Source organism: Niabella drilacis (genome assembly GCF_900101395.1).
GTDB lineage: Bacteria > Bacteroidota > Bacteroidia > Chitinophagales > Chitinophagaceae > Niabella > Niabella drilacis.
This window is the reverse complement of record NZ_FMZO01000015.1, coordinates 1-115,343: the sequence shown is the minus strand read 5'-3', so window position 1 is coordinate 115,343 and position 115,343 is coordinate 1. Positions and strand designations below refer to the sequence as shown.

Below are 115,343 nucleotides of genomic sequence, written 5' to 3'. Positions count from 1 at the left end.
ACAATTTTATCGGCGTAACTAATCCCCTCCTCTTTGACTTCTGGGGCAGGATCCTGCTTATTGCAAGCGGCGATCAGCAGTAACGTATATAATAAAAAAATAATTTTCTCATAAGATCATTGGTCAGAAAAAAACAACGAGTATGATCACAGCCGGGCATTATTCCTTTTGGCTGCCGCAAACCCTCAACAAGCGCGCTATTTTACCAGCCGCTGGCCAGCACGTCTGCCAGGTGCAGGGTCTTTATGGAATATTTTTTATTATCGATATAGCCCTGCAAATGCATCAGGCAGGACAGGTCGGTACTGATCAGGTATTCTGCGCCGGTAGCGATGGCGTTTTCAACCTTCTGCTCTCCCATATTGATGGAGATAGAGGGAAATTTTACCGCAAAAGTCCCCCCGAAACCACAGCAGGTTTCTACGTCTTTCAGTTCGTTCAATATAAGGCCACGCACATGAGAAAGCAGGGTACGGGGTTCCGTTTTGATCCTGCACTCCCTCAGCCCGGCGCAACTGTCATGATAGGTCGCATTTCCCTTTAAAGTAGCCCCTGTGTCGGTCACCTTCAGTACATGGACCAGGAACTCCGAGAACTCAAAGATCCGCGCCCCCAGCGCTTTTACATCGTTGTGCACTGATGAATTATCAAATAAGGCCGGGTAGTAGTTTCGCACAAACCCCACACAGCTGGCACTGGGCGCTACGATATAATCGCTTCCTTTAAAATCATTCAGGAATTTGGTACAAACCGCCTTTGCCTCATCCCGGAATCCGGCATTAAAAGCCGGCTGCCCGCAACAGGTCTGGTTGCTGTTGTAGCTGACTTTACACCCGAACTTCTCCAGCACTTTTACCATGTTAAAGCCGGTCTCCGGGTAAAGCTGATCTACAAAACAAGGTATAAAAATCTGTACGTTCATTTTTATTGCGGTTGAACTTTCTGATACTCGGCAATGGTAAGATGCTCCCCGCTGACGGGCTCCATGATCCTTATATCAAAGTTCTGGGGATTTACGGTAAAAAAATAATAGGTTTCAAAGCGCAGATCGCCGTTGTAGCCTGCCCTAAAGTTAACTTCTTTATCAGAAACGGTGTCAATCAAAAATGCGATCCCCTGTTTGTGATGACTGAACGAATCAATATACCGGTTGCTTGCTGCCACAAACGGTACGTTCCGCAAACTGTCCAGCACCTCGGCTTCTGTGGCGTGCTCCCGTACAGGGGCTATGAGCAGGGTATCAGCAACAGGAATATTGTTACCAGCGATGGTATCGGAGGTTACCCGCTTGTCCATCCTGGGTTCATGACAGGAAATAACCAGCAAACAAATCAGCAGACCATGTAAAGATAAATATCCTGTTTTCATCAGGAATGGATCATTTTCAGTGCCGTAATAGCAGCTTCTTCACCTTTATGTCCATGTTTGCCGCCAATACGTTCCTGTGCCTGTTCCTCATTATTCACTGTTAGCACGCCAAAAATGGTAGGCACCGGAAGCATCAGGTTCAGCTGTAATATTCCCTGGGTTACGGAGTTGCACACATAGTCAAAATGCGGAGTATCCCCCCTGATCACACAGCCCAGCGCAATAAAAGCATCCGGCGCCTCCGCCGTATCCCTGTTCCGCTCCCAATGCCGCTTTATGGCAAAGGGCAGCTCCACGGCGCCGGGCACCACGATGGTCCGGTACCGGATCTTATACTGATCAAAAACGGTTTTACAGCCGGCTTCCAGGGCATCTACCACGGCCGCATTCCATTCGGTCTTAACTAAAACAACACAGGCATTCTCTTTCAGAATGCCCGCGTCAATATGATATAAAGAACTGTTTCCTTGTGTTGCCATTTTTTAATTTATGTTATAAACACCTAACTGGGCCAGGTACTTATCCGCATCGAAGCCCTGCTGGGTCTGCGGGTATTTTTCCTTAAGCTCCTTATAAAGGCCTACCGCTTCTTCTTTTTTATTCAGCACATGCTGTGCCAGGTAGGCGGCGCTGAATAAGGCTTCTGCAGAGGCTGTTTGATCGGTTTCAAATTCTTTTGCCGCCTTTTTATAATTATCCAGCGCTTCGGCACCTTTTCCCATATCCCCGTAAGCATCACCCAACAGCTTGTAAGCCCGCTGCTGGATCTGCCTGGATCCTGTTTTAAAATCCTTGAGATAGGTTACAGCCTTATCATTCTGATTCAGTTTTACATAACAAACACCGGCATAAAAATTAGCCATGTTACCGGTAGGTGTACCGCTGTATTTTTTGGAAAGAGCAATAAAGCCCGGGTTTACGCCATCACCATTCAGCGCAAGATTAAAAGAGTCCTTTTTAAAATATTCCTCTGCTTTAAAACTCTTATCCAACGCTTCTTCGATCTTCGGTTTTTGAACAAAAGACTTATACAGCATGTATCCGCCGCCCAAAACTACGATCAGCGCCAGAACAGCCGTAGCTTTTTTTCCATGCTTCAGCCAGAATACCCGTAAACTATCAACAGCATTTGATTCAACAACATGCTCGTTAACAGTATCATTATTTCGCTTATCTGTCATTTTATTATATATTATTTAGTTAGTTTTAATCTACAATGAAGGGGTAGTTCTGGTCTACATATACATCCTTCAAAACCTCGTCATCAGCGGGGAACGGGCTTTCTTCTGCAAAGTTTACGGAGGCAGCCACTACTTCATCACAGCGGGTATCGATCTCTTTCACCTGCCCTTCTGTTACCAGCTTACTGTCCAGTATATTTTTCCGCAGCAGGTTAATGGGATCTTTTGATTTATATTCGTCCACCTCATCCTTTGTCCGGTATTTCTGGGGGTCACTGATCGAGTGCCCTTTATAACGGTAGGTTTTGATCTCCAGCAATGTAGGACCGCCCTTTTCACGTGCTCTTTTTACCGCTTTCGATACAGCATCGTGCACGGTTTCGGGGTTCATGCCATCCACAACTTCAGAAGGCATTTCATAGGCAGCGCCTAGTTTATAAATATCGTGGATATTGGAAGTACGCTCCACCGAGGTACCCATTGCGTAATTATTATTCTCGCAAATATAAATTACAGGCAGCTTCCATAACATCGCCAGGTTGAACGACTCATGAAGGATGCCCTGGCGCGCGGCACCGTCTCCGAAGAAACAAAGCACCACGTTATCTGTTCCCTTGTAATTTTCTGCAAATGCCAGCCCCGTACCGGTTCCGATCTGCGCACCCACGATGCCATGTCCCCCGTAAAAATGCTGTTCCTTTCCAAAGAAGTGCATACTGCCTCCCTTGCCTTTGGCGCAACCGGTGGCCTTGCCATAGAGCTCGGCCATACAGCTATCCACAGAAACCCCTTTGGCAATCGCCAACCCGTGATCGCGATATGCCGTGATAAAAATATCTTCTGGCTTTGTAGCGGTCATGCATCCGGCGGCAATTGCCTCCTGCCCTACATAGGCATGGAAAAAACCACGGATCTTTCCCTCCATTTTATATTTCTCCTCAGCTGTAAGCTCAAACGTGCGGATCAGCTGCATCAATTCATACCAGTACAGGTAAGTTTCTTTTGAAAATTTTGTTGCCACGGCTAAAAATTTGAGTAGCAAATGTACGGGAAAATTTCTGATTTATACCCCCTTAGAATCCCCCGGAATATCATTTTCTTTGCTTTTTTTAACCGGCAATTGCGGGAATTTTACCACAGAGGCGCTGAAACTCCGGACATTTGCCGCCGGGACGTATAAACACTGATTTTTTGATTCCTGTTTTCCGGCATCTATAAAAACGGATGATCAGGAATCCAGGTTGGAGGTGTTTCTTCCAACAAAACCCCCTTACGGTTCGGCCCCCTCATTCATTGTAATCCAAAAATCCAAAGTTTTCTGTGTGTCGGCGCTTCAGTGGCAAACACAAGAAACACTGAATGGATTTCCTGCAGCAGGGCCCGGATTGAAGAGCACAGCGCCTTAACCCGGTATCCCGGACAACCAGAAGGATGTCAGGTTCATCATATTTTAACGGATGCTTTTCAATAAAGAATTTACGAATACTGCCTATCTTCCGCTGGCGAAGATGGCTTGTAGCGCCGGAAGTTTAAGGTCCACCGGCACCCTCCCCACGGGACCAGCGGGTGCTATCAGGCTTTGAAAAATGTGATGCACAGTGCCTCTACGGCCCATAATTAAACGGACAATTAGTAATTTAGCCGAAATGTCGTTCCAGCTCAACTCCATAGCGCTCCTGCAGTTTAAAAACTATACCAACCGGAGCTTCCTGTTTCCCAAAAAGGTAGTGGCCATCTGTGGAAAAAACGGTGTGGGAAAGACCAATATACTGGATGCCATCCATTACCTCTGTTTTACGAAAAGTTATTTCAGCAATTCTGATGCGGTGAACGTGCAGCAGGGGGCCAGGGGATTCCGTATCGACGGAAGCTTTGAACAAAACGGGCATACGGAAAGCGCCGCCTGCATCCTGCGGGAAACCGGCAAGAAAGAGTTCTCGGTAAACGGAGAGCCCTATGATAAGTTCTCAAAACATATCGGGCGGTATCCCTGCGTCATCATCGCACCGGATGATGCGGTGCTCATTACCGGGGGCAGTGAAGAGCGCCGGGGATTCATCGATGCGCTGATCTCGCAGCTCGACCCCGAGTACCTGAAGCAACTGATCCTGTATAACAAAGTGCTGCAGCAGCGCAACAGTTTCCTGAAAGCGGCTGCCGAACAGGGCCGCATGGATGAATCGCTGCTGGCCGTTCTGGATGAGCAGCTGATCCCGGCCGGGAACTTCATCTTCAATAAACGGCGCACTACACTGGTATCCTTCCTTCCCCGGGTAAAACGGATGTATACGGAAATTGCCCAGCGGGAAGAATCCCTTTCCCTGTTTTATGAAAGCCGCCTCCTGGAAGCCGGTTTTGAAGAATTGCTCCTGGCAGCCCGGCAGAAAGACCTGGCGCTGCAACGCACTACCCTGGGCATCCACCGCGATGATATCAGCCTGCAGCTCGGCAACCAGCCATTCCGGAACATTGCTTCCCAGGGGCAACGGAAAAGCCTGCTCTTTGCATTAAAACTCACCGAACTTGAAGTACTGGCCGCCGAAAAAAAATTCACTCCCATCCTGCTGCTGGATGATGTTTTTGAAAAACTGGACGAAGACCGCATCAGCAGCCTGCTGAGCCAGGTCTGCATTGAAAAAGATGGCCAGGTTTTTATTACCGACACCAATAAGGAGCGGATCATACAGCATATGCAGGCCATTGGCGCAGATATACACCTCGTGGAACTTTAGCGGGCTGCAGGATCATTTCCTCTGCTTATTTTTTATAACTTCAACGGCCATATGCAACTTGTCATGTAATACGGTACACAGGGATATTCCCCGGTGTGAAAAAAATGAACATTTTTACATGAATGTTTCATAGTAACTTTAGAATGATGATCTGTTTTCCATTAACCCCATTATTGATATGAACCAACCTGTACCGGTACGTTTCCTGGCCCTTGACGTTTTTCGCGGGCTTACGATCTGTTTTATGATCATTGTTAATACCGGTGGCCCCAATGCCTTTCCGGAGTTGCTCCATGCCGAGTGGAATGGCTTTACCCTTACGGATCTTGTTTTTCCTTCCTTCCTGTTTGCGGTAGGGAATGCCATCAGTTTTTCAACATCAAAATGGGACCAGCAATCCACGGGAAGCGTCGTTGCAAAAATAGTAAAACGCACCGTCCTGCTGTTTTTGATCGGCTACCTGATGTACTGGCTGCCCTTTGTAAAGGTAGACGCCCAAAACCATATACAATCCTTTCCCATTGCCGAAACCAGGATCTTTGGCGTACTGCAGCGCATTGCGCTGTGTTACGGGATCGGCGCCCTGATCATTTACTTTTGCCCGCGCAAAACGATCCTCTTTACCTGTGCCGGTCTGCTGCTGGGCTACTGGCTGCTGGCCACTGTATTTGGCGACTATACATTAAATGGTGCTGCGGCAACCAAACTCGATATCCTTACACTTACCCCGCCGCACCTTTACAAAAAGGGGCCTGAAAATGCCTTTGACCCGGAAGGACTGCTGAGCACCCTGCCGGCGATTGTTAACGTGCTCATCGGCTACCTTGCCGGCACCCACATAAAAAAGAACCCCAAAAGCTACCAAATGCTGGCACTGCTGGCTATTGCCGGGTTTCTGCTGTTATCACTGGGCTACCTATGGAACCTTAGCTTCCCCATTAATAAAAAGCTCTGGACCAGCAGCTTTGTATGCCTCACCACCGGTCTTGATTGTCTTATTATTGCAACCATACTTTATGTTGTTGACTTTAAAGGCAAACGGGCGGGCGTAACCTTTTTTGAAGTATTCGGAAAGAACGCACTGTTCATCTATTTGCTTAGTGAAGTTGTGCCGATATTACTCTCCAGCTTTTATACGGCAGACCGGCGGCCGTTCTTTAAATACCTTTACGACACTACGTTCGGTCAATTGGGAACGGGCCATATCCCCTCCCTGCTCTGGTCCTTAAGTTTCATGCTGTTTTGCTGGCTGGCGGGGTACGTCCTTTATAAACGGAAAATATTTATACGGCTTTAAAACAGGCCGATTCCGGACGTATATTGCGGTAACAATTTAAACGCGAAGAGCGCGAAGGACACAAAGCATTCCAGATACTACCGGCTGCCTGCTGCAGGCCCCTTACGGTAAATAGTTGAACAAAGGATCAATGTACCTTCATTGGTTCCTTATTTTAAAAAACTACCTTTGTAAAAACAGATGAACCGTGGCACAATATTCTTTAGGTGAGGCATTGAATGAATTTTTGAACAAAAGCCGGATCAAAGGCGATATACAGGCCCTGCGCATTGACGGGGTATGGGAAGAGATCATGGGCAAAACCGTAGCGCGGTATACCGATAAACTGCAGATCATCGGTGACAGGCTGATCATTTCCACAACGGTTGCGCCGCTTAAAAATGAGCTGATCTACCAACGGGAAAAGATCATACAACGGGTAAATGAGGCCCTTGGACAGAAAGTCATCAAAGAAGTGATTGTAAAGTAGCTGGTTTCATGCTCCATCTGCCTGCCGGGTTTTCATACTTTCAAGCATAACGTTTGAGGTTGGAGCCGTTTTTATACTCCATGGGCTGTTCACCGTTTCTTATTTGAGGTTTGAAGTACTGAATGCAAAAGGCTGATCCATTGCCTATTGACCATTTCCACGCTCCCACATTCCCACATTTTAATCATTACAGATCCGGCGTTACCGGCGTTTTCCAGCCCTGGAAAGCCCCTACCTCATACTCAATAACCCCGGTCTTTGCATTATAGGATGATTTTGACAACAGCGGAAGCGGCATTGGTATTTTAGATTGCTCAGGATGATGTGTGCGGTTATGGAAGGTCTGTACCTTAAGCGGATGAAGCGGCTTCCCGTTCAGCCGTATATTCCCGATGCTCAAACGTATTACCGGCAGTTCTTTATAATAGGTTACCCGGCCGCCGATAGCAGGTTTCTGTGCTGCAAAATTGATCACGGTTCCGTATTGCTCCAGGAAGATCCCTTCCCAATTGCCAAACCGTAATTCCCTGCCGGGAAAGGCCAGGGATCCGATAATAAACCGTTCATGCCGGTCGAGGTTCTCCACCTCCATGGTTACCCAGCTGTGTTCATATTCTCCCCACGAAAAAATAATATCCTTTGATGAAAACGAATCCGGGACCGGCTTGCCGGGTACATAGCCCGACTTGTACAACGTAAGCCGGTAACGCCCTTTATCCCATTTAACCTTATTACGCACACTGATAAAATCGCCTTCTGCATCGCTGCTTGCATAGTAGCCATCGGTCTTCAGCGCCTCCCGGTTCCGCTCCATCCACCTGGAAAAGATACCGCCCCGGCCAATCCCTCTACTGTCGCCGCCCCTTATCGGTTTGCCGTCCGAAGCGGTCTGTATCCCGCCATAATACTGCATCCTGTTCAGCGTGCCGTTAAAGGGCGCTATATAAAAACGATAGTCGTCCGGTACAGGCGTTTTTATAGTTACATCAACTGAAAAACGTTCAAATAAAACAGCGGGCGTATCCAGTGTAATGGTCGTGTTAATAAAATGCAGGGGAGCCAGTATAATACTATCCGGGTAGCTGTAATCCGAGGCCATTTTCTTTTTCAGCTCCTGGTGTATATCCGAGTTTTCATATTTTTTCCTGAGCGCCGCCTTCGATGTATCTTCCTGGGCAGCTGTGATCCCATAAAACAGCAGCATTGCCGGCAGCAGTAATCCGTATCTTTTCATTTTCATTATTAACCAGTAAAAAAATCAATGTTCCAAACCGGGGGTCACATCCTTACCCTCGGGTCAAATACTCCGTACAAAATATCCGCAACAATATTCATCATCACGAAGAATGCAGCTGAAACCAGCACCGATCCCATCACTACCGGGTAGTCCAGCTTCTCCAGCGCATCTACCGTTACTTTCCCGATCCCCTGCCAGCCAAAAATATATTCTACAAAAAAAGCACCGGCCAGCAGTTCCGCAAACCATCCTGTAACAGCAGTGATGACGGGATTCAACGCATTTTTTAACCCGTGTTTCCAGATCACGGTCCGCCTGCGCAACCCTTTGGCATAAGCCGTACGGATATAATCCTGGTCCAGTACATCCAGCATCGCACTTCTTGTAAGCTGGGTGATAATTGCCAGCGGGCGGATGCCCAGCGTCAGGGCCGGGAGGATCATATTCTTTAACGAGAAGATCCGCTTCCCTGTTTCCGGGTCAATATCAAACCAGTTCCCGGTAATATGCAGCCCGGTATATTTTGTAAGTACAAATCCAAAAACATAGGCAATGATGATCCCCATAAAAAACGATGGCGCAGAAATACCTACAATGCTCGAAAAGATCGCCCCCGTATCTACCCATGAGTTCTGCCGCACAGCGGCAACCACCCCCAGCGGAATACCTGCAACCACGGCCAGTGCCATTGCTGCCAGCGCCAGCATGATGGTTCCGGGGAGCGCTTCCACCAGGATCCCGGCCACCTCCCGCTTGGTCTGGTAAGAGCGGCGCAGGTAGGGCAGCTTGAATGCCAGTTTCTTTTCTCCGCCGATAAAAAAACCTTTTAGTTTTTTTGACCGGATCTCCTCCCTGCTGTGCAGCGCAACCGGTGATACATCGTTTATATAAAGCAGGAACTGCTTCCATTTTGGCTGGTCCAGGTACAGCTCTTTACGGATATTTTCCTGGGTCTTCCGGTCGCCCGTTTGCCCCATAACCAGGCGCGAAGGGTCGCCAAAGCCCTGAAACAGGAAGAATACCAGCATTACCACACCGGCCATTACCAGTATACTGTACCCGATCTTCTTTATGATGTATTGGAACAAGTTCAGACAGATTTCAGATTTGAGACTTCAGATTTCAGGTTTCAGATTTGAGGTGCCCGCAGCAGGTACCCTGTACCCAGCCAGCCTCAAACCCCGAATGGCAAACATGCTGCCTTGCATACCTACCGCTGCGGCAATGCCTGTACTACTTTTAACGCGTCTTCAAAATTCTTATAACTCCATTTCCCGGCCACTGTGCCTTTTTTTAACAGGTACAGCGTAGGGTTCGTTCGGGCAGCCATACGGATCATTACCCGGTCGCCGGCCAGCACTTCCAGGTCCTTAAAGGGGGTGCCTGCAAGGGCCTGCTGAACGGGCAGCGCTGTACTGCTGATGATGTACACCGGCATGTGCGCTGCAAGCGCGGCCCTGTAAACGGGATCAAATCCTCCCTTCCAGTTATCAACCGGGTTCGACAGATCTTCATGAAACAGCAGCAGGATCGTACCGGCATCCAGGATGCCCTGTGTAACGTTGTTGCCCGCGGCATTCGTAAAATCAAAGCCCCTGATCTCCGGAATATTATTCGAGCCGGCCCTGATCAGTTTATCATACCGGTTTATAAATTTATAGGTACTGTCGTTGAAGTCTGCCGGGAACTGCTCTGCGTTAAACTCCACTTTTTTTCCCTCCTTCTCATATACAAAAACGATCTCCGTACTGTCCGGAACTGCATTGGCCGGTATCTTCAGCTTACCGGGGATAAAGCTGCCTTTTTGAAAAGGCAAACAATCCAGTACCGGGAGGTATTTGAGGGTATACCACTGGGATCCGAAGGAAAACAAGGCAGCAATGACCATCAAAACACCGGTTGTATTGCCTGCAAAAAGAGGCCGGATGTATCGCTGGTTAATGAACAGGAACAGGATCAGCACCAGGAGCACCAGGTCCTTGATAAAGGAGGTTTTAGAAGTAATAGGGATACAATCGCCAAAACAACCGCAATTGGTAAATTTGCCTGACAGGTATGCATAGCCGGTCAGGAAAGTGAAGAACAGGATCAGCAAAAGCAGCAGCCAGCTCACCAGTTTTCTTTTGTACCCCAGCAGCAATGCCACGCCTGCGATGATCTCAAAAGCGATCATCAATACGGATAAGGTCAAAGTAATGCCGTTGAGCGCGCTCATTTTCCAAAGCTCAAAAAACTCCTGCATTTTATAGCTGAGCCCGATGGGATCATTGGCCTTGATGAGCCCCGAAAAAATGAACAGGACCCCTACAATAACCCGGACAACAGCAATCAGTATTTTCATTCCGTTACCTGTTTGTTACTGTCCTGCTCCCCCTGTAATATCAGTGCAAAGACAGCATAATTAATAATATCGTTATAATTGGCATCAACGCCTTCGCTGATCAGCGTTTGGTGATCATTGTCCAGTATCTGGCGGATGCGTAGCAATTTCATCAGGATCAGGTCTACAAAACTTTCCTGGCTCATATTCCTCCAGGCCTCACCATAATCATGATTTTTATCCTGCATCAGGCTCCGGGCGGTATGAACGTACCGGTCATAATATTCACGGACTGTTGTTTCCGGCAGCTCGTTGGGGGCATCGCCAGGCAACCCCAGCTGTATCAGCCCGATAACCCCGTAATTGATGATCCCTTTAAATTCACCCGCGATATCATCGGCTACTTTTTGTTGCTTCAGATCCTGTATCGTACGGATCCGCCGGGCTTTAATATAGATCTGGTCTACTATCGAGATGGTCCGGAGCACCCGCCAGGCAGTGCCATAATCCTTGTTCTTTTTCAAAAACACATCTTTACATCCAAGAATAACTGCATCGTATTGTTCATTTGTCTTATTCATAACTCGCCCTTCAAACTTTAAATATTAAACCTGTAACAACAGCTTATCTTTACGCCCAAAAATAACAAACTAATCGGGATGTTCACGCTTAATTGCCGGGGAAAGTTGCTTTCCCTTGAAAAGCCCGTTGTAATGGGCATCTTAAATATCACGGAGGATTCCTTTTATGCCGCCAGCCGGCACCGGGCCGATGATGCGCTGCTCCGTACAGCAGAAGCGATGCTGACGGCGGGCGCTTCCATCCTGGATATTGGCGGGCAAAGTACCCGGCCGGGCAGCCATCTCCTGCCGGCCGAACAGGAGGCCGCCGTTGTGGTACCGGCCATTGCAGCCCTGTACAAAAGGTTTCCGGAAACCATCATATCTGTAGATACCTTTTACAGCGCTGTTGTTAAAGATGCCGTTCAGGCTGGCGCTTCAATGGTGAACGATATCAGCGCAGGAGCCTTTGATGAAGCGTTGTTTCCCCTGGTAGCAGCGCTGAAAACCCCCTATGTGCTCATGCATATGCAGGGACAACCGGGCACGATGCAGCAACACCCGCATTATTCGGATGTGACCCTGGAAGTGCTGGATTTTTTTATTGAAAAAAAGGCGGCTTTAAAAAAAGCCGGTGTGCAGGATATCATCATTGACCCGGGGTTCGGGTTCGGGAAAACGAACGGGCACAACTTCACCCTTTTGAAAGACCTGGAGCAGTTTATGGTCCTGGATTGTCCGCTGCTCCTGGGCGTAAGCCGCAAAGGAACGATCTACAAAACCCTGGGCACAACGGCCGATGGAGCGTTAAACGGCACCACCGTGCTTCACACCATCGGGCTCCTGAACGGGGCCAATATCCTGCGGGCACATGATGTAAAGGAAGCAATGGAGGCCATCCTGCTTGTAGAGCGCTACCGGCAATAATGATTACCGGTGCATTTTTAATGCATCAGGTCCTGCTGCAATTGACAATTCCCATTCCCGCCGGCGATCCTTGTCCGGCCCATGTTCCGTCATCATCAGCATTATTTCGTTGCGCCATTTGTTTGCCGATATCCCCGTTGATCCGCTTTACGGCTTCCTGCCTTTATACCATCATTTTCAAATTGATCCATTGGTTCCAGCACCAGTACAAAAGCGCTATCGGCCAGGGGCGTTTGCGGAGCCGTGATCCGGCTGCCCATTTTAGGGGCACAGGCCACGGGCAATCACAGCAAGCCGGCCACTACATACCCCATCATACAGTCAGTTTCATTTTTCAGAACGGCAGGATCAGACAGCCGATTCAAGGATACCGGTGAGCTGTGCAGCGGGTATCACCCCGCTTTGCCGCCACACCATCTGGCCTTTTTTGAAAAGGATCAGGGTCGGCACGCTTTGGACATTATAGAAGGAAGCGGCCCCGGGGCTTTCATCAATATCTACTTTAATGATCGCAGCCCTTTCCCCTATTTTGGATTTTACTTCTTCCAGTATGGGCTTCATCATTTTGCAGGGACCGCACCAGGTTGCCGTAAAATCCACGAGTACGGGCTTTTCTCCATTGATCAGTGTCTGAAAAGTAGCTGCCATAATTTTCGCTTTTGACAAATGTATCAACAATTACACCATTCTTCATCAAAATGGCCACCCCTTTAACGGGATGGCCATTCGTCATGCGGTACCATGTCCGCTGTTTATTTCTTGCCACCTGCTTTGGCGGTGTCGGCCTTCGGTGCTTCCTGCGGCATCACAACCGGAGCCTGCTGCTGCGGAGGCGCATCACCTACATGTGAGATCTCTACCTCAAAATACAGCCCTTCATAGGCTTTAAAAGGTGCGCCCGGAGGTACGCCCTGTGTATACGCCAGGAACCCGGGGATATAGATCACGCCTTTTCCGCCCTCTTTAAATTGTTTCAATCCATCTTCAAAACCGGGTATTGCGCCACCGGATCCAACCTGGGCGGTCATGGTATTGGCGTCAAACGGCTTATCACCGTCCACGGTTTTACCGGAATATTTCACGGTTACGAATTTGCCATCAGTTACCTGGGTTCCGGTACCCGGATTGTCTATTTTTACAAACGTACCCAGCGCTGATTTTACGGCATTGATATTTTTCTTTTTCAGATAAGCTTCCATATCCTTGATCTGCTTGTCTTTTCCGCCTGCTTTTTCAAACGCATCTACGATGGCTTTTTGCTTGGCTTCTTCTCTTTTCTGATAAGCTTCTCCTTCCTTCTGGCGGTCCTGCATCGCCAAACTGTCATTTTTAAATACTTCCAGCACTTTAAAGGTAAACGTAATCTTGTCGCCCTTTTTCAGGAACGGAGGCAATTGAGCTTCCTGCACCTGTCCTTTTTTGATGAGTGAATCTACCAGGAGAATGGTGATCAGGCTGTCCCCTTTTTTCAGCTTGGGGAGCACTTCCATCGGGCTGTAGTTGGTTTGTTCCGGCGCCATTTGCTGAACGGGCAGGTATTCCGGCATTGTTGTATAAGAATCATACATCACCGTATCTTTTGCACCGGATACCTTCTGGATAACGTGAAACTTTAAAACCTCGCCGGTCTTTGTAGAATCCTTGCTTCCGCCATCGATAATTTTATATTTCAGACCACTGGATGTCGTTTTAAAATCCGCGTTCTTACAGGCTGTAAAGGCCACTGCTGTAAACAGGACCAGCCCAACTGTTTTTAATTGTTTCATTTTTTGTTTTTGTGTTATTGTTTATTCAGATATTAATTTGAGAACTGTTACATTAAAATGGCCGTCCATAATAAAAGACAGCCAATTTAAAAAGTTCTTATATGTTGCTATTTTTTAGGCTCCTTTTTTGCTGGCGGCTGTGGGGCCGGCGGAGGCATTTGCGGTGCCGGCATACTGTCGCTCACGGAAGCGATCTCCACCTCAAAATACAACGGTTCGTATTCTTTGAACGGTGCGCCCTGAGGAGGCGTTTTGCCATAGGCAAGGTAGCCGGGAATATAAACCGCGCCCGTTCCTCCCTGCCGGAATTGTTTTAACCCGTCTTCAAAGCCCCGGATGGCACCACCCACACCAATTTTCGTGGTAAAGGAGCTGGGTCCTTCAAAGGTACTGTCATTCAGCACTTTTTTCCCGGTATATTTTACGGTTACATATTTGCCATCGGCCACCGGAGCGCCTGTGCCGGGGTTGTCCAGTTTGACGAATGCACCTATAGGTGTTTTAGCAGCATTGATGCCTTTCTTTTTAAGATATTCCTCAACCTCAGCCGTCTGTTTTGCCTTCTCCCCTGACTTCTCCAGCTCCGCATCTTCTACTTTTTGCTTTGCCTCCATTTCCTTCTTCATTTTCGCCATCATCTCTTCCTGTTCTTTTTGCTGGCGCGGAGCATCTTTGACCATTTCCTTCTGGTAATCAGCCCGGGCAATACTGTCTGATTTAAAAAGTTCCAGCACCTTGTAGGTATAGGTGATCCGGTCTCCTTTCTTTAAATAAGGAGGCAATTGTGCTTCCGGAAGGATTCCTTTTTTAATAGCCGAATCAATATGGATCAGCACAACCAGGCTATCTCCCTTTTTAAGCCCGTGAAACAGCTCTGAAGGGTCGTATACACTCTGACCGGGAGGCAGAGCACGTACTGCAGTAAAAAAGGGAAGCTTCCCGTAAGTATTGGCAAGGACGGTATCCTTATGCCCGCTGAGCCGCACGATCATGTTTAATTTTAAAACATTACCATCTACGGCGCTGTCTTTTCCCGCTCCGCTGAAGATCTTGTATTGAAGACCACTCGGAGATGTCTTGAAATCCGTGTTATTGCAAGCTGTAAAGGCCATCGCTGTAAACAGGAACAGCCCTGCACTTCTAAATCGTTTCATTGTTGCTTTTGTATTCATTTTATTGTAATAAATGCTCGTTCTCTTTTAAAGCCGCCTTAAATTTATCTACAGTGTCCTGGAGGCTGTCTTTAGATCCGCCTCCTGAAGCATTAAAATGCCCGCCGCCGTTAAAATAGGTCCGGGCGAATGTGTTGCAGTCAAAATGATCTTTACTCCGGAAACTCCATTTCCGCTCTTCTTCCCGGTCAATCACCAGCGCTGCCAGCTTAATGCCCTGTACTGAAAGGGGAAAGTTCACCAGGCCTTCCGTATCGCCTGTTTTTATTTCATATTTAAGGATGTCGTACTTGGGTATGGCGATCAGCGCTGTGTTATATTCATAAAAGAACTCCAGCCGGTGCAGGAACACGTGCCCCATAAAACGCAACCGGTTCTCAAGAAAATTATCAAATAAGAGGCTGTGAATTTCTGTATGCCGTATCCCCTGCTCCATCAGATGGGCTGCCATACGGTGCACAGCCGGTGTTGTGGCATCAAAGCGGAAAGAACCGGTGTCTGCGATCAGTCCCGCATAAAGACAGGCACTGATCTCCCTGTTCAGCATAGACGCATCGCCCGCTGCAAGAATAAAATCGTACACCATTTCGCAGGTTGAGCTTTTCCGGGTATCGCTGATCCCGAAATTGAACGAAGGCAGATCCGGCTCGCGGTGATGATCGATCAGCACTTTAATACACTGTGCCTGGTACAGGTCCTGCTCAAAATTTTTGGTGCGGTGAAAGATGTTGAAGTCGAGACAAAAAAGCAGCGCAGCTTCGGAAAGTGCAGCCCGCGCCTTCTCCCGCTCCTTGTCGTAATTCAGCACGGCATCAGCTCCCGGCATCCAGTTTAGCCAGGGCGCCCAGTTTGTGGGCGATACTACTGTAACGCTGTGGCCCAGCTGCCGGAGATAGCACGCTAACCCGAGAGCGGAGCCCATAGCATCTGCATCCGGCTTCTGATGCATAGTAATCATCACTTTAGCCGGTTGCCTCAAAACTGGGAATATATCTGTTATTGGTTTCAATGAGGCGCAAAAATAGGTAAATCTGTGATTTGGAGTGGAGGATTTTTCCTAAATTTGCCGGCCAAATTAAATTAAATCTTAAAATGAGTAATCGCACTTTTACCATGATTAAGCCTGATGCTATGAAAAACGGGCATGCCGGCGTTATTATCGACCGTTTTATAAAGGAAGGCTATAATATTGTTGCTTTAAAAGTAACCCGGCTTTCTGCAGAAAAAGCAGGCGAATTTTATGCGGTGCATAGGGAACGTCCTTTTTACGGAGAGCTTGTGGAGTTTATGAGCAGTGGTCCGATTGTAGCTGCGATCTTAGAAAAAGACAACGCAGTATCCGCGTTTCGCGAACTGATCGGCGCTACTGATCCTGCGAAAGCGGCAGACGGAACCATCCGTAAATTATATGCTACTTCCCTGGGAGAGAATGCGGTTCATGGCAGCGACAGCGACGAAAACGCCCGGATCGAAGGAGACTTTTTCTTCAGCGGACTGGAGCGGGTACTATAAAACAGATCCCTAAACGACTAAAAAAAGCCGGCGCTGAATCAGGGCCGGCTTTTTTAATCCAGGTTACAAAGGCGTTACCGTGCCTCCGGCTCAGCGATGAACCGGGCAGGCAGCATTAGATTTTGTGATAATGACCTTTGATGACCGGGGTGATAAGTTGCCATTTTTTCTTCCTCCTGTATCTGATGATTGGCAATGAACAAAAGAGAGGGCACTGATGTAAGAAAAATCAGTAATAGAATAGATACATAGCGTTTCATAAAACCGGTTTTTAATATAGTTAACGTTGGAATAAAAGGCTGGGCAGCAAGGTAATAAAAAAAACAGCTGCAGCCTTTGTTTACTTCATTATTATTTTATTAAATCCTTCAGACGCGATCGGGATTTATTAAAAACATTCCGCCCCAGATCAACCCCTTTCCGCATTTCCTTCTGCTGCTCTTCCGGAAGATGGATAAACTCCTGGCATCCCGTGCTGCAGCAATTATCGTACTGCTTCCGGCATTCCTCACACTGGATAAACAGCAGGTGACAGGCGTCATTAACACAGTTCACATGCGTATCCGCAGGTTTTCCGCATTGATGGCAACGGGCGATCACTTCTTCGGTTATCCGCTCGCCCAGGCGCTGATCGAAAACAAAATTCTTGCCATGAAATTTGTTGGACAGCTTTTCTTCCTTAACCTGGTTTACATAGTTGATGATGCCTCCCTCCAGGTGATACACATTTTTGAATCCCCGGTGCAACATATAGGCGGAGGCCTTCTCACACCGGATACCGCCGGTGCAATACATAATTATGTTTTTATCCATGTGTTCCTGCATCATATCCACGGCCATAGGCAACTGATCCCTGAAGGTATCACTGGGGATCTCAATGGCATTTTCAAAATGCCCCACTTCAAACTCATAGTGATTTCTCATGTCGATCACGATCGTTTCAGGGTCATTTGTCAAATTGTTAAATTCGCCGGCATTCACATATTTCCCTTTTCGGGCCATATCAAAATCAGGATCATCAATACCATCTGCAACAATCTTCTCACGCACTTTTATATCCAGCACATAAAAGGATTTGCCATCATCGTCTACGGCAATATTCAGCCGGAGGCCGTTTAACGCGGGGACCTCGTTCAGGACGATCCGGAGCTGCTCAAGGTTGGCCGTGGGCACACTTACCTGGGCATTTATTCCCTCCGCAGCAATATAAATACGGCCCAGCACACCGATAGCTGAAAATGCCCTGTACAGGCCATTACGGTATGCAGCCGGGTCCGTGATCCGGAAATAGCAATAAAAAGAGATCGTGGTACGCGGTGTTGTATCTTTTAAAATACGCTCTTTAAGCTCTTTGCGTGATATCCGGTTATGTAGCGCCATAGAATCTGGAAATTTGAATCACATGATCATGTGATAATTAAATTTATTAATTGGACAGTTGCAGGCTGCGCCAAATTTCGCCGCAAAGATACAGGTTTCCTCCCTCCCGGGCAAATCCCCAATAAGCCTAATGCTTCCGTTGCTGAATCCACTGCCCCCGGAAAAGGCGTACAGAAATAAAACTAAAAAAATAGTTGTTAAACTAAGTAATTAGTTTTAAATTGCTTCAAAATACGATTTTCATGAAACAATTAACGAAGGCTGAAGAGCAGATCATGCAGGCCCTGTGGCAACAGGGGCCGATGTTCTTAAGAGAGATACTGGAAGTGCTCCCTCCCCCCAAGCCGCATCAGAATACCGTAGCCACTATCCTGAAGATCCTGGTGGAAAAAGCATTTGTGACGGTAAATGTATTCGGGCGCCAGCACCAGTATGTACCTGCCGTCAGCAAAGAGGACTACTCCCAAAAAACAATGAAGCAGATCGTAAAAGGGTATTTTGAAGGCTCCTTTAGCAACGTGGTATCCTTTATGGTAAAGGAGAACAACCTGAGCATTGAAGAGCTGGAGGCCCTCCTGCAGCAGATAAAGCAACAGCAACAATCAAAAAAATAATGTTATGATTGCCTACCTCCTCAAAGTGATTCTTTGTTCGGGCATTCTTTATATGTATTATCATTTCTTTTTGAGAAATGAGCGGTTCCACCAGTACAACCGGTTCTATTTACTGGCCGCAACAGCATTGAGTATTGTTCTGCCGCTGTTCCGGATCCGGTTTTCACTGGAGGGGAGCAATGTCATTACACAAAGCCTGGAGAAAATTTACCTGTCAGAAGGAACTGCCGTAGCCGTTGCCACGCCGGCCCAACACACCGACTGGAAATCTGTTGCGGGCTGGGCGGCAGCAGCCGTGTGCCTCGTTCTTGTTATCCGTCTTATTGCAGGCATTGTGAAAGTGGTGCAAATCAAAAACCAGAGTCAGCAGGAGCTATTGGGGCGCATCACCTTCATCAGAACCGTTCACCATTACGCGCCCTTCTCATTTTTCAACTGGCTGTTCTGGAACAAAAAACATACGCCCGGGTCTGATGAAGGAAAGCACATACTGCTCCATGAAATGTATCATATTGAAAAACGGCACTCCTTCGATCTCCTGTTTACAGAACTGCTGCTGTGCCTGTTTTGGTTTAACCCGTTCTTTTACCTGTACCGGAAAGAAATAAAAATGATCCAGGAATTCCTGGCAGATCAATATGCCGCAAAAGATGCAGACCCACTCAGCTATGCAAGCATCCTCGTTACCAATGCCATTCAGCAAAAACAACTGCATCTGACCAATCCATTCTTTAATAACCAATTAAAAAGGAGAATCGCTATGCTTACCAAAAATAATGAGACCGCATACCAGTACCTGCGGAAAATAATGGTACTGCCGCTTTCTGTTCTTGTATTTTGCCTGTTTGCATTTACCTACCAGGCCGCCGCTTCCTTTTCCGAAACAGCCGGTTTTCCCGGCGACAGCCCTTTAAAAACGCTCAGCGCCAGCCTCCCGCCCGTTTTTACTGAAAAACCGTCCACCCCTCCCGGCGATACGCTGCGGATCTATAATGACCGGGTGATCAGCAAGGAAGCTTTTGAAAAAATAGCGCTTGGCAATGTAGCTACCGTAACGGTACTGTCAAAAGAAAATACCCAAAAACTATATGGGAACAGCCAGGCAGCAGGTGCCATCGTCCTGCTCGGGAAAGGGTATCATAGTAAAAAACTGGAAGACTTTATCGCCTCCCGGAACACCAACCAGGAAGAACCGCAGCGCCCGACGGAACCCTTTACTTTGGCTGTTGCAACTTTTTCAGATAAAAATACCACTGCGGCACCGGTAACTGTTCAGCCCGAGTTGAACCCATTGAGCGTTGACGGTCCCCGCTATTTTACATCCACAGAAAAGCCGGCGGTCTATGACGGCAACTGGAACCGGCACATGGAAGCCAACATACGGGGTGAGGTAGCGGTTGCCAACGGGGCTGCTCCCGGAACTTACCGCACGGCTTACCAGTTTGTGGTAGAAAAGGACGGCACACTTAGCAATATAAAGCCATTAACCGCTATCGGCTACGGGATGGAGGAAGAGGGACTACGGGTTATAAAGAAGTCGGGAAAGTGGCAGCCCGCCGTACAGAAGAACCAGGCAGTGCGTGCGGCATATATCCAGATCATCTATTTCATGGTGGCACCGGATAAGGCGCCATCCGCTGCGCAGACCCCGGACCCGCCGGCTGATACGATCCCTCAAAAAGCAGTGAAAGAGCCTGAGATCTTTACAAAGGTGGAGCAGGACGCGCGCTATCCCGGCGACTGGATCCATTTTTTATCAGCCAATCTCCGCGGCGACACGCCTGTTAAGAATGGCGCAAAACCCGGGAAATACCAGGTGATCGTCCAGTTTATTGTAAACACGAATGGTGATGTGAACGATGTAAAAGTGATCAGGGATCCCGGCTTCGGTATGGGCGAAGAGGCGATGCGGGTCATTAAGATTTCGGGGAAATGGACACCCGCTGTTCAGAACAACCGCGTGGTAAACGCCTACCGGAAGCAACCGATCACTTTTCTGGTAAACTAAAAGCGCCCATGCCTGCCTTACATTAAAACCAGCGATAAGATCCTGATTCAACACATATTTATTTTTTACAATTTGTTTCCTTTGTCTCTTAGATGTAAAGTTTCAAGGGGCCTATCTTATAACTACCATCAACGTTGAAAATGCCTGTTCATTATTTCAATTGTAGTTCCTCCAGATCTTATCAACCTGTACTATCTTAATATTTTAATCTCCATGTATACCATAAAGACAATTTTCTTCTTCTTGCTTCCGCTTTTTATTTCCATAATCGCAACCAGCCAGGACCGGATAAGCATTTACCTGCTCAATACGGATCGCTCAAAAAAAGTCTTAGAGACTACAGTATCCGAAAGTACCAGCTACCCCTATCCGTATATTTATAGCAAGGATATCCGCCTGGTCTACAACCAGCCACAAAAGGTTGAACTGGCAAGCACCGAAATACAGGTCTCTAATGGCCAATCGCTTACCGTTTGGAACGGGGATACCATTAAATTATGCTTCGATAAAAACCTGTCCAAAGCAGCTCCCTGTGCTTCCAATGATTCCTCCATCTGGCTCTCAAAAGCACTACGGGAAAAGGGGCTGAACTATTTTCGTAAGCAGGATACCGCATCCTCCGTAACCATACTGGCAGGAGCTATTGATGATTTTTATAAACGGAAAAAGATCTTTGTCCATCAATACCTCCAGTCTAAAGATCCGGCTTTTGAAAAAAAGTTTTTTGAAGACTATGAATACGAGCGATTGAATGACTACCTGAGTTCGGAAGTCAATGGCATCATGACTGCGGGTCTATTAAATGAATATGCTACTTTGCAGGTGCTGAATAAGATAAAGTCACTCTTTTTTAAAACAGCCTCCAATGGTTACAGGATGGCTATTTACAGCTTTGCTACTTATTTGACAATAAAAGATTACCCCGACTACCTCAACCAGGATGAACAAAATCTGTATTTTATCAAAACCGTAAAAAAGTATTTTAACAGATCTGCAGTTGATTTTCTACTGATGCAGAAAATGTTTTATATCCTGCACAATGCCAGCAATACCACCATAACAAGTGCTGAAATGGTCATGAACGAGCTACGGCATTCTGAATTAGAGCCAGCCCATAAGCGAAAGGCACAACAGTTTTACGATGAGTATAAGAAATCTTTAAAAAAACTGCCGGATATATTGCAGGCTAAGCTTAAGACCACAGATGGAAAAACCGTAACACTGGGTAGTGTCATAAAAACGAACCGGCCGTTATTTATAGACTTCTGGGCTACCTGGTGCGGGCCATGCATCCAGGAATTCCCGTACTTACTTAAAGCCCAGGCCGCCAATCCTCCTGTTACCTTTATCTCGTTGTCGATCGATGAAGATGAAGAACGATGGAAAAAGTTTGTCAAACAAAGGAAGCTTGACCCCCGGAGAACTTTTTTGTTAGCAGATTATAAGGACAACCTGCTTAAGGAAATATATGCCATAACCAACGTACCGAGATTTATACTTTTTAATGCCGCAGGAAAATGTTTGTCTGCAAATTTCAACCGTCCGAGCGAAAGCGATTTTAACAACATCCTGCGACGTACGCTTAAATAAGAAATCTTTTGAATTAGAACCCTCTCCCTGGTAAGTAAAAGGAAGATTACTGCTGATTACGATGAATTTATGCTCCGACGCTTAAATCCCAGTGGTGTAAAACACCTCTGATTTAAATAGAAAAAAATGAACCTGCTATTATATACTATATTCTTTTTCGTTATTATTGGGCGTTGCAAAAGCCAACCGAAGGAGAAGGTTTTGAATACGCTTCCGGTTAAAGAAAGGGAGAATGCTGTGATTGTTTTTTTTGAAATTGCCAAAGACAAAACAATGACTTTTAATTATTTTTTATGAAATCGATCGCCACCTATTTTTTACAAATGCTTCTTTGCTCCGGGCTGCTTTACTGCTATTACCTGCTTTTTTTAAAAAACAGGAAACTGCACCGGTTCAACCGGTTCTTTTTACTGGGTAGTTTATTACTAAGCCTTTTGGTACCCTTTATTAAAGTGCCCCTTTATATCTCCATAACAACAGAGAGCAATATCGGTATTCAAACCCTGGTAAAGTATAATGAATTGCTGCTGCCTGAGGTGGTGGTTTCATCATCACAAAATGCCCCCGTAACCTTTGCCTGGATCCTTTGCTGCATCTATTGCGGTATCGTGCTGTTCCTGGTTGCAAGGGTCATCGCCGGTCTTGCTGTTCTTATAAAAAAACGGGCTTTCAATAATACACAAAGATGGCATTCCCTGCTTATTGTCGAAACCAATGACGCTGCAGCTCCCTATTCTTTTTTCAACTGGCTGTTCTGGTCTCCTGCAATTGACGAACATACAGAGCGGGGTAAGAAAATATTACAGCATGAATACCTTCACATCAAACAATGGCACAGCGCTGATGTGCTGTTCTCGGAGATCATAACAGCGCTGGTATGGGTGAACCCTTTCTTCTGGCTGATGAAAAATGAGCTCAAGGCTGTTCATGAATTTTCGGCAGATGCCTATGCAGCAAAGGATGCCGATGAACTGGAATATGCGACCCTGCTGATCACCGAAGCCATCCACTATAAGCAGCAACAGCTGGCACACCCGTTCTTCAATAACCAGTTAAAAAGAAGAATTAACATGTTAACCAAGCCGCATGCAATGCATCAGCCGCTCATAAGACAATGGATGGCGCTGCCGCTGTTCATCCTTTTATCCGTCCTGTTCATCGTTAGTTGCCAATCGGCCGACCAGGCGCCTGAAAAAGGACCTGATTCCACCACCAATGGTGCGGCAGCTGTAATACCGGACAACAACGGGATGGCGCCGGACAGCAGCGCAGCAGCTCCTGCCGCAACGGATACCGCTGAGGTAAAAGAAGTGCGCATGGCTCCACCCAGGATCGTCAAAGACCCGGAAGTGAAAGAAGTAAAAACGTTTACCCCTCCAAAGATCGTCAGGGACAATGAGCCCGAGGTCTATTCCAAAGTGCAAAAGGATGCTGCCTACCCGGGCAACTGGTCACAATTCCTTGAGCGGAATCTCCGGGGAGAAGTACCCGTAGAGCACGGAGCCAAAGCAGGAAATTACCAGGTTATTGCCCAGTTTGTAGTAGATCGTGCGGGGAATGTAAGCGATGTAAAGATCATTAAAGACCCTGGCTTTGGTATGGCCGCAGAAGTAAAGCGGGTGATCCGGCAATCCGGCAGGTGGACCCCGGCTGTTGTTAACGGGAAAAGTGTAAAAGCCTACCGCAAGCAGCCCATCACCTTCGTGGTAACGGAAGCTTAACCGTTATCCGTTTTCGCCAATCAGCGATCGGAACTTCGGCAGAGACCTGCGTTCAATACCGCCCGGGAATTTTCCGTCATTCTGAGGAGCAATAATCATGCATAAGTTGTCATTATGGGAATTGTAAAAGCCGTTGCTGCCAGCCGGGCTCGTATGAACCTTGCCGCATTAGCTGTTTTTATTACACTCTGTTGCGGTTGCAGCTCATCCAATTTTATGCCGCTGAAGAGCAAAACCTTTGTCCGGGAGGATTTCCCGGAACGGTTCTTTTTTGACACTGCAACAAACACGGGTTTCAACAAAAGAGTGTATGGGTTCAAATATATCGACAGGAGGTCCCTGGCCCGGCTGAAGAAGACCCGTTTTTTTAAACAGCTAAAGCGCTATAAAGACCATTTAATACCGGTATATGCCGCAACAAGAAGCAATGAGGAAGCCCTTCCGGAATACCTGCTGGTGTTTAAGATCCGGCGCAACCTCCCCATTAACGGGTATCTTTCAACGCATTTCCGGAAGATTGAATTGTACCGGCGCGCGGGAGGCAACAGATTCAACAAAAAACGCCTGGTTCAGACCTACTACTCCCATGATCCCGTAAACAAATGGATCGCATCTGCTGAATTCGTAAGCAACAATGCGGATGAGGCATCTTTTCTTGTACTCGGCTTCCTGCCTTATTCAGATCGCTCAAAAATCCTGGACCTCCCGGTAAGCGCGTCCCGGGATCTTTATGAAAAACATATCCTGGAGGATTCTTCAGCTACTTATGGTTATGGGCTCCGCAGGTATGGCGCAGATACGATCTTACAGATCAGGGGCTTTTGGTATATAGGACCTGTCTCCAGTTCCCTAAAGAACGCCGATCAATTCGTATACCACAACTATTTCAAGATCGCCGACAGTGCTTTTGCCCATAACGGAATCCTTTCCTATGCTGCCCCCGTAAATATCCTGAAGAACTGGGATAAAACTGAACTGGAGCAAAGTGATGACGTTTATTCGTATAGCAACCACCGGAGAAGCTTATCGACCTATTTGTCCTTTCTGGGTTTGCACAAAGCGGCTGTTGAAGACAGTTCCATAAAAGGCTTTTCATACCCCAGGGGCTATTCCATTGTGCCGGCGGACCAGTATATCCTGGACCAGATTGCGGATCGTAAAATAATTGCCTTTAATGACCTGGGGTACGATGTAAGAAACCGCGCCTTCCTGTTTCATTTACTGGACTCGCTGAAGAAAAGGGGCTTTACACACCTGGCAATAGAAGACCTTCATAAAAAATTCCGGGCAAACCGGATCAGCATAAAGTCGGGATTCCATGTCCGGGAGCCGGTACTGCATAACTTAATTGAATATGCCGGTAATATCGGGATAAAAGTGACCGGCTATGATCTTTGCAGCAGTTGTACCGATGGCGAACGTAACAAAGCCGCTGCCCGGTACCTTGTAAGAAAAGCCAGGATCAGAAGCGGTCATAAATTATTGATCCTTGCCAACGCCGGAAATATTGGAAAGTCGAAAAAAGGAGCCAGCCCCAATACCCTGGCAGATTACCTGCATTACTATTCGCAGCAGGAAGTTTTTACCATTGCTCAGGCTTTTGAAAAGTGGTCCTACCTGAAAGATTCCCTGATCAGCAACTATTATGTTTTGAGCTCGGATACAGATGGCCACAGTTATCGCCCCAACAATCTGGTGGCGGATGTGAACGTATTTCCACCGACCACCCTGCAATATTTCGATTACGATTTTTATTATCAAAACCGGTTGCTGCCCCTAAATAAATTCACGTTTCATTATACGGCTGCAGATGCTGCAACAAAAAAAGAGGTAACCCTGTACCTGTATAAAAGTAAGAAAAGAAAAAGCCGCAACAGTCCGCTGCCCTTACCCTTATTTGTAAAACAACTGGAAAACAAATCGCAGGAGGTGAACATCTATTCCGCCTATAAAGGCAAATCTTATATCGAGGTCCGGGACGATACCAATACGCTGCTGTTTTCGAGGGAGCTCGCTCCCCGGCCGGAATAGCCGGGACCCCGACCGTCTTTTCAACCGGGTTTCGGCCTGGCGAAGATGCCTTCTTTTCTGATTCCCTTTTGTGGGCCAGCAGTCACATCCCGGGGGACTACCTGGCGGCTTGTACCCGTAGCAAAACATCTATTACATTTCAATATACAGTGCCGGGTAAACATTGCAAATAAATACGTCTTAATTTGCCTTCCTCCCCCGCTCCGGTCGCCTTAAATACGCAGCGCTTAACGCTCCCATCCCGGCAACCAGCCCTCCAATGACACCACCGATCACCGCCAGCAATACCGGGCTGTTGCCGATGCCCAGCAATGCCCCCACCCTGCCGGCAAGGATGCCGCCATTTGCGGTATTGATCAGCAGCGCCAGCAACAGCCAGAGCAGAAAAACACCTGTGAAGCCCGATAAAAAAGCAACCGGCGGTCTTTGAGGCAGGATCAGCGACACCGCAAACCCCGCTACAGCAATCGTCCACCAGGGAAAATAAACCCCGCCGATATAGGATAATAAAGCGGTTGCAAGAATGCTGACCAGGAATTTCATATGCTTTAATTAAGATAAAATTGTATTAAGAAAAATTGAGGTCAGCCTTTTGAAAAATCCATACGCCACTTCACGCGGGTATCGCGCTCTTCCCCCTCGCTCATGAACCAGAGCCGGTAATACTTACCGGAAGCCCAGGTGTCAATAGCGTTATCATAAAAACGGCTTCCCGGGTTGCCGCTTTGTCCACCGGGATAAACGCCATAGGCTTCCGTGGGTGTACTTAACTGAACCACCATACGCCAGCTGGGACCATGGCTTTTTTTAACCGCGTTGATAATATTGCTCCAGCCCCCCACATTTAAACCGGTACGCGCAAAAGGCAGCAATGCATTTCCCAACAGGTGATAAATGCTTACATCTTTAAACTTTGCCCATTCCAGTTTCCCGTCCTTCTCCAGGCCCTCCATAAGGACAGCCGTTTTATTCAGCGCATCGGTCATTTGTGTATGTATCGTTTCCCTGGCAGCGGTGTTTATATTGTCGACATAACCCATCACCGTAGAATCCTTTTCCAGCAGCTCCATAAGGGTTTGCTCTGCCGGCAGCTCCACTTTAAAACCGGCACGGCCCAGCTCATCCTGCCAGATGTTCACCAACAGGGAGTCCATCCACACCTGGTATACCGTTTGTCCTGCAGAGGATGGCCCCGCAAACAGGTCCCAGTCCTTTACCATGGAATAATATTTTCGGGCAGGTGCCGAAAGCCGGTCTTCATCGGTATACTTCAGCATCAGGGGCACCATATCCCGGGCCATGATGTTAAAATAGTTGTTCTGTAATTCCATCATATCCTGTACCGTAATGTGGTTCATCGAACCCAGGTATTGATCGATAGCTCCGGCCCGCGGTGTAATATACGCCCCGGGAATATAATAGGGATACCGGGCATCCGCAGGGCGTTGGTTCGCGCTGAACAGGTAGCCCCTGCCGGGATTAACGGCATGAGGATTTTCTGCCTGCGGTATCAGGGCCTGCCAGTCATAACGGCTGTCTGTGCCCGGCATCACGTACATGCCCTGGTTGTTCCACCGGGCAGGGAACTTACCCTGCTGCCAAAGCGCAATGGTATCCGATTTGGATGCAAATACAAAATTCTGCCCCGGACATTCGAAGAGCCTTATCGCGTTTACATAGTCCTCATAATTTTTTGCCCGGTTGAGCAGGTAGAAGGTATTGCCATCATCGCCGGTATGATGCGCGGCCCATTTAACAGCCAGCCCGTTGTTCTGCGTAAGGGTATCCCTGAATGTTTCATCATACATTACCGGGCCGAATACGGTATAGGCAACAGTATCATATATGGTGGGCCGGCCCTTCACCCCGATGGCTTCAATGCGTTGCTGCGCCGGTTTCCATTGCTGATGAAACCAGTACTCATTGCGCCGGCTGTTTTTAAACCGTATGGCAAAATAATCTTTTACATCCCGCTGGGCATTGGTAACCCCCCAGGCAATGCTGTCGTTGAAGCCGATAATGATATAGGGGCTGCCCGGTAATGTAGCGCCATAGGCCCTTCCCTGCGGAGTGCTTAGCTGCATTTCATACCAGATAGAAGGTAACGAAAGCTCCAGGTGGGGATCATTCGCCAGGATCGGCGCCTTCCCGGCCGTTTTGCTGCCGGCTACTACCCAGTTATTACTCCCGTTATCCGGGTCCGGGGTGGATTGTTCAAAAGCAGTTACCGGGGGCACTTCTTTAAAATAAGCCGTATCTGCATCCGCCGGTGTTACCGGTGATACACCCGGCGCCGGGAAAAGGGTTCCCGGCGGAACAATGGGCTTTAATGAATCGGGCACCTGGGGATATAATGCATTGAGCTGACCGGTAGAAAACACCTGGTGCAGGCGGGTATAAGCCAGGTCTTTTTCAGTTCCGGAGGCCAGCATTTTAGCCATCATTTTCAACAGTAATGCCGTCCTTAAATTGGTCCACTCCTCCGGCTCAAAATCCAGTATTTTATATTCGAGCGGCAACCCGCTTTTTTTTAGCGAATGAATATAGGCATTGATGCCTGCGGTATATGCCGAGTAGATCTGCAGCGAGCGGGCATCCTTTTCCATAGCCTGTAATGAGTTTTCTGCAGCAAACTTCATTCCCAGGCGCCGCTGTTCCCGGTCGTAATTAATGGCTTTGACCCCTGCAATTTCGCTTACCCTGCCCTCTGCAGCGCGGGTCTGCAGATCCATCTGGAACAGGCGGAATTTTGCATGCAGGTATCCCTGCACAAAATAAAGATCTTCATCGCGCTCTGCAAACACATGCGGCACCAGGCGCTCATCAAAATATACGCTGACCTTCCCTTTCAGCTGCGGAAACGACAACGCCTCATTGAAACCTGCTGCCGTATCTTCCGCATTCTGCCAGAAACCCGTCTGAGGGTTTAAAAAACTGCCGAGGGGCATAGGTACCTTATCGCCGATGGGTCTGTTCAGCAGGTATATCAGCAATACGGTAACGGCAGTGATGGCCAAAAAAGGAACAACTCTCATAAATAGACCTTGTTGGAGCAAGTTAGTGATTAAAAATCAATTTTGAAAGCACCATAAAAACAGCCCCCCGTCATCGTTCCTCTGTCAGGCAGTGCCTGCCTGTACATCAATGTCATTTCCTTAAGTGAGCGGTCCGGGTTTAAAGCTTCAGGTTTCAGTTAGACCTTGCGATTTCACTCAAAGTTGTTTTGAGAGTATATACAACGAACGGGACGATAAAAAAGCCTAAAGGAAACGATATTGGCGTATACTATTAATGCGCAGAAAAAGGCTCAGTCCTGCCTTTTCCGCCTGCCTGCTTCCGGGGTGGCCTGCTCCTGGGGTTTCTTTCTTCCCGCTTCGATCAATGCCCGCTGCAGCAGGTATTCGATCTGCCCGTTCACGCTCCGGAACTCATCCACCGCCCACTTCTCCAGCAACTGGTAGGTGGCCTGGTCAATCCGCAATATAAAACTCTTCTTCTCTTTCAAACCCCGTTTTTTATTGATACAGCGTGCCGGCATTCAATACCGGTGTGGCTGCTTTTTCACCACATAATACCACCATCAGGTTACTCACCATTGCTGCCTTACGCTCATCATCCAGCTCTACAATATTTTCGGATGATAATTTCTTCAATGCAAGATCCACCATTCCCACGGCGCCTTCCACAATTTTAATACGGGCGGCTACAATAGCAGAAGCCTGCTGCCGCTGCAACATGGCCCCGGCTATTTCCGGCGCGTAAGCAAGGTGACTGATACGCGCCTCCCGGATCAGGATCCCGGCCGGTTCGAGCCGCTCCGCCAGCTCCTCTTCCAGGATCTTATTCACCCGGTCACCCCCATCTCTTAAGGTCATTTCGGCTTCCTCATCTTCCATACTATCATAAGAAAAACTTACTGCCAGGTGCCGGACAGCCGCTTCGCTCTGAGTACGTACATAATCGATATAATTGGCTACCTGGTAAGCCGCCTTATAGGTATCGCCCACCTGCCAGACGATCACCGCCCCGATCTCAATCGGATTGCCCATTTTGTCATTGACCTTCAGCGTTTGCCCCTGGAAGTTCTGGTACCGCAGGCTGATATTATGGCTGGAGTAAAGCGGGTTTACAAAAAACAACCCGTTCTCCTTTACGGAGCCTACGTACTTGCCAAAAAAATTGAGTACCCGTGAATGATTGGGCTGTATGATCATGAGTCCTTTGATAAAAAAAACACCCAGCAATATGAGCAATACACCGATCACAATTGAAACGATCTGCTTATCGGCGTTTATAAGCAGGAAGATACCGCCTCCTATTGCGACCAGTGCCATGATCAATGCCAGGTAACCGGACAGAGGTTTTAAAACTTTTTCCATGGTATTAATTTGATATTAAAATGATATCATGAAATTACAGAGAAAGTACCGGTTCCCAAAATTTATTTTCAAAAGCAATTTATTTCTTCAATACTGCAACAATCCGGTCCGCAATCACCCTGTTTCCTTTATCAGAAGGATGCAGCCCGTCATAGGTAAGATCAACAGCCGCTGCCGGGTAGGGATATTCATCCGTTTCCGGGTTAAAGGGTATTTTCTGAAATGCGGGATAGCTATAATTTTGGTAGGTACCGGTTTGCGGGTTCTTCAGGCGCTTAAAATGCACCAGTTCTTTTTCACCCAGCCTTTTATCATTGTAAAGATCAATAACGGTTATATGCGCTGCCCGCCCGATATCCGCCACTGCTGTTGCCACCCCGGCCAGGGTTTGTCCATTCTTTTCCCTGTAGGAGCCCCAAGCATTGTTTTTCTGGTTAAACAGGTACACAAAATCAGTCCGTTTCATGGGCGTGATCAGGATGATCCGGGCCCGGGAGTTTATCTTTTTCAGTTGATCGATGATGATCCGGAACGATCCGTAAACCGTATGATTCCCCGCATTGGTTTCATAGTCTTTTAACGTACCGATGGGCCTTCCCTGCCACCAATCGTTGGTGCCCAGGAAGATGGTATACACATTGGCCTCCGGTATATACAGGGAATCGAAACGCTCAGCAATGCCCCCCGCCGTCCAGCCATTGTACCCTTTATTAATATAGCGTACAAACGGCAATTGCTCCGTTACCCTGGTCATATACCCTTTGGTAACCCGGTTACCGGTTTCATCCAGGTGGTCGTTCAGGTAGGTAATACTATCGCCGATGGCTACCCATTTCACTTCTTTTTTACCAAAGCCATAAACAGCCAGTAACACAATGCTCAAGAAAATGATCCGCTTCATATTGATCAGGGAATTACTTCAAATAAAAAAAACTGGGTCTTTTCATCCTTACTGAAATTATTATCTGCGATCAGCAACAGGGAGTAATGTCCATTGGCAAGCCGGGGCCCCCATGTAATCCCTTCCACATTATCGATATAACGCCCCAGGTCGTTCATATTCAGCAGCAGCCTTTTTGAAGCCGGCTGGTAGTCTTTGTCCTGGTGCAGGCCGCTGATACCTGTAACATCCGAGGCGCCGTTTAAATCAGCCATATAAATTTTAATGGTACAGTAGGAATTCCCCATCGAAAATGACCGCTCCATTACCAGCAACCGGTGGTCATCCAGCGGCATGATCTCTGAAATACCGTTTACCCTGAAAGCCGTTTCCGGGTTGGGTTTCCGCGCAACCGCGTCCAATAAATAGGCATATTGGGCAATGGGCTTCCGCGTAGCGGTGTTGTACTTTATGATGCGCACCGGCGCACCCGGGTAGTTCACATCTGCCCTTGGCCCGTCTTCATAAAGGGGTTCCTCCACGCTTACAAAAAGGTGGCGATAATGACCGGCAAAGCCCAGCCCTTCAAAGACGCCGTTTACCCGCGGGCCCTTCTCCACCGTTTGTACATGCATATTGGCCGGCAGGGCAAAGCTATCCAGGTAGTTTCCTTCCAGGTCCGTTTCCCAGATCCAGGGATCTTTAATATTTACAACACCATTCCGCTCTGCCCGGTCGCCTTCGCTGGACCATACCAGCCTGCCAGAGCCTGCATTAAACCGGATCGACTCCGGGTCCGCCGCTTCCTGTGCACCTTCTTTTAAAGAGGGGAACGTTTTGCCATTGGGCATTTTCAGCGTATGTACACCGGTAAACAGAACAGTATCGATCCTGTTGCCCGCTATGCGGATCTTTGCGGTATAAAAGCGCGAGGGCGTAGTGGCCGACCGCTCGTCGCTGATGATAAAATACCGGTCGTTTGCAACGTCATAATCGATCCCTGATAAGCCGCCCACCCAGGTACCTTCGTATTGCTGGCCGAAAGGGATCTCGTAAACATCAAGGAACTTTAACCGGGATATGGATAATGAGCCGGAGCGATCGGCTCCGGATGAGTTGCTTTTTTGTTGAATACTGCAACCTGTGACCAGGAAAAAAAACAGCAGGATTGAGCTATATTTCATATTGTTAAACCTGGACACAAAGCTAATCTTTTTTGCTTACAGCGCTATCCCCGGCATAACCCGGATGGTAATTTCCCCGAGCTGGGATAGTAACGGTTCCCGGATTACAGGGCGGTATGATGGTATGACGACCTGGAGTCTCAGATGTGCAAACAGTATTTTAAAAAAATGTTACAAGCCTGTAAGCCGGATTCTGTATCCCGCACGGGGCGGGATGGTTATCATTTATCTGTTCAAAGAGTTACCTCAATGAATCGATCTACCTACCCTTCCTGTCATCCTGTTCCGATAATTACCAGAACCGAATTGTAAACGAGCCGCTCACATTTTAAAACAGGTTGTTTTAAAAAGCAGGATTTACATGGTATTTCAGCATACAAGGTTTACCCGTATTCAACATTACTGTCAAATACCGTGAGCTCTTACCTCACATTTTCACCCTCATCCTGCCAAAACAGGACAGTTATTTTCTGTGGCACTGTCTGTTGCCCCGCCGGTGGCGGAACACCCGGCTATTCACCGGTGTATTGCTCTGCGCTGTCCGGACTTTCCTCCCATCGCAACGCGAAAGGCGATAACCCGGCTTGTAACGGTGCAAAGGTAAAACGTATAATGCAGAATGTGAAATGTAAAAGTGAAATGTGTAATGTAAAAAGTGTAATGTGAAATGTAAAAAGTGAAAAGTGTAATGTAAAAAGAGCATGAAAAATCCCGGATCATCTTTGCGGGTTAAATATCAAATCATAATTGTCTGACAGGTAGCCAGCAAATTGCCTGAAAGACGTTTTGGGCCTTCGTTGTCTTTTGTTTAACAGTACAAACATATTACGTCTTTTATCGCTGAACCTGATAAATTTTGAAGGTGGAAAAAGATTCAACATAGCATAGCTGTAAATATCATCTTCTTCAACTCGAAGCCCTTAATATTTGAAATGGATCTCGGTAGCACCATACCCATAGGAAGGGTGGTACTGGTTTACAAAATAGCTCACCTCCTTCTTCAACCGCAGTGCATCGTGGATCTCATCGCGCAGCTTGCCGGTACCCACGCCATGGATCACCGTGAGCATGGGCTGCATATGGGCCACGGCCAGGTTATAAAACTTTTCAAAGGTATCCAGCTGCAGTGTCAGCATTTCAAAATTATTCAGACGGGAGGGATCATCTGTCAGCTTTTCAATATGCAGATCTACCACGCTCCGGGCGGGCTCCAGGTGCCTGCGGGCTTCTTTTGCATTGTATACTTTAAACTTTTCACCCAGTTTACCCAGCGATACCGCCATGGGATCCGGCTCGGGGAGCCTGTCAGGATAAGTATCAAACAATTTATAAGAGAAGGTAGCCTGGTTTTTCTGCCGGAGCTCTTCAATCTTTGCAAAAAGCTGTTTAGGTTTTATTTTTACGGAAGTTTCAAAATGTGTGGCCTTCCGCTTATCGGGCTGTGCCAGCGAAAACTCAAACTCGAAGGAAGGACTATCGCTCATATCCTCAAAGGGCACATCATGGATGTAAAAACTCTGGAACGGCTGCACGGTGTTCTTTAATTCGAACTCCGGCTCGCCAAAAAAGCCCAGCGCATATTTAAAGCCATAGGCGTTGCGCGTGTTATTGACCAGGTGCACTTTCAGCAATTCCACCACTTCATCTCCAAATTCATCCGTATCCGATACCGGCAAAAAATTCAGCCATACACCGTCTTCCTGCCGGGGAGCTACCGTTTTTTCCTTTTTGAGATCTTCAACAAACCTGCGGGGCGGATGCTGCGGCTGTTTCTTTTTTTGCGTAAAATTTTTGAAGTAAGGAAAATCGATCTGGTCGAGGTAAACCGGGAACTTCACTCCCCGTACATCCACCATCACCATTTTATCGTTTATAAAATCTACAATGACCCCTTCTTCGTCTGAATGCAGGATCAGCACCTTATCGCCTAATTGATATTTCACACGCAAATATACATTGCCCAACGGTATTTATGCTTTTGCCCGGGCGGGTACATTCCAAATTATTGCAAAAAACTGCTGCAGGTACCGTATAAAAGCAGGTGTGCGATCCCCCTTTAGTTGCTGATTCCCGGCTGAAGTCCCAACCGGGCAAACGCATCCAAATTTTATAAAGAAATGGCCTCTCATGATGATACCGCATACAACCTGCATTCGGAACGGAGCCGCTTCTGTTTGCCGTTGCTCCACCCCAAAGACCCGCATATGCGTCAGGCTAACCTAACGGGATTCAAAACTGCTGATTTAAAACTGCGATGGGGGAACCCGGAGCGGACCATTCAGGTGCCAGATGTTGATTAAGATCCCTGGTTATTTGAAAAACCGGCTTTATCAGCCACCGCATAGACACCGGGCGTCCTACGGGACACCAACGGTATTTGCCTGCCGGCGCTACCAATCCTGGTGGCCGTCCTTAAGTAAACGGTATTGCCCTTCAGGGTTACGTACCTCTACGGACATACAAAGACCCGGGTTCCGGTATACGGAACTACTGCATGTTTTTATTAGCTACCGGGACAGGTTGCTGTTCCGGTAACCATATAAGAAGTAGATCACCAGGCCGATGGCCATCCAAACAAAGAACCATAACCAGCTGATGGCAGGAATTTCGATCAACAGGTACAGGCAGGATAAAACGCCCATTACCGGGATAAATGAATACCGGCTGATCACTGTTTTGATGGTAAGCAGGGTGGCAATAACCAGGAACAGCAGGAATAAAACTTCCTGGTACCCTTCGTTCCCGATATTTTCAAAGGAGGTCACTGCCCGCTCACGGAACAGGTATACAAACAGTGCCAGCAATACAGGAATAATGTACCGCCCGTTGATATAAGGGATCTTAAATTTGCCGGGTTCCTTTTTAACGGGTGGTAATACCAGCAGTCCGCCACATACGAGGATAAATGCGAATAAGGTTCCGATGCTGGTCAGGTCGGTCACAAGGCCGCTTTCCAGGAACAGCGCCCCCAGTCCTACAATAACGCCGGTAAGGATCGTGGAAAAAGAAGGGGTCTTATAGCGGGGATGTATTTTCTGAAATACTTTCGGCAACAGCCCGTCCCGGCTCATGCTCATCCAGATCCTTGGCTGACCGATCTGGAAAACCAATAATACGGAAGTAGTGGCCACCACGGCACTTACAGAAACGATCTTCTCCACCCAGGGCGCTCTTTTTTCAAAAACAAAGGCCAGCGGGTCGGACACGTTTTTGAATGAAGCGTAATTTTCAATACCGGTCAGTATCAGTGCTACCGCAATATAGAGAACGGTACAGATCACCAGTGAGTAGATCATGCTGCGGGGAAGATCCCGCTGCGGGTTCCTGCACTCCTCTGCCGTTGTGGAAATGGCGTCAAAACCGATATACGCATAAAATACGGCTGATACGCCTTTTAAAACCCCTTCAAAACGATTGGGCAAAAAAGGAGTCCAGTTATTGGTATCTACAAAAAACGCACCGACAACGATGATAAAAATGATCACCCCGATCTTGAACAGCACCATAAAGTTGGCAGATTGCTTGCTTTCCTTGATCCCGATATAGGCCAGCCAGGTAATAAGCGCAGTAATGATAAACGCAGGCAGGTTCAGGAATACCGGCATGTTGCCGATCCTCGGTGCCGCGTTGTAGGCCTCGATGGCAAACCGGTGGTTCTTCAGATCTTCCGGTGTAAGCCCTGCAGTATTTCCGGCGAGGGTCTTTACCGCATCGTTATATGCGTTGATCGCTGTTTCGGGATCTACCAGCAGCCAGTCCGGAAGATGGATATGAAATACATGCACCAGCAGGTTATTAAAATAGCCACTCCAGGAAATAGCGACCACTATATTGCCGATCGCATATTCCAGAATAAGGGCCCAGCCGATCACCCAGGCTACAATTTCGCCAAAGCTTACATAGGAATAAGTGTAGGCGCTGCCGGATACCGGCACCCTGCTGGCAAATTCGGCGTAGCACAATGCTGAAAAGCCACAGGTAACCGCAGTAATAACAAATAACAATGATACACCGGGCCCGCCATGATAGGCCGCGCTGCCGATCGTAGAAAAGATACCGGCTCCCACTACTGCAGCAATTCCCAGGAACGTAAGGTCTTTTACAGTTAGTATCCTGTTAAGGCTATGCTCCTGCCCTTCCGGCTCAGCAATAATATTTTCTATCTTTTTTTTCCGAAAGATCGAGCCCCCCATCTATGATGAATTTTAGTGAAAATATTATAAAATGACGGATTTCAGTGATTTGTTCTTCTAATTTTCCCTTTTTACGAGTTGCTGGGCCAGTTCTTTAAGCGGGAGCTTTCTTTTGGAAACCACCGCCATATCATCAAAGTGGCGCAGGGCCTCATTGAGGAACTGATGTTTCAGCCGGATGGCCCAATCGTCAATTTTGCAGGACCGGTAAATATCCAGTACCCTGTTCACCTTATCCGGGTCGTTACCGGCCAGTAAGGCATCCAGCTCTTCTTTCTGCCCTCCCCGGGCATCTTCCAGTGCTTTTATCAGCAGGAAGGTCTTTTTGTTGGCAAGGATATCGCCACCGGCCTGTTTACCGAATTTTTCGGGATCGCCGAATGCATCCAGGTAATCATCCTGTACCTGGAAGGCCAGCCCGATCTTTTTTCCGGCCTGGTATAAAAGATCAAGATTCCCATAGCTGCCTCCGCCCAGGATCCCCCCCATTTGCAGACTGGCTGCAAGCAATACCGAGGTTTTCTGAGTGATCATTTCCAGGTATTCTTCCATTGTTACATTGCTGCGCTGCTCATAGTCCATATCCAGCTGCTGCCCTTCGCAAACCGCCACAGCGGTATGATTAAACAACTCCAGGATCCGCTGCACGAGGGCCAGGTCGATCCGGGAAATGTATTCATATGCCCGGATCATCATTACATCACCGGCGAGGATCGCTGTACTCTCGCTGTATTTGCTATGCACCGTCTGCCTGCCCCGGCGTAAAGGCGCTTTATCCATAATATCATCATGGATCAATGTAAAATTGTGAAACAATTCGATAGCAGTTGCCACATTCCAGGCATCGGGGTGAATATCTCCGAACAGCTCATTGGCCATCAGGCAAAGTACCGGCCGCAACCGCTTTCCACCCAGCGATAAAAAATAATTATTGGGTTCGTATAAAGTTTGCGGTTCCTTCGGAAAATGTGTTTTTTCAAATGTTTCTGAGAACAGTGTTGATAATTCTTCGAATGTATGCATGATCCAAAAATAACGGTTCTTCGGCAAATCAGAATTTGAAGGTCCGAAAATATGGAAACGTGGAAATGAGTACCCGGTACCGGGCATGCAACGGGTCAGACCTGTGTTAATAGCGAACAGGGAATAGTTGCCCCAATCTTCGGGAGACCACCGGGTATGAAACGGAGTTAACGTGAAGCTTTGAACCTGGAACCCAAAACCAATACCAGGCGCCTTCAGCTACTACGCCTTCTTTTTTCTTGAGGCCGTTTTTTTGGGCGCTTTCTGCTGTGCCGGCTGTACCCAATGGTAATCCAGGTAGCGCTTTTCAAGATTGGCTGCAACCACCTGTATCCGCACTTTATCGCCCATTGTAAATTTTGTACCCGTGCGCATACCGATAATAGCATAATCTGCTTCGGAGTGCTTAAATGAATCGTAACCGGCCAAACTGGTCATATTTACCATTCCTTCGCATAAATGGTCCACCGTTTCTGCCCAGAACCCGAATTTAGAAACCCCGCTGATAATGGCGTCAAATTCTTCTCCAACAAATTGCTGCATATATTCGACCTGCTTATATTTATTAGCACTGCGTTCTGCCTCCATAGCGGCCCGTTCCCGCTCGCTGCAGTGCCCGCATTTTTCTTCCAGCTTTTTATCGATCCGCGCTTTATCTTCCAGGATCTCCAAAAGGATGCGATGCACCATGATATCCGGATAACGGCGTATAGGCGAGGTAAAATGACAGTAATTCTCAAACCCAAGCCCGTAGTGCCCGATATTAGAAGAAGTATATTTGGCCTTGGCCATGGTCCGGATCCCCAGCTGCTGTAATACCGCCTCTTCCGGGCGGCCTTTTATATCTTTTAGCAGCTTGTCGAAAGATGCTGCAATCGTTTCGGCACTGGAGATATCAAATTTGTACCCGAACTTATGTGCAAATGCTACAAAGGGCAGCAACTTTTCTTCATCGGGCGTATCGTGAATACGGTAAGGAAACGGTAACGTTTTGTTATTGATCTTTACCTTTGAGGCGGTCTCCGCTACGTATTTATTGGCCAGCAACATCAGCTCCTCGATCAGCTGGTGTGCCTCCTTGCTTACTTTCAGCATAATGCCGGTGGGTACCCCTTTCTCGTCCAGTTTAAAGCGTACTTCTGTCGAATTAAAATTGATGGCCCCTTCATCGAAACGGCTCTGGCGTAACCGCTGGGACAGCTTATTGACAATACCGATCACTTCCGCATGATCTCCCTGCCCCGTTTCGATGATCGCCTGTGCTTCCTCATAAGTAAAGCGCCGCTTTGAGCGGATGACCGTTTTCCCCAGCCAGTACTGTTTCACCTCGGCTTTTTCGTTCAACTGGAAGATCGCCGAAAAGGTCAGTTTATCCTCATCGGGCCTTAAGGAGCACAACACATTTGATATATGCTCCGGCAGCATGGGATTTACCCTGTCCGGCAGGTACACGGAGGTAGCCCGCTGGTAGGCCTCTTCATCCAGGGCTGTTCCCGGGGTTACATAGTGGCTTACATCGGCAATATGTACGCCTACTTCATAGTTCCCATTCTTTAATATGCGGAACGAAACCGCATCATCGAAATCCTTTGCATCTTCCGGGTCAATCGTAAATGTGAGAATATTGCGGATGTCCTTCCGCTTTGCCAGGTCTTCTTTTGTAATGGCATCCGGAATACGGTTGGCCACTTCCATCGCTTCGTCCGAAAACGACAGGGGAAAGCCTTTTTCAAGCAGGGTTTCCTTCATTGCAATATCCCCGGCATGCGCTTCATCCAATATGGATATGATGGCGCCTACGGGACGTTTGTCCTCTTTTTCCCAACGCAGCATTTTTGCTACTACCTTCTGCCCGTTGAGCGCGCCATTCAGATGCTCCTCCGGTATATAAATATCGGGAAGCCCTTTTTCTTTATCGCCCAGTACAAAACCAAATCCCCGGTTCAGCTGCAGCGTTCCTATAAACTCGGTACGGTTCCGCTGTACCACTTCCATGATCTTACCTTTTAGCTTTACATCATACCCGGAAGTCAGCTTTACACGAACCACGTCGCCATCCATTGCATTGCGCAGGTCTTCGGGCCGGATGAGTACATCTTCCTCTAACCCCGGTACGATCACAAAGCCTCTTCCGGACTTTGTTACCTCCAGCGTTCCCTTCAACAACTGCTCACTGCCGGAAGATGATTTATTTTTCTTTTTCTTTATTTTTTTTGCCATATAAGCGTATGCGGTTTTTCAAAGTTTTGAATAAATTTCCTGATCAAGGTATCGAATTTTTCGCTCTCATCCAACAAAAAGCAATGCTGTACCGGTAAAGCAAACAATGCGATCCGCTGCAACTGTTCCCTGAACCTGACAAGCCGCGCCCGGTCCTTCTCGGTGGTTATAATAGCGGCTGTGCCTGCCTTAAAGGCTGCATAAGCCGCCAGCAGCCGGGCAATATCCTGTTCTTTGAAATCATAATGATCCTCAAAATAAAACTCCCGGATCTCTTTGCCGTACCGGTCCAGCTCTTTTCTCAGGGGCTCCGGGTTGGCAATACCGGTTACCAGCAGCAGGGTGTTAATACGATCCGGCGCCCATTCCTGCCCGTCAAAAACCGGGTACGGTGTTCCATACTGCAGGGAAGCGAAAAACAGCTGTTGCTCCGGCAGGGGCCTTATTTCACGGGTAATCTCCTGTTGCTCTCTGATCGTAAGATCAGCCGGGCATTTGGTTACCACGATGCAATCGGCTCTTTTATAGTGCGACCGGAGGTCTCTCAACTGCCCCGCCGGCAGGTAATCATCCGTTGGAAAACGATTGTCATAGGCCGTCAGCACAATATTAAAGCCTGCTGTAACGGCCCGGTGCTGAAAAGCATCATCCAGTATGATAACCCCGGGGTTGACCGTGCGGAGCAATGTTTCGATGGCCACTGCTCTCTTTTCTGAAACAACAACGGTGATATCCGGAAAGTTTGTATGAAACTGCAGAGGCTCATCACCAATCATCGCAGCCGTAGCGCCGTTGCCGGCCAGCAGGAAGCCCTTTGTTTTGCGGCCATATCCCCGGCTGACAGTTGCCAGGCGATACTGGTCCCTGAGCAAACGGACCAGGTACTCCACCATCGGGGATTTGCCGGTTCCTCCCACTGAAAGGTTCCCGACGCAGATAACCGGGAGCGGGTATGCGCGGCTTTTCTTTATGCCCGAATCATATAAAAAGCTGAAAATACGAACGCCTGCAACATAGAGCCACGAGATGGGTAATAGTAGTCTGTTCTTTTTTTTGATAACGTTCTTAAAACTCATAAATCCGCTGCGGCGTGATACAATAATTTAAAGGTACATCAAATTTATCGGTATCGGCAATCTGCGGAACCGGTTCAAAATAACTTAACCCAACCAGCAGGGCTTCCTGACGCACTTCCTTCAGGTACCGGTCGTACACGCCCTTTCCATATCCGACCCTGTATCCGCGTTCATCAAAACATAACAGCGGTACAAAGACCAGGTCCAGCTCTGCTGGTTCCGCAACAGGCCCTTCCAGCGGCTCGCTGATGCCGAATTCATTCACTCCAAATAAAGTATTGTCATCTACCCAAACCGCCTTCATCAGGGAAGTGGGAGCATCATAAACCGGGTATGCTACCTGCATGCCGGGATTCCGGAATTCAAGATAACTTAAGATCGCATCGGTGCTGATCTCCTTGCGCCGTTCGATAGCGGCATAACTGAATACGGCATGCAAAGGCGGCAGGGGTAACTGCTGCACCTGTATCAGCAGCAGGTCGTCCCAGATTGCCTGTTGTTTTAATGTGATCCGGGCACGCTTTTCCAGATATGCTGTTCTTGCCTCCGACTTTAGCATTCGTAAAAATACTGAAAAACCGCTAAGAAACAGGTAATGAGCCGGGGCAAACACATCCGGTTGCAATATTGATCCGCTCCGGGGCAACGTTGTATTTATAACAAATGCGAACGGTTTCATCAACCGGGCTCCCCTGGGAGCCTCGTGTTGGTTTTGCCCGGACAATGTTACGCGGCTCCTGCAGGAGCCGGGATCTTCTCTTGAATACCCTGCTACAAACACGAGGCACTTCCAGTGCCTGATCCCGTTCCGGCTTGCCCTCTTTTCACCGGATTGAGATGCATTTGCCCCGCCTCCCACTGCAACGCAAACACATCTGATGGCAGCATTAATCCACTCCGGAGGAGCGTTGTGTTTATAGCAATCGTCAGGATTGAACCAGGAAGCGCTTCTTAGCGAGAGTTACGCATGCAGTATCCAGGCAGATCCATTGGTAGTAAGCCCTCTTCCGCCTTAAACACCCAGCCTGTTTATAAATACAGAAAAAATAGTGGTGCCATAATTTTTTTCAAAGCTGTATTTTTCAAATTGCTTATAATCATTACGGGGCGTGTGTTCCAGCACAAACCATCCGTTTTCTTTCAGCAATTGTTTTCCGATAATGATTTTCGGAAGCTCGTCAATAGCAGTGAGTGCATAAGGCGGCCCGGCAAAAATAAAATCATAAGAAGTATTACAGGTTTCCAGGTATTTGAAAACATCCATTTTTATAAATTTAATGTTTTCAATCTTCAGGGAAGCCGCTGTTTTTTTTATAAATTCGAACATAGCATTGTCCTTTTCGACAATAGTCAGATCCCCTGCGCCCCTGCTGGCCAGCTCGTAACTGATACTGCCGGTGCCCCCAAACAGGTCAAGCGTCTTGATTCCCTCAAAGTCGATCCGGTGCTGCAATACGTTAAAAAGTCCTTCCTTAGCTACATCCGTAGTAGGCCGGGTATAGGGCATCTTTGCAGGGGGATGGATCTTTCTTCCTCCTAAATCACCGGCGATAATTCGCATAGGGCAACCTGTTTTAAAGTAGTGAAATAGTGCGCCGGGTAAGCCAGTGCCGGCTCTTCTGCCCAGCCGGCATTCATTAACCGGATATTCAGAAAATAAGCGTACAGCATTTTATAAAGCTGTGCATCCGCATCAATAAGCCCGGATATATTCAACTGCAGTTCTGTTTGCGCAAGCCCGTAAACCTCGGCGATTTTAAGCAGGTAAAACAGCACATCCTCCGGTGCGCGGTAGGTATAATGCTGCGCCAGGAGCAGGCCTCCGTCCTTAGCCGCTACTACAGAAAACCTGTGATCAATAATATTAACATCCATAACCGAACCGGCACGGTCACCCAGCACCTCCGCAATACGGATCTTTTGCAGGTGCCAGTAAGAAGCACCCGGGATGTGATGGATGCACAGGTTCAGCAAGGTAAACGGCACCGAATAGTTCAGCGCAATATCTGTTCCTACATACTCGTTTAAAATATGATCCTGCGGATCGGCCCCTGCCAGGTGCAGCAAGGCGCTGTTATCACCCTGGTTCAGTTCGGCCGGCAGCAGCGTATAGGCCGGAAAATCAAAAGCGATGATCTTTTTTTGCAACGGGTCCTGCACCCCGGGGATGTCCTTCAATATACCTGCCAGGTCATCTGTTGCGGCCGTATACCATTTCAGCATTCCCAGTTTTGAACCCAGGGCGTCGCAAACTGCATAGGCCAGGTACCCGGGTCCGGCCTGGATAGCCAAAACGCTGTTTTCAGGGTCTAAAAAATATGTTCCGTTTATTTCAAATCGCGGCTGCACTTGCTTTTATTATTAAGGAGGCAAACGTACATAAAATTTTTGATTTCGGTTTTTGTATTGCCGGGGGAGAACGATTGCCACAGAGGCCCTGAGGAAACACTGAAATGCGGTGAAGCCGTAGCGACCTTTCCGGAAGATCTGCGAAACTCATCAGCAGGGGGCCTTTCTAGCAGATCCACCCAGATTTTTTACACAGACAGCGCAGAAATATCAGCGGGAAAAGGATTACCCCCTGCGCCTTGCTCCCTGGCGTCGTTGCGTGAAATAAACCGCCACATCCGCTATTACGGATACAGTAAATACTGTTTCCGCATCTTCCTGTAGGCCGCTAAACCCGGTTCCCAACTTTTACGGATCTCGGCTTCCGGTTTGCCCTCCATGACCTGTTTTTTAAAATCATAAACGCCCGCCAGTTTATCGATATCCCCCATCTGGTTGCTTTGTGTCCTGTCGAAGAACTTTGAACGATCGGGGTAAGCCTTGTACAGATCGATCAGCCAGCTGATATTGATCTGGCGTTTTCGGATCAGTTCCGACATATCATATTTCCGCAGATCCAGTCCATAACAGGTCTGATCTTTATGCAATGGTGTAGCGCTCATTCCTTTAATGCCAACCGGTGTAAAGGAGAAATCATACCGTCCCTTCAGCGCCGGAGCGCCCAGCACTGTAAAGGGATAATAGGTACCGCGCCCCTGGCTGATAATGGTTCCTTCAAAAAGACAGAGCGAAGGATATAATAAAATGCTTTGCCGGGTATTCAGGTTGGGAGACGGAGCCACCGGCAACGTGTATGGCTCGTCATGCGTATAATGGGCCACCGGTATGATTTTGATCCTCGCCTTCATTTTACCGGGCAGCCATCCTTCCCCGTTGATCATTTGTGCCAGCTCTCCAATGGTCAGTCCATGGGCAATAGGTATCGGGTAAGCCCCGATGCCTGATTTCAGCCGCATATCCAGTACGGGTCCGTCTACCAGGTACCCGTTCGGGTTAGGCCGGTCCAGGATCAGCAGCTCTTTATTATTTTCGGCACAGGCCTCCATGATGCGCCCCATTACATTGATATAGGTATAAAACCGGGTACCTACGTCCTGTACATCAAAGATCATAATATCCACGTCGGCCAGGTCCTCTTTAGAAGGCTTGCTCTTTTTCCCGTACAGGGAGATCACCGGGATCCCCGTTTTTGTATCTATCGCATCATTAACGGACGCACCGGCATCTGCGTCGCCGCGGAAACCATGCTCCGGGCCAAAGACCTTTACGATCTTTATGCCCCGGGCCAGCAAACTGTCAACAAGGTGCTTGTCGCCGATCCTTGTAGTGGGGTTGGCCAGTACTGCCACCCTTTTTCCCGCCAGGTACGGAACATAGCTCTCTGTCTGGTCCGCGCCGGTCTTGATACCGGTATGCCTGCCGGTTAGCGGTTCAGGTATGCGTGCAGTGGCACAGGAAATACATGCGGCAACCAGGAACAGGTTAAAGAATAGAAGCTTCATCATCATTGTTTTTAGAAATTCAGATCCGACCGTTGCTAAAATACAGCTTCCCTGCGGGATATGTAAAATGAAACATAGTAAATAAAAAAATGTAAAGATGGAGCTGCTGATTATATGGAATATCCCGGAGGCTATTCTTCATCCTCAATGCCCGCACCCGTTTGGCAGACGGATTTTATATGGGCTGCTTCGCCCCAAAGCACTAACGACCGTTAACAAAAAGAAAAATCCCCTACATTTGTTAAAAACAATCCAGGATGTTACCAACAGAAGTATATATTATTTCAGCTGTGCGCACCCCGCTGGGCAGCTTTGGCGGAGCACTGAGGGAGCTAAGCGCCACGCAGCTGGGCGCCATCGCTATTAAAGGAGCCCTTGCCAAAGCCGGCATTGAACCCCGGCAGGTAGACGATGTGGTCATGGGGTCTGTATTACAGGCCAACCTGGGACAGGCCCCTGCAAGGCAGGCTGCAAAATTTGCCGGACTGCCGGACACTGTTAATTGCACCACTATTAATAAAGTATGTGCCAGCGGTATGAAAGCGATCGCCGTTGCGGCACAGAGCATTGCTCTGGGTGACGCCGCCGTTATAGTGGCCGGCGGGATGGAAAGTATGAGCAATGTTCCGTTTTACCTGGACAAAATGCGCTGGGGCAATAAGTACGGGAATAGTGTAGCCATTGATGGTTTGGCAAAGGATGGACTCACCGATGTGTACAACGGTGAAGCAATGGGCATGGCGGCCGAATTATGCGCCGGTGAATGCGGTATTTCAAGAGCGGATCAGGATGCATTTGCCACAGAAAGCTATCACAGGAGCCAGGCGGCCTGGGAAGCCGGAAAATTTAACGATGAAGTGGTGCCCGTTGAAGTTCCTTCGCGCAGGGGAGATCCTGTTATTTTTTCAAAAGATGAAGAGCCCTTCAATGTCAGGTTTGATAAAATGGCAACGCTGAAGCCTGCTTTCAAAAAAGACGGGACCGTTACAGCGGCCAATGCCAGTACGATGAACGACGGGGCCGCCGCCCTGGTATTGATGAGCAAGGCAAAAGCGGAAGAGCTGGGCCTGAAGCCCGTGGCCAAAATACTTGCCTATGCCGATGCTGAGCAGGCGCCCGAATGGTTTACCACCACCCCGTCCCTTGCTGTTCCCAAAGCAGTTGAAAAGGCGGGTTTAAACATGACGGATATCGACTTTTGGGAGCTGAATGAAGCATTCAGTGTCGTAGGCATTGAAAATACAAAGCGTATGAGGCTGGATCCGGAAAAGGTGAACGTGAACGGAGGCGCCGTATCCATCGGCCATCCTTTAGGCGCCAGCGGGGCCCGGATCATCGTTACCCTGATCCATATATTAAAACAACAAAACGGCCGGTATGGAGCTGCCGGTATCTGCAATGGCGGCGGTGGCGCCAGCGCAATGGTGATTGAGCGGATAATTTGAAAATTTGGGAATGTGTAAATAGGATCGCTCTTCAAATATCAAACAAAATCCAACGTTAAACCAGGAACAAGCGTTCAGCATTCTGCCTTTAGCGTTTAGCGTTTGCCCCGTCGCTGATCGCTTTTATAATCTTCACCGCATGCTCGCGGGAGTTTTCAATAAACAGCCGGTGGGTGTTCATCCCCCCGCAGATGACGCCCGCCAGGTAAATGCCCTTTACGCTGGATTCGTGGGTACCCGGGTCCAGCACCGGGCACCGGACCCCATCATGACTGAGTTCTATGCCGATCTGTTCTAAAAACCGGAGATTGGGCTGGTAACCGGTAGCCGCGATCACAAAATCATTTTTCAGGGTAACGGGTCCCTCCGGTGTATCAATATCCACTTCATGCATTCTTATTTCCCTGATGGTGGAGTTAAAAAAGGCCTTTATAGAACCCTCCTTAATGCGGTTCTCGATATCCGGCCGCACCCAGTACTTCACCCTTGACCCGATCTCCGGACCACGCACAACCATCGTAACCCGTGCACCCTTACGCCAGGTTTCCAGCGCAGCATCCACGCCCGAATTCATGGCTCCTGCCACAACCACATCCTGGAATGCATAATAATGGGGATCTTTATAATAATGGGTCACTTTGGGCAGCTCTTCCCCCGGGACATTCAGCAGGTATGGGATATCATAAAAGCCGGTAGCAATAATGATATGATCGGCGGTATAGGTATGCTGAACCGTGATCACTTCAAACAGGTCCATTGTACGGGTAACCTGCTCCACACCTTCAAACAGCCGTATATTCAGACTGAAAGAACCGGTAACCCGGCGGTAATATTCCAGCGCTTCGTTCCTTGTGGGCTTGGGATTATTGGATACAAAGGGCACTCCCCCGATCTCCAGCCGTTCCGATGTGGAAAAAAAGGTCATATTTACCGGGTAGTTATAAAGCGAGTTCACGAGACTTCCCTTTTCCAGGATCACATAATCCATTCCCGCTTTTTGTGCTTCGATGGCACAGGCCAGTCCGATAGGGCCGCCGCCAATAATAATGATCGAAAAATGCTGCATCCTGCAAATTTCAAGGATCAGCTCCCAAATCCCAAATTTCCTTCTTTGGTATTCTGACGCATCTCACTTAAATTTGCCACTCTTAAAATGACAATCTACAAAGTATGGCAAGGAGTATAGCTTTCAGGGAAGCCCTCAGAGAGGCAATGAGCGAAGAAATGAGAAGAGATGAACGCGTGTTTCTGATGGGCGAGGAAGTAGCAGAGTACAATGGTGCTTACAAAGTGAGCCAGGGAATGCTGGCCGAGTTTGGTGAAAAAAGGGTGATCGATACCCCCATTTCCGAGCTGGGATTTGCTGCTGTTGGTGTAGGAGCCGCTCAAAACGGTTTACGCCCCATAGTAGAATTTATGACCTGGAATTTTGCCGTGCTGGCATTAGATCAAATTTTAAATACCGCTTCTAAAATGCTGGCAATGAGTGGAGGACAACTGTCCTGCCCTATTGTTTTCAGAGGCGGAAACGGCTCTGCCGGACAATTGGGCGCACAACACTCTACCGCATTTGAGTCGCTTTATGCAAATATTCCCGGTATTAAAGTAGTTTCTCCAAGTAACCCATACGACGCCAAAGGACTTTTAAAACAAGCCATCCGCTACGAGGAAGACCCGGTGATGTTTATGGAAAGCGAAACCATGTATGGTGATAAAATGGAGGTTCCCGAGGAAGAATATTACATTGAGCTGGGTAAGGCCGATGTAAAAAAAGCAGGAACAGATGTAACCATTATTTCGTTCAATAAAATGATGAAAGTGGCACTCGGTGCTGCTGCGGAGCTGGAAAAAGAAGGCATTAGTGCCGAAGTGATCGACCTGAGAACCATCCGCCCCCTGGACATGGATACAATCCTTGCTTCGGTGCGTAAAACAAACCGGCTGGTGATCGTGGAAGAACAATGGCCGTTTGCTTCCATCTCTTCAGAAATATCCTACCGCGTACAGAAAGATGCATTTGACTACCTGGATGCACCGATCCGCCGGATCACTGCTGCGGATGCACCCCTGCACTACGCCCCCAACCTGGTTGCCGCCGCGTTGCCGGACGTACCCAGGACCGTGAAACTGGTAAAAGAAGTGATGTATATGAAGAAATAAACCGTTGCCGGTCCCTGCCGGCAAACTCCGGAACCGGGTGTTGCATATCTTAAGGATAAAACTAAAAAGAACCTGTGGCAAAAATTAAGAACAACGATAATCAACACGAGATCCTGATCATTGATGACGAAGCATCTATCAGGAAAACGCTTTCGGAGATCCTTTCTTTTGAAGGTTACCGGATTTCGGAAGCAACCAACGGAGAGGAAGGGCTGAAATTATTTTCAGAAAAGACCTTTAATGCCGTTCTCTGCGATATCAAGATGCCGAAAGTGGATGGCCTCGAGTTTCTTGAAAAGGCCAACATTCTTGCTCCTGATGTTCCCATCATTATGATCTCCGGCCATGGCAACATTGAAACAGCCGTGGAAGCAGTAAAAAAAGGCGCCTACGATTTTATATCAAAGCCACCGGACCTCAACCGGCTGCTGATCACCATCCGCAATGCGATGGAGAAAACATCCCTGGTAGCAGAAACCAGGGTCCTTCGCAAAAAAGTTTCAAGGGTCCAGGAAATTGTAGGCACTTCCGGCCCCATTCAAAAGATCAAAGATACGATCAACAAGGTGGCCCCCACGGAGGCCCGTGTGCTGGTAACCGGCGCCAATGGTGTGGGTAAGGAACTGGTAGCCCGCTGGATCCATGAGCTGAGCAACCGGTCCAACAGCCCCCTGGTAGAAGTAAACTGCGCCGCCATACCAACAGAATTAATTGAATCAGAACTATTTGGGCACGAAAAGGGATCTTTTACTTCAGCTATAAAACAGCGCATCGGAAAATTTGAACAGGCCAATGGAGGAACCTTGTTCCTGGATGAGATCGGCGATATGAGCCTGAATGCACAGGCCAAGGTACTGCGGGCTCTGCAGGAAGGAAAGATCACGCGCGTTGGCGCTGATAAGGACATCAACGTAGATGTACGGGTCATTGCGGCCACCAATAAAGACCTGCTGCAGGAAGTGGAGGACAAAAATTTCAGGCTCGATCTTTATCATCGCCTGAGTGTGATCCTGATCAATGTACCTTCCCTCAACGAGCGCAAAGACGATATCCCCCTGCTGGTAGACCAGTTCCTGGATGATATCTGCAAAGACTACGGGATCTCAAAAAAAGGAATAGATGAAGGCGCCATTGAATCATTGCAGCAATATAACTGGACCGGTAATATACGGGAGCTCCGGAATGTGGTAGAGCGCCTGGTGATCCTGAGCGGAAAAACGATCACAGCCGCCGACGTACAAAATTATGTTGCCATCGGTTAACAGCAGCTCAGCTCCCCCTATCCAAAACCAGTAGTTCCTGCTGCCGGCAGGTATCCACAAATGACCATTTTACGGAAGGGTATGCCATGATCAAGAAAGTTATCATTTATTTTTTAGCTAAATGTCCGGCCCCGTTCAGGGACTTCGTCTTTAGTATTAAACGCTATACCCTGTTCCCGAGACCGGATGCCCCTCCTCCTTTTTTTCTCCTGCTGGTTGATGGCGGAATTTATCATGGCGGGTTTGCAGACCGGATGAAAGGCATTGTATCCTGCTTTGCTTTTTGCAGGCAAAACGATATCCCGTTCCGGATCCATTATACCTTTCCTTTTCCCCTGGATGATTTCCTGGTCCCCAATGAATATGACTGGACGCTGAAAAACGATGAGTTTATTACAAGGAATTTTGCACAGGCAAAATACCTTAATCTTGTAGGCTCCTCTTCTATTAAACGCCTGACGCAATTGAAAAAAGGAAAGCAGCAGGTACATTGCTATGCCAACAGGGATGTGCTGGAGCAGCTCAACACCTATTATCATACCCACCAGGTCTGGGGGGATCTGTTCCGGCAACTCTTCCGGCCAGCAGCAGCGCTGCAGCAGGAGCTCAACAACAAACGGGAACAGCTTCCTGCCGGATACACAGGTGTAGCCTTCCGTTTTCAGAACCTGCTTGGGGACTTTGAGGAATACAAAACCGTTCCACTCGTTCCGGAAGAGCAATCGGAACTCATTGACCGGTGCCGGTCTTTTTTAGTGCGCTTTCAACAGCAGCTCCAAATGCCGCTTTTTGTCACTTCAGACAGCTATATTTTCTCTCAATCCCTGTCCGGCCTGGAAAATATCTATTGCTTCCCGGCTCAAAACCTGCACCTGGATCACCAACACATTCATCCGTCAGCAACCTACCTGAAGTCATTTATAGACTTCTTCCTGCTATCGGAAAGCCGGAAGGTATACGCTGCAGGAACAAAGCAAATGTATGCAACGGAATTCCCGGTATACGCTGCCCGCCTCAACGGGCGGCCGTTTGAAAGACTCCTGATCGAATAAATAAGAGGCCGGGAATGACCGGGAACGGCGAAAATAGATCGCAGGCAGCCCCGGATTAGCTTTTAACCAATAAATTTACAGTCAGATAAACGGCATCAATAAGACTCTTAATGCAACAATAACAGGTGAACACAGATTTTAAATATGGTTTTTGGGGCTATTTCAGGTTTTATTATTCGATACTGGGAAGCAGGTTATACCTGTTCATTGCACTCAATATCCTGGTAGGGCTTTTAGATGGTGTGGGCCTTGCCCTGTTTGTGCCCCTCATTACGATGCTTTTTGATAGCGGGGCCGCTGGCAGCGGATCCATTGGAAACGTAAAATATTTATCGGACGCGCTGGCCGCATTAAATATCCCCCTCAATATGTCCGGCATCCTGCTGGTCGTAGCCCTGTTATTTTCGGTAAAAGGCCTCATCCGGTTTATACAGATGCAGTTCTTCTTTAGAATGCGCTTCCTGTTTATCAAAAAAATACGGGCAGCAATGCTTCAGCAGCTCAACGACATTTCCTATTCGGGCTTTTTGCAACTGGATGCAGGAAAAATACAGAACAACCTTACAACAGAAATATCGAATCTTTTTGCCAGTATGAGCGGTTACTTCTATACGATCCAGTATGCCGGCATCCTGATCACTTATTACCTCCTGGCATTTGCAGCCAATTTTCAATTCGCTACCCTGGTAATCATCAGCGGGGTCCTGAGCAATCTCCTTTTTAAAAAAGTCTTTTCAAAGACTCAAAAACTCTCCGGCGACGTTTCTCAAAAAGGGAATTTCTTCAGCAGTTTCCTGATCCAGGCGGTCACTCATTTCCGGTATCTTAAAGCAACCAATTACTTTAAGCGCTACCTGAAAAAGCTGAGAACTGTGGTTGACGAAACGGAGCAGCTGAACCTCAAAATGGGCAGGCTCCAGGCCCTGTCTGAAGGAATGAAGGAGCCTGTTGCCATCATCGTTATTGGCACGGTCATTTATATACAGTTCCGGTTTTTCCCCGGGAGCAACAAAAGCACCATCCTGGTGAGCCTGTTATTGTTTTACCGCTCCCTTTCGCAACTAAGCCTGTTGCAAACAAGCTGGCAGCATTTTATACAAAATACCGGGAGCGTCCGTTCCGTAACGCGCATGATCAAACAGATGAACCAGCTTAGGGAGCCCCCCGGAACGCTACAGGAAGAACCTGCTGATATTGGATCTATTGAACTGACCGATGTGGCTGTTCAGTACGATACAATGACCATACTGGAAAACGTATCTCTTTCGATCCCGCTCAACCAAACCGTTGCATTTGTTGGTGAAAGCGGCTCCGGGAAAACCACACTGGCCCATGTTATTATCGGCCTGATCCCTCCTACGTCCGGATCCGTTCTTATAGGCAACAGGTCCATTGAAACCATGAACCTGCCTTCATACCGGGATAAGATCGGTTATATTGCGCAGGACCCCGTTGTATTCAATGATACCATTTTTAACAATGTCACGTTCTTTGCGCCTCCTTCACCGGAAAACAATGCCCGTTTCCGGAATGCGGTACGGGATGCATCTCTTGAAACATTTATAGCATCTCTGCCCAACAGGGAGCAGACCCATGTTGGCGACAATGGTATCTATATATCGGGCGGGCAGAAACAGCGGCTGTCTATTGCCCGTGAGCTCTATAAGAACTGTTCCCTTTTTGTTCTGGATGAAGCCACTTCAGCGCTGGACTCCGCTACTGAAAACAGCATTCAGCAAAATCTTGACCTGCTCCATGGCAACCGGACGGTGATCATCATTGCGCATCGCCTGGCCACTATAAAAAAAGCCGATATAATTTACGTCATCAAAAACAAAACGATCCAGGCCAGGGGAACCTTTGATACCCTGAGCCGGGAATCTGAGCTGTTCCGGAACATGATTGCGGCACAGCAATACTAAAACAGGCATTTATGATAGAACAGCAAAAAATCATCGACTTCTATGACGACTATATCGGGTACCAGGTCCGGGTAGGCATTAATGAACGGATCTATGGCCTGTACCGGAGAATGATCCGTTTGGGACTCAACAAACGCTCCAGGGTGCTCGAACTGGGTTGTGGCATCGGATCCCTGACCCGCCTGTTAGCCCATTGTATAAAGCAGGGAAGCATCGAGGCAGTCGATATCAGCCCGGAGTCCGTCGCATATGCCGGAGATCACCTGTCCAATGCCCATACCCGGTTTGTTACAGCAGATATTGTCCGGTATACGCCCACATTAAAGAATATCGATTTCATCACCTTATTTGATGTGCTGGAGCATGTTCCCCTATCGCTGCACCCGGCGCTTTTAAATAACCTGTTAAAAGCCTGCACTCCGCAAACAAAGATATTGATCAATATCCCTAACCCCGATAGCCTGGTGTACGACATTGAGCAGGGCTCCGAAGGGCTGCAGATCATCGATCAGCCGGTTGTTATATCCACTTTTATAAAGGATGCCGACCAGGCCGGTCTGAAACTCGACTTTTTTGAGACCTATGACATCTGGCACAAAAACGATTATACGTTTATACAGCTTAGCCCCAGGAGCACATTTGAAAAGACAGACCTGGCGTCGCGGCGCAGTCTTTTTCAGAAAGCAGTTAAAAAGATGCAGCGGATATACTTCCGGACAAGGTACCGGTAACAGGGCTGACACAAAAAGCAGGCTCCTTCCTTTTAGTCCGCCTTCCGGGTTGGGCTCACAATATTCCCGTACCAGTCAGTTATTTTCTTTCCCACAACAGCATAAGGAAAGGTATGGAGCGCATGCTGAACAATGGCCTCCTGATCGTACATCGGATAATGCCTGCGTACATGCCGGATCGCGTTTTCCAGGGCAGGCTCATCCCGTGCCGGTACAAGGACTCCGTTCGCTTCATTGACCAGCTCCGCAATCCCCCCTACATCGCTCGAAACAACAGGCACTCCACAGCAGAAGGCCTCCCCGATAACACAGGGGGAATTTTCAGAGTCGCTAAAGATCACCAGCAGGTCTGTAGCCTGCAATTCCTCAGCTACCTTGCTATAAGACAGACCACCCGGCAGCCGTAAAAAGGGATACTTTTCCTGGTACAGACTATTTAATGCAGCAGGCAGCCCGATAACTGTAAATGAAAAATCAGCAGCAGGCAGCCGGCTAAAGACGCTGATGAGTCCTTCCACATTCTTCTTTTTGGCTCCGTTGGAAATGTGCAGGCACCGGAACGGACCACTATGATTTCTTTTTTTATAGAAAAAAAGAGCCGTATTAACCACATTCGGAATAACAGTATATGGCACATTGCCTGCCAGCCCCTGAATTTCTTTTCCCAGGTAATCACTTACAGAATGCACGGCGGCGGCTTTAGCAAAGATGCGTCTATGCATGCGCCGGAACCAGGACGGGCGCTGATCATAGTTATGATCGACCACCTTATTATATCCATCCCAATGCTCGGTAACCACATATGGGATCCCAAACTTTCTTTTTGCCCATAAAGCGATCCATCCTGCTTTAAAGGGAATGTGGACATGTATCAGGTCCGGCATTCCGTCCCGGCTAATATAGGACCGTACTGCTTTTTTGTAAAGCCGGAACCATTTATAATAAGATCCTATCTTTTTCAGTGGCCCCCGGCCTTTAGAATAATAAATGAGCTCCTCGGTAAGATTCGGATACCCGGGGTCCCGGCTGGTATCATATAAAACGCCCGACCCATCCGGGTCAGGCGTGAGTTTTATGATATGAACCTGGTTGTATAGGGAAGCCGCCTGTGCATGGCGCTGTACAAAGTCGCCCTCAAAAGGTGATAACCTGTTGGGATACCAGCTGCAAAGCCAGAGCACCTTCCGCATATGGACGGTTTATTTCAACGCTTTAATGATCTCAACAAAATCTACGGCCACCAGGGATGCACCTCCAACAAGGCCGCCATCCACGTCGGGACAGGAGAACAGTTCTTTTGCGTTGTTAGCCTTCACGCTTCCGCCGTAAAGAATGGAAATGCCATCGGCCGCTTCCTGGCTGTACTGTTTCGCAATCACAGAACGCAGGTAGGCATGAATTTCCTGGGCCTGTTCTGTAGTGGCTGTTTTACCGGTACCAATCGCCCAGATGGGTTCATAAGCGATCACTACATTCTTCAGATCTTCTGCAGACAGGTGGAACAATGATTCCTTCAGTTGCTTTTCAACATATTCATTTTGCGTGCCTGCCTCCCGGATGCTCAGCGGCTCACCGCAACAGAAGATGGGCTTCAGACCCGCTCCCAGTAACAGATCCAGCTTTTCAGAAATTTCAAGGTTGGTTTCATTGAAGTATTCCCGGCGTTCACTATGGCCAATGATACAATACTGGATATTGAGCGACTTGAGCATATCCACAGATACTTCCCCCGTATAGGCGCCTGATTTTTTGTTGGAGCAGTTCTGGGCCGCTACATAAAAATTCTTAAGAGTATTTACCTTCTCATTCGCCGTCATCAGGTAAGGAAAAGGAACACCAAAGATCACGACCTGGTGCTCGCTGGTCTCCACGTTCTCATCCAGAATATCTTTCAGCAATTGCTGTCCTTCTACATACGTTAAGTTCATCTTCCAGTTAGCCGCTGCTATTTGCTGTCTCATGATTTCTTTGTTTTTGTTTGATTATAAATATGGGTAATTAACGCTTTTTCGTTTTCAGTTATGGTTTGTTTTTTAGTTTGCATCCACCGCTCCAGGTGTTCTAACGCTTTTGGCAGGTCATATATTGTATCTGTGTTATACCCCCAGGAAAAGGAAGGTATCCATTTGGGAGTAAGCCCTGCGCCAAAGATATGGGTACAGATCCCCGTAACCGTACCGGAATTAAAGGAGGTATTGATGGCCGCTTTTGAATAATCGCCCATCAGCACCCCGCATTTCATGCCGGCCCGGTACAACCCCGATGGCAAAGTGATGCGGATATTCCCTGCCGTATTTTTCAGGTTGCTGTTACTGGTGCCCGCCCCCAGGTTACACCAGCTCCCGATCACCGAATCGCCCAGGTAACCATCGTGCGCTTTATTGGAAAAGGGAAACAACACCGAATTCTTGATCTCGCCGCCTACGGTGCAATAAGCGCCAATGGAGCTTGCCCCGTAGATCCTTGTTCCCATCTTTACCACGGCCCGCTCACCGATAAATACCGGCCCGCGGATACAGGTACCTTCCATCACCAGGGCGTTTTTTGAAATATATACCGGCCCTTCATCTGCATTGATGAAAGCGTACCGCACATCGGCGCCTTCTTCTATAAAAACAGCACCAGCAGTGCTCAGCCGGTTTCCTTCATTTGCCGGAGCCGATTGCCGGCCCGCTGTAAGCAGCTCAAAATCAAAATGGAGCAACCGGGCGTTTTTTTCAAAGATATCCCAGCCATATTCGATAAGATCAAGGTCCGTTCCCGGGACATGGCCAACCGGCGTACCGGAAAAATCAGCCTCAGCCCGGCCATAACCGATGAGGACACCGCCCGGGTCCAGCTGCAGAAAATCGCCTTCCGAAAATGTTTTGAGTTGCGCTATCAATTGACGGGAAGGCAGGAGGTTTGCCGGGATGAACCAGCAAAGCCCGGGGCCCTGTTGCAATTCCTTTTCAACGATCAGTTCCCAACGGCGGCGGTTGGTCATCATGCCTGCCGGTATTTCTTCCACTGCCGTTGTAAGGCTGAAAGGGAACAGCTTCCCGGGCTGATACAGTTGATGGGTGAAAATGACAGAACGCATATGAGGCGCCTAAGATAAACAGAAATGAGGGCAAAACAAAACCCCGGGGGCTCCGGGGTTTGTAAAATCGAAAAAATTGAACCAATTATTTCTTGGCGTATTTCTTTTTGAATTTGTCGATACGACCTGCCGTATCCACCAGCATATTCTTACCGGTAAAGAAGGGGTGTGAAGTGCTTGAAATTTCCAGTTTTACAACCGGGTATTCATTGCCGTCTTCCCACTGAATGCTCTCTTTGGAATTGGCAGTAGAACGGCTTAAAAAGGTATCGCCGTTACTCATGTCTTTAAAAACTACTAAACGGTAGTTCTGCGGATGGAGCCCTTGTTTCATAATTATATGATTTTTAAGGTTGTACGGATTTTGCCGTACGGTTATGAATAAAATTTGAGGTGCAAAGGTACGAAAAATATTAAATGTAAAATAATGAATGTAAAATTTAAAATGGAGGCCCTGTTTTTCAGCGTGGCCATAGGATCCGCCCCCCTTCTACATGTTACATTTAATATTCTTTATCTGACATTCCGGCTGCTCAGCTGCGCATATTTTCCACCTGCAACGGCACTCCCAACTCCCAGCTTTTTGACGCCTGGATCACGCTTTGCAGATCATCGATCTTCTTGCCCGTTACCCGTACCACATCCTCATGAATAGAAGCCTGCACCTTCAGACCAGCGTCTTTAATAAGCTTGATGATCTTCTTGGCGTCCTCCTGCCGGATACCATTGCGTACCTCGATCTCTTTTTTCCAGGCCTTCCCGATCTGGCTCCCCTCCTTGCCCAGATCAAAAGCTTCGGGGGCGATCCCCTGTTTGTGCGAACGGCTGACCAATACATCCAGCAGCTGTTTCATCTTCATATCGTCCTCGGTCTCCACATTGATCCTGAACGCTTTTTTATCCAGGTCGATCACCACATGTGATCCTTTAAAATCAAAACGGTTGGTAATTTCTTTCTTAACCACATTTACGGCGTTATCCAGCGCCTGTGCGTCTACTTTACTGGTAAAATCAAAAGAAGGCATATCTGAAGGATTTTAATTAGTGAGATATTGTTAGTGAAACGTTGTTGCTGAGATGTAAAATTTAAAAGTACTAAGAACTGCGCGAAATGTAAAATATCAGCGTGAAATGTTGCGGGTAAATGTGAACGGGCAACCATGAAAAGGTATTCCCGCATTTCCCTGTTTTCAAATTTCCCCGATCCCCCACTCCGTTCGCAGCTGCTGATGATATTCAGAACCGGGGGGCGCATTGTATAACCCGGCAATGCTCCGCTGGCGGAAGGCCTCATAAATGCTTACAGCGCAGGCCACGCTGATATTTAATGACTGGATAATCCCTACCTGGGGAATGATAAAATTCCCGTTTGCCAACTCCCGTACCTCGTCGCTTACACCACCATGTTCATTGCCAAACACCAGTGCAATGTTCTGAACCAGGTCCATTTCATACAGGCTTACCGCATCCGAGCTCAAATGGGTGGTACATATTTTATCATACCGGTTCTTCAATACAGCAAAACATTCTTCGGTACGGTCAAACTCATGTACCGACAACCATTTGGCGGCACCTGAACTGCTTTTTGCGCCCCATTTCTTATGGCGCGGGATCTTTGTGTTTAAAATATAAACATCCTGTATACCCACCGCATCACAACTGCGCATAACTGCTGAAATATTATGCGGATCAAAGACATTTTCCAGCACGATGCCCAGCCCCGGCTGGCGTTTGCTGATCACTTTTTCCAGCTTTTCTCTTCGTTCATTGGTCATTGAAAACGATAAATAGTGAACAGCAAATGTAGCTACATTTAGAGATCTCCCGGTTCCATTCCCTGGGTCCAGGGCTTTGAAGGTTGCCCCTACAGGCATTCTTAAACGGTCATTGCCATTATCCTGCCACCGTTGGGAGCGGTGCTGCTGCTGCCGGCAGATCACACCGGAAAGATTGCCGCGCGGAAGTCCCGGATGATCTGATGGTCTCCTGGTTACCGTACCGCTTCCTAATTCCCGGCCGGAATACCAGGGAGATTCTTAATAATAATTTAAAATCCACACGGATGCAAACATCGATTATTCCCCGTAATTCTGCCGATAAAGTGTTATTATTGTGAATATACACCGAAAAGATATGCAGAAGGTTATACCCCGGGATATTAGCTGGCTGGCCTTTAACGGCCGCGTGCTTCAGGAAGCAGCGGACCCTACTGTGCCACTCAACGAGCGGATCAAGTTCCTGGGAATCTTTTCCAACAACCGGGACGAGTTTTTCAGGGTACGCATCGCCTCTCTTAAAAGGATGCTGCGGATCGAATCAAAGTTGAACATGCACCCGGAGAAAAACCCCAAGAAAATACTGGAGCAGATCCACGGGCTGATGGCCGACCAGCAGGAAGAGTTTGAGCGGGTCTGGAAGAACGTACAGCGCAGCCTGAACCGCAACCAGATCTACCTCCGCACCGAAACACAGCTCACCAATAATCAGAAAAAGTTCATCCGGGAATTTTATGAAGCCGAGATCAGTCCGAATATCATCCCCCTGATGATCGAAAACATAAAGAAATTCCCGGCCCTCCGTGATAAATCCATTTTCCTGGGTGTGGTCATGCGCAAGAGCTTTAACCGGCAGGATCGCAAATACGCGATCATAGAAGTACCGGTTACCGCCGTGGGACGTTTTATTGAACTTCCCTCGAGGGCCAGCCAGCACGATATTATGTTGCTGGAGGATGCCATCATCTTCAACCTCCCGGACATCTTCCGTTTCCTTGGTTACGATGAGTTCAGGGCCAATATCTTTAAATTCACCCGCGATGCGGAACTCGATATTGACACGGCCGACAATACTTCTATTATCCAGAAGCTGGAAACGGGACTAAAGAACCGGAAAAGAGGTATCCCCGTCCGCTTCACCTATGATGAACGGATGGATCCGGACCTGTTAAACTACCTGGTCACCCGCATGGGGTTTGGCAAACAGGATGCCATCAGCCCCGCTGGCGCTATTCATAATTTCCGGCACTTTATCGATTTCCCCTCCAAGGCCTTCAGGAATGTAAGCAAACGGAAAGAGCCTTTTGATCATCCCCTGTTGCTGGAACAACGCATTTCCGATGTGATCATGCACCGGGACGTGCTGTTGAGCTACCCTTATCACAGTTTTACCCCGATCATCGATCTGATCCGGGAGGCGGCCTTCGATCCGGAAGTAATATCGATAAAGATCACCTGCTACCGCCTGGCATCCCAGTCCAAGATCATCAATGCGCTCGTTAATGCGGTACGTAACGGGAAAGAGGTAACGGTGATGCTGGAGCTAAAAGCCCGCTTTGACGAAGAAGCCAATATGGAATGGAAACAGCGCCTGGAGGATGTAGGCGCTACTGTTCTGACTGGTTTTTCCAATATGAAAGTGCATGCAAAACTCTGCGTCATCAAAAAAAGAAAGGGCACCCGCATCGAGCACTATGGTTTTGTGAGTACCGGCAATCTTAACGAAAAAACCGCCCGTATTTACGCCGACCATTGCCTGCTGACCTCTAATAAAAAGATCATGGCCGATGTGAACCGGATCTTTGCTTACCTGGAAAAGCCCAAAGCCAACGAGCTGGCTTTATCAAAATGCAATACCATCATCCCCAGCCCCCACCTCATCCGGACCTTCCTGGTAAAGCTGATCGATCATGAAATTGCACAGGCCCGGAAAGGTAAAAAGGCGGAAATGATCATTAAGATGAATTCGCTTTCGGACATCGACATGATCCAGAAACTGTATGAAGCCGCGCGGGCCGGTGTAGTGGTAAAGCTGATTGTACGGGGCATTTTCTGTATGCTCTCTCAAAACAAAAGATTCAAACATAAAGTAACGGCCATCAGCATTGTAGATGAATACCTGGAGCATGCCCGCGTATTTGTTTTTCACAATGGAGGCAATCCCCGGGTATTGCTGTCTTCGGCCGACTGGATGCTGCGGAACATCGAGCACCGGGTAGAAGCCACCTGCCCGGTTACGGATCCCCAGCTGAAGAAGGAACTGATCGACATCCTGAACATCCAGCTGAGTGATAACGTAAAAGCCCGCGTCCTGGATAATGAACTTAAAAATAAATATGTACATTCGACCTCTAAAAAAGTAAGATCCCAGGAAGTGATTTATAATTACCTGATCCAAAAAAAATATTCATAGTTGAAATTAGCGGCTATCGATATAGGCAGTAATGCCGCCCGTTTACTGATCACGGACGTGCGGATGATCAAAAAGAATAAGCCGGATTTTATAAAATCCAACCTGATCCGGGTTCCCCTGCGCCTTGGTTTTGATGTTTTTGAAAGCGGCGAAATTTCGGCGGGCAAAACGGCGCATATACTCAGCACCATGAAGGCCTACCGCCACCTGCTGGACGCATACGAGGTAGAGCGGGTAAAGGCCTGCGCTACTGCCGCCATGCGCGACGCAAAAAACGGCCCGCAGATCATCCGGCAGATAAAAGAAGCAACCGGTCTGGATATCGAGATCATTTCCGGCGACCGGGAGGCGGCGCTCATCTACGAAAGTCATGTGGCAGAGAACCTCACCCGGGACGGCTCCTACCTGTACATAGATGTAGGTGGTGGCAGTACGGAACTTACCTGCTTCACCAATGGGGCCATGACCTTTAAACGCTCCTTTAATATCGGTACCATCCGGCTGCTGAAACAGCAGGTAACCGAAGCGCAATGGGAGGAAATGAAAAACGATATCCGCAATCATCTCAAAGGCATCAAAAAAATCACCGGCATCGGGTCCGGCGGAAATATCAATAAGGTATTCTCCCTGTCAAAACGCAAAGAAGGCAGGCCCCTTTCGCTGGAATTGCTTCGCGACTACTATAAGGAGTTCAGCAGTATGGCCCTTGGCGAACGGATGAGCAATTATAAGCTCCGTGAGGACCGCGCAGACGTTATCGTACCCGCCTTGCTGATCTATATAAACGTATTAAAATGGGTAGGTGCCGAAGAGATCCTCGTTCCCAAGATCGGGCTGGCCGATGGATTGATCCATAGCCTGTACGACGAGGTCTGCAAACAGCAATGAGCTATCAGAATTGAACAATCAGAATTTAAATACAGCCATGTCCATAAACAAAGAAGTAAAAAGGGTAACCACGCACACCCTGGCAAAAATGAAAGCAGCCGGTGAAAAGATCAGCATGCTTACCGCTTATGATTTTTCCTTTGCCCGCATTATTGATGGCGCAGGCATTGACGTAATCCTGGTAGGAGACTCAGCCTCCAATGTAATGGCCGGACATGAAACAACCCTGCCCATTACCCTGGACCAGATGATCTACCATGCGCAATCGGTTATCCGCGGCGCCAAACGCTGCCTGGTTGTGGTAGACCTCCCATTTGGCGCCTACCAATCCAACTCCGAAATTGCCCTTGCTTCTGCTGTCCGGATCATGAAGGAAACAGGCGCCCATGCCGTAAAAATGGAAGGAGGCGAAGAAGTAGTGGATTCCATTAAAAAAATTGTTTCTGCAGGCATACCGGTCATGGGGCATCTTGGACTCACCCCCCAATCGATCTACAAATTCGGCACTTACGCAGTAAGGGCAAAAGAAGACGATGAAGCTAACAAACTCAGAAAAGATGTGCTGTTGCTGCAGGAAGCCGGGTGTTTTTCTATTGTATTGGAAAAGATCCCCGCATCATTGGCAAAGGAAGTTACCGAAAGCCTTTACATTCCGACCATCGGCATTGGCGCCGGCAGGTATTGCGACGGACAGGTGCTGGTCATGCATGATATGCTGGGGATCAACACAGAGTTCAAGCCTAAGTTCTTACGACAGTATCTCAACATTTTTGAACAGGCAACCACTGCTGTTCAGCACTATATATCCGATGTACAATCGGGCAATTTCCCCAATGAGCAGGAGCAGTACTGACGCGGATATTGTCTTTGGACTTCCGCGTTCATAGTCACCCGGGCACTCTTTTTGTGTGTGCAGCTTTGCACCTTTAAACCTTTGCAGCTTCGGGCACTAAGACCCCTCTTCTACCCCGAAGGGGATCTTGCAGATCACCCCGTAAGAGTGAATGGCGCCTTCTTTTATATGCACTTTAAAATCTTTGACAGAAACAGCGTCTATATTTCTTACTGTTTTTATGACCTCGCTTACTGCGTTTTGAATTGCGTCTTCAAAACTTTCCGGTGCTGACGCGATCGCTTCTATGATTTTTACTACGGGCATAAAAAGTTTAAAACAACAATGATGTATACATTCTATGCCTTTGCATCCGTTTTTTGCTTTATTACCAAAAATAAAATGCCACTGATGAACCTGCTGAAGAAACAACAAGACAGGATACCCTGATGTGGAAATAAAGCTACAGTTCCGGTAAATAATTACCGGAGCCATTTGCAGCCGGAAGTATGGTTATACCGGTAAAGTGCACCCGGCATAGTACCCGGTTCAGGTTCTGCGGGTTTTTCTCAGTGCATAACTTTCGATATGCGTTAACACCCCGGAAGAAAATCTATTAACAGGGATGAACGAATTATGCCTGGGTGCTCATCGCCTTATCACCAAATCCGTTTTAAGTTCCTGCAGACTTTTATACACAGGAATGTGCATTTTTTTCACAAACACCGCTGCAATTTTCCTGCGGTCAAACGGTGCATTCCACCGGAACCGGCAGAAAAACCTGATCAGACCTGAGGTACAAAAAATGCTTCCTTGCGGCGCGTAAATTCCCCTCTTAACCCATAGCAAACTTATGGGTGGCATGCCCCCTCCTGGTATAGAGCAGCCCTGCTACCGCTCCCATAGCCAGGGCCGCACCGATCCCGATCTTTATATACCGGCTAAGTTTTGTCCGGATCCCCGGGCTATTTTTATGGATCTCATTTACCTCTTTTATGAATGCGGCAATGTCCTCATCGGAGTATACGCCATAGGCGTCCAGTAAGGTACCCCTTGTGCCATCCCGGGTTTTCAGGAGATATAAGATCGCACTATCTGCCGGGTCGCTTTCCCCCTCAAAGCGGTAAAAATTCTTTATGATCACCTCTTCGGGTGCATACAACCGCTCTGTGCCATTATGAGAAAGCCCCGGGCTACTGATAAAAAAATCCCGCGTGTATCCTTCTTTTATAGCGTTATTGATACACTCGCTGATCGTATTCATTTTCTGGGAAGACGTTTCTTTTTTCATGGTGGTCGTTTACCCCTGTAACTTCAAAAATGCTGCCGGATACCCGGCCCGCTTATTGCGGTATTACAACAGGGTGCTCAACACTTTGATAGTGAACCGCTATTACTCATTGTTAAATAAATCCACCATGATACGCAAACTTAAATCCGGCAAGTACCGGTTGTACTCAAGGAACCCGGATAAGAAAACAAACAAACGCAGGAATCTCGGAACCTTTGATACGCTCGAAGCCGCTAAAAACCATGAGCGGGAAATCCAGTATTTTAAACAGCATTCCTGAGGTGTCAGCAGTCAGCTTCCAGTTATCAGCCTCCGAAAGTTCGGAGCAGTTTTCAGCCCCCCTTAAACACTCTTCAACCACATTCAACAATGTTCCACCACGTTAAGCCAGGAACCTACCTGTGATCTTTGAGGGGTAAAACACGGATCTAACCTGAAACCTGAGACATGCAACAAACACAGGAGTTGTCAGCCTTCAGTTGATCATCGGTATTAAACGGATTTAGCGTTGAACTTTAGACGTGAAACCAAAGAACGTTCATCGGGTAATAAAGCCACACCTGGCATAAAGCCTCATCCCGGAGGAAACCGGGGTCTCAGCATACGCCGGTCACGATACCTTCCAGGTCGTAATCATATGCTTTTTCGATCTGCACATTATAAAACGCACCGATCGTTAATTTATCGGCACCATTGATGATCACCTCGTTGTCGACCTCTACGCTGTCAAATTCCGTACGGCCGATATAACGGCCTGCTTCTTTCTTATCAATAAGCGTTTTAAAGGTCCTGCCTACTTTTTCCTGGTTCAGTTCATAAGAGATCTCCTGCTGGAATTCCATGATCTCCCGGGCGCGGCGCTCCTTTTCCTCCTGGGGAATGGTATCTGCCAGTTGGTAAGCCGAGGTATCCTCTTCATGCGAATAGGTAAAAATACCCACGCGGTCGAAACGTTCTTTTGCAAGAAATTGTTTTAACTCTTCCAGATCATCCAGCGTTTCGCCCGGGAAACCGGCTATTAAAGTAGTACGCAAACAAATGCCCGGCACTTTTTCGCGGATGGCGCTTACAAGTTCTTCCATTTCTGTCCTTGTAATCTGCCGTTTCATAGCGCTCAGCATATTATCTGCAGCATGCTGCAACGGCATATCCAGGTAATTGCAGATATTGTCCCGCTGACGCATTACATCCAGGATCTCCAGCGGAAACTTTGTCGGGTATGCATAATGCAGACGGATCCATTCCAGCCCGGGAATATCCGCCAAACGGTTCAGCAGATCGGGCAGCATCCGTTTTTTATAAATGTCCAGTCCGTAATAGGTGAGCTCCTGGGCAATCAGCATGATCTCTTTTACGCCTTTCTTAACCAGCCCCTCTGCTTCAGCCACCACCTGTTCCATGGTTTTGCTGGTATGCTTTCCGCGCATCAGCGGAATGGCACAAAAGGAACAGGTACGGTTGCATCCCTCGGAGATCTTTAAATATGCATAATGTTTAGGTGTGGCCAGCAGCCGCTCCCCCAGTAATTCGGTCTTATAATCTGCCTCAAACTGTTTCAGGATCAACGGCAGTTCCATAGTACCAAAAAAAGCATCCACCTCCGGGATCTCTGTCTCCAGGTTGTTCCGGTACCGCTCACTCAGGCACCCGGTCACATATACCTTATCCAGCCGTCCGCGCTTTTTAAACTCAACCTGCTCCAGGATCGTGTTGATGCTTTCTTCCTTGGCCTTATCAATAAAACCGCAGGTATTTACTACTACAATATTGTGATCAAACTTTTTATTTTCATGCACCACGTTGATGTCATTGGCCATTAACTGGCCGCTCAGCACCTCGCTATCCACCATATTCTTACTGCATCCAAGCGTGATGATGTTTACTTTATCTTTCTTTAATGTTCTTGCTTTCAAACCGGGATCTTGTTTTTAGAAGCTGCAAAGGTACGAGAAGATGTCCACATGCAAATTTATTCACCCGTAAGGGGTGTTTGCCGCTCCGGGAAAATGGCAGAAATGCTTCAGGGCACCTATTAACACATTACGGATCAAACAATTAAACCCTGTCAAACGATTTACAGGGCGGGCCATTCGGTTTCTACCCCCTGGGTTTGTATAAATGCCTGGAATTTTTTCAGCAATTCCCGGTCCCGGCGTACGGCTGCCGGCAATACCCCCTGCGCTTTTGCAAATACCAGCAGCAGTCCAACCGCTTCGCCAATGCTCCATTCAACAGGATGCAGCCGGTAACAGCCGTTGGTGATATGCGTGGTTCCGATATTCTTGTTCGCCGGAAAAATATTTTCCATTTTCACCGGCAGCAGGGCGCCCAGCGGGATCTGGAACGGCAATGAAGGAAAATCAATATAATTATTGCCCCGGCTGCTGGGATGCAGATCAATATGATAATAACCGATACCGACGGAATCAAAAAAAGAGGCCGCTTTTTCCTTACCGGCCGTTGCCACCCGGGCCCTGTTTTCCCGGCCTACGTGCTCTTCAAGGATCGTGAACTGAGCCTTTATTCTCCTCGACTCCCGGATATAAGGATATTTTGCCAACCCGTCAGCAGTACCCATAATATCCCTGCGCAGGCGCAATCCCGGCCATCCCCGCCCACCGCCGGGCCCGGGCGCCTCCGTTTGTAGCCAGTATAGTAATGACAGGCTGAGCTGTTTGGCCCGGTCTACATGCTTTTGAAACGTACCCTCTGCTACATCCACTATATTGCCGGGTATATAATCATTCTGTGGCCAGTTAACGATCGTGATATCTCCTTTATAAAACCCTTCCTTAAAGTTCTTCCGGTCGATGATCCTCCGGTAGTTCCATAAATTCAGCAATTCCCCGGTCGCTTTTCCATCTGGTGAAAACCCCAGGTCCTTAGCCTGCAGGGTTTGGGGCTGCGCATAGCGGAGACTTAATAACTTTCCGGGCCAGGCCGGTTTCAGGGCAGGAATATAGTTTTTCCAGAAAAGGTAATCCGCCGGCCGGGAAATGGTGTGACGTTCTCCTTCGATATAATCAACAGCAAAACACATGGTAAACGCCTGGTTATTTCCGGGATCGGCCGTTTCGGGTGCATGCAGCTCCCCGGTTTGCCGGCGGGATTCCGTACCGGTTACATAGGACGTTCCGGTTAAGGGCAGCAGGTCGCCCAGCTCGGTGGCATCAATAAAGAAGGCACTCTTTAACACAAGCAGCGCACCGTTTTTCTTATTCCTGACGGTAAGCGATTCTACCCTTGTGTCCCTTACGGCAGCTCGTACCACCTGGTGCTCCGTCAGCAGCAGCAGCCGGCCACTGGAAATATAGGGCATCAGCAGTTGCCGGATCACGGCCTCTGCTACAGCCGGTTCATGGCAAAGACGGGAAACCGCACCATTCCCCGGGTTGAGCTGGGCATTGGCTTTTTCTTTTCCGGTCAAAGGGTAATGCTGCCGGTAATAATCCCGGATCCGGTTCCTGAGATCACGGTACGACTGTGGCGCTCCATGTGTTTCGATCCAGGGATGCTCGTCCGGCGGTACGCCCTGCGCCGTAAGCTGACCACCCAGCCAGTCCGTAGTCTCCGTTACTATTACAGATTGCCCGTTCCTTAAGGAGGCCAGTGCTGCGGCAACGCCTCCCAATCCGCCCCCGGCGATCACTATATCCGCATTAAGCGTATTTTCCCCCCTGGTAATGCCCGGGCCCGCTTCCCCAACATGAAAAGGAAGGGCCGCGCTTATTGCTGCTCCGGCACTGCTTCCGCCTAACAGCCCGATAAAATTTCTTCGCTTCATAAATGCCAAACGATCGTATAAGTAGTTGCTAATATAGGTAAAAACGTTTTCTTTTTCCCGGCAGACCTGCGCCTTCCGTCCCTATATACAAACCATGATATCTTTGCAGCTATGAAATGGATGCTGTTTTCTTTTATTCTGGTTATTGTCTGTATGGCTTCTTGTAACAAGCGCCCAAAAAAAGCGGCCATCAGCAAAGGGGTTTCTGAGCTGCTTGCCCTATCAAGGGAACAGACATTGACCGACCTCCATTATGAGCTGTCATTCGATATTCCCGGCAGGCCGGCAGCCGCTATTACCCTGAAAGAAGAGCTATCATTTCATTACACAGCTGCCACCGGGGCACCCCTGCTCCTCGATTTTAAAGAAGACCCCAAAAAACTGAAGAAGATCACTGTGAACGGCAAAGAGACCCCGGTCCGCTGCGATAACGAGCATATCATTATTGATGCCCGGCTGCTGAAAAAAGGCGCCAACCGCATCCACCTCGACCTTATTGCAGGCGATGGCGCGCTGAACCGGAGGGAGGAATTTTTATATACCCTCTTTGTTCCGGACCGGGCCCGGACGGTTTTTCCCTGCTTCGATCAACCCGATCTGAAAGCCACCTTCACCCTCAGCCTTGCTATTCCCCCGGACTGGGTAGCGATCGCCAACGGGCGGCTCCGGGATTCTGCTATCCGTAACGGGCAAAAGTTCCTGCGTTTTGCCCCTTCTGATAAGATCAGCACCTACCTTTTTTCATTTGCAGCAGGAAAGTTCCGCATTGCCAGGGAGCGATGGAGAGATGACGAGATCGAATTCCTTTACCGCGAGACGGACCCCGAAAAGATAAACAGCAGTCTGCATGCCATTTTTGAGCAGTATAAAAAAATGGTGGAATTTAATGAGCAATGGACAGGCATTGCCTACCCCTTCCAGAAACATGGAATGGTAGCCATCCCCGACTTCCAGTTTGGCGGCATGGAACACCCCGGTGCCATCCTCTTACAGGCATCCACCCTGTTTCTTACAGGAGATGCAACAGAGGGGCAATTGAACAGCCGCTCACACCTGCTGGCGCATGAAATAGCCCATATGTGGTTTGGCGACCTGGTTACCATGAACTGGTTTTCGGATGTATGGATGAAAGAGGTCTTTGCCAATTTTATGGCAGACAAAGCCACGGCCACCCCTCATCATGAACAGGGCTTTTCCTTAAAGTTTCTTACGGATCATCTTCCCCCGGCCTATGCCATCGACCGTACCGCCGGAGCCAACCCGATCCGGCAGCCCCTGGACAATCTCGAAAAAGCGGGTACTTTATACGGGGGGATCATTTATCATAAGTCGCCCGTAATGATGCGGCAGCTGGAAGAGCTGATGGGTGCCGCCGCTTTTCAAAAAGGCGTGCAAACCTACCTGAAGACCTATGCCTTTAAGAATGCCTCCTGGCCCGATCTGATCAGCATCCTGGATGAATTGGCCCCGGCAGATCTCCATGCCTGGAACGCCGTTTGGGTAAATGAGCCGGGCAGGCCCGTGTTTGACTATAAAGCAGAATATGCCCCCGCCGGCGGCCCTGTTACCGGCTTCACCGTTTTTCAGAAGGCGGAATCCGGCAGCAACCGGGTCTGGCCGCAACGCTTCGACATCAGCTTTTACTATAAGGGACTGGTACGCACGGTTACCGTAAGTGACAGCCTGTCCGCACAGGAAGTGCCCCGTGCCCTGGATCGCAAACAACCGCTGTTTATCCAGTTCAATGCCTCCGGTATGGGATACGGCGTATGGCCTATAGATACAGCCATGCTCCCGCACCTTTTCAGCATCGATAACTATGTAAGCCGGGCTTCTGCCTATATCTCACTTTATGAGAACATGCTGAACGGCCGCTATACGACCCCGCTGCAGCTGCTCCGGCTTTTTGAATCCGGCCTTGCCAGGGAAACAGTGGAACTGAACATGCGCCTGCTCACGGGCTACATCAGTACCATCTACTGGAACTTTATAGCGCCCCAACAGCGCAGCCGGTGGACGGGGCAACTGGAAAACAGTATCTGGAAAGCGCTTCTGCAGCAAAAAAGTTCCAATAACAAAAAGATCCTTTTCGGATGTTATCAATCCGTTTTCGGCACAGAACCTGCTACTGCCAGGCTCTATAGCATCTGGTACAGCCAGGAGCCTCCGGCAAATGTGGTCTTAAAAGAGGAGGACTATACCAATCTTGCATTTGCGCTGGCGCTGAGGAGCAAGACCAGCGATAAGCTCCTTCAGCAACAATTGCTGCGTATTAAGGACCCCGACCGGGCCAAACGATTCCGGATCATCATGCCGGCGCTTTCCGTTGATCCGGTTGTCAGAGACCGGTTCTTTGCCGGCCTGCAGCAGCGGGAAAACCGCTCCAATGAGTCGGCCGTCAGCGCTGCACTTTCCTACCTTCACCATCCCCTCCGCCAACCGTCCGCAGAAAAGTACCTGCAGCAGACACTGCGGCTGCTGCCGGAGATCCAGAGTACCGGGGACATTTTCTTTCCCGGCAACTGGCTGCAGTCCAGTTTCGGCAGTTACCAGTCTGCATCGGCGGATCATATTGTTACTTCATTTTTGCAAAACGACCGGACATTAAACAGTTCCTTAAAGGCAAAAGTGCTGCAGGGTACCGACAACCTGAAAAGGGCGCAGGTGATTATACGTTAAAGGTAAATGGCGGATAGCCTTTCAGGCCGGGAGAGGGATCATGACACACCGTTGCTGATCCCTATATATGATAATAAGCCGGCATCAAAATTATTTCTTTTCTCGGTCAGTGAGGACACTGACCGTGGCGTGAGCCGTGGTTTGTGTCCTCACAAACCACTAGTAATTACGCATTTTAATAAAATTGATTCCGGTTCATTATGAGAACAGCTTTCTGAAGTTCTTCTTTTATAAATCACCAATGCTTCCCAAGGAAACAAACGGGGTGTATTCCTTTATACTTTCCAATCTTACCTCACCCGTTATAATATGTTTATCCTACGCTCTTTAAGAAGTCCCTTTGCGAAACCCGATTTCATTTCTTCCTGGTTTTAGCTGCGGTTTGATATCCAACGTGCCAGAGGCAGCCTTTCATCATAGGTATATTCATTCTTTACGCAACTTTTGCATCTTTTAACAGCTGCCTGCCGGTTTTAATTTTCCTGTGTAGCTTTGATAGATTTTATGGCACAGTACATACCACCGCTCACTACAAAGGCAATCCGGTCTGGTTTCATTTTGCCAACAGTGCCGGAAAACAGCAACTTGTTATTGATAAAAAAACGGCCCTTGCCATCCGCAGTAACTTCTATACGCATCTTTTGGAGGAGCAGTCCGTCATACTGTGGGGTGTAGGCCGTCCAGCCTTTTAGCGGCACATTGGTGCTGCTGCCGTCTGCCTTGCCCTGATAGATGGCGAAATTATCGGAAGTACTCAGCAAAAAGCTGGTATGGCGGTTGGTTTTTTTGTCTAGGTTGATCACCAGGCCATAATAGAAAGAGTTGGATCTTTTTTCGCTAAACGCCGCACCACCTATAGCGCATTCGATAGTATATTTTTTTGCCCCGGCTGTAAAGATATCCCTTGGAAAAACAGCATATTCATAACCACCGATGGTAGTAATATCACCGTAGTTCAGCTCATAAGTTTCTGCCCACAATCCATCAGCTGCACCATGAAGGGTTGCAGAGAATAACGCATTGGTAGCAGAAGTGCCCACAAACCATTTATTGTTATTATTTTTAAACGCGTCATTCAGCACTACCCTGGCGGTACCACCACCAGGAGGCTTTGTGGAACCGGGGTCATCACCACTCCCGCTGTCATCTTTTTGGCAGCCGGCAATCAGTACTGTTGTAAACATCAGGAAAAAGGCCAAGCCCATACGGTTTGTCATAGATCTATATTTTAGATTAGTGCTTCTGCTAAATCAAAATCAGTGCCAAAAGAGCCTGTTTCATGCAATAACTGGCCGTTACATCAGTGCCTTTGCCCTATTGTTTGCAACACCACCTTACATGATTACATCGCAGTAAGCGGCCGGCCGGCCAATGGGTTTGCCGTACGGAACACCCGGGTTAGTTCTTATGGATGATGAAGCGAACGCCTGGTCAATGATCCGATCATCAAAAAAATATTCAGTATCTTTAATACTCTTTGTTTTTCTAAACACCAGGGGCCGGTATTATGAAGGAAAAAAAATTTCAGTTCACCTATAAGATCGTTGAAGACAGCAATGCACTTAGTGATGAGGACGCGGCTCTGCTGCAGCTGGCCCGGAAAACCACCCGGAAAGCTTATGCCCCCTACTCAAAGTTCAATGTAGCCTGCGCGGCAAAGCTTGCCAATGGCCGCACCGTTGTGGGATCCAACCAGGAGAATGCATCTTACCCTGTTGGCATTTGTGCGGAAAGGGCATTACTGGCAACTGTGGGAACTCAATACAGTGATGAGCCGATCCATACCCTGGCTGTTACTTATCACCCGGTCAATAGCAGCAGCAATCGCCCCATCTCCCCCTGCGGTATGTGCCGGCAGGCTTTATCGGAATACGAAAAACGCACCGCAACGCCTATTCGCCTGTTATTATCGGGTATGGAAGGCCCCGTATACATCATCAATACGGTAAAGGACCTGTTACCACTGGCTTTTAGCGAAGAGGACCTGGGCCGGAAGGATTGAAGTCAGTTAAAAGTATCCGGTTAGCCGGGAGGAAGCACTTCTGTAAAATACCGGGTAATGATCACTTTGGATATTTTCCTGGCAGGATAACGGGCCTTATACCTATCTGTAAGGTCCTGTGTAAGCCCGATCACATTATAGGTTGCCGGGCGCAGCGGGATCTGCTCCTGCCAGCCCTCATGGTTTAACACAAGTATCCAGTCTTTAAAGACATACGCTACTTTATAAAGCTGCCGGTTCCTGGAATATTCAGCGGCTTCATTTCCGCGAAAAATAAAACCGCTGCCCTGTATTTCGTTTTTTATTGAATCAAGCAGTTGGTGCTGCAACTCCAAAGCACCTGCAGCATTACCGGCCTTTACAATGACCGCCGTTTTCCATTGTGTGTTCTCAACACCTCTCCAGCCATAGGCTGTTGCTACCGACCGTGAAAAAACAGTAATCTTCATCAGGGAAGTTCCCAGCATCTTATCCAGGATCGTTATAACGGTGTTGCCCGGTGTGTGCGCGCTGATCCGTACACCATCTCCATCCCAAACAGCCGCAGCAATGGATGAATCGGATGCAACCAGCATATACCCTTTACCCGCATAACCCGGTAAAGCCAGCCGGTTCTCCGTGTTGGCCCATAAAGAAACCGTGTCCTTTTCCGGTTCCCGGGCCGGAAGCGCCACATCATTTTTGCCGCAGGCCGTTACCAATAAAATAAAGAAAGAAAAGGCAGCAATAAATTGTTTTTCCATAAACGACAGTAGTTATGGACTACAAGGTAAAGCAGAGAGACCATAATCTGCCCCTTTTAATCAGAAAGTACTGTTAAAACCGGCGTTCCAGCGCCACCCCCACTTTGCCGGCAAAACCTTCTATCGGAACAGTAAGTTTGTATAAACTCATATTTAGCAGGATGATCTCCGGGAACCGTTCCTTTAAAGTTGCGGCCAGTTCAGTAAGAAAGGTTTCCAGCAATTCCCGCGGGCGCTGCATTTCATCTTTTACGATGCCATATACCTCCGCATAATTCAGGGTATCTTCAAGCCTTGTAATAACGACAGCATCCCTGGAAAATGAAACAGAAAGATTCATTTCAAATGCATTGCCTGTTGTCTTTTCCTCTGCATACAGTCCGTGAAAGGCAAAGAAGCGGAGCTGCTCCAGGTGTATGGTAATGACTTGTGCCATTCATTGTTTTTTTCCGCAGGAACCCCTACCTGTTTAGTGAATCCCCTTTTCACCCAGGTAACGCTCTGCATCCAATGCCGCCATACAACCGCTTCCGGCTGCTGTTACCGCCTGGCGGTATATTTTATCCTGTACATCTCCCGAAGCAAAAACGCCTTCGATATTGGTTTTTGAGGTTCCCGGTATTGTTTTAATATACCCGGCCTCATCCATATCCAGGAATCCTTTAAAAATATCGGAATTGGGCTGGTGCCCGATTGCCACAAAAAAGCCATTCACGGGAATTTCTTCCACGGTCCCTGTCTGATTATTTTTGATACGTACACCGGTAACCGTTTTTTCGCCCAGCACTTCTTCGGTTTCTGTATTGAAATACACTTTGATATTGGGTGTTTTAAACACGCGGTCCTGCATCACTTTAGATGCCCGCATAGCATCCTTCCGTACCAGCATATGCACCGTAGAACAAAGTTTGGACAGGTAAAGCGCTTCCTCCGCCGCAGTATCACCCGCTCCTACAATGGCCACTTCCTTCCCTCTGAAAAAGAACCCGTCACAAACCGCGCAGGCACTTACACCAAACCCATTCAAACGTTCTTCGCTCGACAGGCCCAGCCATTTGGCAGATGCCCCGGTGGAAATGATCACCGCATCGGCTTCAATCAGCTTTTCATCATCGATCCAAACCTTGTGGGGCAGACCCGAAAAATCGACCCTGGTAGCAATCCCGAAGCGGATATCTGCGCCCATGCGCTTGGCCTGCTTTTCAAAATCGATCATCATTTCCGGCCCCTGTACACCATCCGGGTATCCCGGGTAGTTTTCTACTTCTGTGGTAATGGTCAGCTGTCCGCCGGGCTGAATACCCTGGTATAGAACAGGGTTCAGGTTAGCGCGGGAAGCATAGATTGCCGCTGTATAACCCGCAGGTCCCGAACCGATAATTAAACATTTTACTCTTTCTGCTCCTGTTTCCTGTGTCATATAGATGGTTTGATCGATACTGCCGAAACACCCCGATAACTATCGGGGCGGCATATTACAATGTTTTTTATGTTATCTAAAGCTGTATGTATTACAAAAATACAGGGAAAAGGTTTACCCCCACGCAACGGCTTCCCCACAATGGAACGGCCGGGATGTGGATTACGATACTACTCCCCAAACTTCTTCCGCAAAGCATCCAGGCTCGACTGAAAGCTGTTCTTCCCGGCCGGTGCCGGCTTTGCAGCCTGCTTTTGCGGGTTCCCCGCCGGGCGGGTCCTGTTTTCGCCGGAACCGGCGTCTTTCATGCTCAGCGAGATCCGTTTCCGGGCGGCATCTACTTCCAGCACCGTAACCATTACTTTCTGGTTCAGTTTCACCACTTCATTCGGATCGCTTACAAATTTATTGGCCAGGTGCGATACATGCACCAGCCCGTCCTGCTTTACCCCTACATCCACAAAAGCGCCAAAATTGGTAATATTGGTCACGATGCCAGGTACTTTCATCCCCGCCTTCAGATCTCCGATCGCTGCCAATCCCTCCGCAAAGCGGAATTCTTCGATGGCTTCCCGGGGATCACGACCCGGCTTCTCCAGTTCCTTTAAAATATCCTCGATCGTATATTGTCCTACCGTTTCCGTTACAAAATCCCGTGCTTTGATCCCTTTTCGCAGCTCCAGCCTGGTGATCAGTTCTGCTACCGTACAGTTCAGGCCGCCGGCCATAGCTTCCACAACCGGGTAGCTTTCCGGGTGTACCGCCGAATTATCAAGCGGGTTAACCGCGTTCGGAATCCGTAAGAACCCGGCGCATTGTTCGTATGCTTTGGGCCCCAGCATGGCTACCTTCAGCAGCTCGCCCCGGCTTTTGAACGCCCCGTTCTTTACCCGGTATTCTACAATATTCTTTGCCGTGGTTGCCGTTAAACCGGATACATACATAAGCAAATGCTTGCTGGCGGTATTTACATCCACACCCACATAGTTTACACAACTTTGCACCACCTGGTCCAGGCTGTCCTTTAAACGGTTCTGGTTTACATCATGCTGATACTGGCCTACCCCAATGCTCTTGGCATCGATCTTTACCAGTTCACTCAGCGGATCCAGCAACCGGCGCCCGATGCTGATGGCACCCCGCACGGTTACATCCTCATCCGGGAACTCCTCCCGGGCTACTTCGGAGGCAGAATAAATGGAAGCACCGCTTTCATTGACCATAAAGACCGAAACCGGTTTGCCAAAATCGATACCCCGCACCAGCTTTTCGGTTTCCTTACTGGCCGTTCCGTTCCCATAGCCCACTGCTTCGATATCATATTTGCTTACCAGCCGCTTCAGCGCTTCCGCTGCTCCATGCCAATCGTTCTGCGGTGCATGTGGAAAGATCGTTTCATATTTAAGAAAGGTGCCGCTCTCATCCAGGCAAACCACCTTGCAACCCGTTCTGAAACCGGGGTCGATCGCCAGCACCCGTTTATGCCCCAACGGTGAAGCCAGTAACAGCTGCCGCAGGTTTTCGGCAAATACCTTGATCGCCTCTTCGTCGGCCGAGGTCTTGCTGTTCATCCGGAACTCGGTTTCAATAGCGGGTTTCAACAGCCGGGCATAGGAGTCTTCGACAGCAAGCCCAACCTGGGTGCCCGCTTCACCGGATGACCGTACAAATTCAGTCTTCAGCGAACCGACAGCAGTATCCTTTTCAATGGAAATATCCATGATCAGGAACCCTTCTTTTTCGCCCCGGCGGATGGCCAGGATCCGGTGCGACGGACATTTTGAAAGAGGCTCTTTAAAATCAAAATAATCCCGGTACTTCTGCGCATCGGCCTCCTCTTTTTTTGTTGTCAGCACGCGCGAAGCCACCACGGAAGTTTCCGCAAACATGGCGCGCACCAGGGTTCTTGCCTGCTCGCTTTCCGCAATACGTTCTGCAATAATATCCCGCGCGCCCTGCAAGGCTTCTGCGGTATCTTTAACCTGCTCATTAATATATTGAGCGGCCTCTTCTTCCACCCGGGTATTGCCCTGTGCAAACAACAGCGTTGCCAGGGGCTCCAGTCCTTTTTCAATAGCTACCGAGGCCTTTGTTTTACGCTTGGGCTTATAGGGCAGATAAATATCCTCCAGTTCCGTAGCATTCAGACACTCTTCAACCCTTTTCCGGAGCTCAGGGGTTAATTTGCCCGCCGCTTCAATGGTTTTCAAAACGGTTTCCTTACGCTTCTCCAGCTCATCATAGTAACGGATCTTATCGATCACATTGGCCACCTGCACTTCATCCATATTGCCGGTTGCCTCCTTGCGGTAACGGCTGATAAAAGGGATTGTTGCGCCTTCCGCATGCAACTGCTCTACATTTCCCACCTGCTTCACCGGCAGGTTCAGCTCTGTGGAAATCTGGTGTATATATTTTACGTCCATTTTAAAATTCGTTGGGGTGCAAATGTAAGCGGTGCCACCAAACAAACAAAGGGCTGTGCATAACAATCTCTTCTTTTCCGGAATGCATAAATGTAACAAATGTGGAAATATGGGAATGAAAGACAATGCCGGGCCCGGAGCTCCGCGTCAGATCCTTAATATTGCACAATATCTTCTGATCATTGACCTGAAACAACCCGTAATTCAGAGGCATACGCCATTTTTTTTGATCCGGATCATCATTCCGCCCCCCATACAACCTTCTGCAACTGTTGCCGGTCTGTTTTCCAGACACTGCATTTATGCAACTACATCTTTTTTTGCAACCTGGTGTTGCGAAATTTAAAACAGATCGTTTAACCATTAAACAATAGTGATGATGAAACAAATTCAATTAGCAGGTTTTTTATTCTTGGCAATAGCACTGATATCCTGCGGTACGACCAAAAAAACAGGAACTACCATGACAAAAAATGAAGAAGCGCAAAAACAGCTTGAGCACTTTCCAAAAGAGAAAAAGGGATACAAACGCTACGTGATCCTTTTACCGGCCAAAGGTGCTGAAGAAGCAGATCTTAAAGTAGAACTGATGCCCGGCAAGGTAATGCCTACCGACTGTAATACCCGCTCTCTGAATGGTAAAATTGCAGAAAAAGACCTGCAGGGATGGGGTTATACTTACTATGAGTTCTCCTCCAACGGAACAGTGGTTTCCACCATGATGGCCTGCCCCGATAGTAAGAAAACAGAAAGATTTGTTGGCGCCCGGACCGAGCAGATCCGCTATAACAGCAAATTGCCGGTTGTGGTATTTGTACCCGATGGCTACGAATTAAAATACCGCATCTGGAATGCCGGGGGCACTTCTGATGCTGCTGTTAAATAAAGCCCGTCCATTCAACAATTAGAGCCTGTTTAAAATTCATTCAATGGCTTTATTATGGCCGTTTTGGGCTGCAACTGCGTTAAATTTTTCGCCATAGTGGCCTACTATGCCTGCAAAATTTTCCTTGTTTCGCTCCAAAATAGCTTCATAATAAATTCCATCAATAAAATTTAAACAGGCTCTAACTTTAAAAAAGAAAGGCTGTCCCGAAATTTCCGGGACAGCTTTTTTTATCCGGGGTTATGAAGAAGGAAATCAGCAATGCTGTTTCCGGCACCTTCAAAAACCTTCTGCCAAACGTTTTGCTTTACCCCGCGCCATGATGCTATGTAAAATACAACCAGCAATTCTCAGCAGCCGTTTAAACTTCAGTTTCACAAAGCCCTGCAGTAAATCTGAACGTCTAAAAAACATTAAGAAAGGGATGATCCATTAAGGACCAGGACTCCTTCATTGCTCTTAAGGGCCGGGGGTTTTGTAATACGCCTGTTTTCAAATAACCTCTTACACAGTGTTTAAAAATGATTCCCTGTAAAATGGAGATGATGGTTATTGCCTGCAGGTGGTGCAGATCAATCGCAGAAGTGAACGCATTAACAACGGCTTCCCTGTTCGTTCAGCCATCCGGGGTATGCGCAACAACCCGGAAGATCCTTTGGAGCAGGAAAAATCCAATTTAAAACCGGCCGCTCAGAGGTTTGATGGGAAAGAAAATAAAAGTGCCCGGAGCTTCAGGCCAGGGCGGTTGGTACACCGCATGAAAAAAGGGCTGCTCGTTTGAGCAGCCCTCTGTATAGAAAACGGACTAAAAAAAACTATTTGTTTACAGGTGTTCCGGTTCTTCTTTGGAGATTAACCGTAGTACCGGGCGTCCTGGTCATTGTACCCTGGTCTTCTTTCCGGATCACAGATCTTTTGGCATCATCCAGGTAATCAAAGAAGTCATCTACTTCAAGACGGATATTGAACCCTGCAGTCTTATTGTATAAGGTCCGCCCCCCACCGATGGAAAAATCGCCATAGATAACATCGTTCTTTTCGGGCCAGTAATATTTATCATTTTCCAGGCTGTAGACCACGGCGTAAGAACCGTCGTAATCCATCCGCACTACCGAATAGGCCGACCCTACTTCGGAAACATAAACCGTAATGCCCGTCTCTTTGTTATTGCGATTATCATCGCGCCAGTGATCCCGCTTGGTGCAGCTTCCCAAAACAGCAACAGCCAAAACCGATACAATTGAAAAAGTAAGAATCCGTTTCATGGTAGTTCAATTTAATTGTTATAAATTTCTTGAGATCGTTCGTCTTTGATATATAGAAGATCCGGCAGTTATGAAGATTGCATGACATTTGTTAAAAAACAGATAAAAGCAAAACCCGTTCCGGGAACCTTAACTTATTGTACTTTTGCGCTTTAATTTTCAGCATGAGGACATTTTTTATTTCATGGCTTGTTTTAAGTATTGCGATGACCACCAGCAACACATTTGGCCAGTACCTGGTTGCAGGTACCTATACCCATAACAACAGTACAAGTAAAGGTATCTACGTTTATGATTTTGATCCGCAAACCGGGACCCTGCAGCCTGTGAGCAGTGTGGAAACCGCAAACCCCTCCTTCCAGGTTGTTTCAAAAGACCAGCGCTTTGTTTACTCTGTAAACGAAACCGCCGACGGGGGCATCAGCGCCTTTTCCGTTGAACCTGCAAGGGGGAAGCTCACCCTCTTAAATACAGTAAAAAGTATGGGCGACGATCCCTGTTACCTGGAAACAGACCGGAGTGGTCAATGGCTGTTTGCCTCCAATTACTCCAGTGGCAGTTTTTCCATTTACCCTATTCTTAAAGACGGATCACTGGGCGCCCTGTCGCAACTGGTAACGCATAAAGGCAGCGGGCCGGATACCACCCGCCAGCGCGGGCCACATGTGCACAGCACCACCATATCCCCAGACAATAAATTCCTGTTCGTATGCGACCTCGGAACGGATCAGATCGTTTCCTATCCCTTTAATGCCAGAACAGGAAAAGTGGATACGGCCAATACAGCCAGTATTCAAACAGCGCCCGGGGCGGGGCCGCGTCATATGGTCATTTCAAAAAATAAAAAATGGGTCTATAACATCGACGAAATGTTTGGTACGGTCAACGTTTATGCTTTGCATAAAGGAAAACTGCGGCACCTGCAAACGGCCGACGGGCTGAAGGCCGAAAAGGGAAAGGCTGCCGGGGCGGATATCCATCTCTCTCCCGACAATAAATTCCTCTATACTTCGCAGCGCAGCAGCAGCACGATCGAGGTTTATAAAACCGACCTCAAAACCGGGATGATCCATTATGCGGGCAGCGTTTCAACCAATGGAAATTTTCCGCGGAATTTTACCATCGACCCTTCCGGTCGCTGGCTGCTTGCAGCCAACCAGAAAAGCGATAATATCACCCTTTTCAAAATCAATCCCGATACCGGCATGCCCGAGCCAACCGGCCGCGAGGTAAAAACGGGCATACCGGTATCACTCAAATGGATCTCGAAATAATGATATAAACCCGCTATAAAAAGTTCCTGTACCGGCCCATAAAAAATACGCGATGAAATATCCTTTTCTCCTGTTGACCGTCTTCACGGTGCTGATCACCACCCGGGGCTGGAGCCAATCGCTGCCGGCACAGCAGTTCCAAAAAGAGGCGGAAGCCCCTGCGGAGAAAAACATACTGGACGTACGCACCCCCGATGAATATACAGCCGGGCACATTGCCGGTGCGGTGAACATTAACTGGCTGGACAGCTCGTTTAGCCGGAAGGCACTGTTATTGCCAAAGGAGCTGCCGGTGTATGTATATTGCCTCAGTGGCGGCAGAAGCGCCAAAGCAGCAGCCTATTTACGCAGCAAGGGATTTAAACAGGTGTATGAAATGGAAGGAGGCATGCTCAAATGGCGTGCTGCGCAATTGCCGGAAGAAAAGACTGCCGGCGGAAAGGGGCTGTTCTTCTCTAAAGCTGATTTTGAAAAGGCTTTACAGACCGACAAACTGGTGCTGGTTGATTTTTATGCCGCATGGTGCGGGCCCTGCAAAAAAATGGAGCCTTACCTGAAGGAGATCGCGCATGAAAAGGCGGCTACGGTATCCGTGCTGCGGATCGATATTGATAAAAATCCGGAGCTGGCCAATACCCTGAAGATCGATGCCTTACCGGTACTGCACATTTATAAGAACGGAAAGCTGCAATGGTCTCATCTCGGTTATATCACAAAAAAGAAAGTGCTTACGAAGCTGCAATGACCGCTACCTCCTTCAGCACCAGGTTCCTGATATCCTCCAGCCGCATAACGCTTTCCGTTAGCCGGTGTTTGGGGATACCGATATCCATTACACAAAACAGCTGCAATTCCTGTTTCATGATCAGGCAGTCAAATTGTTTTACCACATTCATCACTTCGTTGAGCTGGGTATAGTCAAATTGCAGATGATAGGTTTTTAATACCGGCTTACGCACCAGGGGCGTTACCTGCAATGCCATGGCTGCAGCTGATTTATACGCATTGATCAGCCCCGGCACCCCCAGCAGGGTACCGCCAAAATAGCGTACGACGATGATCAGGACATCCGTCACCTGCCGGCTGTCGATCTGGCCCAATATCGGCCGTCCCGCAGTTCCGGAAGGTTCGCCTGCATCGCTGACCCGGAAAGCATTTCCTTCTGTGCCCAGGCGGTATGCAAAACAATGATGATTGGCCTTGGGATGCTCTTTTTTTACAGCAGCCAGTATTTTTTTAAACTCATCGGTATTTTTAAGCGGATAGGCCATGGCAATAAAACGGCTGCCCCGGTCTTTAAATTCTGCCTGTCCGCCCGTTTCAATGGTCTGATAATAATTTCCCTGGTCCATCTTAAACTATAAACTGATTATGTATATGCTTATAAACTGTTATTTCGTCTGCCCCAATTTTGGTTGTCTGAAGGAGCACCTGCCCCTGCAATGACGGAGCCGATAATCCCCCGCCGGCAATCATTTCTGTATTAGTGATCACGCGGGCCTCATCCCACAGGCCTGCATCAATAAAGGATTGCAACAACCGGCGCCCCCCTTCTACAAAAACGCTCTGAACCTGCCGTTGAAACAATACATCCAGCATTCCGGTTACCAGGTCTCCCGCTGTTATTTTGATCCACTCCGTTTGCGCGCCCTTCTTTTCCTCCTTCCGGTTAAATACCCATGCGGCACTGCCGGAGTGCAGCAATTTCAGATCGTCCGGCAGATCGCCCGAAGCAGCAACCACGATCTTCAGCGGCGCTTTTCCAAACCAGTGGCGACGGTCGAGCAGCGGGTCATCCTTAACCGCCGTAGCAGCGCCCACCATAATAGCGGCTTCTTCCGAGCGCCACCGGTGCACCAACCGGTTGGTCACCGGATGGGTGATCCTTAAGCGTTCCCCATCCGGAGAAGCCATGATGCCATCCCTTGTCTGAGCCCATTTTAAAATAATATACGGGCGTTTTAACCCGTGAAAAGTAAAGAACCGTTTGTTTAGGGTGATAGCTTCCTGCGTGGCAATCTGTTCAACCACTTCCACACCGGCATTCCGCAGCCTTTCGATCCCTTTTCCATTGACCTCCTCAAAACGATCACGACACCCTACCACTACCCTTGGGATCTTATGCCGGATGATCAGATCTGCACAGGGAGGCGTTTTACCGTAATGGGCACAGGGTTCAAGGGAAACATAGAGCGTAGCCTTTTCGATCAGCCCCGGGTACTGCTCCAGCGCCTGGTTGATACAATGCACTTCCGCATGTGCTTCCCCGTACCGCTGGTGGTATCCCTCACCAATGACCCGGTCCTTGTATACCAGCACGGCACCCACCATCGGGTTAGGAGCTACAGCTCCGGCACCCAGTTTTGCCAGCTGGAAACAACGTTCCAAATAAAGTTCCTGTACTGCTGTATCCATTTTTGCAAAAGTAAAAGAATTAAGTTTGCAGCATGTCTTTAAAAAACGTAGAAAAAAGCTTTGTACAGGAGCTGCAGGTTCTTTATCCGGAAAATGAAGCGCAGCAGATCTGGTACCTGGCCGTGGCGCACCTTACGGGCTTCGATCTCCGGGCCTGTGAAGGGCGGCAGTTCAACCCCGACCCCTGTATGCTGAAAATGCTATCGGATATCAGGAAGCGGTTACTAAAAGCCGAACCGATCCAGTATATCCTGAATGAGGCCTGGTTCTATGATATTCCTTTTTTTGTCAATAAGCAGGTACTGATCCCAAGACCCGAAACCGAAGAACTCGTGGATGCCGTTATACAGGAACATAAGACCCGGCCTTCCGTGCGCATATTAGACATCGGAACCGGAAGCGGGTGCATTCCCGTTATTTTGAAAAGAAAGCTCCCGGATGCAACGGTGACGAGTTGTGATATCAGCGCAGAGGCACTGGCAGTTGCCCGTAAAAATGCAGCTAAATACCAGCAGGACATCCACTTTATGCAGCTCGATTTCTTAGAAGAAACAAACTGGCCGCAGCTTCCGCAGGTTGATGTGCTGGTAAGCAACCCACCCTATATCCCCGTTGCTGATCAAACATCGATGCATAAAAATGTGACAGACTATGAACCGGCGCTCGCTTTATTTGTTCCGGATGAGGATCCTTTACTATTTTACCGCAAAATAGCGGGCGCCGCAAGTGCTGTTCTTGCGCCCGGCGGCCGGATCTACCTGGAAGTACATGAGAACCTGGCGGAAGAAACCCGGCAGCTGCTTGAAACGAAAGGGTTCACTGCAGTTATTAAAACCGACATGCAGGGGAAACAACGGTTTGTGCTGGCCGGCTTTGCCAACAGCGAAAAATAAATGCCGGGCAACGCCTGTTATTTACTGCCCCTTTTTTAATGCATCGGTTCCCGAAGGGCGCATCATCATGGCCTGGAACTGCTTCATGGTATGCTCCATCCCCTCTGTACTGCCATCCAGGAAGATCACGTTTCCTTTTCCGTACTCTGCAAAATTCTTGATGGCCTCTGTCCACATGCTGAACAGGATAAAATTGGTATCGAGGTTCGCCTGGCGCAGCTCCACTGCTGCAGAAGATACCCCCTTGGCCACTTCCTCCCGGAACAAGGCGATCCCCTGTCCCCGCAGCCGCGCAGCTTCCCGTTCTGCTTCCGCGCTGATCTTGATCGCATTTCCTTCGGCCTCCGCCGATTTAGTTTTGGTGATCAGCAATGCCTGCCCTTCATTTTCTGCCGCTGCCTTCAGGTTGTTACTGGCAACCACCTTGCTCATAGAGTCAAGGATCATTTTATCAAATGTAATATCGTTGATCTGCAGATCCAGCAGGTGATAACCCCATTCCTCAAGTGTGTGGTCAATCTCCACTTTTACATATTGTACAATTTCACGGCGCAGTCCCAATACCTCGGCCTGCTTCTTTGTAGCCACAAAGGCGCGTATATTGCCCTCAATGGTACGCACCAGGGCCTGCATCAGGTTCCGCTCATCAATAAATTTGAATGCCACCTTCTTTACTGTCTCCTCCAGCTCATTCTGTACGGCGTACAGCAACATGCTTTTAAAATACACATTGGCCTGGTCCTGGGTCACCGCCTGGAACTCCAGCTCAACAGACCGGTTCTGAACAGATACCCGCCGGTACACTCTTTCAATAAAAGGGATCTTAATATTTAAGCCCGGCTTTACAATACGACGGTATTTCCCAAACATGGTAATAACGCCGATATAGCCCTGGTTTACGGTAAACAACCCGCTGAGCACCACAAGCAGTATAACCAGTACCCACCAAAAGTTCGTAATAAATTCCATAACAATAATTATATTTTTATAAAGATAAGCATTAAGCTACCTGGACGGGAATACCTTCCGGGTCCGGGCGCATAACATTTTTATGATACCCTGTTTTTGCCTTTACGCTGCAGACCTGGGAGCGCTTCATCATTGCGCTTTTTTTAAAATACCCGGGCCCGTTCCACCCGGAAATTCCGGGGAAATAACAAAGGGATCAGGAAGCGGCCCTTTCTTCCCAAACCTGTACCAGGTTGACCAGTGTTTCCACTGACTTTTGCATATCCTGGATGCTTACGTACTCATGTTTGCCATGGAAAGCCATTTCACCAGTAAAGATATCCGGGAAAGGAATGCCCATAAAAGATAACCGGGAGCCATCTGTCCCCCCCCTTGCGCTGCTCTTTTTAAATTCAATACCACTCCGCTCCATTGCGATCTTTACGTAATCCCCTATTTCAGGATGCTGATCAACCACTTCTTTCATATTCCGGTACTGCTCCCGGCTTGCAAATTCGTACCGGCTGCCGGGATATCTTCCTGTAGCCTGTTTTGCAAACTGCTCCAGCCGGGCCTCATGCAATTTCAGTTTCTGGGTATCAAAATCGCGGATAATAAAACTCAGTGAGGCCTTTTCGGCGCCGCCTTCTATATGCACCGGGTGCACAAACCCTTCCCGGTCTTCTGTTGTTTCGGGACTAAAGCCGTCCCTGGGCAGCAGGTCAAGAAAGGTTCCTGCTATTTTGATAGCATTGATGAGCTTATCCCTGGCATAACCGGGGTGAATACTGTTTCCATAAAAATGTATGGTAACACCATTGGCACTAAAGGTTTCATCTGTATAGCTGCCCCGTTCACCTCCGTCCAGGGTATATCCAAAATCAGCCCCCAGTTTTTCCAGGTTTACATGGTCTACCCCGCGGCCGATCTCTTCATCCGGCGTAAACAGGATTTTGACCGTACCGTGTTTTACTTCGGGATGGGTTGTCAGGAAGTGTACGAGGTCCATAATAATGGCAACCCCGGCCTTATCATCTGCCCCCAGGAGCGTAGTACCGGAGGCTGTAATGATATCCTCACCTCTTTTTGTTTTCAGATAGGGATGATCGCCAGGCCGGATAACCTGTTGCGGGTCATCAGGCAACACTATATCCCTGCAATCATAGTTTTGATGTACAATGGGTTTAACCCCTGTACCTGAACAATCAGAAGAGGTATCAACATGACTGCAAAAGCAGATCACCGGAACCTGCTTATCCGTATTGGCGGGAATGGAAGCATACACATATCCAAACTCATCCAGCTCCGCATCCTGCAGTCCCATCTCTTTCAGCTCACCAACCAGGATCCTGCTCAAATCTTTTTGCCTGGCGGTTGACGGAACACTGTCCGACAGGGGATCACTTTGCGTATCAATAGTTACATACTTCAAAAAACGGTCAGAAACGGTAAAGTTATAGGTCATGGTCGCTTATTCAATGAACAATAAATATACTTAAAACAACAACAGGCACATTATCAAAACGTAATACAATTCAATTGATTTAAAACTAAATATAAAAGCAGCTTTAAAAGCTGCTTTTACCAAATTATCATTTAATCTTTGTTAAGGCATAATAATCAGGGGGCTTCCGCCTTCTATCTCAACCAGCTCCAGGTCAAATACCAGGTCTTTGCCGGCAAGCGGGTGATTGGCATCCAGCACGATCTTGTCTTCCGTGATCTCCTTTACGGTCACCTGGAACTGCTGGCCCTGAGGGTCGCTCATCACCAGGGGCATCCCCACTTCCACTTCCATATCCTGGGGAAGGCGATCTTTCGGCATTTCTATAACCATATCAGGATTTACCGGGCCATAGGCTTCATCGGCAGGAATGGTGATGGTCTTTTTTTCACCTACAGTCATCCCTGTAACGCCGTCATCAAACCCTTTGATCACCATACCGCCCCCGATCTCAAAGGGCAACGGATCACGCCCCTCGGAAGAATCAAAGGTTTCGCCAGTCGTCAGTTTTCCGTGATAGTGCACCTTTACTTTATCGCCTTTTTTTGCTTGTTGCATTGATTGAATTTAAAATGAATAAACTGATTTGAGGGCAAGGTAGGCTTTTTTATGCAGATGCCATAATTTGTAATTACAAAGCAGGCGCCCCTATTTTTCGGGGAATCCGGAAATTTGCAGGCCCTCCTCTATTTAGAAGAATATGCCGTTCACTGTGAGCCGCCGGCCCTGAAAAACGGCCGGCAACAAGCAGGAACAGGCAACCCGACAGCCATTTCATATAATTGCTTTTCATTTGATTGAACACACCGGCTACTGAGAGCCAAAACCGGGGATCCCTTTGCTTTCTGTCAAGAAGGCCCGCGGGTTCCCCGGAACAGTTTCGTTATTTCAGGATCGATCATTTACCGCTATTTTTGCAGCATGACGCTGAATGAACAGGCAAAGAAATTACGTATCGTTTTTATGGGTACACCCGAGTTTGCAGTTGCCAGCCTTGATGCCCTGGTCCGGGCAGGCGGCACAATCGTTGGTGTGATCACTGCTCCGGATAAACCAGCAGGGAGAGGCATGGAATTACAGCAAAGTGCTGTAAAAAAATATGCACTGGAACACCAGTTGCCCCTACTCCAGCCCGAAAAGCTGAGAGACCCGGACTTCCTTGATGCTTTGCGGAATTTGAAAGCCGATCTCCAGATCTGCGTGGCCTTCCGGATGTTGCCGGAGGTTGTATGGAACATGCCGCCTATGGGAACGATCAACCTTCACGGCTCCCTGCTTCCGCAGTACCGGGGTGCGGCCCCCATCAATTGGGCAGTGATCAATGGAGAAAAGGAAACGGGGGTAACCACGTTTAAACTACAGCACGAAATAGATACCGGCCATATCCTCTTACAGGACCACTTTCCGGTAAACGAAGACGATACGGCAGGCAGTGTTCATGATAAAATGAAGGATATCGGGGCCAACTTGCTGGTAGCCACCGTAGAAGGGCTGGCAAACGGATCGCTGACAGAGATCCCCCAACCCGGGGCTGCCGCGCTCCGCCATGCGCCTAAGATTTTTACAGAAACCTGCCTTATCGATTTCAGCCAGCCGGTTGAAAAAGTCTACGATCTCGTACGGGGGCTTTCTCCCTATCCCGGGGCGTTTACCTTCCTCAACCAGAAAAAGTTAAAAATATTTAAGGCTTCTGTCAGAAAAGCAGCAACAGACCAGCAACCGGGGACCTTCCAAACAGACGCCAAAACATACCTCTCCTTTGTATGTACCAATGGATTCCTGGACCTGAAGGAGCTCCAATTGGAGGGTAAAAAGCGGATGGCTGTCGAAGATTTCCTGCGGGGCTACCAGTTTTAGTCAACGGCCGGACGGGCATGGGCCGGCAGCTTTTAATGGGTAACCACAACATCAAAATCCGCAGCATTAATGCGGAGTGCCGTAGCTGCGGCATCACTAATACGCAAGGCCGGACTGTTCTTTTGTTTCAGGCTTTTTATATCTCCCAGTACTTTTGCATACACCGTTGTGTTTGCATTAGGATTGGATAGTTTGATGATCGTTCCGGAAGGAACGCCGTCGATCAACGCATAATATTTTCCATCATCCCAGCCTTTATCGGTTTTAAAGACTCCCGCATGCACCGGTTTATCGGTTGTGGAAGCAGCAGTTGTTTGTGCCTCGTACGCGGTCTTAAAGAATCCGCTTTCGTCAAAATTTGCAGGAGGAGGTGCCGCTTCGGCAACCGGTGCGGAAGAAACAGCCTGTGCGGCCGGCTGCTCCCCGGAGGGCTTAGAAGACGCTTTTTTTACAACGGCTTCCGGCGCTTCATTTTCGGGGGCTGCTTTTTCTGCCGGACCAAGAAAACGGGAGGCGATATATCCTGTAACGCCCTCTCCCGTACGCACTGCGGCCCATTCACCTTTTGTATCGCCACTTACTGTAACAATTTCATTGTTTTCGGCCTTGCCTACTACCGGTTCTTCAGTACCCGGTCCCTTCCGGATGTTGATCCCCGTACCCACAATGGCCATTTGCTTTTCTGCTTTGACAGCCGGCTGCTCTTTTTTAGCCACCGGGCGTTCTGCCGGTTCTGCAGCCGGGTCTACAAGATACTGAGTGGCGGCATAGCCTTCTGTTCCGCCGCTGGTACGTACAGCTGCCCATTCGTCATTTACCTGCCGGGTTATGGTAATAATTTCGTCCTTTTGAGCCTGCCCCACAACAGCCTGGTCCGTGCCCGGCCCTTTCCGTATATTAATATACGTATCGGAAGCCACTTTCGCCTTTTTGCCGGCTGTTTTTTTCACTTCCGCCTTTGCCACTTCTTTTTCCTCATCATTATTCTTTGAATCTGCCGAACCCAGGAACTGGGAAGCCACATAGCCCTTTTTCCCGTCAGCAGTACGGATAGCAGCCCATTCATCATTAACCCTGCGGCTTATGGTTACCACTTCATCCTTCTCTACCTGTCCTACTACCGGCTGGTCTGTGCCCGGCCCCTTGCGTATATTCACCGCCGATGCTGCTGCTGCTTTTTGACCAGCCTTCAGCACAACGCTGCTTTTAACTGTTTCTTTTTCTTCGTCTGCCTGCGGGGCAGTTACCGGCTCCAAAAACTGGGAGGCCATATAACCTTTTTGTCCCCCGGCTGTACGTACTTCTACCCAGTCGCCGTTCACTCGCCGCGTAACCGTAACCACTTCATCTTTTTGCAGCGTGCCTGCTACCGGCTGGCCGGTACTGGCTCCTTTACGGATATTCACGGCGGAAGTAACGGTTACTTTCTGTCCTGTCTTTAAAGTAGCACCGGCATTACTCCTGGCCGTTTCGGTCTGCTCCTCTTCTTTTTTCTCCTTCTTTGCCGCGGCATTATCCATCATATACCCAACCAGGATGTCCTGCCCCCTGGAAACAGCATCTTTTCTCAGCTTGTTCCAGGCCTTCAGGGTTTTTACATCCACCCGGTTGAATTTGCGGCTAATGGTTGTTAAGTTATCCTTTGCCCCCGCCTCGTAATAGACAGGGATCCCCTTCCGGGATTTGGTATTCAGGTTAGAAGCCGTAACCGGTACTTTAACCGTTTGCCCGATCTTCAGCTCCTGGCTACCCTTCATGCCATTTGCCTTTGCAAGTGTAGCAAGGGATACCCCGTATTTTGTGCTTAAATACTGTAACGATTCGCCAGAGGTAACCCTGTGCGCTACAATGGTTCCCCTGGAAGTGGAAAGCGCCGTCAGTTTTTTTTGTGCATGGGTGGTTCCCATTATTAACATCAATCCGGCCGTAACAATAAACGATTTCATGTATTCTAAATATGTCTTAAAAAATTCCTTACCGATACACGAATTTACAATAATATTTACAACTAAACGGCTTTAGAATTTGTTAACGAAAAGGAATATTTTGCCGGTAAATAATTGATATTTTGAAAAATAGTACCTTTGCGCCCCTATGTTTATAGAAGTTTTTAAATCCAAGATCCACAGGGCTGTTGTTACGGAGGCCTTCCTCAATTATATGGGCAGCATTACCATTGATGAAGACCTGATGGATGCCGCCAATCTGATTGAAAACGAAAAAGTTCAGGTGGTTAACGTGCATAACGGAGAACGCCTGGAAACCTATGTGATCAAGGGGAAAAGAGGCTCGGGCACCATCTGCCTCAATGGCCCCGCCGCCCGTAAGGCGCAGGTGGGTGATCCGGTAATCATTATCTCTTATGCTTCTATGGATCTTGAAGAGGCCAAAAAACATCAGCCTACCATCATTTTCCCAAAGGAAGGGAATAAGCTTTGAACTGCGAAACGGCTGACTACACAGGTTCAATGCTGCTGATTTTTGTTAAAACAGGCTGAATTTGATCGTTAAACAGGAAGCTTAAAGCTTTTCTATGAAAGCCTTGTCTGTAAAATCCCGCATCCACCCTGTCCCGGGTTTGGGCATGCTTGCTGTGCTCCTGCTCCTATCATTTTCAGAAGCAAATGCCTGCCGATGTAATACAATGACATTGCAGGAAGAAATCACAAGCGCAGATAACATCTTTACCGGAACCGTTATAAAAAAATAATACCCAACGGCATCAGAATACAACGGTGCTCATGTTCCGGACCCAATACCGGTGCCGATCTCTTTCGGAACCTCCAACTACGCCCCCTGGTGAAACACGATTTCTGTATTGCCCACCCAAAAATAATCGCCCTCTTTTAAAAGGACTTCCGTGGTATCGGATAAGCGTATAGAATTTTTATCCGTGTTAAAATACGTTCCGTTCTTACTGGGGGCTTTATCCTGTAAAAAATAAGCATACCCGCCATCAGCAGTACGTCTGCGCAGGATCTGGCAATGATTTTTTGAAATGAACCGGTCGGAGGTCCTGATGCCAAAATCTGCCGTTCCTCCCGGCAGATCATTCCAGCGCCCAATAGTGATCAGGTCTTTATTGATAAAGAAGTGCTGACCTTCGGTAAGGATATTCGGCTTCACTTCGATATAAGCACCTGCATTCTTTTGCAGAACCGCCGGGTCAATATCAATGACCGCACCCTCCTGTGTTTCGGGCATGTCGATCTTCCCATCCAGGCCGTTATAAAAAAAACGGTTCAGTTCACGTCCCGTTCTGAAGCGCTTCAGCGGGTCTTTTTCAAGACATTGCCGTACCAGCATCTGCAGCCATCCAGGAATATCGCATTCATCCGGCCTTATCCCCTCTCTCGCTTCGATGGCTTCCATCCGTTTGCGGCAGATATCCGGTACCGGGGCGCTCTTGTGCTTTTCCTCCAGGGCGATCATTTCGTTGGCCTGCTTGTAGTCTTTAACAGGAAAAGGCACCCCTCCGGTAAGCAGTTCGTAAAGAACGATCCCCAAACTATAAATGTCCGAAGGGGTATCAACCAGCGCCGCCCTCCATTTTTCGGGGGCCTTATATTCGGCCATCCCGTCTTCCTTTTTGCTATGGCGCACCGCATCCGGGTCTGCAAAAGACAGCCCGAAATCGATGAGCACATACCTCCAGCCCCCCTCTTCATTCCGGGTACGGATAATATTCTTGGGATTGATATCATTGTGAATGATCGCATCCCGGTTGATGATCACCGAATCGGAGGGCCCGTGCAGCGGCGAATTGCCATAGGAATGATAGTGATGACAATAACTTAAAGCAGACGCCATTTGTGCAATCACTTCCAGGGCATCTTCAATAGAAAAATACCCCTCCCGCTGGATGATGGTTTCAAGCGTTTCGCCATCCACATACTCCATTTCCAGCGAGGGCTTGTTATCCAGTATATACTCATCGTAGATCTTCACGATATTGGGATGATCCAGCCTTTTAAGGATCTCCACCTCGTTCTTAAAATCCCGGTATTCTTTTGCATCTTCGTTTTCCAACACAAAATCCAGTTGTTTTAATGCCACAACGTGCTCCGGATCCTCTTTGCTCCGGGCCTTGAACACGGCCGAAAAACCGCCATGGCCCACCACTTTAAGGATATCATATTTTAATGCTAATTCATGCATCCTTTTCCTGTTTCTGATTTAATTTTTCAATTTCCCTGCCCACCGCCTACCTTTCAGATCCAACTTCTCATGTTCCACTTATCCCTTCAATAACCTGCCCACTTAGGCCTCAGTCCAGTAATCCAAACTCCAATACAATCCTGTCGTTAAAACAGATCGAATCTCCATTCTTCAAAATATGCGGCACGGTTGCATTGCTTAAACTGATGCCCGAAAAATCATCCAGCGATGCGTTAAAGATCTTGATCTTATGGGAAGGATTATTCAGGAACTTTGAACGGAAGAGCTTATAAGCGCCTATCTCTTTATCAAATACGATGACCGCGTGCGAGCGGCTGATAAAATTATTCACCTTGTACTGCTCTTCATTTTTTTCTTCGATCCCTACAAAGGCTATATCATTGTGGATCTTTGGGCCGCTCTCTATTTTCGGGTCCTTCCCCCTGCCGATAAAATAATGTTTGCCTGTCGGCTCCAGGATGTACTCCGGCTCCCAGGTAACACCTTCTGTAGCTACCACACGGGCCTTTTGTTTCTTAAGCACGTCTTTAGGTGTCAGTACCTCCACGCCGATTCCTTCGGTGATCGCAGTTACTTTGCCGGTATCAGGTGATTCATGCAGTACTTCCATTCGCAGGTCGTCCTTATAGGCCACACCTCTTGATTTAAGTTCCCTTTTTATCCGGCTCAGGAACCGGGGATCTTTCATCAGGCTCATCAGGCCTACATTTTCGATTGCATTGTCCTTATATACAGAATGGAATACCAGGCCGGAGATCACCGTATTACTGTAGCCCAGCATCCGCACGGTGTTGCTGATGGCGCCCAGGGTGATCTCCTTTAACTCTTCAATATTATCTACCCGACCCGATGAAGCACTCCGCTCCGGCACTTTTGGAGTCTGCGGCACGCGCCCTTCCTCTTTTTTTTCGATGGCCCCAAAAGAAGTATCATCTGCATTGAGCTTTTCCGAAAATTGTTCAAATTTTTTCTTAAACCAATTCATAGTATTGGAGTTAAATGTTTATAGTTGCCAGCGATCAGTAGTCAGGTATCAGCTGTCAGCTTATCAGGGCTCATTAAATACTGAAGGCTGATGGCTGAAAGCTGATGTCTTAAAAATACCCTGCCCCTTTCAGTTGTTTCAAAATATCAACTGCCAGTGTTTTGGCATATTCTGAGTTCCCGATCTCTTCGATCCGGATCGTAAAGGCAATGGGCGCCTTTAACTTCGGCGAAGCTACAAAAAACGTATACCAGGAGTCTGTAACCCGTTTCAGCGCCATTTTATCCCCTTTCTTCACCAGCTTATCCCGTTCCGGGCTTCCGGTTTTTCCATGCACTTCCAGCCCGGAGGCCGCGGAAACCTTTGCAGATTGCTCCCGCATAAAACTTCCGATCAGCGGGGCGATCTGTGGTTGATTAGTGACCGCAGCCGCTTTCTGGAGACTTACTTTATTACTCCAGCTCTTAAACAAAAAGCGGGAAGGCTGCAATATACCACTGTCTGCAAGCGCGCCCGTCATTCTTGCCAAATGCAGCGGTGTGGCCGAAAGCTCCCCCTGTCCCCATGCAAGATCCGAATAGGGCGATTGGAGCCTCCTGCGTGTGTTCATCAGCCGCTGGCTGTTGAAGATGTTCTTTCCCCGGGCCACAAATTTGCCCCATTCCTTAAAATATTTCTCACTGTCATAATCTTCGGGCCGTTGAAAATGAAAGCCTCCTCGGTTCAGTATATTCATCCCCAATGCGTCATACAGGCTAAAAAGAGAGGGCTGCAGGTTCTTATCATTAGCCAGTTTAATAAAATACACGTTGCTGGAGTGCACGATCGCCGAACGCATATCCACATTCGTATTTACCGGTTCGCCCTGGTGGATCACCTCAGCCGGGTAAACAAAATAGCTGAACTGTGCCGCCTGCGGGCCATACTGGTTCATAGCCGCTGTGGCATCAATGATCTTTACTGTAGACCCGGGTCTTGAATTAAACGTAATGCCCAGGTCCTGAGGTACTACTACCCGGTCCTGGAAGATCTGCTTAAAAATGGTCCTGTAATCGGAAGGATCGATATTACTGATGAGCTTCAGGTCCTTATAGGAAGGCGCGGGGTTGGAAGCAGAGGCCAGCACATCACCGGTGGCGGCATTGACCGCAACCATAGAAGTCCGGAAGGAGTTGGAGGCGGTAGTGTTCTGGATCACTGCGTTGATCTTTTGGTTGAGTACCACATCCACGGATAGCCGGATATCTTTATCCTTATTATTTTGCAGCTCCACCCACTGGCCATCCTTTCCTTCCTTTAAAATAGGCGCCAGCGCACTATAGTCGTACCTGACCAGCTCCGATTCCTTTTGCGTAACCGGCAGGAAACGGTCTTCCTTATAACGGTCCGATGTTTTTTGAGAAGTAGTGCTGGTAACATCAAAGCCCTTCAAGAGCGTATAATGCCGGTATTCTGCTGCGTAACCGGCCTCCTCCTCATTGGCGATCTCTTTATTATAATCGCCCAGCCAGAACAGCAGGTCTGCTCCAAAAGGATAATACCGGTTCTGATCCCTTTTCAACTGCTCTCCGTACAGTACCGGGTTTGCACCCAGGGGCACCAGCCGGTTTTTGAACTGGTCAAAAGTAGCCTTGCTGGATGTGGCCAGCAATACCCCGTTCCTGTCGTAGATATTGCCGGAACGGATCTCCCGCAAAAAGATACCGATACGGGGATTATAGCTGTACTGCCAGGCTCCTTTGCGGTTCAGCACCAGCGCCGGTTTGGTAATATATTCATTCGATTTATACTGGTACCAGAACAAGGTTCCGATAAAAAAGAGCAGCACCGCAAAGAACGTGAGGATCGCATAGGCGTTCACATTGTCAAAATTCTTTTTTACATATTCCATCTCGAGGGCATCGCCTTTCTCATTGGACAGGAGCAATACCATCATAAATGCAGTAAGGGTGATGATGATACCGGCATTGCCCTTGCTCAGGAAAGGTACAGAGATCCCCGTTAACGGGATCAGTCCCAGGGTTCCGGCCGTGATCAGGAAGAACTGGAGCATGGTGGCAATGGCAATGCCCGCCACCAGGTAAAAAAGAAACGGCTTTCCGGTACGGCGCGCCGCCAGCAACGACCGGTAGGTCAACAGGCCAAATGCCAGGAAGACAGCGATCAGCGCTACCAGCCCCAGCTCCTCACCAATACTTTCCAGGATCATATCCGTATGATAGGCGGGCATGACGCTCGGGAATCCCTTTCCCAGCCCCTGCCCCAAAAAGCCGCCGGCATTCAGCGACCAGATCCCCTGCGCCACCTGGTCGCCCCCGATGAGCTTGTTCTCCCAAATATTCCGGAACATCCCGTTCCGGTCTGCCAGGCGCTGGGTAAACTCAAAAGGCAGGGTGGCCAGCAGGATAAACGACGAAATGATCAGCACTATAAAAAATACCGACTCATACCGTTTCCTGAAAAATACATACCCCAGCGTACCGGCGCAGGCAACAAATGCCAGCCATGGAAGATAATCATGCTGTGCGTTGTTGATAAACCGGGAGGTGATCATAAGCAATACCACATAGATCACCGCCACCAGTATCATGGGAAAGAACTCCTCTTTTGCAAACGAATAAAAGAATAAAAAAGTCAAACATAATACAATGGCAGGCCCCAGGTCCCCCAGCGCTGCATAAACGCCAAGCAGGAATACAAACAAGAGCAGCATCTTTATATTGTTCCGCGTGAGCCAGCGGTTATCAGGAATATTGCGGAAGTATTCGGAATTTACTGCAAAATAGGCAGCAAAAAATACGATCATTAATACCTTTGACAGCTCGCTCACCTGAAACCCGAACAGGTTTACTTTTACCCCGCTTCCCTCCGGACCGGTACCAATCAACGCCAGCATCAGCATCAGCACTATGGAAAGGAGCATCCAGGAGTAGCCCCGCGGGGCTTTTAATCCGCCCGACAAGGGCAACAGGCTGTGAACCGGGTCAAACCACCTGGAATGATAGAAGCGCATCACCGCATTTTCTTTCAGGAAGAATAACACCACAGAAAAAAATATCAGTACGCCGGCAACACATTTTGCCATGCCGCTTCCATGGATCATGTCCCGCAGCGGATCCTGCATACTATATAATACCATAATACCGGTACCCGACAGGAAGAATAACAGGGGTAAAATAAACTGGTCGCTCCGGTAATTTTTCAGCCAGAGTACAAAATGGAAGATCCAGAAAGCCAGTACAAACAAGACGAGGTTGGTAAAATATTCTTTCTTAAAATCCGCAGGCGTACGTACCGTAAAGATCTTATCGTTTTTGATCTGGCGGAACTCTGTACGGTCCAGGAGCCGGATCTTATGAGGCCGGCCTTTAAAGCTGAACGACTGATCGCCCTCAATGGCGGCAATGCCTTTTGCCGGGCCAAAATCATAGCCGGGCTTCATGGCAATAACCCGGTAATTCCGCTGCGCTTTTAAATTATAGAACTCATAGGACCCGTTCTCATTGGTACGTGCAAAAAATTCTGTTGCTTCATTACCCGGCTGCACACTGAGCGTATCATAATAATTAGAGGGGAAGACCTCTGTCAGTTTTACCAGCACACCGCCGCCCTCCTGCTCTCCGCTGCTGTCTGAAGAAGCCAGCTGTATCCTGCCATGGATCGACAGTTTTGTCTTGGTATTTTGAACCGCCACTTCATCGGGATACTTTGCAGGATGCCTGAGCTCCGCAGCATAAAGCGCACTATCCATATCCAGTTGTGTAATGGCATTCAGGAAGCGCAGCTTGCCGGACTCACTGGAAGTGTTCAAAAACTCGGTAGCGGGAAGCATCAGGCTGTTTTTGTTCAGGGCGCCCAGGTTGGGCAATTGTCCTTCCTGCTCCACCAGCGTTTTTATTTTCCCGGCAATAAAGCGGATGTATTCCTCATCCGTAAAATACCCGCCCTTGGTAAAAACCTGCTGCAGCGTGGCGGATTGGACCGGGGCTACCAGGTTTACCATTTTACCGCTTTCATACCCGTAATCCGAATTAATAAAATCCGCCTTTTTATGCTGGTAATACTGGTAGGCCATGAGGCCCAGCAGCAGGGTTACCGCCGCTAAAAGAATCCGTTCGATCCGTCTTGGATATAGTTTTATTTTTTGCTTCATCTGTTAATAGCCTTGCAGTGCATTACGGCGGATACTGTCCCTGTAAATAGTATCCGTTGCGTTAATTAATGTATCCATTTGCTGTAACCTTGCGCTATCCATCGCCGGCAATGTATCGTTCCGGAGCGGTAATGTATCCGGCACCGCCGGCGGCGTCTCCTGCCGGGTAAAAAAAGAGCGCGTTCCTGTCCAGTTCAGCAAAAACCCTACAACCAATGCAATAATGACCGGCAATATGCTTATTTTTTTTTTGACGGGAGGGCGATGATACGCAGGCATAATCGCTTCTGTTTCGGGGTTTGCAATAGGAATTTCAATGGCCTGTTTTACGGTCTTTTTGCGCCCGGGCTTCTTTGCTATGGTATAGGTAGCCAATACCACGGTAATATTATCTTTTCCGCCCAGCTCATTGGCCTTATCGATCAGCTGCTGCGCCTTCTGCTGCAGTGTACCGGGCGCGGATAAGATGGCGCTCATCTGAGCCTGGGTAACAAGATCCGTAAGTCCATCGGAGCAAAACAAAGCGATATCATCCGGCAAAAAGCTGTGTTCCCCGATGTCAAAATAATGATCAGAATCTTCCGCATCCAGGAACAGCTCGCCCACCATCTTGCTGATCTCATTCCTGCGCGGATGCTGCATGGCTTCCGCCTCTGTGAGATACCCGCTGTCCTCCTTCATTCCTACAGACGAATGGTCGCGGGTAATTTTCAGCATGCTGCCGTTGCGGCAAACATAGCCGCGGCTGTCGCCCACATGCGCCACATACATCATTTCCTTATCAGCATCCAGTACTGCTACTGAAAGCACACAGCTCATACGGTTTAGTGCTTCGTTTGCCTTCCGTTGTTCAAACACCTTATTATTGGCAGTAATGGCGGCCTCTTTCAGCAATTGCCGCGGAGCCCCAAAACTGAAGTTCTGCAAATACGCTTCAATGGTCTCTTTTGCGATCAACGCAGCTTCTGCCCCTCCTTCATAACCGCCAACGCCGTCAATAGCTCCTGCCAGCGCGCGTGAGGGAGTTGCCCAAAGCCCGGGAACCGCAATAAAATTATCTTCATTCTCTTCCCGTTTGCGCCCCAGGTCTGTTTGCCCGTATAAAATAATCGTCCTGCTCATGATTTCACTTTAGATTGTAACAGAAATACCAGGATGATCAATATCAGCATTACGGTTCCCAGCATACACGTTTTATTTTAGTTAACGAGTTAAAATATTGAGCGGTTAAGTAGGATCAGCATCCGGTACCAGGAGCAGGACCCCGATGTTAAGGTTCAGGCCTGCGAACATTTAAACAGCGGCCTTAAAATCCAGCTGAAAGATCCCGCATACAATAGTAGACTCGCTTTTCAGCGGGTGCCATACCGGGTTTTCGCCTACCCTGCTCAGCTCCAGCCTTTGTTCATTTACAAAAGCATCTGCAAACAGAGCAATATAAAAAGCCCGGGCTCCTTCTTCATACCGGATCATGATATGCTCTTTTTGAAGGCTTCCGCTGGGCTCATTAATGCACAGCAATGTTGCCGTACTGGTCATGCCGTCAATAGCCTTTGTGATCTTCAGCTGTTTTTCCCGCATGGGAAAACTATAACGCTGTTTATTGAGCACGAACTGTATAGTAGCCAGCTTGTCTGCCGGAGCATTGTTCGCCGACCCCGCCGGGGGCGCCTGCACGGATGTAAAATCCCCCAGGAAATCCTTCCGGAATTTTACCCGGAAATGTCCCTTCGACAAAATATCAATATTGGAAAAGGTAGTGGGGTTCAGATCGTATTTGGAATACTTGGAATGCTTGCTGCTTACAGAAACCTTTATATGCTCGGAAGAGAGCTCCGACCATGATTTCTCCGAAGTAGGCGTGCTCACAACCTGGATGGTTCCGGGCTCGATCTCCTGGTTATCAACCCCCCGCTCCGCAGGGCAATATTGAAAGTCCCAGAAATTGCCGATGGGCTCGTAACGGGGATACTGGTCTTTACGCTGGTTGATATAATCGTAAAATTCATCCAGTACCCCTTCCGTAATACCGGCAAGCCGCAGTTCCGCATGTTTATAGTCTTCCGGACGCATCAGGATGAGGTAGCTGCAATCATACATCATCCGTTTGTTGAATGATTCCCGTTCAATGGTTTCTTTAAACGATACCAATACCTGGTCCACCAGCGCCTGGTTGGTGAGCCTTACCTCCTCCTCTTCTTCCTCATCCGGCAACAGCCATCTTTTTAGTTTATCAAACATATTTTCAATTTGAAATTTTAACAGGTTTTCATCCCTCCTGCATTATTGCCTGTTCACTATTCACGCACTAAAGCTTCTCGATCCTCCGTTCCACGATCCGCACGATCTTCATCTGCTGATCAAAAACGACTGACACATCGATATTGTAAGGGATCCAGTCATCCGCTTCATTCTGTTTTATCTTATAAAGCATACTAAAATCCACGTAGGTATTCCCGTTGGGATTATAGGTAAATACATACGACGAACTATTAATATCGGCTTCGGTAAACCGCCATTTTCCATGATAGGCCGCACATTCCTTCTGGATGCGGGTCAGTAACTCATCAGACCGGTTATAATATTGCTGTACGGTATCCCGGAAAAACCGGGACAGGCTTCCGCAATCCTGCCGCATCCGGTAATAATCATTGATCCGGTTCCTGATTTCGGCTTCCTTTTGCCCAAGGTCTTCGCTGGTAACCACCTGGGTGGAGGTCATGGTGTCGTTCCTGGCATCCACGGTATCCGTTTTCAGGTCCTCAGAAGGCACTGGTTGAGGCTGCTTTTTAACACGGGGTTTTGGTACCGGCTTTTCCGCCACCGGTTTATTCGCATCCTGGTTTACACCGAACATCGATAAGATCCCGTCTTTGTTTAACGCAAAAACGATCAGACCGGTCACGATCAGGAAAACAAGAAAAATATACCCGAACCGGTTGGAGCCTGTTTTCTGTGCCGGGTGTGTGGACAGCGGCGGATAGATCGTTTCAATGGGTTGCGGGGGTACCGGCGTAAATACGATGGTTTCGTCGCTCTTTGTTATATCTGCATCAATACGCCGGAGTTCCTTCCGGTCCTCAGGGTTTTTCCCAAGATACAACGGCAGCAGGCCCTTCCAGGGATCGGGAAGCACCGTAGTATCAATATGCCTGCGCACGATATTTTCCTGTATCTCAAAATCGGAGATTTTCGAAGCATCATAGGGTGCTACGCCGCTGACCAGGTGATAAAAGGTAACGGCAAGAGAATAGATATCCGTTTTGTAGGAAAGCGTTTTAACATCATACACCTGTTCCGGGCTCATGTACATCAGCGTTCCCATCCTGGAACCGGTTTGCGTAACCGTAACATTGTCGCGCAGCTTGGCAATACCAAAATCCAGGATCTTTATTTTTCCATCTTCCGTCAGGAAAAGATTGGATGGCTTTATATCGCGGTGGATAATGTTCTTACGGTGGGTATACTGGAGCGCATCTACAAGATCGTTCCACCAGGTGATCAGCTGCCGGTTCGAAAAATGCATCCCCTCCTTCATCCGCTGGGAAAGGTCCTTCCCTTCCAGGTATTCCATGATCATGCAGGGGCATCCGTCTACCGTGGAATAATCATAAATATTGCGGATATGCGGATGATTGAGATGCACCATCAGCCGGGCCTCGTTCTCAAAACGGCTCACCACCTCGGGCATTCCGCAGAAACGCTTTTGCAAGACCTTTACAGCAGCGGGCTTTTGCAGGTAGTTTTCTGCATACCACACTTCGGCCATGCCCCCTTCGCCCAATTTGTACTTTAGCTTATAACCATTAATGGTTGTATTCTCCATTCCTTGTTTTACTTGCTTGATCTGCCTGTAATGATTCCTCTCATAATACCCGGCTATTATAATACCAAACTTACTCCAAATATTTGGAACTGCCATGATCCCTGCAGCGAAGCGGCGCAAGATTTTTTTGCCCGCAGCCCCTTGCTTTTCCAAAACTTTGCGGATCCACCTCATAATACCGGTATTCCGCAATAGTAACCTGTAAAATAACTACCCTTTTGCCACGAAACCCTTAAAATTGGGATAAAAACGGTGAACGGAGGGTTTAAAACGGCCAGCAGCCTCCTCTTGCATTGCAGCAGATCTGTTTTAACTTGCAGGTCCATGATCCCGGCCATCCTTTTTGACCAGTTACAGATCCCTGTTACGGGATATCATTCCCTTCCGGGAGGCAACAGCAACCGGAGCTACCGCATTATGCCTGGCTTTTTAATGGTCCTTACACCCGCCGCGTGAAGCACCTGTTAAGGTCTTTTTCATAATACACACTGCCCTTCTGTATCCATGCAGGCCGGGTGGTCTGCAGTACCCGTAATTAAATATTTTTACACAAACGACCGTTAAGCTTTAATAATCTTTAAATAACAGCAAACAGAACAGAATAAAAATCAATTTCACTTATATTTGCGCACTTAAGTCATAATAATTTGTATATGGAGAAAAGTATTGTAATTCTTGCGGGCGGTGGTCCTGCCCCTGGCATTAACACGGTGATCGGTTCTGTAGCTAAATCGTTTTTAAAAGACGGCTACCGGGTAATTGGCCTGCACGACGGATATAAAAACCTTTTTAACGGTAACGGACTGACCACAGATATCGATTTCAAACTTGCGGACGATATTTTCAGCCGGGGAGGCTCTTTTCTCCGTATGAGCCGGTACAAACCCAAAGATGATGAGTTTACAAGCGAATTCTTCGAAAAGAACAATATTCAGCTCCTGGTAACCATCGGCGGTGATGATACAGCCTCCACAGCCAACCGTATTGCAACCTTCCTCAGGAATAAAAATGTTCCTGTTCAGAATATTCACGTTCCCAAAACGATCGATAATGATCTGCCGCTGCCCTATGGCCAGCCCACATTTGGCTACCAGAGCGCAAGGGAAGAAGGGGTAAAACTGGGTAAAACCATTTATGAAGATGCCCGTACTTCCGGCAACTGGTTTGTGGTTTCTGCTATGGGACGCGAAGCCGGTCACCTGGCATTCGGGATCGGCGTAGCCTGCCACTATCCCATGATCGTGATCCCCGAAATGTTTAACAAGACCAAGCTGACCCTGGATAAGATCACCAGGCTGATCGTTTCTTCCATCGTAAAAAGAAACATCCTTGAGATCCCTTACGGCGTTGCAGTAGTAAGCGAAGGCGTTTTCCACTTCATGAGTGATGACGACATTAAAGCATCCGGCATCCAGTTCACCTATGATGATCATGGGCACCCGGAGCTGGGCAATGTAAGCAAGGCACATATCTACAATATTCTTTTGCAGAACGAATTAAAGAAGCTGAATATTCCGGTAAAAAGCCGCCCGGTAGAATTGGGATACGAGCTGCGCTGCCTGGCGCCCACGGCTTATGACCTAGAATACTGTACCTTCCTGGGAATGGGTGTTAAAAAACTTTTTGACCAGGGTATTACCGGCGCCGTTGTTACAGCGGACGCAACCGGAAATATCAACCCACTTTATCTGAAAGATGTTGCGGACGAAAAAGGAAAGGTAAAACCACGCCTGATCGATATGCAGAGCGCAGATGCACAGACCGTATTTGCACATGCCCTGCACTACTTAACGGAAGCCGACAGGGACGCTGCTAAAAAGTACCTGGAAAATCCGGAGGAGTACCTGTTCAACAACATACTGGAGTGGAACTAAAATAAAACCCTGAAACAATTAAAACCGCCTTTGTTGCGCGGTTTTTTGTTTTTAATTTGTAGCTTCCGGTTCAAAATCAGCAATACGATCCTGACATATATCGGGGCATAAACATTAGAAATCGAAACATGACAGAAACGCAAAAAGTTCGAAAGAAATCCCTGGCAACCACTGTTTCCAAGGATACGGATCACAGCTTTAACCGCACAAAGATTGTGGCTACCGTTGGTCCGGCCTGCAACACTTACGATAAGTTACTTGACCTTGTAAAAGCGGGCGTAAACGTTTTCCGCCTGAATTTTTCCCATGGTGTGCATGAGGAAAAAAAGCAGATCATCGAATACATCCGGGAAATCAACCGCAAAGAACACACAACCGTAGCCATCCTGGGCGACCTCCAGGGCCCCAAGCTCCGTGTAGGGGAAATGGAAGGCGGCGGTATCATGGTAGAGCCGGGCGATACCTTCATCTTCACCAATAAAAAAATGGTGGGGACCAAGGAAAAGATCTATATCTCCTACCCCAATTTTCACAAGGATGTAAAAGTGGGTAATAAAATAATGATCGACGACGGAAAGCTGGAAGTTATTGTACGGAAGATCCTCCCCAACAATGATGTGAAGGTGGAAGTAGTGCTGGGCGGATTCCTGTCTTCCAAAAAGGGAGTGAATCTTCCGGATACAAAAATTTCTTTGCCTGCCTTAACGCCCAAAGATCTTGAGGACCTTGATTTTATTATAGCAGAACAGCTGGGATGGGTAGCCCTCTCATTTGTGCGCCAGGTAGAAGATATTAAAAAACTTCGCAAGATCCTGGACAAACATAAAAGCAAATCCAAGATCATCGCGAAGATCGAAATGCCGGAAGCTATTCCCAATATCCGGGAGATCATTCATGCCTCCGATGGTATTATGATTGCGCGGGGCGACCTGGGCGTGGAGCTCCCGGTTGAGAAAGTACCCCTGATCCAGAAAAGCATTATCCGCAAATGCATTCATCGTGCAAAACCCGTGATCGTTGCCACCCAGATGATGGAGAGCATGATCGACCGCTCCAAACCCAACCGCAGTGAAATCACCGATGTAGCCAATGCGGTACTGGAAGGTACGGATGCGGTAATGCTGAGTGCCGAAACCGCAAGTGGCAAGCACCCCACACTGGTGGTACAAACCATGCGGAAGATCATCCTTGAAATTGAAAAAACAGAATACCACTACGACCTGGCCAACGAGCTGCAGCCCCAGCCCCATTCACCTTCCCTTTCCAGCGATGCTATTTGTTACAATGCCTGCAACCTGGCAAAGGATACAAGGGCCGATGCACTGATCGGGATGACACAAAGCGGCTATACCGGGTTTATGCTCAGCAGCTATCGCCCTAAAGTGCCGTTATACGTATTTACCAAGAGCCACACGCTGATCGATCAGCTAAGCCTGAGCTGGGGCATCCGTGCTTTTTTCTACGACGATGACCAGCACGACCTGGATACCATTTTTGCGGATCAGATCAATATCCTCAAAAAGAATGGATTCCTCAAACGCGGGGATACCGCGGTAAGTACGGGCAGTACACCGGTGCATTTGAAGCTACATACCAATACGATAAAAGTTACCGAAGTTCCATAAACAAAAAGCCTCCAACCGGAGGCTTTTTACTGCGCCTTGTTACGTCTTGGGCACGGATCATTTCAGGCGGGGAATCCGCGCATATAAACGATATAAGCGTTCCTTTTCGCTTAAGCGGATGGCAGGTGTTCTTATAAACCATACGATAACTACGGGCCCGGACCATGACCTGAAGGCTATAGCGGGGACACCAACCATGGCAGCAGGTTTGGAACAATAATTTTGATACAGGTTCATTATAAAATTTAAAAGCCTCCAAGTGGAGGCTTTTAAATTACTGATGCTTATTAAAACTAATAAACCAATCTTGTTTTGATCGTGTGCTTTACATTATTCAGGATGGACGCGGCCTTCTTCGATACGCCTTTTTCTACATCCAGCACCACATACCCGATCTCATCATTTGTTTTCAGATACTGACCGGTGATGTTGATATTGTTGTTGGACAACAGGGTATTGATCTCAGAAAGCACCCCGGGCCGGTTATAATGAATATGCAGGATCCGGTGCACGCCTTCCTGTGAAGGTAATGCCAGGGCCGGAACGGTATGCGAGCCGTTCGAAATACCTTTCTCAATAAAGTTAAACAGCTTGGTGCTTACATCCACACCAATATTTTCCTGTGCCTCTTCCGTGCTTCCCCCTATATGCGGTGTTAAAATAACATTGGGAATATTTTGCATCGGGCTGGTAAATTTATCCCCGTTCTTTTCAGGCTCCCAGGGGAACACATCCAGGGCCGCACCACTGATATGCCCTTCCTTCATCGCCTTGCTCAGATCGTCCAGGTTCACCACTTCTCCCCTTGCATAGTTGATGAGGATCGCATTCTTCTTAAAATATTTGAGGTTATTTTTCGTGATCAGGTTCCGTGTTTGCGGCGTATCCGGCACATGAAGCGTAACCACATCGGACTGCTGTAGCAGTTCTTTCAGTGTTTTGGAGTCCTTGGCATTCCCCAGCGGCAGCTTTGTTTCCACATCATAAAACAGCACTTTCATCCCCATCGCTTCCGCCAGTACGCTCACCTGCGAGCCGATATTTCCATAACCTATAATTCCTAATGTTTTGCCTCTTAACTCATACGCGCCTTTAGAATCCTTCATCCACACCCCATCATGAGCGGCCTTGATCTTATCCGGCAGCCGGCGGATCAGCATTACCGCATTGGCAATCACCAACTCGGCAACCGACCGGGTGTTGCTGTAAGGTGCGTTAAACACCACGATCCCTTTATCGGTAGCAGCGGAAAGATCTACCTGGTTGACACCAATACAAAAGCAGCCAATTGCCTGCAGCTTTTCAGCCGCATCCAATACCTTCCTGGTAATGCGCGTTTTGGAGCGGATCCCAAGAATATGAACGTTTTTAATTTCCTTGATCAACTCCTCTTCCGTCAGCGCCTTTGTCAACTTTTCCACTTTGGAATAGCCTTCATCTTTAAAACGCTGAACGGCAAAATCACTGATATTTTCCAGGAACAAAATCCGGATCTTCTCTTTTGGATAACTGGTCTCTTTCTTATTTGTCATACGGGCAAATATCCTAATAAGTTAACAAAAATTAAAATTTTAAGGTCATTAGTTTTAGTCAGAACAAGATAAGACTAAATTTGTCCCTTTAAAAATCATTGTACCTTGAGAAGAGTTTTAGTTGTTTCTGCATGGATATTATTAACGATTGGTTGTAAGTCGAAAACACAGGCCCAGAAAGAAAAAGCGGGGACCGTACCTGCAAACCCTGCGGTTTTTGATGTGGAACAAATGACAGAAGCAGATAAAGCCCGGTACCATAAGACCCTCAGCGATTTCTTTGATTCGGCACTGATCCGCCGTGGTTTCAACGGAGGTATCCTTGTAGCTAAAGGAGGCAACATCCTGTATGAATCATACCATGGTTATCTCAATCCAAACAGGAGCACCGATACCATTGATGCACATACACCGTTTCATCTTGCTTCCACCAGCAAACCCTTTACCGCTGTTACGGTGCTAAAGCTTATCCAGGATTCCAAAATAGCATTGCAGGACCCGGTAACACATTACTTCCCCGCCTTCCCCTATCCGGCAGTAACCGTAGAACAACTATTGTCGCACAGGAGCGGGCTGCCCAACTATCTTTCGGTGATGGAAGATAAATCCAAATGGAATCCAAAGCAAATGGTATCCAATGACGATGTGCTACATTTTCTTGAACAATATAAACCGGCGCCCATGTTTAAACCCGGCAGCCGTTTTGCCTATTGCAATACCAATTTTGTGATGCTGGCCCTGATCGTGGAAAAAGTCACCGGCAAGAAATTTCCCCGGTACGTAAAAGAAACGATCTTTGACCCGCTGCAAATGACCCACACTTTTATTTATACACCGGAGGACAGTGGCAAAGTGGTGATGTCCTACAAACCCTCCGGAGCGCTTTGGGTCAACGACCAGTTCGACAATACCTATGGCGACAAGAACGTGTACAGCACGCCGGAAGACATGTTTAAATGGGACCGGGCCCTGTACAACCCCGCTTTCATCCGGCAGTCGTTACTGGACTCCGCATACCAGCCGCACAGTCATGAAAAACCGTCCATCCACAATTATGGCCTGGGCTGGCGGATGCTGAATTTGCCCAACGGCAAAAATGTCATTTACCACAACGGAAAATGGCATGGGTTCACTCCCGCATTCGGAAGACTGATCGATGAAAAAGCAGTGATCATCATCCTCGGCAATAAGATGAACTCCAATATGTACAATATGGCCCGCAAAGCATACGATTTTTTTGGAGATTATATGCAGACCAAGGTAGGCGGCGGAGAGGAAGAAGGCGAAGCCCGTGCCAGTGCGGCCATGGCAATGCCCGTATCCGATCTGAAGCCCGCACCCAGGCCGGCTAAAAAAACGGTAAAAGCCCCTGCTGCAAAACCAGCCCGTACTGCGGCAAAAACTTCCGCCAAAAAGCAAACTCAGAAATCAGGGAACAAAAAAGCAGCACCTGCAAAAAAGAAAGCAACGGCCGTTAAAAAGAAAACAAAGAAATAAAGCAACGCTGTGCTTCTGTATCTTCCCTGTTTGCCACAGAGGGACAGAAACACTGAAGGCTTTAGGCTTTGGAGCTGAAACTGATGAAGTACCGGGGTTTCTCTTTAACACCTGTTACAAACAGGAGGCGCTTACAGTTCCTGGTTCCGCTCTTTTCATGCAATTCAGATGCGTTTGCGCTACCCCTTCTGTGCTTCAGTGGCAAAAAAAACCGGAAACCTTCCTATCTTCGCGCACTTATGAAGTATCACGAGGAGATCATGCACCGGCGCACTTTTGCGATTATCAGTCACCCGGACGCCGGTAAGACCACGCTTACAGAAAAATTCCTGTTATTTGGAGGAGCCATACAGGTAGCAGGTGCCGTAAAAAGTAACAAGATAAAGAAATCGGCCACCTCCGACTTCATGGAGATCGAGCGGCAGCGGGGTATTTCTGTTGCCACATCAGTAATGAGCTTTGAATACCAGGATATCCTGATCAACCTCCTCGATACACCGGGGCACAAAGATTTTGCAGAAGATACCTTCCGGACCTTAACCGCCGTAGACAGCGTGATCCTGGTGGTAGACAGTGTGAACGGGGTGGAAGAACAAACCCGCCGCCTGATGGAAGTATGCCGCATGCGGGATACGCCGGTGATCGTGTTCATCAACAAAATGGACCGCGATGGAAAGAACCGCTTTGACCTGCTGGAAGAAATCGAAAAAGAACTGAGCATTTCGCTGCACCCGATGACCTGGCCTATCAACAGCGGAAAAGACTTTAAAGGCGTTTACAACCTGTATGATAAAAATATCCGGTTGTTTACTGCCAATACCAAAGCCGACGAAGAAGATACCCTGGCCATCTCCGATATCGATGATCCCATCCTGGATACACGGCTGGGCTCTCCGGATGCCGCGCTCCTGAGAGAAGATGTAGAGCTGGTAGATGGAGTAAATGGCGAACTCAATGTGGCCGATTACCTGGCAGCCAGAGTTTCGCCGGTGTTTTTTGGAAGCGCCATCAATAACTTTGGCGTAAAGGAAATGCTGGATACCTTTATCCGTATTGCTCCACCCCCGCAAAGCCGCGATACCAGCACCCGGAAAGTGGATGTGGAAGAAGAAAAACTGAGTGGCTTTATTTTTAAGATCCATGCCAACCTGGATCCCAAGCACCGCGACCGTATCGCTTTTTTCAGGGTTTGTTCCGGGAAGTTTGAACGCAATAAATATTTTCATCATGTACGGCTGGATAAGGACGTGCGCTTTAGCAACCCTTACTCCTTTATGGCACGGGACAAAAGCATCATCCAGGATGCCTATGCCGGGGATGTGGTTGGTCTGTTTGACACCGGCAACTTTAAGATCGGAGACACGCTTACGGAAGGTGAAGACTTTTATTTTACCGGTATCCCATCCTTTTCCCCGGAAATTTTCAAGGAGGTTATCAACAAGGACCCGATGAAGACCAAACAGCTGGAAAAAGGATTATTGCAGCTGACGGACGAAGGTGTAGCCCAGCTCTTCACCCAGTTTGGAGGAACCAAAAAGATCGTGGGCTGCGTGGGTGAGCTGCAGTTTGAAGTGATCCAGTACCGCCTGCTGCACGAATATGGAGCCTCGGTCGAATTCAGGGCCCTGCCCTTTTACAAGGCCTGCTGGCTTACCAGTAAAGATTCCAAAAAGCTGGAGGACTTTGGCAAATTCAAACAGGTCAATACCGGTGAAGATAAGGATGGGAACATGGTTTACCTGGCGCAAAGTGAGTGGTTCCTGAACACCGAAATGACCAACAACCCTGATATCGAATTTCACTTCAGCAGCGAGATACATAAGAGCGCTTAAAATACCCGGTGCTATATCCGCCCGCCGGGCCAGCAGCTATAAAATCAAACAGCAAAAAGGTCCTGTTGCTGTTCATCGGTTTCCTTCCCAGAAAGAAACCATACCGTCCCTTTCTGTATTTAGCAGCCACTGCTTATACGTTGCAGGAGGTGGCAACAGGGTGACCGCACTTTGTTCCCCCTGGTATCCCTGAACATCTGTTTTGTATGAGCTGCGCCGGCAGTGGAGCTAAATCCCCCTTTTTTGCTATCTTTCTTTTTTAAAAGATATGTATATGCGAATTTCCAGGATATTGTTTCTCGCGTGGATCCCCGTTCAATATATTGCGGCACAGGAGATCCCGGCAAGATTGAATACGGCAGCCGTTGAAAAAACGATCCGTTTTCTTGCGGCTGATGAGATGAGAGGCCGCGCCATTTTCTCTCCCGAGATCGACAAGGCTGCCAACTTTATCGCAGCTTCCTTTAAAAAAAGCGGGCTACTGCCTTTACAGGGTAATTCTTTCCTGCAGTCATTTACCGTTTACAGTGCTGCATTCAGGGGTCTTACCGCAAATGCAGATCAAAAGGAGCTTTCAAAAGATAATGTGATCGTTATCACCGGCGAGCCGGAGCTCGAAGTAACCGAAAAATCCAGCTATACGATCAGTACCATCAACGCCGGCAGTTCATTGTTCCAGGAAGCATCAACAGCCGTTAACAATGGCAGGAACAATATTGTGCTGATCGATGAAAGCTTTGCACAGGATTTTAAACGGCTGGTCTTTTTTAAACGGAACTTTCTTAAACGGGCAGGCTCCACTATTTTTATCCTTGGGAAACCGGCACTGCAGACCTACACGATCAGGGCCTCACACGTCATCAAAGCACACCCAGCCGCCAATATAGCAGGTATCCTTCCGGGAAGGTCCCGGAAAAATGAATACGTGATCTTTTCTGCGCACTATGACCATGTGGGGGTCGGCAAACCGGTGCATGCAGACTCTGTTTATAATGGCGCCAACGACGATGCTTCCGGCACAACGGCCGTAATGCTGCTGGCCGATCATTTTGCGGCCCTTAAAAACAATGAGCGTTCTATTATTTTCGTGGCCTTTACGGCAGAGGAATCGGGAGGCTTTGGCTCGCAGTATTTCAGCAGGCAGCTCGATGCCTCAAAAATAGCAGCGATGCTGAACATAGAAATGATTGGCACAGACAGCAAATGGGGTAAGAACTCCGCCTATATTACCGGGTTTGAAAAATCATCCCTGGGAACCATTCTTCAGAAAAACCTGGCCGGGTCGGGTTTTACGTTTTATCCGGACCCATATCCAAAAGAGGACCTGTTCTATCGTTCCGACAATGCCACCCTCGCCAGGCTGGGAGTACCGGCACATACTATTTCCACCTCAAAAATGGATCATGAACCTCACTACCACCAACCCAGCGACGAAGTAGCCACACTGGATCTGACCAATATGACGGAAATCATCCGGGCCATCGGCATCAGCGCCGCCTCTATCATTGCAGGCAAGGACAGTCCTACAAGAGTAAAAGAAGAATAATTTCCTGAATTTTTTATGTAAACGGACAGGAGCCTGCATCATAGCCTGTAAAAATCTGCCATGAGGATCCTTTACCTTACAACCATCCTGCTCCTGACTTTTATAGCCGGCAATGGTCAAAACAAAAAATTTGAAGACGGCCTCCATAACGGAAGTCTTGATTTTAAAATGCCGGAAAACTTTGATACACTCTCGGTAACAGCCAATCCGGATATGAACTATGAACTGGCTTTAAAAAGCAAAACCAGGGATCTGGAGATCCGGTATTCGATACGTCCGCTGAAAGAGCGGATCGAACAGTTTGAAAAAAGGGCAAAGGACAGTGCTTCCGGGATGCCTGCCGGCGCCCATCCCAACAAAATGTACCAAACGGTGCTCATGGCGGTGATCATGAACACATCCGGCAACCATCAGCAGGTTCCCGGGTTTAAAAGTTTTCCGCCTGAGGCCGTAAAAAGAGAATTTAATGCCGACTGGGGTGCCACTACCGTGTATCCGCTGAAATCCGCGTTCGGAAAAGGATATAGCAACTGTATGCTGGTTACCCTGCACCGGGATAACCAGGCCGATGTATATATCTTCTACCTGTTCAACAATAAAGAGGACCTCCCCGCTGCCATGCCGGCATTTCATGCGCTAAAGTTTAAGGAGTGATCTGTTCTTAAATTTTCCCGGCAAGGTTTTATGCAATTGTTTTCATAACAGCATCCTATCTTAAAACAGCAATTATGGAAATCCAGATCCCAATACCCTGTCATGAAGACTGGGAAAATATGCACCCCGGGGAACAAGGGCGTTTCTGCAATGCCTGTTGCAAAACCGTTATAGATTTTACAGGTATGAGCCCGGAGGCCATCCGTACCTATCTTAAAGAGCACCGCTCACAGCGGGTTTGCGGGCGGTTTACGGGAAGTCAGCTCACCGGGGGAAAAGCAACAGCACTCCTGTCCTTAACAAGATCCGTATTGCAATCTGCATTGAGTTACACGCGTAAACTGGCCGCTATCTTTTTATTGCTTTTTGCATTCAGCCAGGATGCACAGGCACAAACAACCCGGAAAACTGCCAGGAAAGATTCGGTTACTATTGCCGAGGGAGCATTTTTGGGCAGAATAGCTATATGCCCTGCCAAACCGGAACCTTTTAAAATAAAAACTCTTTATAAAACAGAACGATTGGCGGTTTTGAAAAGCGATAGTTCCACCGCACAGAAGAAGTTCATTACTACAGGAATCGTAGTATTAGATACCAAACAATAGTGATGAAAATTCAGATCCGAACCCCCTGTCATGAAAACTGGGAAGCCATGGTTCCCCGTGAAAGCGGCCGCTACTGCAATACCTGCTGTAAAACGGTAGTGGATTTTACCGGCATGACACCCGATGCCATTTCCGCCTACCTCGTACAGCACCAGTCCCAAAAAATATGCGGACGGCTTACTGAAAAACAATTGGCGACGGAATATAACGCAGACGTATACGCTGTTGCCACCCATATTTCCCGGTCAGGCTGGCCCCTGGTAAAAAGGGTGGCTGCTGTGTTTGTACTGCTTTTTGTGCTCTCGTATACCGGAAATGCCCAGGTTTCCCAAAAAGACTCGCAGCACGCGATTATCATAACCGGTCGCATCAGTCAGCCTGCAAAAACAGTTTCGGCAGCGGGTCCATTTGCCACACCTGCACCGCTGCTTCCCGCAACTCCGGCTCAATGCCTTGAAGCCCGGCCCGGAACAGCAGAGACCGCGTCCCAGATACCCCCTCTAAAAAAAGAACGGAAACAGATCCGGAAACAACAACGGAAGAAACAGAAAATACGGGCTCAACAAACCGATGAAGTGGTCGTGGTTGCAGGACAGGTACAATGGCACAAACCGATCTCTAAAAACCGCTGAACCACCCAAACACCGGCACCCGGTACCTTTGAGCACGCCTATGTTTGCCCCCGGAAGCGTTAAAGCACAGATAATGCAGGCTGCTGATCCATCCGGTGCTATGAATGCAGGGAAATACGAATAAAAAATGAGTGTTTCTGTGGATTTTCCCAATCAATACCGGGCCACGATCCCCGTGTAATTATGCGGGGTGATCTGCCGGAGCTCTTTCTTAATAGCAGCGGAAACCTTTAATCCCTTTATAAATTCGTGGATCGCGCTCTTGGTAATGCCCTCCTTACCTCTTGTAAGCGCCTTTAGCGCTTCATAAGGATTCGGATATTTTTCCCTGCGCAGGATCGTTTGAATGGCCTCCGCCACAACAGCCCAGTTGTTTTCCAGGTCCTGCTTCAGTTTGGGTTCATTCAGTACCAGTTTGCCCAGCCCTTTTTCAATACTTTTGATGGCGATAAGCGTATGTGCTACCGGCACGCCGATATTTCTTAATACGGTGCTATCCGTCAGGTCCCGCTGCAGGCGGCTTACCGGCAATTTTGCGGAAAGGTGCTCCAGCAGCGCATTGGCAATGCCCAGGTTTCCTTCAGCATTTTCAAAATCGATCGGGTTTACCTTATGCGGCATGGCCGAAGAGCCCACTTCACCAGCTTTTGTTCTTTGCTTGAAATAGTCCATGCTGATATAGGTCCAGATATCACGGCAAAGATCCAGCAGGATCGTGTTCAGGCGTTTGATCGCATCAAAATGCGCCGCCAGGTTATCGTAGTGTTCTATCTGTGTAGTATACTGCATCCGCTGCAACCCCAGCACCTCATCCACAAATTCGTTGCCGAATTTGATCCAATCAGTCTTTGGATAAGCCACATGATGCGCATTAAAATTGCCGGTAGCTCCGCCAAATTTAGCAGCAAACGGGATGTAGGAAAATTGCTGTACCTGGTTGTCGATCCGCTCCACAAAAACCATGAACTCTTTCCCCAGTTTGGTAGGAGAAGCAGGCTGCCCGTGGGTTTTAGCCAGCATAGACACATCTTTCCATTGCTTTGCCAGCTCTTTGAGGTGCGACTGGAGATTTACATAGGCCGGCATCAGCTCCTGCTCGATGCTGCCCTTCCACAGCATCGGGATAGCGGTATTGTTCACATCCTGCGAGGTAAGGCCAAAATGGATCCACTCCTTTGCTTCCTTTGCATCGGTTTTATCCAGTTCCGCCTTCAGGAAATATTCCACTGCTTTTACATCATGATTGGTTATTTTTTCGATCTCCTTGATCGCTTTTGCCTGATCAGTACTGAAATTTTCAATTACCGCCCGCAGGTGTTTTTTTGCCGGGGCCGATAATTTCAGAAACTTTTTCTCCGCCAGGAAAAAAAGGTATTCGATTTCCACGATCACGCGGTATTTGATCAGGGCATATTCACTGTAATATTCCTGCAGCTGCTGAACCTGTTTATGATAACGGCCGTCTACCGGCGAAATTGCTGTTAAAGACATACTTAAGTTCCAAGTTTGAGGTCTCAGGTTTAAAGTTTAACGCTAAACATTGAATTTTAACCCTGAAACGAATTAATTTTGCACAAAAATAAAGGATTCGGCGTGGAAGAAAAGATAAGAGTTGGAATAATTAATTACCTGAATACAAGGCCCCTTTTATACGGTTTACAGTTTCCCCCCATTAGAGAAAAGATCGAGCTGATCGAGGACGTGCCCGCAAAACTGGCGGAGCTGCTGCTCAGCGGCCGGATCGATGTAGGCCTGGTTCCCGTGGCTATTACCCAAAAGCTACCGCAATTCTATATCAACGGCAATTACTGTATCGGCGCCATTGGCGATGTAGCGTCTGTCTGCGTATTCAGCCAGGTTCCCCTGGAGCAGGTGGAGCGGATCTACCTCGACTACCAGAGCCGGTCCTCTGTTGCCCTGTGCAAATGGCTTATTGAAAACCACTGGAAGATCCGGCCTGAGCTCATCGATGCCCATAATGAATCTTATCTCGATGCCATCAACGGCACCACCGCTGGCCTGGTGATCGGCGACCGGGCCTTGCAGCAACGGCCCAGGTTTGAATACATTTATGACCTTGCCGGCGAATGGAAAAACGCTACCGGCTTGCCCTTTGTTTTTGCGGCCTGGGTAAGCACCCGCCAGCTCCCGGGCGATTTTATCCGGGAATTTGACCAGGCCAACGCCTATGGCCTCAATCACCTGGACGATGTGATTGCCCGGATACCGGAAGGCATCTATGATCTCAAAAAATATTATTCACAGGACCTGAGCTATACGCTTGATGCAGAAAAAAGAAAGGGCCTGGAGCAGTTTTTAAAGATCGTTGCGGCTTCCTCCGGCGTATAGACAGAGAACTATGTAAAAAAACAGCGGGGGCAGGATATTCATCAGGCCAAAGATCAGGAGTCCTAACCTCTTTGACATATGCTTCGATGTCCCTTGCGTCCTCTTAACTTTTTCTGCAGATACAATGCCTGTAACTAAGGATATTACCATTTCAACTATTGCCACCCATAATAATCTTTCATTTTTGATATAACTAAATAACCATTCAAGACCAGAACCATCCCCAAACTCCTGCCTCTGTTCTTCCTTTCCATTATATCTATATTTATTGTCCGTTATCGTTATATTCTGGTAACTAATACCTTTCATTGTCAAACCAAACGGATAATAATGCGTCTCCTCCAATAAGTTCCCGCTCTCATCGATCATCATCCGTACATTCCCCAGGTGGTCTTTAAGGAAATAGTCATATAC

101 protein-coding genes and 1 other RNA gene are annotated in these 115,343 nt (G+C 48.2%); 38 read left to right on the top strand and 64 right to left on the bottom strand.

What is annotated here, in order from left to right:
- Positions 1 to 202: 202 nt before the first annotated feature.
- From BLS44_RS20915 to pdhA, 5 genes are read right to left on the bottom strand one after another with little or no spacing between them, the layout of a single operon-like run.
- Positions 203 to 922: a (Fe-S)-binding protein gene (locus BLS44_RS20915; RefSeq protein ID WP_090392178.1), complete on the bottom strand. Its 720-nt coding sequence runs from the start codon at positions 920 to 922 to the stop codon at positions 203 to 205.
- A 2-nt stretch (positions 923 to 924) separates the two neighbouring features.
- A complete protein-coding gene (locus BLS44_RS20910) occupies positions 925 to 1,368 on the bottom strand; it encodes a hypothetical protein (protein ID WP_090392177.1) in 444 nt (147 codons plus the stop codon).
- Complete coding sequence (gene ribH, locus BLS44_RS20905; RefSeq protein WP_090392176.1) at positions 1,368 to 1,847, bottom strand: 6,7-dimethyl-8-ribityllumazine synthase; 480 nt, start codon at positions 1,845 to 1,847, stop codon at positions 1,368 to 1,370. The genes BLS44_RS20910 and ribH overlap by 1 nt, the downstream gene beginning before the upstream one ends.
- Positions 1,848 to 1,850: 3 nt before the next feature.
- Complete coding sequence (locus tag BLS44_RS20900) at positions 1,851 to 2,549, bottom strand: tetratricopeptide repeat protein (protein ID WP_090392175.1); 699 nt, start codon at positions 2,547 to 2,549, stop codon at positions 1,851 to 1,853.
- Between the two features lie 25 nt (positions 2,550 to 2,574).
- The gene (gene pdhA, locus BLS44_RS20895) at positions 2,575 to 3,570 is read right to left on the bottom strand and encodes a pyruvate dehydrogenase (acetyl-transferring) E1 component subunit alpha (protein WP_090392174.1); all 996 of its coding nucleotides are present in this window, start codon (positions 3,568 to 3,570) and stop codon (positions 2,575 to 2,577) included.
- A 625-nt stretch (positions 3,571 to 4,195) separates the two neighbouring features.
- Here pdhA and recF point away from each other — a divergent pair.
- The 3 genes from recF (at position 4,196) to BLS44_RS20880 (ending at position 7,047) form a co-directional block, all read left to right on the top strand.
- Complete coding sequence (gene recF, locus BLS44_RS20890; protein WP_090392173.1) at positions 4,196 to 5,281, top strand: DNA replication/repair protein RecF; 1,086 nt, start codon at positions 4,196 to 4,198, stop codon at positions 5,279 to 5,281.
- 178 nt (positions 5,282 to 5,459) lie between these two features.
- The gene (locus BLS44_RS20885; RefSeq protein ID WP_090392172.1) at positions 5,460 to 6,578 is read left to right on the top strand and encodes an acyltransferase family protein; all 1,119 of its coding nucleotides are present in this window, start codon (positions 5,460 to 5,462) and stop codon (positions 6,576 to 6,578) included.
- 187 nt (positions 6,579 to 6,765) lie between these two features.
- Positions 6,766 to 7,047, top strand: a complete 282-nt coding sequence (locus BLS44_RS20880) for a DciA family protein (protein WP_090392171.1) — start codon at positions 6,766 to 6,768, stop codon at positions 7,045 to 7,047.
- A 187-nt stretch (positions 7,048 to 7,234) separates the two neighbouring features.
- Here the strand turns inward: BLS44_RS20880 and BLS44_RS20875 are convergent, their stop codons facing one another.
- The 4 genes from BLS44_RS20875 to BLS44_RS20860 all read right to left on the bottom strand — a co-directional run bounded on the left by BLS44_RS20875 (position 7,235) and on the right by BLS44_RS20860 (position 11,185).
- Entirely contained in the window at positions 7,235 to 8,281 is a 1,047-nt protein-coding gene (locus tag BLS44_RS20875; protein ID WP_090392201.1) for a hypothetical protein, read from the bottom strand.
- 44 nt (positions 8,282 to 8,325) lie between these two features.
- The gene (locus BLS44_RS20870; protein WP_090392170.1) at positions 8,326 to 9,372 is read right to left on the bottom strand and encodes an ABC transporter permease; all 1,047 of its coding nucleotides are present in this window, start codon (positions 9,370 to 9,372) and stop codon (positions 8,326 to 8,328) included.
- A 122-nt stretch (positions 9,373 to 9,494) separates the two neighbouring features.
- Complete coding sequence (locus tag BLS44_RS20865; RefSeq protein ID WP_090392169.1) at positions 9,495 to 10,625, bottom strand: BT_3928 family protein; 1,131 nt, start codon at positions 10,623 to 10,625, stop codon at positions 9,495 to 9,497.
- Positions 10,622 to 11,185 (bottom strand): DUF1599 domain-containing protein, encoded by a 564-nt coding sequence (locus BLS44_RS20860; RefSeq protein ID WP_090392168.1) that lies wholly within the window; start codon positions 11,183 to 11,185, stop codon positions 10,622 to 10,624. Before BLS44_RS20860 ends, BLS44_RS20865 begins: the two co-directional genes overlap by 4 nt.
- A gap of 132 nt (positions 11,186 to 11,317) precedes the next feature.
- Here BLS44_RS20860 and folP point away from each other — a divergent pair, with 132 nt between their 5' ends.
- Positions 11,318 to 12,091 (top strand): dihydropteroate synthase, encoded by a 774-nt coding sequence (folP, locus tag BLS44_RS20855; protein ID WP_245729328.1) that lies wholly within the window; start codon positions 11,318 to 11,320, stop codon positions 12,089 to 12,091.
- A 101-nt stretch (positions 12,092 to 12,192) separates the two neighbouring features.
- On the opposite strand, the gene BLS44_RS26685 is transcribed toward folP, so the two are convergent.
- From BLS44_RS26685 to BLS44_RS20835, 5 genes are all read right to left on the bottom strand, one after another.
- Positions 12,193 to 12,351, bottom strand: a complete 159-nt coding sequence (locus BLS44_RS26685) for a hypothetical protein (protein ID WP_176954502.1) — start codon at positions 12,349 to 12,351, stop codon at positions 12,193 to 12,195.
- A gap of 88 nt (positions 12,352 to 12,439) precedes the next feature.
- On the bottom strand, positions 12,440 to 12,739 hold the full coding sequence (trxA, locus tag BLS44_RS20850; RefSeq protein WP_090392166.1) for a thioredoxin: 300 nt from the start codon (positions 12,737 to 12,739) through the stop codon (positions 12,440 to 12,442).
- A 104-nt stretch (positions 12,740 to 12,843) separates the two neighbouring features.
- The gene (locus tag BLS44_RS20845) at positions 12,844 to 13,857 is read right to left on the bottom strand and encodes an FKBP-type peptidyl-prolyl cis-trans isomerase (RefSeq protein WP_090392165.1); all 1,014 of its coding nucleotides are present in this window, start codon (positions 13,855 to 13,857) and stop codon (positions 12,844 to 12,846) included.
- Between the two features lie 107 nt (positions 13,858 to 13,964).
- Entirely contained in the window at positions 13,965 to 15,011 is a 1,047-nt protein-coding gene (locus BLS44_RS20840) for an FKBP-type peptidyl-prolyl cis-trans isomerase (protein WP_090392200.1), read from the bottom strand.
- 19 nt (positions 15,012 to 15,030) lie between these two features.
- Positions 15,031 to 15,987 (bottom strand): DHH family phosphoesterase, encoded by a 957-nt coding sequence (locus tag BLS44_RS20835; RefSeq protein ID WP_262492870.1) that lies wholly within the window; start codon positions 15,985 to 15,987, stop codon positions 15,031 to 15,033.
- 134 nt (positions 15,988 to 16,121) lie between these two features.
- Between BLS44_RS20835 and BLS44_RS20830 the strand changes: the two genes are divergently transcribed.
- The gene (locus BLS44_RS20830; RefSeq protein WP_090392198.1) at positions 16,122 to 16,541 is read left to right on the top strand and encodes a nucleoside-diphosphate kinase; all 420 of its coding nucleotides are present in this window, start codon (positions 16,122 to 16,124) and stop codon (positions 16,539 to 16,541) included.
- A 74-nt stretch (positions 16,542 to 16,615) separates the two neighbouring features.
- Here BLS44_RS20830 and BLS44_RS26335 read toward each other — a convergent pair whose 3' ends face one another.
- On the bottom strand, positions 16,616 to 16,801 hold the full coding sequence (locus tag BLS44_RS26335) for a hypothetical protein (RefSeq protein WP_143019870.1): 186 nt from the start codon (positions 16,799 to 16,801) through the stop codon (positions 16,616 to 16,618).
- A 91-nt stretch (positions 16,802 to 16,892) separates the two neighbouring features.
- Complete coding sequence (gene trhO, locus BLS44_RS20825) at positions 16,893 to 17,921, bottom strand: oxygen-dependent tRNA uridine(34) hydroxylase TrhO (protein WP_090392164.1); 1,029 nt, start codon at positions 17,919 to 17,921, stop codon at positions 16,893 to 16,895.
- Positions 17,922 to 18,163: 242 nt separating this feature from the next.
- Here trhO and BLS44_RS20820 point away from each other — a divergent pair, with 242 nt between their 5' ends.
- The 5 genes from BLS44_RS20820 (at position 18,164) to BLS44_RS20800 (ending at position 25,885) form a co-directional block, all read left to right on the top strand.
- Positions 18,164 to 18,535 carry a BlaI/MecI/CopY family transcriptional regulator gene (locus BLS44_RS20820; RefSeq protein WP_090392163.1) on the top strand — a complete coding sequence of 124 codons (372 nt, stop codon included), beginning with the start codon at positions 18,164 to 18,166 and terminating at the stop codon, positions 18,533 to 18,535.
- Between the two features lie 4 nt (positions 18,536 to 18,539).
- Positions 18,540 to 20,543, top strand: a complete 2,004-nt coding sequence (locus BLS44_RS20815) for a M56 family metallopeptidase (RefSeq protein ID WP_090392162.1) — start codon at positions 18,540 to 18,542, stop codon at positions 20,541 to 20,543.
- 213 nt (positions 20,544 to 20,756) lie between these two features.
- Entirely contained in the window at positions 20,757 to 22,133 is a 1,377-nt protein-coding gene (locus tag BLS44_RS20810) for a TlpA family protein disulfide reductase (protein ID WP_090392161.1), read from the top strand.
- Between the two features lie 293 nt (positions 22,134 to 22,426).
- Positions 22,427 to 23,854, top strand: a complete 1,428-nt coding sequence (locus BLS44_RS26680) for a M56 family metallopeptidase (protein WP_176954501.1) — start codon at positions 22,427 to 22,429, stop codon at positions 23,852 to 23,854.
- Positions 23,855 to 23,968: 114 nt separating this feature from the next.
- Positions 23,969 to 25,885 (top strand): hypothetical protein, encoded by a 1,917-nt coding sequence (locus BLS44_RS20800; RefSeq protein ID WP_090392160.1) that lies wholly within the window; start codon positions 23,969 to 23,971, stop codon positions 25,883 to 25,885.
- Positions 25,886 to 26,065: 180 nt separating this feature from the next.
- On the opposite strand, the gene BLS44_RS20795 is transcribed toward BLS44_RS20800, so the two are convergent.
- The 16 genes from BLS44_RS20795 to BLS44_RS20715 all read right to left on the bottom strand — a co-directional run bounded on the left by BLS44_RS20795 (position 26,066) and on the right by BLS44_RS20715 (position 44,691).
- Positions 26,066 to 26,428 (bottom strand): hypothetical protein, encoded by a 363-nt coding sequence (locus BLS44_RS20795; protein ID WP_090392159.1) that lies wholly within the window; start codon positions 26,426 to 26,428, stop codon positions 26,066 to 26,068.
- A gap of 41 nt (positions 26,429 to 26,469) precedes the next feature.
- Entirely contained in the window at positions 26,470 to 28,920 is a 2,451-nt protein-coding gene (locus tag BLS44_RS20790) for a penicillin acylase family protein (RefSeq protein ID WP_090392158.1), read from the bottom strand.
- Between the two features lie 272 nt (positions 28,921 to 29,192).
- Complete coding sequence (locus BLS44_RS20785; RefSeq protein WP_090392196.1) at positions 29,193 to 29,390, bottom strand: type II toxin-antitoxin system antitoxin; 198 nt, start codon at positions 29,388 to 29,390, stop codon at positions 29,193 to 29,195.
- A 10-nt stretch (positions 29,391 to 29,400) separates the two neighbouring features.
- Positions 29,401 to 30,264, bottom strand: a complete 864-nt coding sequence (locus BLS44_RS20780; RefSeq protein WP_090392157.1) for an SPFH domain-containing protein — start codon at positions 30,262 to 30,264, stop codon at positions 29,401 to 29,403.
- Positions 30,265 to 30,343: 79 nt separating this feature from the next.
- Positions 30,344 to 31,165 (bottom strand): SGNH/GDSL hydrolase family protein, encoded by an 822-nt coding sequence (locus BLS44_RS20775; protein WP_090392156.1) that lies wholly within the window; start codon positions 31,163 to 31,165, stop codon positions 30,344 to 30,346.
- Between the two features lie 5 nt (positions 31,166 to 31,170).
- On the bottom strand, positions 31,171 to 32,328 hold the full coding sequence (locus BLS44_RS20770) for an esterase-like activity of phytase family protein (RefSeq protein WP_090392155.1): 1,158 nt from the start codon (positions 32,326 to 32,328) through the stop codon (positions 31,171 to 31,173).
- A 166-nt stretch (positions 32,329 to 32,494) separates the two neighbouring features.
- Positions 32,495 to 32,919: RNase P RNA component class A (gene rnpB / locus BLS44_RS20765), an RNA gene on the bottom strand.
- A gap of 329 nt (positions 32,920 to 33,248) precedes the next feature.
- Complete coding sequence (locus BLS44_RS20760) at positions 33,249 to 34,271, bottom strand: Smr/MutS family protein (protein WP_090392154.1); 1,023 nt, start codon at positions 34,269 to 34,271, stop codon at positions 33,249 to 33,251.
- A 564-nt stretch (positions 34,272 to 34,835) separates the two neighbouring features.
- On the bottom strand, positions 34,836 to 36,521 hold the full coding sequence (locus BLS44_RS20750; RefSeq protein WP_090392152.1) for an amino acid permease: 1,686 nt from the start codon (positions 36,519 to 36,521) through the stop codon (positions 34,836 to 34,838).
- A gap of 57 nt (positions 36,522 to 36,578) precedes the next feature.
- A complete protein-coding gene (locus BLS44_RS20745) occupies positions 36,579 to 37,544 on the bottom strand; it encodes a polyprenyl synthetase family protein (RefSeq protein WP_090392151.1) in 966 nt (321 codons plus the stop codon).
- A 222-nt stretch (positions 37,545 to 37,766) separates the two neighbouring features.
- Positions 37,767 to 39,764: a ribonuclease R gene (gene rnr / locus BLS44_RS20740; RefSeq protein WP_090392150.1), complete on the bottom strand. Its 1,998-nt coding sequence runs from the start codon at positions 39,762 to 39,764 to the stop codon at positions 37,767 to 37,769.
- Entirely contained in the window at positions 39,749 to 40,840 is a 1,092-nt protein-coding gene (gene lpxK, locus BLS44_RS20735) for a tetraacyldisaccharide 4'-kinase (RefSeq protein ID WP_090392149.1), read from the bottom strand. The genes rnr and lpxK overlap by 16 nt, the downstream gene beginning before the upstream one ends.
- Positions 40,830 to 41,399 carry a 5-formyltetrahydrofolate cyclo-ligase gene (locus tag BLS44_RS20730; protein WP_090392195.1) on the bottom strand — a complete coding sequence of 190 codons (570 nt, stop codon included), beginning with the start codon at positions 41,397 to 41,399 and terminating at the stop codon, positions 40,830 to 40,832. The genes lpxK and BLS44_RS20730 overlap by 11 nt, the downstream gene beginning before the upstream one ends.
- 453 nt (positions 41,400 to 41,852) lie before the next feature.
- Positions 41,853 to 42,401: an RsmD family RNA methyltransferase gene (locus tag BLS44_RS20725; protein ID WP_090392148.1), complete on the bottom strand. Its 549-nt coding sequence runs from the start codon at positions 42,399 to 42,401 to the stop codon at positions 41,853 to 41,855.
- Entirely contained in the window at positions 42,377 to 43,189 is an 813-nt protein-coding gene (locus BLS44_RS20720) for a DUF3822 family protein (RefSeq protein ID WP_090392147.1), read from the bottom strand. The genes BLS44_RS20725 and BLS44_RS20720 overlap by 25 nt, the downstream gene beginning before the upstream one ends.
- A 284-nt stretch (positions 43,190 to 43,473) precedes the next feature.
- Positions 43,474 to 44,691: an exo-beta-N-acetylmuramidase NamZ family protein gene (locus BLS44_RS20715; protein ID WP_090392194.1), complete on the bottom strand. Its 1,218-nt coding sequence runs from the start codon at positions 44,689 to 44,691 to the stop codon at positions 43,474 to 43,476.
- A gap of 257 nt (positions 44,692 to 44,948) precedes the next feature.
- On the opposite strand from BLS44_RS20715, the gene BLS44_RS20710 reads away from it, so the two are divergent.
- The gene (locus BLS44_RS20710) at positions 44,949 to 46,136 is read left to right on the top strand and encodes an acetyl-CoA C-acyltransferase (protein ID WP_090392146.1); all 1,188 of its coding nucleotides are present in this window, start codon (positions 44,949 to 44,951) and stop codon (positions 46,134 to 46,136) included.
- Between the two features lie 88 nt (positions 46,137 to 46,224).
- Here BLS44_RS20710 and BLS44_RS20705 read toward each other — a convergent pair whose 3' ends face one another.
- Positions 46,225 to 47,202 (bottom strand): YpdA family putative bacillithiol disulfide reductase, encoded by a 978-nt coding sequence (locus BLS44_RS20705; RefSeq protein WP_090392145.1) that lies wholly within the window; start codon positions 47,200 to 47,202, stop codon positions 46,225 to 46,227.
- Positions 47,203 to 47,306: 104 nt separating this feature from the next.
- Between BLS44_RS20705 and BLS44_RS20700 the strand changes: the two genes are divergently transcribed.
- The 5 genes from BLS44_RS20700 to BLS44_RS20680 all read left to right on the top strand — a co-directional run bounded on the left by BLS44_RS20700 (position 47,307) and on the right by BLS44_RS20680 (position 53,263).
- Positions 47,307 to 48,296, top strand: coding sequence for a pyruvate dehydrogenase complex E1 component subunit beta (locus BLS44_RS20700; RefSeq protein ID WP_090392144.1), 990 nt, complete (start codon positions 47,307 to 47,309; stop codon positions 48,294 to 48,296).
- Between the two features lie 74 nt (positions 48,297 to 48,370).
- The gene (locus tag BLS44_RS20695) at positions 48,371 to 49,558 is read left to right on the top strand and encodes a sigma-54-dependent transcriptional regulator (RefSeq protein ID WP_090392143.1); all 1,188 of its coding nucleotides are present in this window, start codon (positions 48,371 to 48,373) and stop codon (positions 49,556 to 49,558) included.
- A gap of 86 nt (positions 49,559 to 49,644) precedes the next feature.
- A complete protein-coding gene (locus BLS44_RS20690; RefSeq protein ID WP_090392142.1) occupies positions 49,645 to 50,610 on the top strand; it encodes a hypothetical protein in 966 nt (321 codons plus the stop codon).
- Between the two features lie 125 nt (positions 50,611 to 50,735).
- Positions 50,736 to 52,532: an ABC transporter ATP-binding protein gene (locus tag BLS44_RS20685; RefSeq protein WP_090392141.1), complete on the top strand. Its 1,797-nt coding sequence runs from the start codon at positions 50,736 to 50,738 to the stop codon at positions 52,530 to 52,532.
- Positions 52,533 to 52,543: 11 nt separating this feature from the next.
- On the top strand, positions 52,544 to 53,263 hold the full coding sequence (locus BLS44_RS20680; protein WP_090392140.1) for a class I SAM-dependent methyltransferase: 720 nt from the start codon (positions 52,544 to 52,546) through the stop codon (positions 53,261 to 53,263).
- 32 nt (positions 53,264 to 53,295) lie between these two features.
- Here BLS44_RS20680 and BLS44_RS20675 read toward each other — a convergent pair whose 3' ends face one another.
- The 6 genes from BLS44_RS20675 to BLS44_RS20650 form a co-directional block, all read right to left on the bottom strand.
- Complete coding sequence (locus BLS44_RS20675) at positions 53,296 to 54,453, bottom strand: glycosyltransferase (protein WP_090392139.1); 1,158 nt, start codon at positions 54,451 to 54,453, stop codon at positions 53,296 to 53,298.
- A 9-nt stretch (positions 54,454 to 54,462) separates the two neighbouring features.
- Positions 54,463 to 55,224: a triose-phosphate isomerase gene (tpiA, locus tag BLS44_RS20670; RefSeq protein ID WP_090392138.1), complete on the bottom strand. Its 762-nt coding sequence runs from the start codon at positions 55,222 to 55,224 to the stop codon at positions 54,463 to 54,465.
- The gene (locus BLS44_RS20665) at positions 55,221 to 56,345 is read right to left on the bottom strand and encodes a putative sugar nucleotidyl transferase (RefSeq protein WP_090392137.1); all 1,125 of its coding nucleotides are present in this window, start codon (positions 56,343 to 56,345) and stop codon (positions 55,221 to 55,223) included. Before BLS44_RS20665 ends, tpiA begins: the two co-directional genes overlap by 4 nt.
- 85 nt (positions 56,346 to 56,430) lie before the next feature.
- On the bottom strand, positions 56,431 to 56,679 hold the full coding sequence (locus BLS44_RS20660) for a type B 50S ribosomal protein L31 (RefSeq protein WP_090392136.1): 249 nt from the start codon (positions 56,677 to 56,679) through the stop codon (positions 56,431 to 56,433).
- Positions 56,680 to 56,878: 199 nt separating this feature from the next.
- A complete protein-coding gene (locus tag BLS44_RS20655; RefSeq protein WP_090392135.1) occupies positions 56,879 to 57,370 on the bottom strand; it encodes a YajQ family cyclic di-GMP-binding protein in 492 nt (163 codons plus the stop codon).
- Positions 57,371 to 57,535: 165 nt separating this feature from the next.
- Entirely contained in the window at positions 57,536 to 58,120 is a 585-nt protein-coding gene (locus tag BLS44_RS20650) for a TrmH family RNA methyltransferase (protein WP_090392134.1), read from the bottom strand.
- Between the two features lie 358 nt (positions 58,121 to 58,478).
- Between BLS44_RS20650 and ppk1 the strand changes: the two genes are divergently transcribed.
- The 3 genes from ppk1 to panB are packed head-to-tail and all read left to right on the top strand — an operon-like array spanning position 58,479 to position 62,274.
- A complete protein-coding gene (gene ppk1, locus BLS44_RS20645; protein WP_090392133.1) occupies positions 58,479 to 60,533 on the top strand; it encodes a polyphosphate kinase 1 in 2,055 nt (684 codons plus the stop codon).
- Positions 60,534 to 61,421: a Ppx/GppA phosphatase family protein gene (locus BLS44_RS20640; protein WP_090392132.1), complete on the top strand. Its 888-nt coding sequence runs from the start codon at positions 60,534 to 60,536 to the stop codon at positions 61,419 to 61,421.
- Positions 61,422 to 61,458: 37 nt separating this feature from the next.
- A complete protein-coding gene (panB, locus tag BLS44_RS20635; protein ID WP_090392193.1) occupies positions 61,459 to 62,274 on the top strand; it encodes a 3-methyl-2-oxobutanoate hydroxymethyltransferase in 816 nt (271 codons plus the stop codon).
- Between the two features lie 96 nt (positions 62,275 to 62,370).
- Here panB and BLS44_RS20630 read toward each other — a convergent pair whose 3' ends face one another.
- Together BLS44_RS20630 and BLS44_RS20625 are read right to left on the bottom strand one after the other, a co-directional pair.
- Entirely contained in the window at positions 62,371 to 62,580 is a 210-nt protein-coding gene (locus tag BLS44_RS20630) for a dodecin family protein (protein ID WP_090392131.1), read from the bottom strand.
- Between the two features lie 508 nt (positions 62,581 to 63,088).
- Entirely contained in the window at positions 63,089 to 63,544 is a 456-nt protein-coding gene (locus tag BLS44_RS20625; protein ID WP_245729326.1) for a hypothetical protein, read from the bottom strand.
- A 127-nt stretch (positions 63,545 to 63,671) separates the two neighbouring features.
- Here BLS44_RS20625 and BLS44_RS26675 point away from each other — a divergent pair, with 127 nt between their 5' ends.
- Entirely contained in the window at positions 63,672 to 63,824 is a 153-nt protein-coding gene (locus BLS44_RS26675) for an AP2/ERF family transcription factor (protein WP_090392191.1), read from the top strand.
- Positions 63,825 to 64,140: 316 nt separating this feature from the next.
- Here BLS44_RS26675 and rimO read toward each other — a convergent pair whose 3' ends face one another.
- Positions 64,141 to 65,457 (bottom strand): 30S ribosomal protein S12 methylthiotransferase RimO, encoded by a 1,317-nt coding sequence (rimO, locus tag BLS44_RS20615; RefSeq protein WP_090392130.1) that lies wholly within the window; start codon positions 65,455 to 65,457, stop codon positions 64,141 to 64,143.
- A gap of 161 nt (positions 65,458 to 65,618) precedes the next feature.
- Entirely contained in the window at positions 65,619 to 67,328 is a 1,710-nt protein-coding gene (locus tag BLS44_RS20610; protein WP_090392190.1) for an FAD-dependent oxidoreductase, read from the bottom strand.
- Between the two features lie 111 nt (positions 67,329 to 67,439).
- Here BLS44_RS20610 and BLS44_RS20605 point away from each other — a divergent pair, with 111 nt between their 5' ends.
- Positions 67,440 to 70,007, top strand: coding sequence for a M1 family metallopeptidase (locus tag BLS44_RS20605; RefSeq protein WP_090392129.1), 2,568 nt, complete (start codon positions 67,440 to 67,442; stop codon positions 70,005 to 70,007).
- Between the two features lie 473 nt (positions 70,008 to 70,480).
- On the opposite strand, the gene BLS44_RS20600 is transcribed toward BLS44_RS20605, so the two are convergent.
- Entirely contained in the window at positions 70,481 to 71,224 is a 744-nt protein-coding gene (locus tag BLS44_RS20600; protein WP_090392128.1) for a hypothetical protein, read from the bottom strand.
- Positions 71,225 to 71,514: 290 nt separating this feature from the next.
- Here BLS44_RS20600 and BLS44_RS20595 point away from each other — a divergent pair, with 290 nt between their 5' ends.
- Entirely contained in the window at positions 71,515 to 72,009 is a 495-nt protein-coding gene (locus BLS44_RS20595) for a cytidine deaminase (RefSeq protein ID WP_090392127.1), read from the top strand.
- A 20-nt stretch (positions 72,010 to 72,029) separates the two neighbouring features.
- Here the strand turns inward: BLS44_RS20595 and BLS44_RS20590 are convergent, their stop codons facing one another.
- The 4 genes from BLS44_RS20590 to BLS44_RS20575 all read right to left on the bottom strand — a co-directional run bounded on the left by BLS44_RS20590 (position 72,030) and on the right by BLS44_RS20575 (position 76,598).
- Positions 72,030 to 72,752: a hypothetical protein gene (locus tag BLS44_RS20590; protein WP_090392126.1), complete on the bottom strand. Its 723-nt coding sequence runs from the start codon at positions 72,750 to 72,752 to the stop codon at positions 72,030 to 72,032.
- A 73-nt stretch (positions 72,753 to 72,825) separates the two neighbouring features.
- On the bottom strand, positions 72,826 to 73,188 hold the full coding sequence (locus tag BLS44_RS20585) for a dihydroneopterin aldolase (protein WP_090392125.1): 363 nt from the start codon (positions 73,186 to 73,188) through the stop codon (positions 72,826 to 72,828).
- 33 nt (positions 73,189 to 73,221) lie between these two features.
- On the bottom strand, positions 73,222 to 74,172 hold the full coding sequence (trxB, locus tag BLS44_RS20580; protein WP_090392124.1) for a thioredoxin-disulfide reductase: 951 nt from the start codon (positions 74,170 to 74,172) through the stop codon (positions 73,222 to 73,224).
- A 170-nt stretch (positions 74,173 to 74,342) separates the two neighbouring features.
- The gene (locus BLS44_RS20575; RefSeq protein WP_090392123.1) at positions 74,343 to 76,598 is read right to left on the bottom strand and encodes a Tex family protein; all 2,256 of its coding nucleotides are present in this window, start codon (positions 76,596 to 76,598) and stop codon (positions 74,343 to 74,345) included.
- 376 nt (positions 76,599 to 76,974) lie between these two features.
- Here BLS44_RS20575 and eco point away from each other — a divergent pair, with 376 nt between their 5' ends.
- Positions 76,975 to 77,484 carry a serine protease inhibitor ecotin gene (gene eco / locus BLS44_RS20565; RefSeq protein ID WP_245729324.1) on the top strand — a complete coding sequence of 170 codons (510 nt, stop codon included), beginning with the start codon at positions 76,975 to 76,977 and terminating at the stop codon, positions 77,482 to 77,484.
- 815 nt (positions 77,485 to 78,299) lie between these two features.
- Here the strand turns inward: eco and BLS44_RS20560 are convergent.
- Positions 78,300 to 78,749 carry a hypothetical protein gene (locus BLS44_RS20560; protein ID WP_090392120.1) on the bottom strand — a complete coding sequence of 150 codons (450 nt, stop codon included), beginning with the start codon at positions 78,747 to 78,749 and terminating at the stop codon, positions 78,300 to 78,302.
- A 164-nt stretch (positions 78,750 to 78,913) separates the two neighbouring features.
- Here BLS44_RS20560 and BLS44_RS20555 point away from each other — a divergent pair, with 164 nt between their 5' ends.
- Together BLS44_RS20555 and BLS44_RS20550 are read left to right on the top strand one after the other, a co-directional pair.
- Entirely contained in the window at positions 78,914 to 80,023 is a 1,110-nt protein-coding gene (locus BLS44_RS20555) for a lactonase family protein (protein ID WP_090392119.1), read from the top strand.
- Between the two features lie 52 nt (positions 80,024 to 80,075).
- Positions 80,076 to 80,768, top strand: a complete 693-nt coding sequence (locus tag BLS44_RS20550) for a thioredoxin domain-containing protein (RefSeq protein ID WP_090392118.1) — start codon at positions 80,076 to 80,078, stop codon at positions 80,766 to 80,768.
- Here the strand turns inward: BLS44_RS20550 and BLS44_RS20545 are convergent.
- Both BLS44_RS20545 and ribD read right to left on the bottom strand, forming a co-directional pair.
- Positions 80,752 to 81,375, bottom strand: coding sequence for an IMPACT family protein (locus BLS44_RS20545; RefSeq protein ID WP_090392117.1), 624 nt, complete (start codon positions 81,373 to 81,375; stop codon positions 80,752 to 80,754). The two genes, BLS44_RS20550 and BLS44_RS20545, sit on opposite strands and share 17 nt — an antisense overlap.
- 1 nt (position 81,376) lies before the next feature.
- Entirely contained in the window at positions 81,377 to 82,438 is a 1,062-nt protein-coding gene (gene ribD, locus BLS44_RS20540; protein ID WP_090392116.1) for a bifunctional diaminohydroxyphosphoribosylaminopyrimidine deaminase/5-amino-6-(5-phosphoribosylamino)uracil reductase RibD, read from the bottom strand.
- Positions 82,439 to 82,470: 32 nt separating this feature from the next.
- On the opposite strand from ribD, the gene prmC reads away from it, so the two are divergent.
- Positions 82,471 to 83,331 carry a peptide chain release factor N(5)-glutamine methyltransferase gene (gene prmC / locus BLS44_RS20535; RefSeq protein WP_090392115.1) on the top strand — a complete coding sequence of 287 codons (861 nt, stop codon included), beginning with the start codon at positions 82,471 to 82,473 and terminating at the stop codon, positions 83,329 to 83,331.
- A 21-nt stretch (positions 83,332 to 83,352) separates the two neighbouring features.
- On the opposite strand, the gene BLS44_RS20530 is transcribed toward prmC, so the two are convergent.
- From BLS44_RS20530 to BLS44_RS20520, 3 genes are all read right to left on the bottom strand, one after another.
- Entirely contained in the window at positions 83,353 to 84,300 is a 948-nt protein-coding gene (locus BLS44_RS20530; protein WP_090392114.1) for an SPFH domain-containing protein, read from the bottom strand.
- Between the two features lie 196 nt (positions 84,301 to 84,496).
- Positions 84,497 to 85,744, bottom strand: coding sequence for a peptidase T (gene pepT, locus BLS44_RS20525; protein WP_090392113.1), 1,248 nt, complete (start codon positions 85,742 to 85,744; stop codon positions 84,497 to 84,499).
- A 141-nt stretch (positions 85,745 to 85,885) separates the two neighbouring features.
- A complete protein-coding gene (locus BLS44_RS20520; RefSeq protein ID WP_090392112.1) occupies positions 85,886 to 86,341 on the bottom strand; it encodes an FKBP-type peptidyl-prolyl cis-trans isomerase in 456 nt (151 codons plus the stop codon).
- A 363-nt stretch (positions 86,342 to 86,704) separates the two neighbouring features.
- Here BLS44_RS20520 and fmt point away from each other — a divergent pair, with 363 nt between their 5' ends.
- Positions 86,705 to 87,640 (top strand): methionyl-tRNA formyltransferase, encoded by a 936-nt coding sequence (gene fmt, locus BLS44_RS20515; RefSeq protein WP_090392111.1) that lies wholly within the window; start codon positions 86,705 to 86,707, stop codon positions 87,638 to 87,640.
- Between the two features lie 32 nt (positions 87,641 to 87,672).
- Here fmt and BLS44_RS20510 read toward each other — a convergent pair whose 3' ends face one another.
- Positions 87,673 to 89,586: an SH3 domain-containing protein gene (locus BLS44_RS20510; protein WP_090392110.1), complete on the bottom strand. Its 1,914-nt coding sequence runs from the start codon at positions 89,584 to 89,586 to the stop codon at positions 87,673 to 87,675.
- A 148-nt stretch (positions 89,587 to 89,734) separates the two neighbouring features.
- Here BLS44_RS20510 and panD point away from each other — a divergent pair, with 148 nt between their 5' ends.
- Complete coding sequence (panD, locus tag BLS44_RS20505) at positions 89,735 to 90,079, top strand: aspartate 1-decarboxylase (protein ID WP_090392109.1); 345 nt, start codon at positions 89,735 to 89,737, stop codon at positions 90,077 to 90,079.
- Positions 90,080 to 90,427: 348 nt separating this feature from the next.
- Here panD and BLS44_RS20500 read toward each other — a convergent pair whose 3' ends face one another.
- From BLS44_RS20500 to BLS44_RS20475, 6 genes are all read right to left on the bottom strand, one after another.
- Positions 90,428 to 91,798 carry an FHA domain-containing serine/threonine-protein kinase gene (locus BLS44_RS20500; protein ID WP_090392108.1) on the bottom strand — a complete coding sequence of 457 codons (1,371 nt, stop codon included), beginning with the start codon at positions 91,796 to 91,798 and terminating at the stop codon, positions 90,428 to 90,430.
- Between the two features lie 109 nt (positions 91,799 to 91,907).
- Positions 91,908 to 92,804 carry an FHA domain-containing protein gene (locus tag BLS44_RS20495; protein WP_090392107.1) on the bottom strand — a complete coding sequence of 299 codons (897 nt, stop codon included), beginning with the start codon at positions 92,802 to 92,804 and terminating at the stop codon, positions 91,908 to 91,910.
- Between the two features lie 109 nt (positions 92,805 to 92,913).
- The gene (locus BLS44_RS20490; protein ID WP_090392106.1) at positions 92,914 to 96,957 is read right to left on the bottom strand and encodes an FtsW/RodA/SpoVE family cell cycle protein; all 4,044 of its coding nucleotides are present in this window, start codon (positions 96,955 to 96,957) and stop codon (positions 92,914 to 92,916) included.
- 3 nt (positions 96,958 to 96,960) lie between these two features.
- The gene (locus BLS44_RS20485; protein WP_090392105.1) at positions 96,961 to 98,079 is read right to left on the bottom strand and encodes a PP2C family protein-serine/threonine phosphatase; all 1,119 of its coding nucleotides are present in this window, start codon (positions 98,077 to 98,079) and stop codon (positions 96,961 to 96,963) included.
- Between the two features lie 171 nt (positions 98,080 to 98,250).
- Positions 98,251 to 99,198 (bottom strand): hypothetical protein, encoded by a 948-nt coding sequence (locus BLS44_RS20480; protein ID WP_090392104.1) that lies wholly within the window; start codon positions 99,196 to 99,198, stop codon positions 98,251 to 98,253.
- Between the two features lie 67 nt (positions 99,199 to 99,265).
- Positions 99,266 to 100,783 carry a serine/threonine protein kinase gene (locus BLS44_RS20475; protein ID WP_090392189.1) on the bottom strand — a complete coding sequence of 506 codons (1,518 nt, stop codon included), beginning with the start codon at positions 100,781 to 100,783 and terminating at the stop codon, positions 99,266 to 99,268.
- 324 nt (positions 100,784 to 101,107) lie between these two features.
- On the opposite strand from BLS44_RS20475, the gene BLS44_RS27040 reads away from it, so the two are divergent.
- The 3 genes from BLS44_RS27040 (at position 101,108) to pyk (ending at position 104,282) form a co-directional block, all read left to right on the top strand.
- Complete coding sequence (locus BLS44_RS27040) at positions 101,108 to 101,239, top strand: hypothetical protein (RefSeq protein WP_262492869.1); 132 nt, start codon at positions 101,108 to 101,110, stop codon at positions 101,237 to 101,239.
- A 197-nt stretch (positions 101,240 to 101,436) separates the two neighbouring features.
- On the top strand, positions 101,437 to 102,657 hold the full coding sequence (locus tag BLS44_RS20470; protein WP_090392103.1) for a 6-phosphofructokinase: 1,221 nt from the start codon (positions 101,437 to 101,439) through the stop codon (positions 102,655 to 102,657).
- Positions 102,658 to 102,785: 128 nt separating this feature from the next.
- Positions 102,786 to 104,282, top strand: a complete 1,497-nt coding sequence (gene pyk / locus BLS44_RS20465) for a pyruvate kinase (protein WP_090392102.1) — start codon at positions 102,786 to 102,788, stop codon at positions 104,280 to 104,282.
- A 293-nt stretch (positions 104,283 to 104,575) separates the two neighbouring features.
- Here the strand turns inward: pyk and serA are convergent, their stop codons facing one another.
- Complete coding sequence (serA, locus tag BLS44_RS20455) at positions 104,576 to 105,814, bottom strand: phosphoglycerate dehydrogenase (protein WP_090392100.1); 1,239 nt, start codon at positions 105,812 to 105,814, stop codon at positions 104,576 to 104,578.
- Between the two features lie 105 nt (positions 105,815 to 105,919).
- On the opposite strand from serA, the gene BLS44_RS20450 reads away from it, so the two are divergent.
- The 6 genes from BLS44_RS20450 to BLS44_RS20425 all read left to right on the top strand — a co-directional run bounded on the left by BLS44_RS20450 (position 105,920) and on the right by BLS44_RS20425 (position 112,580).
- Positions 105,920 to 107,311, top strand: coding sequence for a serine hydrolase domain-containing protein (locus BLS44_RS20450; protein WP_245729322.1), 1,392 nt, complete (start codon positions 105,920 to 105,922; stop codon positions 107,309 to 107,311).
- Between the two features lie 239 nt (positions 107,312 to 107,550).
- Positions 107,551 to 109,143, top strand: a complete 1,593-nt coding sequence (locus BLS44_RS20445) for a peptide chain release factor 3 (protein ID WP_090392187.1) — start codon at positions 107,551 to 107,553, stop codon at positions 109,141 to 109,143.
- A 274-nt stretch (positions 109,144 to 109,417) separates the two neighbouring features.
- Complete coding sequence (locus BLS44_RS20440; protein WP_245729320.1) at positions 109,418 to 110,689, top strand: M28 family peptidase; 1,272 nt, start codon at positions 109,418 to 109,420, stop codon at positions 110,687 to 110,689.
- 60 nt (positions 110,690 to 110,749) lie between these two features.
- Positions 110,750 to 111,343, top strand: a complete 594-nt coding sequence (locus BLS44_RS20435; RefSeq protein WP_090392098.1) for a hypothetical protein — start codon at positions 110,750 to 110,752, stop codon at positions 111,341 to 111,343.
- A 74-nt stretch (positions 111,344 to 111,417) separates the two neighbouring features.
- On the top strand, positions 111,418 to 111,948 hold the full coding sequence (locus tag BLS44_RS20430) for a hypothetical protein (protein ID WP_090392097.1): 531 nt from the start codon (positions 111,418 to 111,420) through the stop codon (positions 111,946 to 111,948).
- Between the two features lie 2 nt (positions 111,949 to 111,950).
- Entirely contained in the window at positions 111,951 to 112,580 is a 630-nt protein-coding gene (locus BLS44_RS20425; protein ID WP_090392096.1) for a BTB/POZ domain-containing protein, read from the top strand.
- A 153-nt stretch (positions 112,581 to 112,733) separates the two neighbouring features.
- Here the strand turns inward: BLS44_RS20425 and purB are convergent, their stop codons facing one another.
- Positions 112,734 to 114,071 (bottom strand): adenylosuccinate lyase, encoded by a 1,338-nt coding sequence (purB, locus tag BLS44_RS20420; protein ID WP_090392095.1) that lies wholly within the window; start codon positions 114,069 to 114,071, stop codon positions 112,734 to 112,736.
- Between the two features lie 78 nt (positions 114,072 to 114,149).
- Here purB and BLS44_RS20415 point away from each other — a divergent pair, with 78 nt between their 5' ends.
- On the top strand, positions 114,150 to 114,929 hold the full coding sequence (locus tag BLS44_RS20415; RefSeq protein ID WP_090392094.1) for a menaquinone biosynthetic enzyme MqnA/MqnD family protein: 780 nt from the start codon (positions 114,150 to 114,152) through the stop codon (positions 114,927 to 114,929).
- On the opposite strand, the gene BLS44_RS26670 is transcribed toward BLS44_RS20415, so the two are convergent.
- Positions 114,897 to 115,343: RHS repeat domain-containing protein (locus BLS44_RS26670; protein WP_176954500.1), on the bottom strand; the 447-nt coding region annotated here is incomplete at its 5' end. The two genes, BLS44_RS20415 and BLS44_RS26670, sit on opposite strands and share 33 nt — an antisense overlap.

Coding starts and splice junctions, on each gene's coding strand:
- BLS44_RS20915 (WP_090392178.1), bottom strand. CDS start 922: ATGAACGTACAGATTTTTATACCTTGTTTTGTAGATCAGCTTTACCCG.
- BLS44_RS20910 (WP_090392177.1), bottom strand. CDS start 1,368: ATGAAAACAGGATATTTATCTTTACATGGTCTGCTGATTTGTTTGCTG.
- ribH (WP_090392176.1), bottom strand. CDS start 1,847: ATGGCAACACAAGGAAACAGTTCTTTATATCATATTGACGCGGGCATT.
- BLS44_RS20900 (WP_090392175.1), bottom strand. CDS start 2,549: ATGACAGATAAGCGAAATAATGATACTGTTAACGAGCATGTTGTTGAA.
- recF (WP_090392173.1), top strand. CDS start 4,196: ATGTCGTTCCAGCTCAACTCCATAGCGCTCCTGCAGTTTAAAAACTAT.
- BLS44_RS20885 (WP_090392172.1), top strand. CDS start 5,460: ATGAACCAACCTGTACCGGTACGTTTCCTGGCCCTTGACGTTTTTCGC.
- BLS44_RS20875 (WP_090392201.1), bottom strand. CDS start 8,281: ATGAAAAGATACGGATTACTGCTGCCGGCAATGCTGCTGTTTTATGGG.
- BLS44_RS20865 (WP_090392169.1), bottom strand. CDS start 10,625: ATGAAAATACTGATTGCTGTTGTCCGGGTTATTGTAGGGGTCCTGTTC.
- BLS44_RS20860 (WP_090392168.1), bottom strand. CDS start 11,185: ATGAATAAGACAAATGAACAATACGATGCAGTTATTCTTGGATGTAAA.
- folP (WP_245729328.1), top strand. CDS start 11,318: ATGGGCATCTTAAATATCACGGAGGATTCCTTTTATGCCGCCAGCCGG.
- BLS44_RS26685 (WP_176954502.1), bottom strand. CDS start 12,351: ATGGGCAGCCGGATCACGGCTCCGCAAACGCCCCTGGCCGATAGCGCT.
- trxA (WP_090392166.1), bottom strand. CDS start 12,739: ATGGCAGCTACTTTTCAGACACTGATCAATGGAGAAAAGCCCGTACTC.
- BLS44_RS20845 (WP_090392165.1), bottom strand. CDS start 13,857: ATGAAACAATTAAAAACAGTTGGGCTGGTCCTGTTTACAGCAGTGGCC.
- BLS44_RS20840 (WP_090392200.1), bottom strand. CDS start 15,011: ATGAAACGATTTAGAAGTGCAGGGCTGTTCCTGTTTACAGCGATGGCC.
- BLS44_RS20835 (WP_262492870.1), bottom strand. CDS start 15,987: ATGATTACTATGCATCAGAAGCCGGATGCAGATGCTATGGGCTCCGCT.
- BLS44_RS20830 (WP_090392198.1), top strand. CDS start 16,122: ATGAGTAATCGCACTTTTACCATGATTAAGCCTGATGCTATGAAAAAC.
- BLS44_RS26335 (WP_143019870.1), bottom strand. CDS start 16,801: ATGAAACGCTATGTATCTATTCTATTACTGATTTTTCTTACATCAGTG.
- trhO (WP_090392164.1), bottom strand. CDS start 17,921: ATGGCGCTACATAACCGGATATCACGCAAAGAGCTTAAAGAGCGTATT.
- BLS44_RS20820 (WP_090392163.1), top strand. CDS start 18,164: ATGAAACAATTAACGAAGGCTGAAGAGCAGATCATGCAGGCCCTGTGG.
- BLS44_RS20815 (WP_090392162.1), top strand. CDS start 18,540: ATGATTGCCTACCTCCTCAAAGTGATTCTTTGTTCGGGCATTCTTTAT.
- BLS44_RS20810 (WP_090392161.1), top strand. CDS start 20,757: ATGTATACCATAAAGACAATTTTCTTCTTCTTGCTTCCGCTTTTTATT.
- BLS44_RS26680 (WP_176954501.1), top strand. CDS start 22,427: ATGAAATCGATCGCCACCTATTTTTTACAAATGCTTCTTTGCTCCGGG.
- BLS44_RS20800 (WP_090392160.1), top strand. CDS start 23,969: ATGGGAATTGTAAAAGCCGTTGCTGCCAGCCGGGCTCGTATGAACCTT.
- BLS44_RS20795 (WP_090392159.1), bottom strand. CDS start 26,428: ATGAAATTCCTGGTCAGCATTCTTGCAACCGCTTTATTATCCTATATC.
- BLS44_RS20790 (WP_090392158.1), bottom strand. CDS start 28,920: ATGAGAGTTGTTCCTTTTTTGGCCATCACTGCCGTTACCGTATTGCTG.
- BLS44_RS20780 (WP_090392157.1), bottom strand. CDS start 30,264: ATGGAAAAAGTTTTAAAACCTCTGTCCGGTTACCTGGCATTGATCATG.
- BLS44_RS20775 (WP_090392156.1), bottom strand. CDS start 31,165: ATGAAGCGGATCATTTTCTTGAGCATTGTGTTACTGGCTGTTTATGGC.
- BLS44_RS20770 (WP_090392155.1), bottom strand. CDS start 32,328: ATGAAATATAGCTCAATCCTGCTGTTTTTTTTCCTGGTCACAGGTTGC.
- BLS44_RS20750 (WP_090392152.1), bottom strand. CDS start 36,521: ATGGGGGGCTCGATCTTTCGGAAAAAAAAGATAGAAAATATTATTGCT.
- BLS44_RS20745 (WP_090392151.1), bottom strand. CDS start 37,544: ATGCATACATTCGAAGAATTATCAACACTGTTCTCAGAAACATTTGAA.
- rnr (WP_090392150.1), bottom strand. CDS start 39,764: ATGGCAAAAAAAATAAAGAAAAAGAAAAATAAATCATCTTCCGGCAGT.
- lpxK (WP_090392149.1), bottom strand. CDS start 40,840: ATGAGTTTTAAGAACGTTATCAAAAAAAAGAACAGACTACTATTACCC.
- BLS44_RS20730 (WP_090392195.1), bottom strand. CDS start 41,399: ATGCTAAAGTCGGAGGCAAGAACAGCATATCTGGAAAAGCGTGCCCGG.
- BLS44_RS20725 (WP_090392148.1), bottom strand. CDS start 42,401: ATGCGAATTATCGCCGGTGATTTAGGAGGAAGAAAGATCCATCCCCCT.
- BLS44_RS20715 (WP_090392194.1), bottom strand. CDS start 44,691: ATGAAGCTTCTATTCTTTAACCTGTTCCTGGTTGCCGCATGTATTTCC.
- BLS44_RS20710 (WP_090392146.1), top strand. CDS start 44,949: ATGTTACCAACAGAAGTATATATTATTTCAGCTGTGCGCACCCCGCTG.
- BLS44_RS20705 (WP_090392145.1), bottom strand. CDS start 47,202: ATGCAGCATTTTTCGATCATTATTATTGGCGGCGGCCCTATCGGACTG.
- BLS44_RS20700 (WP_090392144.1), top strand. CDS start 47,307: ATGGCAAGGAGTATAGCTTTCAGGGAAGCCCTCAGAGAGGCAATGAGC.
- BLS44_RS20690 (WP_090392142.1), top strand. CDS start 49,645: ATGATCAAGAAAGTTATCATTTATTTTTTAGCTAAATGTCCGGCCCCG.
- BLS44_RS20680 (WP_090392140.1), top strand. CDS start 52,544: ATGATAGAACAGCAAAAAATCATCGACTTCTATGACGACTATATCGGG.
- BLS44_RS20675 (WP_090392139.1), bottom strand. CDS start 54,453: ATGCGGAAGGTGCTCTGGCTTTGCAGCTGGTATCCCAACAGGTTATCA.
- tpiA (WP_090392138.1), bottom strand. CDS start 55,224: ATGAGACAGCAAATAGCAGCGGCTAACTGGAAGATGAACTTAACGTAT.
- BLS44_RS20665 (WP_090392137.1), bottom strand. CDS start 56,345: ATGCGTTCTGTCATTTTCACCCATCAACTGTATCAGCCCGGGAAGCTG.
- BLS44_RS20660 (WP_090392136.1), bottom strand. CDS start 56,679: ATGAAACAAGGGCTCCATCCGCAGAACTACCGTTTAGTAGTTTTTAAA.
- BLS44_RS20655 (WP_090392135.1), bottom strand. CDS start 57,370: ATGCCTTCTTTTGATTTTACCAGTAAAGTAGACGCACAGGCGCTGGAT.
- BLS44_RS20650 (WP_090392134.1), bottom strand. CDS start 58,120: ATGACCAATGAACGAAGAGAAAAGCTGGAAAAAGTGATCAGCAAACGC.
- ppk1 (WP_090392133.1), top strand. CDS start 58,479: ATGCAGAAGGTTATACCCCGGGATATTAGCTGGCTGGCCTTTAACGGC.
- panB (WP_090392193.1), top strand. CDS start 61,459: ATGTCCATAAACAAAGAAGTAAAAAGGGTAACCACGCACACCCTGGCA.
- BLS44_RS20630 (WP_090392131.1), bottom strand. CDS start 62,580: ATGCCCGTAGTAAAAATCATAGAAGCGATCGCGTCAGCACCGGAAAGT.
- BLS44_RS20625 (WP_245729326.1), bottom strand. CDS start 63,544: ATGAAAAAAGAAACGTCTTCCCAGAAAATGAATACGATCAGCGAGTGT.
- BLS44_RS26675 (WP_090392191.1), top strand. CDS start 63,672: ATGATACGCAAACTTAAATCCGGCAAGTACCGGTTGTACTCAAGGAAC.
- BLS44_RS20610 (WP_090392190.1), bottom strand. CDS start 67,328: ATGAAGCGAAGAAATTTTATCGGGCTGTTAGGCGGAAGCAGTGCCGGA.
- BLS44_RS20605 (WP_090392129.1), top strand. CDS start 67,440: ATGAAATGGATGCTGTTTTCTTTTATTCTGGTTATTGTCTGTATGGCT.
- BLS44_RS20600 (WP_090392128.1), bottom strand. CDS start 71,224: ATGACAAACCGTATGGGCTTGGCCTTTTTCCTGATGTTTACAACAGTA.
- BLS44_RS20595 (WP_090392127.1), top strand. CDS start 71,515: ATGAAGGAAAAAAAATTTCAGTTCACCTATAAGATCGTTGAAGACAGC.
- BLS44_RS20590 (WP_090392126.1), bottom strand. CDS start 72,752: ATGGAAAAACAATTTATTGCTGCCTTTTCTTTCTTTATTTTATTGGTA.
- BLS44_RS20585 (WP_090392125.1), bottom strand. CDS start 73,188: ATGGCACAAGTCATTACCATACACCTGGAGCAGCTCCGCTTCTTTGCC.
- trxB (WP_090392124.1), bottom strand. CDS start 74,172: ATGACACAGGAAACAGGAGCAGAAAGAGTAAAATGTTTAATTATCGGT.
- BLS44_RS20575 (WP_090392123.1), bottom strand. CDS start 76,598: ATGGACGTAAAATATATACACCAGATTTCCACAGAGCTGAACCTGCCG.
- eco (WP_245729324.1), top strand. CDS start 76,975: ATGATGAAACAAATTCAATTAGCAGGTTTTTTATTCTTGGCAATAGCA.
- BLS44_RS20560 (WP_090392120.1), bottom strand. CDS start 78,749: ATGAAACGGATTCTTACTTTTTCAATTGTATCGGTTTTGGCTGTTGCT.
- BLS44_RS20555 (WP_090392119.1), top strand. CDS start 78,914: ATGAGGACATTTTTTATTTCATGGCTTGTTTTAAGTATTGCGATGACC.
- BLS44_RS20550 (WP_090392118.1), top strand. CDS start 80,076: ATGAAATATCCTTTTCTCCTGTTGACCGTCTTCACGGTGCTGATCACC.
- BLS44_RS20545 (WP_090392117.1), bottom strand. CDS start 81,375: ATGGACCAGGGAAATTATTATCAGACCATTGAAACGGGCGGACAGGCA.
- ribD (WP_090392116.1), bottom strand. CDS start 82,438: ATGGATACAGCAGTACAGGAACTTTATTTGGAACGTTGTTTCCAGCTG.
- prmC (WP_090392115.1), top strand. CDS start 82,471: ATGTCTTTAAAAAACGTAGAAAAAAGCTTTGTACAGGAGCTGCAGGTT.
- BLS44_RS20530 (WP_090392114.1), bottom strand. CDS start 84,300: ATGGAATTTATTACGAACTTTTGGTGGGTACTGGTTATACTGCTTGTG.
- pepT (WP_090392113.1), bottom strand. CDS start 85,744: ATGACCTATAACTTTACCGTTTCTGACCGTTTTTTGAAGTATGTAACT.
- BLS44_RS20520 (WP_090392112.1), bottom strand. CDS start 86,341: ATGCAACAAGCAAAAAAAGGCGATAAAGTAAAGGTGCACTATCACGGA.
- fmt (WP_090392111.1), top strand. CDS start 86,705: ATGACGCTGAATGAACAGGCAAAGAAATTACGTATCGTTTTTATGGGT.
- BLS44_RS20510 (WP_090392110.1), bottom strand. CDS start 89,586: ATGAAATCGTTTATTGTTACGGCCGGATTGATGTTAATAATGGGAACC.
- panD (WP_090392109.1), top strand. CDS start 89,735: ATGTTTATAGAAGTTTTTAAATCCAAGATCCACAGGGCTGTTGTTACG.
- BLS44_RS20500 (WP_090392108.1), bottom strand. CDS start 91,798: ATGCATGAATTAGCATTAAAATATGATATCCTTAAAGTGGTGGGCCAT.
- BLS44_RS20495 (WP_090392107.1), bottom strand. CDS start 92,804: ATGAATTGGTTTAAGAAAAAATTTGAACAATTTTCGGAAAAGCTCAAT.
- BLS44_RS20490 (WP_090392106.1), bottom strand. CDS start 96,957: ATGAAGCAAAAAATAAAACTATATCCAAGACGGATCGAACGGATTCTT.
- BLS44_RS20485 (WP_090392105.1), bottom strand. CDS start 98,079: ATGAGCAGGACGATTATTTTATACGGGCAAACAGACCTGGGGCGCAAA.
- BLS44_RS20480 (WP_090392104.1), bottom strand. CDS start 99,198: ATGTTTGATAAACTAAAAAGATGGCTGTTGCCGGATGAGGAAGAAGAG.
- BLS44_RS20475 (WP_090392189.1), bottom strand. CDS start 100,783: ATGGAGAATACAACCATTAATGGTTATAAGCTAAAGTACAAATTGGGC.
- BLS44_RS27040 (WP_262492869.1), top strand. CDS start 101,108: ATGATCCCGGCCATCCTTTTTGACCAGTTACAGATCCCTGTTACGGGA.
- BLS44_RS20470 (WP_090392103.1), top strand. CDS start 101,437: ATGGAGAAAAGTATTGTAATTCTTGCGGGCGGTGGTCCTGCCCCTGGC.
- pyk (WP_090392102.1), top strand. CDS start 102,786: ATGACAGAAACGCAAAAAGTTCGAAAGAAATCCCTGGCAACCACTGTT.
- serA (WP_090392100.1), bottom strand. CDS start 105,814: ATGACAAATAAGAAAGAGACCAGTTATCCAAAAGAGAAGATCCGGATT.
- BLS44_RS20445 (WP_090392187.1), top strand. CDS start 107,551: ATGAAGTATCACGAGGAGATCATGCACCGGCGCACTTTTGCGATTATC.
- BLS44_RS20440 (WP_245729320.1), top strand. CDS start 109,418: ATGCGAATTTCCAGGATATTGTTTCTCGCGTGGATCCCCGTTCAATAT.
- BLS44_RS20435 (WP_090392098.1), top strand. CDS start 110,750: ATGAGGATCCTTTACCTTACAACCATCCTGCTCCTGACTTTTATAGCC.
- BLS44_RS20430 (WP_090392097.1), top strand. CDS start 111,418: ATGGAAATCCAGATCCCAATACCCTGTCATGAAGACTGGGAAAATATG.
- BLS44_RS20425 (WP_090392096.1), top strand. CDS start 111,951: ATGAAAATTCAGATCCGAACCCCCTGTCATGAAAACTGGGAAGCCATG.
- purB (WP_090392095.1), bottom strand. CDS start 114,071: ATGTCTTTAACAGCAATTTCGCCGGTAGACGGCCGTTATCATAAACAG.